Source organism: Paracoccus suum (assembly GCF_003324675.1).
GTDB classification, from domain to species: Bacteria; Pseudomonadota; Alphaproteobacteria; order Rhodobacterales; family Rhodobacteraceae; genus Paracoccus; species Paracoccus suum.
The window spans coordinates 3,126,406-3,238,540 of the sequence record NZ_CP030918.1 but is presented as its reverse complement, the minus strand read 5'-3'; the positions used below and the strand labels follow the sequence as shown (position 1 = coordinate 3,238,540).

Sequence of the window (112,135 nt, the reverse complement as noted above, 5' to 3'; positions counted from 1 at the left end):
GCCCGACCACTTGCCGAACAGGATGCGGTCGCCAGCCTTCACCGACGGTGCGATCAGCTCGCCCGAATCCTTGCGCGCGCCCTCGCCGACGGCAACGATCTCGCCCTCGGCGGGCTTTTCTTTTGCGGTGTCGGGGATGATCAGCCCGCCCTTGGTCTTTTCCTCGGACTGGACGCGACGGACCAGGACTCGATCATGCAGGGGTTTGAACGCCATTGCGGAACACTCCGTGTGAATGGTTGCAGTGTCTGCTGCTTGGCACTCACGGGGGGCGAGTGCCAATGCCGGTCATCTAGGCGCGGACCGGGTGCCTGTCAACGTCGTGGTGCGCGATTGCGCGCGGCATTTGGCGCATCAGGGGGTTGGGGCCGGCGCGCGCCCATGGCAGGGTCCGCGGGTCATCAACGGAGGCGCTGGATGCTGCATAAGATTGTCCGAACGCTGGCGTTGTCCCTCTCCATCCTGTCGCTGGCCCCGACCGCCCATGCCGCGGCCGAGGCCTGCCGGGGCCGGGATCTGATGGCCGCGTTGCCGGCCGCCGACCTGGCGGCGATGCAGGCTCGGGTGGCCGACGTGCCCTTCGCCAAGGGTCTGTTCTGGCAGGCGCAAAAGGGTGACGCCCGCATCATCCTGATCGGGACCTATCATTTCGCCGACCAGCGCCATCAGCGCACCTTGGCCCGGTTTTCCCCCGACATCGCCAAAGCCGCCGTGCTGCTGGTCGAGGCCGGCCCGGCCGAGGAGGCCGCGCTGGCAAAAGCCCTGCGCGGCGATCCGACCCTCATGGCCGACCCGGACGGCCCGCCTCTGTCCCAGCGGCTGGGGCCCGCCGACTGGTCACGGCTGTCCGCCGCTATGACCGCGCGGGGCGTCCCGCCCAGCACGACAGACCACCTGCGGCCGTGGTATCTTGCAACCATGCTCGGCCTCTCGCCCTGCATGCTGCGTCAGACAGCCACGAACAAGGGCGAGACAGATGGCCTCGACCACCAACTGATTGCTCTGGCACGGAAAGCAGGAACGCCCGTGCGCGCCATCGAGCCGTGGGACACGCTGTTTTCTGTCTTTGCCGGCATGGCCCCGGAAGAGGAACTGGACATGCTGCGCGCCGCCCTGCCACAGGCCGAGATGGCAGACGACTACGCCACCACCCTGACCGAGGCCTATTTTTCCGGAAACGTTTGGCAGTTGTGGGAGTTTGGGCGGACCGATGCCTATGCCAACTCCGGACTGACCCGGGCCGAGGTCGACAAGATGACTGAACTTTCGCGTCGACAACTGATGGACCGGCGCAATCACGCCTGGCTGGTGCCCCTGACCGCGGCAGCGGAAAAGGCCGCTCACCAGGGCAAGGCGGTGGTTGCCGGATTTGGCGCTTTGCATCTGCCGGGGGAGGCCGGACTGCTCAACCTGCTGCAGGCGGACGGCTGGACCATCACACCCCTCAAGACAACCGCGTCGTGATGCGAGCAGGGCGAGAAGGCAGGCGACAGTGAATTTCAAGCGGCACGGGCGGTTTCTGGTCGGGCTCCTGCTCGGCGCGGTGGCGGCGCTGGCGATCCCGGGAACGCTGATCCACCGGCTGATGATCGGCGCGGATGTTCTGTTCGCCTTTTACCTTTTGACCACCTGGCTGATGGCGCGGCACTTGACCCCGGATGACCTGGCCGAGCACGCCCGCGCCGAGGACGAGGGTATCGGCATCATCATGGTGATCGCCCTCTGCGCGGTCGCCATCAGCCTGGTCGCGATCTTCGAGGCGCTCGCCTCCTCGGACGCGAGTAATTGGGCGCGTTTCGCGCCGCTGATCTCGGTCCCGCTGGGATGGGTGGCGGTCCACACCCTGTTCACCTTTCGCTACTCTCACCTCTGGTACGCGCCCGGTGACGATCCGGACGAGAATGCCGAGGGCAGCGGTGGCGGCCTCGATTTCGGAGAGAATTGCCCGCGTCCGGGCCTGATCGAGTTCTTTTACTACAGCTTTACAGTCGCCATGACCGCCCAGACATCCGACGTCGCGGTGACCAGTGCGGACATGCGCCGCCTGACGCTGATGCAGGCGGTGCTTTCGTTCCTCTATAACACCGTGCTGATCGCGCTGGCAGTGAATGCCGCGATGAGCGGCGGCGGTTAAGGGCCCGAAGGCGGGCGCGGGACCGGCCTTCGGGCGACGCTCGGCTTAGCTCAACCGGTGGTGCGGCGTGGCAGGGGCGGTGGCTTGACCGCCATCTGCTTGACCTGCGGCGCCTTGCTGGCAGGTGGATGCTTGGGCGGTGCGGTCAGGCCCGCCGGCAGTCCGGCGATGCCCGCAGGCGCCTTGGCATCCTTGGCTGGCGCATCGTTAAAGCCCGCGAAAACGGGCGGCTTGGTCGATTTCGGCATGATGTAATCCCGGCGTTCGGGTGAAGCTCTCTGGCCGCGACAGGGCGTTTGGCCCGCGGCCTGCGGTCGGCGTCAGCCCTTGTGGTCCATTTCAGGATACTCCCCTTGAGCATCTGACCCCGGGCCAAGGCGCGGGGCGATTGCCACAACGCTAAAGGTCGCGGCGCGGGCGGGGTTCAGGCGTGCTGGCGCATGGCTGGATTACTCCCATCGCTAAGGCGCGCATGCTAGGGCAGGTCGGACGCGCAGGTCAACCGGGCCGCGCCCACGGCACCGCGCGGGCGTGACATCCCGCCGCCGCGCGCCTATAGACGCGGCAACTTTTATCCCTCGCAGCAAGGCTTTCCGATGATCCAGGTTCTCGGCCACAAATCCCCTGATACCGATTCGACCGGCTCGCCCATCATCTGGGCCTGGTATCTGAACGACGTGCGCAAGCAGCCGGCCAAGGCCGTGCTGCAAGGTCAGCCGAACACCGAGGCGGTGTGGATGCTCGAGCACTGGAACGTCCAGATGCCCGAGATCATCACGGACGTTGCCGCCGGCGAGCAGCTGGTCATCGTCGACACCAACAACGCGGTCGAGCTGCCCGCCTCGCTGGCCGAGGCCGAGGTGATCGAGATCATCGACCACCACCTGCTGGCCGGCAACATCACCACCCGCCTGCCGATCAACATGACGCTGCGCCCGCTCGCCTGCACGGCGACGATCATGTTCGACCTGATCGGCGACGACCTTGATCGCGCGCCCCGTGCCATCAAGGGCCTGATGCTGACCTGCATCCTGTCCGACACGCTGGAGTTCCGCAGCCCGACCACCACCCCGCATGATCGCTGGGTCGCCGAAAAGCTGGCCCGCGACCTGGACCTGTCGATCCCGGCCTATGCGACCGAAATGTTCCGTGCCAAGTCGAACGTCTCGGCCTTCGCCGACGAGGCGCTGCTGCGCATCGACAGCAAGGAATACGATCTGGGCGACAAGCGCCTGCGCGTGTCGGTCCTCGAGACCACCGCCCCCGAGGTGCTGCTGGCCCGCAAGGACGCGTTGATGGCGGCCATGCCCGGCGTCGCGGCCGAGGACGGCGCTGATGAGGTGCTGCTGTTCGTCGTCGACATCCTGCGCGAAGAGGCGACCTTGCTGGTCCCGAACCCCTGGGTCGCCGGCGTTGCCACGCGCAGCTTTGGCGTCCCGGTGACCGGCGATACGGTCCTGCTGCCGGGTGTTGTCAGCCGCAAAAAGCAGATCATTCCGGTCCTGAAGGTCTGATTCCAGTGACCCGCATCATTCAGTCGCTGGCGGAAATCGCCGGCGAATACGACACGATCTTTTGCGACCTGTGGGGCGCGGTCCATGATGGACAGCGCGCCTTCCCGTCCGCGGTTGAGGCTCTACTAGCGTTTCGCGATGGCGGTGCGCGCCGCGTGGCGCTGCTGACCAACGCCCCGCGCCCGGCAGTGATGATCGAGGCGCAACTGGATCGCATGGGCATTCCCCGCGCGGCCTGGGACGTGATCGTGACCTCCGGCGACGCGGCGCAGGATGCGATGCTGCGCGGCGTGGTCGGACAGCGGGTCTGGCACCTGGGCCCGGATAAGGATGATAGCTTCTTCACCGACCTACCGCCCGATCTGCCCGACGACAGCCCGCGCCTCCCCATCACCCGCGTGCCGATGGACGAGGCCGAGGGCATCGTCTGCACCGGCCTTTTCGACGACATGACCGAGGGCCCGCAGGACTACCTGACCGTCCTGACCGAGGCCGCGGCGCGCGGCCTGCCGATGCTGTGCGCCAACCCCGATATCGTCGTCGATTTCGGTGACAAGCGCATCTATTGCGCGGGTGCCTTGGCCGAGCTTTACCAGCAGCTGGGCGGCGAGGCGATTTATGTCGGCAAGCCCCATCCGCCGATCTACCAGCTTGCGGCACGGAGTCTGCGTCTAGATGCCAGTGCCCGGATTGTCGCCGCCGGCGACGGCATCACCACTGATGTCCTTGGCGCGATCAACGAGGGGCTGGACGCGCTGTTCATCAGCGGCGGCCTCGCCTTCGACCAGTTCGGCCCCGACCCGGAAGCACCGCTGGCCCAGATGCTTGACGAGTGGCTCGCCGGGCGTGGGCTGGCCCCGACCTACAGCATCGGCCGCCTTCGCTGAGGCCTCGGCGAGGTGCGGCGCGGGTTGATGCCCGCCCCCGCCATCGCCACATGCGTGTGGCGCCGGGCAGCCGGCGCGGGCAAGCCGCCTTGCAACCACTTCCGGCCTCGGCGATACCGCTGGCAGGCCGGGATTGCTGCCGCAGACGGCCGGCGGTCCTAACCCAGCCTTCGGGGGCGTTCGTTTGCACATCCATACCGACTGGAACGGCCTGCCCGAAGACGCGCGCGGCGCAGCGGTGGCCTTGGGCAATTTCGACGGGATCCATCGGGGGCATCGTGCCGTCATCGACGCCGCCCGCGCCGTCGCGGACGAGCGGGGTCGCCCCCTCGGCGTCGTCACCTTCGAGCCGCATCCGCGCCAGTATTTTGCCCCCGACGCGCCACCTTTCCGGCTGATGAACGCCGAGGCCCGCGCCCATCGTCTGCAGCGCCTCGGCGTCCAGCACCTGTTCCAACTGCCGTTCGATGAGCGCATTGCCTCGCAATCGGCTGAAGCTTTCGCTGCCGACGTGCTGGCGCGCGGCCTTGGCGTCAGTCATGTCGCGGTCGGCGCCGATTTCCGCTTTGGCCGCGGCCGTCAGGGCGACGCGGCGATGCTGGTCGATCTCGGCCCGGCCAACGGCTTTTCCGTCAGCGCGCAGCCGCTGGTCGGCGAGGCAGGCACCGATTTCAGCTCGACCCGCATCCGCAAGGCGCTGAGCGAGGGCCGCCCCGACGAGGCAGAGCGCATGCTCGGCCATTGGCACCGGATCGAAGGCGAGGTGCTGCACGGCGAAAAACGCGGGCGGACGCTGGGCTATCCGACGGCGAACATGGCCATGGACGGGCTGCACCTTCCGCGTTTCGGGGTGTACGCGGTCCGCGCCGACATCCTGACCGGCCCGCGCGCCGGCGAAACCCATGGCGGCGCTGCCAGCCTTGGTGTGCGCCCAACCTTCGGCGTCAATGCCCCGAACCTTGAAACCTTCTTGCTGGATTTCAACGGCGATCTGTATGGCGAGCACCTGTCGGTCGCGCTGATCGCCTTTCTGCGCCCCGAGATGGCCTTCAATTGCGCCCAGCAACTGATCATCCAGATGGAGCAGGACGTCATCGACGCCCGGCGCGTCCTCGCGGCGACATGATGCGGGAAAGGTTCTGGGAGCTGCCCTTGGCCGATCTGACCCGCCCCGAGTGGGAGGCGCTCTGTGACGGTTGCGGCAAGTGCTGCCTGAACAAGATCGAATACGAGGATACCGGCGAGGTCGCCTTCACCCGTGTCGCCTGCCGCCTGTTGGACGGTCACACCTGCGCCTGCAGCAGCTATCCCAACCGGCATGACTACGTGCCCGATTGCGTCGTGCTGACCTCGGAAAAGCTGGCCGAGATCGACTGGTGGCTGCCCTCCACCTGCGCCTACCGGCTGCGGGCAAAGGGCAAGCCGCTCTATGACTGGCACCATCTGATTTGCGGCGACCGGCAGGCGGTCCATCGCGCCGGTGCCTCGGTCCAGGGCTGGACGGTCAGCGAGTTGACCGTCACCGAGGACGATTGGGACGAATACATCATCGAGGATCTGTGACATGAATTTCGCCTCGGACAACACGTCTGGCGTTCACCCGCGCATCATGGCTGCCCTGGCCGAGGCAAGCGCCGGCCATTCCCCCGCCTACGGCACGGACGAGTTGACCGCGCAGGCGACGGCGGCGGTGCGGGAATTGTTCGAGTCGCCGGAGGCAGAGGTCTGGCTGGTCGCCGGCGGCACCGCGGCCAATGCGCTGTCGCTGTCGGCCATCAGCCTGTCCTGGGGCAAGATTTTCTGCGCCAATACCGCCCATGTCCTGACCAGCGAATGTGGCGCGATTCCGTTCTATACGGGCGGCGCGACGCTGGTGCCGATCTCGACGACGGACGGGCGGATCACGCCCGAGGCCCTCGGCCGCCGCCTGCACGACATGAGCCGCAAGGACGTCCACGCGGGCGAGCGCACGGCCCTGACGCTAACCAATTCGACCGAACTCGGCACGATCTACACGCCCGACGCTGTGGCCGCCCTGTCAGCCAAGGCGCGGGCGGCCGGCATGGCGGTGCATATGGACGGCGCGCGTTTTGCCAACGCGGTCGCGGCCCTCGGTTGCACCCCCGCCGAGTTGACGCACCGGGCCGGAGTCGATGTCCTCAGTTTTGGCGGGACCAAAAACGGCGCGATGATGCTGGAGGCGGTGGTGGTGTTCGATCCCGCCCGCGCGCGCGGGCTGGACATGCGCCGGATGCGTGCCGGACACCTGATGAGCAAGCACCGCTATCTCGCGGCGCAGATGCTGGCCCTGCTGCAGGACGGGCTGTGGCTGGAACTCGCCGGGCACGCGAACGCGATGGCGGCGCGACTGGCGGCCGGGTTGCGGGAAGCGGAGGTTACCCTGCATCACCCAGTCGAGGCGAACCAGCTGTTTCCCACCCTGACTGCTGCTGCCCACGCACGTGCGCGGGCGGCCGGCGCGCGCTATCATCTTTGGCCCCAGGTCCAGTCGGAAGAGGGCGATGTCTCGGTGCGGCTGGTCTGCGGTTGGTCCACGTCCGAGGCCGAGGTCGATGGCCTGGTCGAGGTCCTGCGCGGCTAGACCGACGGGCCCCGCGCCGGTCAAATCCGGCGCGGTCAGGAGCGTTCCAGATTGACCCGGATCAGGTCCGCGACCTTGTACGGATGCGTGATCGGCAGCATGTGCCCGGCGCCCGGCACCTCGGCGCGGGCCACATCGGGCAGGCGGGCTGCCAGGGCATCCGCGATCTGTGCGATCACGGGTGGCGAGTTGCTTCCGCGGATGAGCATCACCGGAACGCCGATCGCCTCCAGGCCGCCATCGCGTAGGATATCGGCACGGTCAAAGATCAGCGTGTCATTCGCCTCGGCGACCAGCCGAATCTGCTGGATCATGCGGGTCTGGGTGAGCGCCGGCAGATCGTCAAAATGGCCATCCCCCCAGACAGAGAGGAAGGCGCGGGTCGCCTCCTCGTCCTGTCCTGCTTCCAGCAGGCGGGTCATGCGCTGATGCAGCGGGTCAGCCTCGGCACCCGGCGCCGCGGCGAACAGGACCGGCTCGATCAGCGTAAGACTGCGCACCGACTGGGGGGCAGAGACGGCGATCCGCAGCGCGACCGTCGCACCGAGCGAGTGGCCGATCAGGTCCATCGGCTGGCCGATCCGCGCCGCCGCCAGACGAGTGACCGCGGTGTGGTAGTCGACGCCGCCGCTGCTGGCGCGCCGCCAGTCGGGGCTGCGGCCGTGGCCCGGCGCGTCGAATGCCGACAGCGAGACAACACCTTCCAGCCGGTCGGCAATCGGCCCCCAGTAGCTGGACGAGCCCATCGAGCAGTGCAGCGCCAAGGCCGGCCGATTTGGATCACCTGGCCAGGTGCGTTCGGCGATCGTCATTGATTTGCCAAGGCGCGGTCGAGGAATTCGAGCCTGTCCTGTCCCCAGAACCGCTGGTCGGTTTCGCGCAAGATGTAGAAGGGGGACCCGAAAACGCCCGCCAGGACCGCCTCGTCAAGATTTCGGCCGCAGGTCTCGGCACCGATGAAAAGGCCGCTTTCGACAAGGTCGGGATCGAAGCCGGCGTCTTGCAGCAACTCCCGCAGGACGGTGTCGGAAGAAATGTCGCGGTCCTCGGCCCAATGCGCGCGCAGGATCGACTGGACCAGCATCGGCAGATTTCCGCCGCCCGCAGCCTGCGCCGCGATGATCGCGTAGGAGGAGGGGACGGCATTCACCATGCCCGCGGCTGGCTTGAGGTTCAGCGGCATGCCCAGGTGTTCCGCCCAGCGCGCAAGCTCTTGCGCGCGATAGGCCATACGGCTTTCGTGCCGGACCTGCGGACGAACGCCGCCGGTTCGATCGAATAACTGCATGATGTCCAATGGCTTGTAGGTGATTTCTGCGCCACGGTCGGCAGCGATCCGCTCCAGCCTGTCACCCGCAAGATAGGCGTAAGGGCTGATGGTGCCGAAGTAGTAGTCCAAATGTTGCAGCATGGGCGTCTCCGGCGGTCCAGACCAAGCTACCTGTATGACAGTGATGTGAAAAGGGGGGCGGGTTTGCCCGCCCCCCTTCCAGATTATGCCTTGGTGGCGATCAGTTTGCCGGCGGGGTCGTGGTCGTGCCAGCGGGCGCGGCGGGATCTGCCGGTGCAGCCGGGGTATCCGCAGGCGCGGTAGTCGCGGCGGGCGCGGCTGCGGTATCAGCGACCGGCGCCGGAGCAGCTTCGCGGTCGCGGAAGACATAGCCGGGCGCAGCCTTGGCTTCCTCGCGAGTGATCGCGGTAGTGATCTTGTTGGCATCGTAGTCGATGGTCAGTTTCGACCAGTCGATCGCGATCTGCTTTTCGCCGATCCCGAGGAAACCACCAACGCCCACGATCGCCGCCTTCATCGCGCCCTTGTCGTCCAGGATGATGTCCTTGATCGTGCCGACGTTCTCTCCATCGGTCGAGGTGACAGTGCTGCCGTTAATCCAGGCCGCACGCAGCTCGTCAGGGGCCTGCTCACGCACGACGTCATCCGGAACAGCGACCGGCGCCGCCACTTCGGTGCTGGTGGTGTCGGTGGTCGACACGCTGCCATCAACCGGCGCCGTGGTGGTCGTCGTGGTCGTCTCGCCCGAGGCGGGGGCAACGGTGGTGGTGGTCTCGCCAGCCACCGGGGTGGTGGTCGTCTCGCCCGCCGCCGGGGTCTCAGTCGTGGTGGGGGTGGCGGCATCCGGCTTCATCGCGTCGGCGGCCTTGTCGGCAGCCTCTTCGGCCGTGTCACCGGCGGCCTTCGCGGCGTCGCCCGCGGCATCGACCGCATCGCTGGCAGCTTCGCCCGCGGCGTCCGCGGCCTTGCCGGCAGCGTCGACCGCGGCATCGGCAGCCTTGCCCGCCTCGGTGGCCGCATTATCAGCGGCAGCAGCTGCCGCATCCCCAGCGGTCGGCGCAGTCACAGCCGGCTCGGTGGTGGTTGTCGTGCTGGTGGTGCTGGTCTGGGCAAAGCCGAAGCCAGCGGTCAGGGGCAGCACGAGGGCCGTCGTCAGCAGGAACTTTTGCATGAAGCGTCTCCGATATTGATCAAGGATCGTCGCGTCCGGTTGCCCGGCCGCTGCGAGAGGGAAACGTGGCAGCATGGTGAGTTCGTTCCCCAACCTTTCCGTGGGTCGAGCAATCGGCGGAATTTCGCCGATGATCCATGCGGTTGGCACCGGGTGCGACGGGCAACCGCTGCATCGGCAAGGTTTGCCGGCATCCCCCCGTGGTGCTAAGCGGGCCGCGCCGGCAACCGAATCCGCCGCTGCCTGCCGGCCGCGCCCCCGCATCCCGCAACAGGTACCCTATGCCCGCCATGACCGAACCCAAGCTGATCGCCGGCAACGCCAACCAGCCGCTGGCCAAGGCCATCGCCAGGCGCATGTCGCTGCACCGCGGGATGAACGTTTCGTTGGTCGATGCGCGGGTCGAACGGTTCAACGACCAGGAAATCTTCGTCGAGGTGTTCGAAAACGTTCGCGGCGAGGACATGTACATCATCCAGTCGACGTCGAACCCGGCGAACGACAACCTGATGGAATTGCTCATCATGACCGACGCGCTGCGCCGGTCCTCGGCCGCGCGCATCACCGCGGTGATCCCCTATTTCGGCTATGCCCGGCAGGACCGTCGCGCCAAGGCGCGCACCCCGATCAGCGCCAAGCTGGTGGCCAACCTGTTGGTCGAGGCGGGCGTCCAGCGCGTGCTGACGCTGGACCTGCACGCGACCCAGATCCAGGGGTTTTTCGACATTCCGGTCGACAACCTCTATGCCGCGCCGATCTTCGCGCTCGACATCCTGCACCAGTTCGAAGGTCGCCTGTCAGAACTGATGGTCGTCTCGCCCGACGTCGGCGGTGTCGGCCGCGCACGCGAGCTGGCGCAGCGCATCGGCGCACCCCTCGCCATCGTCGACAAGCGCCGCGAAAAGGCGGGCGAAGTCGCGGAAATGACCGTCATCGGTGACGTCGATGGCAAGACCTGCATCATCGTCGACGATATCTGCGACACCGCCGGCACGCTGGTGAAGGCCGCGCAAAAGCTGGTGGACCACGGCGCGTCCGAGGTTCACGCCTACATCACTCATGGCGTTCTGTCCGGACCGGCGGTCGAGCGGGTCGAAGGCTCGATCATGAAATCGCTGGTCATCACGGACTCGATAGAGCCCTCGCCCGAGGTCCGCGCCGCCAAGAACATCCGCATCGTGCCGACGGCGCCGATGTTTGCGCAGGCGATCATGAACATCTGGAACGGCACCTCGGTCAGCAGCCTGTTCGAGGTCGAGACATTGCAGCCGATCTATGAGGGCATGTACTCGCGCGCCTGAAAGGCGCGGCGCAGCGCGTCGGCCACCGCCTCGGGCGCCTCCTCGGCCATGTGATGGGTGCTGTCGATGCCGTGGCCGCTGACTTCGTCGGCCCAGGCGCGCCAGATTGCCAGCGGATCGCCATATATGGCGGCCAGATCGTCGCGTAGCGACCAGAGGACTGTCACCAGGCAGCCGAGCCGCCGGCGCGCGTCGCGGTCGGCCCGGTCGTGGATGTGGTCCACCGTGAGCCCGGCGCGGTAATCCTCGATCATGCCATGTACCACGGCCGGATCGCGGATCGCCGCCAGCCATTCTGCCTGCGCCTCTGGGGCCACGTGGGGTCTGGGGCCAGGGGCATACCAAGCCTCTGGGTCGGCGGCGATCGCCCCCTCGGGCTTGGCCGGCTGGGCGTAAAAGAACCAGTGCCACCAGTCGCGGGCAAAGCGCCAGTCGGCGCGCTCCAGATGCTCGATGATTGGGATTCCGTCCAGTTGCGCCAAGGCTGAGACGCGATGCGGATGATCCATCGCCAGCCGGAACGCGGTCGGCGCGCCCCGGTCGTGACCGGCGAGGAAGAACCGCTCGTGCCCCAACCGGGTCATCAGGCGTGCCAGAGCGGCCGCCTTGGCGCGCTTGGACGAGCCGGCATGGTCTGGCATGTCGATCGGCTGGAACGAGCCGCCAAAGCCGGGCAGGTCCGGGCATATGACGGTAAAGTCTCTCGCCAGGTCGACCGCCACCCGGTCCCAGGTGGCGTGGGTACGCGGATGGCCATGCAGCAACATCACGGCCGGGCCGCTGCCGCCGACGCGCAGGCGGATTGGGCCATCGCCGGCATCGATGCTGTGCAGCGAAAAGCCTGAGAAATATCCGCTCATGCCAGGGGCAGCGCCCGCCAGCCGATGTCGCGGCGGTAGAACCCCTCGGGCCAGTCCACCGCCTCGGCCAGGGTATAGGCCCGCGCGCGCGCCTCGGCCAGGGACGCGCCGCGACCGGTTGCGGCGAGGACCCGCCCGCCGTCAGCCACCGTGCGCCCGTCGGCGGCACGGGTGCCGGCGTGGAACATCATCTGCGTAGAAGTCTCAGGCAGCGCTTCCAGCCCTTTGATCTCGCTGCCCTTCTTGACAGGGCCGGGGTAGCCGTTGGCGGCCAGAACGACGCTGAGGGCATGATCGCCGGCCCAATTGACCGCGACCCCGGCCAGCCGGCCCTCGGCCGCCGCCTGGATCAGGTCGAGCGCCTGCGCGCCCAGCCGCATCATCAGCACCTGGCATTCGGGATCGCCGAAGCGGGTGTTGTATTCGACCAGCCGCGCCGCGTCGTCCTCGATCATCAGCCCAGCATAAAGCACGCCCTGGAACGGTGCGCCGCGGCGGGTCATCTCGGCCAGGGTGGGGCGAATGATCTGCTCCATCACCTGCGCCTCGAGGGCTGGGGTCAGGATCGGGGCGGGGGAATAGGCGCCCATTCCGCCAGTGTTGGGGCCGGTATCGCCGTCGAAAGCGCGTTTGTGGTCCTGCGCGCTGCCGATCGGCAGCGCGGCCTCGCCGTCGCAGAGGACAAAGAAGCTGGCCTCCTCGCCGGCCATGAAGGACTCGATCACCAGTTCGGCCCCGGCCTCGCCAAAGGCCCCGGAAAAGGCGGCGTCGATCGCCCCCAGCGCCTCGGCCTCGGTCATGGCGACGGTGACGCCCTTGCCGGCGGCGAGGCCGTCCGCCTTGACGACGATCGGCGCGCCCTGCGCCGCGACATGGGCGCGGGCGGATTCGGCATCCGTGAATCGCGCCCAGGCGGCTGTGGGGGCGCCGCAGGCATCGCAGACAGCCTTGGTGAAGGCCTTGGACGATTCCAGTTGGGCCGCGGCCTTGCTGGGACCAAAGACCGCAAACCCTGCCTCGCGCAGGGCGTCGGAGACGCCCGCCGCCAGCGGCGCCTCGGGGCCGATCACGACCAGATCGACCGCGTTCTGGCCGGCAAACTCGACCACTGCGCTGCGCGAGAGGATGTCGAGCGCGGCACATTCGGCCACCGCGGCGATGCCAGCATTGCCGGGCGCGACAATCAGCCGGTCGCATTTCGGGTTCTGCCGAAAGGCCCAGGCCAGCGCATGCTCGCGCCCGCCGCCGCCGAGGATGAGGATGTTCATGCGCGCGCTCTCCCTCGCAATCTGGGTCGTGGGATAGGCCAGTCCCCGGCGACCCGCAACATGGGCGCCCACGCGGCTGCGCTTGCGCTGCCGGTGCGGCCTTGCGAAAACCGGCCATGGACCTTTTCGAAGATGCCGCCGGCCCCGATGCCGCATCGAACGCGCCGCCGCTGTCCGTGTCCGAGGTGTCGGGCGCGGTCAAGCGCGTGATCGAGGGCGAGTTTTCCCATGTTCGCGTGCGGGGCGAGGTGGGGCGCGTTTCGCGTCCGGCCTCCGGCCATCTTTATTTTGACCTCAAGGACGACCGGGCCGTGCTGGGCGCGGTCTGCTGGAAGGCCAATGCCTGCCGCCTGCCGCACCGGCCCGAGGAGGGGATGGAGGTGATCGTCACCGGCCGGCTGACGACATTTCCCGGCGCGTCCAAATATCAGCTGCTGGTGGACAGTGTCGCCCCCGCCGGCCTTGGCGCGCTGATGGCGATGCTGGAGCAGCGGCGCAAGCTGCTGGCGGCCGAGGGGCTGTTCGATGCCGCGCGCAAGCGGCCGATCCCCTATCTGCCGGGCACCATCGGCGTGGTGACCTCGCCCTCTGGCGCGGTGATCCGCGATATTCTGCACCGCCTGCGCGAGCGTTTTCCCAGCCGCGTGCTGATCTGGCCGGTGGCCGTGCAGGGCAATGCCTGCGCGCCCGAGGTCGCGGCGGCTATCGCCGGTTTCAACGCGGCGACCGGCGGGATGCGCCCGGACCTGATCATCGTCGCACGCGGTGGTGGCTCGATCGAGGATCTGTGGGGCTTCAACGAGGAACTGGTGGTCCGCACCGTCGCGGCCGGGACGATCCCGCTGATCTCGGCCGTGGGGCACGAGACGGACACGACGCTGATCGATCATGTCGCCGACCTGCGCGCGCCCACGCCGACCGCGGCGGCAGAGTTCGCGGTGCCGGTCAGGGCCGAACTGCTGGCCCGCATGGTCGATCTGCACGGGCGCAAGCTGCGCGGTGCGCAGGCGCGGGTTTCCCAGCCGCGGCAACGGCTGCGCGATCTGGCGCGCGGCCTCGGCCGGCCGCAGGCGCTGACCGATGCGGCCCGCCAGCGCCTCGATCTGGGCGCCGGCCGGCTGGAGCCGGGGTTGCGCGGGTTCGTGCGGCAGCGCCGCGACCGGCTGGGTGCGCTGCCGCTGCCGCCGGCGCTGCTGTGGCAGGGCACGCGCGCGGCCCGCCGCCGGCTGGACGAGGCGCGCCGGCTTGAAAATGCGCTGGGCCGTGCAGCGTCACAGGCGCGGGGACGGATGGCGCTGGCCGAGCGAATGGCGCCGGCGCTGTTGCGTCGGCAGCGCGAGGCGGCGCGCCTGCTGGCCGACCGCGCCGGGCGGCTGGCCGGCGGCATCGCCCGCGCCCGTGTGCTGGGGTTGCGGCGCAACGCCGATGCCCGCGAATCGCTGGAGGCGCTGACCCGCCGCCTTGCCGTCGCCGGCCCGCGCCAGCTCAGCGCTCGGCGCGAGCGGGTGGAACGGATGGACCGGCTGCGCCAGTCTCTCGGCTATCGCGAGACGCTGCGCCGGGGCTTTGCGGTGGTTCATGGCCCCGAGGGATTGATCGCGACCGCGGCCCGCGCTGCCGCGACGCCCAAGATGCGAGTCGAGTTTAGCGACGGCAGCGTCACGGTCGCGCCGGTCGATGCCCCGATGGCGACCCCGACCGCCAAAGCCGCACCGCGCAAACCCAAGGGAGGGGCGGGGCAGGGCAGCCTGTTCTAGAGGCTTGCTGGGGCGCGGGTTGCGTCGCCCCAACTGACGCGGAGCGCCATCCGGGACAGGGGCGGAGGCTTTAACTCGGTCCGGCCGCAAGGTAAGGTCGCGGGCCGTATTCAAGGGGGCCGCGATGTCGTTCTTCACCAAGCTGAAAGACCGCCTCGCCGGCTCATCCTCCAAAATCGGGGCCGGTCTCGACGCGCTTGTGGGCGCGGACGAGCCGGCGCCCGGCGCCGCGCGGCCCGGGGCTGCCGAGCCGCAGGCCCCGGCCCCGCAACCCGCGCCGCAGCCCGGCCTGCTGAACCGCATCCTTGGCCGCGAGGCGCCAGCCCCGGCCCGGCCCGCCGCCCCGCCCGAGCCGCGGCGCGAGCTTGACGATGCCATGCTCGAGGATCTGGAGGAAACGCTGATCGCGGCCGACATGGGCGTCGACACGGCGCTGCGCGTCACCGCCAATATCGCCGCCGGGCGCATGGGCCGCCGCGTCTCGGCCAGCGAGTTGCGCGGATGGCTGGCGGCCGAGGTGGCGCGGATCATGACGCCGGTTGCCCGGCCGCTGCCGCTTTATGCGAAAAAGCCGCAGGTGGTGCTGGTCGTCGGTGTGAACGGCAGCGGCAAGACTACAACCATCGGCAAGCTCGCCAGCCAGTTCCGCGCGGCCGGCAAGACGGTGATCATCGCCGCCGGCGACACCTTTCGCGCCGCTGCCGTCGAGCAGCTCCAGGTCTGGGGCCAGCGCGCCGGGGTGCCGGTGATGACCGCGCCCGAAGGCTCGGACCCCGCCTCGCTGGCCTTTGACGCCATGGTCCGTGCCGAGGCCGAGGGTGCCGATCTGCTGATGATCGACACGGCGGGCCGGCTGCAGAACCGTGCCGACCTGATGGAGGAGCTGGCCAAGATCGTTCGCGTCATCCGCAAGCGGGACCCCTCGGCGCCGCACAACACCCTGCTGGTGCTGGATGCCACGACCGGCCAGAACGCGGTGAGCCAGGTCGAGACCTTCCGCAAGCTGGCCGACGTGTCGGGACTGGTGATGACCAAGCTGGACGGCACGGCGCGCGGCGGCGTACTGGTTGCGCTGGCCGACAAATTCGGCCTGCCGATCCACGCCATTGGTGTGGGCGAGCAGATCGATGATCTGGATGCCTTCGACGCCGATGACTTCGCGCGGGCTCTGGTCGGGGCATAATCGCAGACCGACGCGGAAATCAGGCGAGGTCAGGATGGAACATTGCGCGGTGGATTACTCGGCCGCGGCGATCCTCGGCATCGGCTTCATCTCAAAGCCGCGCTCCATCTGGTCGGAGGGCACGATGGGGTACTCGCCGGAGAAACAGGCATCACAATACTGCGGACGCTCGGGGTTGCGGCCTTGTGCCTCGCCCACGGCACGATAAAGGCCGTCCAGCGAGACGAACTTGAGGCTGTCGACGCCAATCCACTCGCGCATTTCCTCGGGCGTCATCTGGGCCGCCAACAGCTTGCTGCGTTCGGGCGTGTCGACGCCGTAAAAACAGGGCCAGGCGGTCGGCGGCGAGGCGATACGGAAGTGAACCTCGGCCGCGCCGGCCTCGAGGATCATGTCCTTGATCTTGCGACTGGTGGTGCCGCGCACGACGGAATCGTCAACCAGCACGACTCTTTTGCCGCGCACCAGGGCGCGGTTCACGTTCAGCTTCAGGCGCACGCCCATGTCGCGGATCTGGTCTGTTGGCTCGATGAAGGTACGGCCCATATACTGGTTGCGGATGATGCCCATGGCATAGGGGATGCCGCTTTCCTGGCTGTAGCCGATGGCCGCAGGGGTGCCGCTGTCCGGCACCGGGCATACCAAGTCTGCCTCGACCGGCGCCTCGCGCGCCAGTTCGACCCCGATCTGGCGCCGCGTCTCATAGACCGAGCGGCCGCCGATCATCGAATCGGGGCGCGAGAAATAGACATGCTCGAAGATGCAGAACCGGCCGGTCGAGGGGCCGAAGGGCCGCGAACTCTGGATACCCTCGGCCGAGATGACGACCATCTCGCCCGGATCGATCTCGCGCACGAAGCTGGCGCCGATGATGTCCAGCGCGCAAGTCTCCGACGCAAGCACATGGGCGCCGTCGCCCAGGGTGCCAAGCACCAGCGGGCGCACGCCCAGCGGGTCGCGCACGCCGATCAGCTTGGTGCGTGTCATGGCGATGACGCTGAAGGCGCCCTCGACGCGGCGCAGCGCGTCCTTCATCCGCTCGGGGATGTTCTTCTGAATCGAGCGCGCCATCAGGTGGATGATGCACTCGCTGTCGCTGCCGGACTGGAAGATGCTGCCCCGCTCGATCAACTCGCGGCGCAACTGGGCGGCGTTGGTCAGGTTGCCGTTATGGGCAATGGCGCAGCCGCCCATGGCGAATTCGCCAAAGAAGGGCTGGATGTCGCGAATCACTGCGCCTTTCGAGCCTGCAGTGGAATAACGCACGTGGCCGATGGCAAGCGGCCCGGGCAGCGTCTCCATCAGCGAAGCTTTGGTGAAATTGTCGCGCACATAGCCGAAGCGGTGAGCGCTGTTGAACCCGGTCTCGGGATCATGGGCGACGATGCCGCCGGCCTCCTGGCCGCGATGCTGCAGCGCGTGCAGGCCGAGGGCGACAAAGTTCGCGGCCTCGGCGACGCCGATCACGCCGAACACCCCGCACTCCTCGTGGAGCGAGTCGCTGTCGAATGGATCTGCGATGAAAGCCTGCATCGGCGGCGACTCCGTTAACGCTCGCGTGTTGAGCGTACCCTTATCTAAGGGCTTGGCGCTGCGACGTCACCCCCTTGGGATCAGTTGCTTGGCGTGGTCGGGGCCGGGGCGGTTTCCGCAGGCGCGGTGGTCGTCGTGGTGGTGGTGGTCGTCGTCTCGGCCGGGGCCGCGCCTTCCGGGGTCGCGCTGGTCGGGGTCCGTGTGGTGGCAGTCGGCGCCGCGCCCGAGGCGGCGGCAGTGCAGGTGCGCACCAGCTGCTCGTAGCGGTTGACCACCCAGCCCGGCGCGTCCTGCGGGATCTGCTCGTTCACGGTTCCGCGCATGCGGGCGAACACCTGCGACGAGCGCGACTGCTCGACCATGGCGATCTTTTCGGTGGCCATGACGCGGTCATAGACGATGAAGGCGACGGCCACCAAAAGGATGCCGCGTGCGACGCCAAAGAGGAAACCCATGCCCTGGTCGACCCCGCCCAACGCGCTGCGCTGTACGACCGATGAGAACAGCGGCGTGACGATGGAAAACACCACCAGCGCGATTGCAAAGACGACGGCAAAGCCCGCGATGGTGCCCAACTCGCAACTGTCACCGAGGAACTTGTTGAGGCCCGGCACCTGCGAGATCATCGGCCTGGCGGCCCCGGCGAACAGGAATGCAAGAACCGCTGCGCCGATCCACCCGAGGATCGCGAGCGATTCGCGGACGAAACCGCGCGAATAGGCGAGGATCGCCGACAGGATGATGACCGCCGCAACGATCCCGTCAATCAGGGTGAAGCCGTTCATTCCTTGCCTTCCCTAGGCCGGCAGCGCCGGGTTCTTGCGTGCAGGCGGCGGCTCAGCCAGCGCCCAGGGTCTCTCCGACAAAGCGCGTCAGATCGGGCTGGCGCAGCAGCGACATCCCTTCGGCCGCCTCGAGCTTTTGCGCCTCGGGGACGATGGCCTGTGTGAAACCAAGTTTGCGCGCCTCTTTCAACCTGTTTTCGGCTTGCGACACCGGCCGCAAGGCCCCTGACAGGCTGATTTCGCCGAACAGCACGGCATTGGCGGGCAGGGCGTGATCCTCGCGCGCGCTCAGCAGGGCAGCGGCGATGGCGAGGTCCGCGGCGGGTTCAGTGACCCGCATCCCCCCCGCGACGTTCAGAAAAACGTCTAGGCCGGTGAAGGGGATGGCGCAGCGCGCCTCAAGTACGGCGAGGATGGTGCTGACCCGGCCCGCGTCCAGGCCCACGACCGTCCGCCGCGGCGAGGCGAGGGTCGAGGGCGCCACGAGGGCCTGGATCTCGGTCAGCATGGGGCGGGTGCCCTCGATGCCGGCGAACACGGCCGCGCCGGCGACCTGCTGGCCGCGCTCCGACAGGAACAGGGCGGAGGGGTTGGGCACCTCGGCGAGGCCGCCCCCGGTCATCTCGAACACCCCGATCTCTCCGGCCGGGCCAAAGCGGTTCTTGACGCTTCGCAGGATGCGGAACTGGTGGCCGCGCTCACCCTCGAAATAAAGCACGGTGTCGACCATGTGCTCGACCACGCGCGGGCCGGCGATCTGACCGTCCTTGGTGACATGACCGACCAGGATCACCGCAACGCCGCGCGACTTGGCAAAGGTGACCAATTCATGGGCCGAGGCGCGGACCTGGCCGACGCTGCCGGGCGCTGCCTCGACCATATCGGACCAAAGTGTCTGGATCGAATCGATCACGGCGACCGTCGGGCGCTCGGTCTCCAGCGTGGTCAGAATGTCCCGCAGGGCGGTTTCCGCCCCCAGCCGTACCGGCGCATCGGCCAGCCCGAGGCGGGCGGCCCGCATCCGGACCTGCGCCGTCGCCTCCTCGCCCGAGATATAGATGGCGCTGGCGCCGGCGCGGGCAAAGGCCGCCATCGCCTGCAGCAGCAGCGTGGACTTGCCGATACCGGGATCCCCGCCGACCAGAATGGCGCTGCCCGGCACCAGACCGCCGCCCAGAACGCGGTCCAGCTCGTCCATGCCGGAGGGCTGGCGGGGCGGCGGGGCCTCGGTCGTGTCCAGCGAGGTCAGCGGCACCGCGCGGCCCTTGACGACCCCGAGGCCCTTGGGCGCGCCGGTGCCGATCGGGGACTCCTCGACGATAGTGTTCCACGCCCCGCAGGCGTCGCAGCGGCCGGCCCATTTGCGATGGACGGCGCCGCAGGCGGTGCAGGCAAAGGCGGGCGAGGGGGTTCGGGCCATGGCGGGGTTATGGCGGGGCAAGGGCGGGAACGCCAGCGCCGGACGGGGCCGGTGGCAAGGGGACGCGCGCGCGCCTAGATATGGTCCAGCAGCCGGCCGCGCCCGCAGTTGGCAAGCGCCGCGCTTCCATGCGACAACCCCGACCGCGGCAATCGGAAAGGCCACCCCCATGAGCTTTGGCAAGGGCCACCACCTGCACCTGATCGACGGCTCGGCCTTCATCTTCCGGGCCTATCACGCGCTGCCGCCGTTGACCCGCAAGACCGACGGCCTGCCTGTCGGCGCGGTCGCAGGGTTCTGCAACATGCTCTGGAAATATATCGAGGATTCGCGCGGCAACGATGCCCCGACCCATGCCGCTGTGGTCTTCGATCACTCGGCCAAGACCTTCCGCAACGATCTCTACGCCGACTACAAGGCGAACCGGCCAGACCCGCCGGACGATCTGCGCCCGCAGTTTCCGCTGACCCGCGACGCGACCCGTGCTTTCAACGTGGCATGCCTCGAGATCAAGGATTTCGAGGCCGATGACATCATCGGTGCGCTGGCCTGCCGGGCGCGCGAGGCCGGCGGCAAGGTCACCATCATCAGCAGCGACAAGGACCTGATGCAGCTAGTCGGCGACGGGGTCGAAATGCTGGACCCGATCAAGAACAAGCGCATCGGCCGCGACGAGGTATTCGAGAAGTTTGGCGTCTATCCAGAAAAAGTAACCGACGTTCAGGCGCTTGCGGGCGATTCCGTCGACAACGTGCCGGGTGCGCCAGGGATCGGGATCAAGACCGCCGCGCAACTGATCAACGAGTTCGGCGATCTGGAATCGCTGCTCGCCCGTGCGGACGAAATCAAGCAGCCGAAACGCCGCCAGACGCTGATCGACCATGCCGACAACATCCGCGTCTCGAAGCAACTGGTAACGCTGGATTGCGAAAGCGCCCCCGACCTGACGCTGGAAAGCCTCGAGGTTGCCGAGCCTGACCATAAGCAGTTGCTCGATTTTCTGTCCGAGATGCAGTTTCGCACGCTGGCCAACCGCGTGGCGGAACGCTTTCGCCTTGGACCACCGGCGATCATCGACGCCCCCGCCGCGCCCCCCGCCGCCGCAGAGGCGGCGCCCCCGCCGGTGCTGCCCCCCATCGACCCGGCCAGCTATGTCACCATCACCGATCTGGACGCGCTCGCCCCATGGCTCGCGGCCATCGGGCAGGAAGGGGCTGTGGCGCTGGACCTGCAACTTGACCGGCTTGACGAATTGCAGGCCGGCCTGACCGGCGTCGCCATCTCGCCCGGTGTCGGCCTCGGCGCCTATATCCCGACGGGGCATCTGGGCGGCGGCGACGGGCTGTTCGCCGACCGCGCCGCTGACCAGCTTTCGCCCGAGGCTGCCCTCGATGCGCTGCGGCCGATGCTCGAGGACCCGGCCATCGTGAAGATCGGCCACGATATCAAGCGCGATGCCAAATACCTGGCCCGCCATGGGATCGCGCTCGCCCCGGTCGCCGATGTTATGCTGATGAGCTACGCGATGAGTGCCGGCGCGCAGGGCCACGGGCTGGACGAGTTGTCTGAGGGCAACCTGGGCCATCGCCGCGCGCCTCTGAAAGAGGTGCTGGGCAGTGGTCGCAATGCCCTGACCTTCGCCCGCCTCGCCCCCGACGTCGCCACGCGCCCGGCCGCCGAGGAGGCGGAGATGATCTGGCGGCTGTGGCAGAATTTCCGCCCGCGCCTGCCCGCCGCCGGCGTGACCGCGGTCTACGAGACACTGGAGCGGCCGCTGATCCCGGTGCTGGCCGCGATGGAGCGCGAGGGCGTCAGCATTGATCCGGCGCGGCTGAACCGCATGTCCGGCGACTTTGCCCAGAAGCTGGCGGGGATCGAGGATGACGTGTTCCGCCTCGCCGGGCAGCGGTTCAACATCGGCTCGCCCAAGCAGCTGGGCGAGATCCTGTTCAGCCAGATGGGCATGACGGGGGGCCGCAAGTCGGGCAAGACCGGGGCGCTGTCGACCGGCGCGGACGTGCTTGAGGATCTGGCCGGCGAGGGGCACGAGCTGCCGCAGCGGGTGCTGGACTGGCGGCTGATCAGCAAGCTGAAGGCGACCTATACCGACGCGCTGCAGACCTATGTGAACCCCGACAGCGGCCGGGTGCACACCAGCTATCAGATCGCCGGCGCGACCACTGGCCGCCTCGCCTCGACCGAGCCAAACCTGCAGAATATCCCGATCCGCACCGAGGAGGGCCGCCGCATCCGCGAGGCCTTCGTCGCACCGCCCGGCAAACGACTGATCAGCCTCGACTACAGCCAGATCGAATTGCGGCTGCTGGCCCATGTCGCCGACATCCCGGCGCTGAAGCAGGCGTTCCGCGAGGGGATCGACATCCACACCATGACCGCCAGCCAGATGTTCGGCGTGCCGATCGACAAGATGGACCGCGAGACGCGCAACCGCGCCAAGGCGATCAACTTTGGCGTTATCTACGGCATTTCCGGCTTCGGTCTCGCGCGAAACCTCAAGATTCCGCGGGCCGAGGCGCAGGCCTTCATCGACACCTATTTCGAGCGCTTCCCCGAAATCCGCGCCTACATGGACAACACCGTGGCAGAGGCAAAGCGCAACGGCTACGTCAGCACCATGTTCGGCCGGCGCATCCACACACCCGGCATCGCGCTGAACGGGCCGGCCCAGGCGGGCGCACGGCGGCAGGCGATCAACGCGCCCATCCAGGGCGCCGCTGCCGACATCATCCGCCGCGCCATGATCCGCATGCCCGACGCATTGGAGGGGTTGCAGGCGCGCATGCTGCTGCAGGTCCATGACGAACTGGTGTTCGAGGCGCCCGAGGCGGAGGTCGACGAGTTGATCGCCCGCGCCCGCAAGGTGATGGAGGGCGCGGCCGAGCCTGTGGTCCGCCTGTCCGTCCCTCTGGTGGTCGAGGGTGGGGCCGGCGGCAGTTGGGCCGAAGCGCACTAGCGGCGGCGCGGTGAAATTGACCATGGGCCGGCCCGCTCAATCGCTCGCCTTCCGATTTGGTGGGCCATCTGCTCGCGCTCCAGGCGGGCAGGGCGCAGGTAACCCTCAGCTTTGCACCATGTGTTGGCGCGATTGCATCCGCGACGGACTGATCTGATGGCTACGAGCCCCGACCCCGCCGCGCCCACCGCCGGGCCACCGCGTCTGGTGCTGGCCTGCCTCGTCATCCTCGCCCTGCAACTGGCGGGCGAGGTGGTCAGCCGCGGCCTTGGCCTGCCGGTCCCCGGCCCGGTGCTTGGCATGGCCGCATTGCTGGTCGGCTTCTGGCTGGCGCCGGGGCTGGTCGCGCTGGTGCGGCCCGTCGGCCAGTCGTTGCTCGCCAATCTCTCCCTGATGTTCGTACCGGCCGGCGTCGGCATCGTCGCCCACCTGCCGCTGCTGCGGGACGAGGGGCCGGCGCTAGTCCTCGCACTGGCGACCTCGACCGCCGCGGCCATCGGTGTGGGCGCGCTGGTGTTCGTCGCCGTCGCCCGGCTTACCGGTTCGCCCGCTACCTCAGCTGGCGAGGCCCACGATGAATCCTGAGCCGGGTACGGCGGCGCTGATCTGGTCCTATCTCAGCCGCGGTCCACTGCTGTGGCTGACGCTGACGTTGGCCGCCTATCTGGTTGGCGACGCGCTGTCGCGGCGCAGCGGGCGAAAGCCATGGGCCAATCCGGTGCTGATCGCGGTGATTCTGATCGGCACCGTGCTGGAACTGAGCGGCACCGACTACGCCGATTACTTCGACGGCGCGCAGTTCGTCCATTTCCTGCTCGGCCCCGCGACGGTCGCGCTGGCGCTGCCGCTGTGGGACAATCTCGGACGGGTGCGGCAGGCCGCGCTGCCGATGGCGGCCGCGCTGCTCGCAGGCTCGCTGACGGCCGTGGTCGTGGCATTGGGGGTTGCGGCGCTTTGCGGTTTGCCGCCCGCCACCCTCGCTGCGCTCGCCCCCAAATCCGCGACCGCGCCCGTGGCCATCGGCATCGCCGAGCGGATCGGCGGCGCGCCGACCCTGACCGCCGTTCTGGTCCTCGCCACGGGGATTTTCGGGGCGATCATCGCAACGCCCCTGCTGAACGCCCTGCGGGTGCGCGACTGGCGCGCGCGCGGCTTTGCCACCGGGGTGGCCGCGCATGGCATCGGCACGGCCCGCGCCTTGCAGGTCAACCAGACCGCCGGCGCCTTTGCCGGCATCGGCATGGGCCTGAACGCCGTGATGACCGCGATCCTCGCCCCCTGGGTGCTCTCGCTCTTTTTGTGACCGGGGCTGTAACGCCGCGTTCCTGACCCGCGAAAGGACATCGCGAACATGACCGCCCGCGACACCGAGAATTGGGAGGCGCTGCTTCGTGCCGCCAATGCGGGCGATAGCGCGGCCTACGCCCGATTCCTCACCGTCGTGACCCCGACGATCCGGGGCATCGTGCGGTCTCGGGCGGGAACGAGTGCTGGCGGGATGGACCCGGCCGATTGCGAGGATGTGGTTCAGACCGTGTTGTTGGCGATTCACTTGCGGCGGGCAAGCTGGCGGCCCGATGCGCCGGTGCGGCCGTGGCTCTACGCCATCGCGCGGCACAAGCTGATCGATGCGCTGCGCGCACGCCGCCTGACGCTGCCGCTGGACGATCTGGCCGAGGTGCTGCCGGCGCCGGCGCCGACCGATCCCGCGGACCGCGTCGACGCCCAGCGCCTGCTGGCGCGGCTACCACCGCGCGAGGCGGCGATCCTGCGCGCCACCGCGCTGGAGGGGCACACCGCGGCCGAGGCGGGGGCCGATTTGGGAATGACCGAGGGCGCGGTGCGCGTGGCGCTGCACCGCGCCCTCAGGCGCCTCGCCGCCTGGCGGGGCGAGGGTTGAGCATGGGGCTGAGGGATTCGATGCAGACCGACATGCTGATCGCAGCGATGGCGCAGGACAGGCAGGTGCCGCAGGCAGCGGATCTGCGCCGCGCCGCGCTCGCCTGGACGCTGCTGGCGTTGGCGGCGGTGGCGGCGCTTTCTCTGGTGGCCATGGGTCTGCGCCCGCGCCTTGGCTGGGCGATGACCAATCCGCCCACCATGACCAAGGCGCTGCTGCCGCTGCTGGTGGCGATGGTGGCGCTGCCGGCCGCCGTGGCCCGCGCGCGCCCTGAGGCTGCGGTGCCGGGGCCGGCCCGCTGGCTGCTGGCGACCCTCGGGCTTACGGCGGCGATTGGCCTCGGCCTGTCGCTGGCAGTGATCCCGGCGGCTGCGTGGCTAAAGACGGCGCTGGGTCATTCGGCGCTGTTCTGCTTTGTTGCCATTCCGCTGATGTCGCTGCCAATGCTGGCGGCGCTGATTGGGGCGCTGGCCCGGGGCGGCGCCAGCACCGCGCCCGCCGTCAGCGGCGCACTGGCGGGCCTTGCCGCCGGTGGCCTCGCCGGCGCAGTCTATTCCCTCCATTGTATCGAGGATGCGCCGCTGTTCTTTCTTGTCTGGTACAGCCTCGGCGTCCTTGTCACCGCCGGGCTTGGCGCGCTCGCCGGACGGCGCTGGCTCAGTTGGTAGGCGGGGCCGCGTCGTCGGCCAGAATTGCGCGTCGCGATCCCGAGGCGAATTCGCGCCGCCAGGCCGACCAGGTGACGACGATGGTTGCCAAGGTCAGCGCCCAGGGTCCGATCAGCCAGGCGAGGGCGCTGATCGCGAAATAGATCGCGCGCATCCCGGCGTTGAAGTTGCGGGCCGCGTTGATGTTCACCTCGGCCGCCTTCATGGCGAGGCCCCGCGCCCCGGGCGCGGCCGGATCGTTGGGGACCGATGCCATCAGGATCGCGCAATATCCGAACAGCCGCAGCGCCCAGACGAACTTGAGGAAAGCGTTGATGACCAGGATCAGCGCCAGCACGATCTTGATGCGCAGCGCCTGCGGCGAGGCGGGTCCGACATCCACGTCCTGGGCCATGCTCGCCACCATGTCGGCATTGCCGATCAGCGCCAGGCCGCCCCCGATGGCGATCATGCAGGCCGATGCAAAGAACGAGGTGCTGTGCTGCAGGATCGACAGGATGTTCCCGTCGAAAATGCGCGTGTCGCGGGCCAGAAATTGCTCCATCCAGCCTCGCCGATAGACCCGCATTGCAGCGGAAACCGAGGGCTTGTCCGGCCGCGGATGCTCGATTGCATGGCTGACCAGACCCCAGGCCGCGAGGTGCAGCGCGACGGAGGCGACGTCGAGAAAAGTGAGGCCGGCGGGCAGGTTAATCATGGCGCAAGAATACGCGAGGCCACGGTCGCTGTCACCGTCCGACGGTGCGTTCCCGTCTTCGGCGGGTCGCCCGTGGCCTGGCTGAGTGGCTTTGCGACGCCCTTGCGCGCAGGCCTGCGTCACCCCGCCCGTGGACAAGCCCCGTGCCGGCTGCCTATCGTTTACTTGCCAGCTCCCGCCGCCAAAGGCCCCGCAATGCAGATGCCCACGCCCGACCCGCGCATCCTGGCCCAGCGTCCGGCAATCGTCGCGGCGCTCGAGGCGGCGGCGCCGGGCTGTGTGATCCATGATCCGGCCGAGACGCGGGTTTACGAATGCGACGCCCTCAGCGCCTATCGCTGCGCCCCGTTGGCGGTGGTGCTGCCGCGCTCGACCGCAGAGGTGGCGGCCGTGCTGCGCGCCTGTTCGGACCTTGGCGTGCCGGTGGTCCCGCGCGGCGCGGGCACCAGCCTTGCCGGGGGCTCAATGCCGACGGCCGATGCGGTCGTCCTTGGCCTTGCACGCATGACCCGCGTGCTGGAAATCAGCCCCGAAGATCGCCTGATCCGGGTCGAGACCGGGCGCACCAACCTGTCCGTCACGGATGCCGCTGCCGCTGACGGCTTTTTCTACGCGCCGGACCCGTCCTCGCAACTCGCCTGCGCCATCGGCGGCAATATCGCGATGAACTCCGGCGGGGCGCATTGCCTGAAATATGGCGTCACGACCAACAATTTGCTTGGCCTCACCGTGGTGCTGATGGACGGCACCGTGATCGAGATGGGCGGCCCTATGGGCGAAAGTGGCGGCCTCGACCTGATGGGGGTGCTCTGCGGCAGCGAGGGTCAGCTGGGTGTCGTCACCGAGGCGACCCTGCGCATCCTTCCCCGGCCGGCGGGTGCGCGTCCCGTGCTGGTCGCCTTTGACAGCGCCGAAGCCGCAGGTGCCTGCGTTGCCGCCATCATCCGCGCGGGTGTCCTGCCGGTCGCGATCGAGTTCATGGACCGTCCCTGCATCCGCGCGACCGAGGCGTTCGCCCGGCCCGGCTATCCCGATTGCGAGGCGCTGCTGATCATCGAGGTCGAGGGCACCGCGGCCGAGATCGACGAGGCACTGGCCCTGATCCGCGAGATCGCCGAGGGTTTTTCTCCGGTCGAGTTCCGCGAGAGCAGGTCCGAGGACGAAAGCCGCCGCATCTGGCTGGGCCGCAAGTCGGCATTTGGCGCCATGGGCCAGATCAACGATTACATGTGCCTCGACGGGACGATCCCGGTCAGCGCCCTGCCGCAGGTCCTGGCCCGCATCGGCCAGCTATCGGCCCAGCACGGGCTGGAGGTCGCCAACGTCTTTCATGCCGGCGATGGCAACATGCACCCGCTGATCCTTTATGACGCGAACGCGCCGGGGGATCTGGAACGGGCCGAGGCGTTCGGCGCGGACATCCTGCGTCTGTGCGTCGAGGTCGGCGGCTGCCTGACCGGCGAGCATGGCGTCGGCATCGAGAAGCGCGACCTGATGGACACCCAATATACCGGCCCCGACCTCGAGGCGCAGATGCGCGTCAAGGACGTGTTCGATCCGGGCTGGCTGCTGAACCCTGCCAAAGTGTTTCCGCTGCATATTTCGGCACTCCGACGCGAGCCTGCCCGTGCCGCATGACGGGGGCGCAGCCGGCGCGCATCCCGCTGCGCCGATGAGCGAGGCCGATCTTGCCGCCTTGGTCCGCGCTGCAGCCGTCCCGCTGCGTCCGGTTGGCGGCAGCACGCGGCTGCTCCCGGGCGAGGATCGCCCGCGCCTCTCGACCGCCGGCCTGACCGGCATCACACTTTACGAGCCCGCCGCGCTGACCCTGATCGCCCGGGCCGGCACCCCACTGGCCGACGTCGAGGCGGTGCTCGCGGCCGAGGGCCAGATGCTGGCCTTCGAGCCGCCGGCCCGGCCCGGCAGCACTATCGGCGGGGTCTGCGCGGCCAACGCCTCCGGCCCGCGCCGGGTGCAGGCGGGGGCCTGCCGCGATGCCATGCTGGGCATCCGCATGGTCGATGGCAACGGCGAGATAATTGCCAATGGCGGGCGGGTGATGAAGAACGTCACCGGCTATGATCTGGTCAAGTTGATGGCCGGCAGCCGTGGGCGGCTCGGCATCCTGACCGAGGTCGCGCTGAAGACCGCGCCGATTCCTCCGGCGCGCCGGACGCTGCGGCTGGACCTAGATGCTGCCGCCGCGGTGCCTGCTCTGACCGCCGCGCTGACAGGCCCGTTTGATATTACCGGCGCGGGCTGGTTGCCAGATGCGGGCGCGATTCTGCGGCTGGAGGGACTGACCCAATCGGTGGCCTTGCGAGCGGAGGCCTTGGCGCGGGTGCTGGCCCCATTCGGCATGGTGACCGAGCTCGCAGACGATCCATGGCCGCGCCTTGGCGACATGCCGACCTCTGATGCTGAGGGCGATCTGTGGCGCATCCTCTGCCGTCCCTCGCAGGCGGCGCGGATTCTCGCGACGCTTGAACCGCTGGCTCTGGATTGGGGCGGCGCGCTGATCGTTGCGCAACTTACCGAACCGCCCGTCTTGCCGCCCGGCGCCATCGCCACCCGCCTGACCGGCGCGCCCGGCGTGGTGCGCCTGCCTGCCCCTGATCCCGTCACAGCGCGGCTCGAGGCAGGGTTGAAGGCGCAGTTCGACCCGCGCGGGATACTCGCCTGATGCAAACGAACTTCACCGCCGAGCAACTCGCCGACCCGCTGACCGCGCGCAGCAACAAGGTGCTACGGACCTGCGTGCATTGCGGATTCTGCACGGCGACCTGCCCAACCTACAAGCTGCTGGGAGATGAACTCGATAGCCCCCGGGGGCGCATCTATCTTATCAAGGACATGCTCGAATCCGGCCGGCCGGCGGACGAAAAGACGGCGCTTCACCTTGACCGCTGCCTTGGATGCCTGGCCTGCATGACCACCTGCCCTTCCGGCGTGAACTACATGCATCTGGTCGATCATGGCCGCATGCATGTCGAGCAGACCTATCGCCGACCCTGGCGCGACCGGGCACTTCGCGGGCTGCTGGCGCGGGTGCTGCCCTATCCGGGGCGGTTCCGCGCGGCGATGGCGGCCGCCAAGCTGGTCCGGCCTTTCGCGGCCCTGATGCCGGATCACCGGCTGCGGGCGATGCTGCGGATGGCGAACGTGCCCTTGCACCCGCCGGCCGCGGTGAACGACGCCGGCACGCATCCCGCGATCGGTACCCGGCGGATGCGCGTTGCGATCCTGCCCGGCTGTGCGCAATCGGTCCTCGACCCCGCGATCAACGAGGCGGCGATCCGGCTGCTGACCCGTGCCGGCGCCGAGGTGGTCGTGCCGCGTGGCATGGGCTGCTGCGGCGCGCTGACCCATCATATGGGTCGCGAGGCCGAGGCGCGCGCCAGCGCACGCTGCACCATCCGCGCGGTCCTGTCCGCTGAGGCCGACAGCCCGCTGGACGCTTTCGTCGTGACGACCTCCGGCTGCGGCACGACCATCAAGGATTACGCCTCGATCTTTGCCGGCGATCCGATGGAGGCTGAGGCCGCGCGGGTCGCCGCCCTTGCGCGCGACGTGACCGAGGTGCTTGCCACGCTGGGACTGCCGCCCCTGACCGGGGTCCCGCCGCTGCGGGTGGCTTATCACGCCGCCTGTTCACTGCAGCACGGCCAGCGCATTGTCGCAGTCCCCAAGGACCTGCTGACGGCCGCCGGATTTACCGTGGCAACCCCGGCCGACGCCCATCTGTGCTGCGGCAGCGCCGGAACCTACAACCTGCTGCAGCCCGAACTGTCCGCCGGCTTGCGCGACCTGAAGGTCGCCGCCATCGAGGCCACGGGGCCGCAGGTGATCGCGACGGGCAACCTTGGCTGCATGGTCCAGATCGCCAGCGGGACCGGCGTGCCGGTCGTCCATACCGTGCAGTTGCTCGACTGGGCGAGCGGCGGCCCGATACCCGAGGCGCTTCAGGAGAAGCTGTAGGCGTCGTAATCGGCCCGATAGAACCGCAGCAGCTTGTCACGGGCGGCAACCGACAGATCACCCGGCGACAGCTTGGGACCGCCCGATTGCGAATGCGGCAACTCCAGCGCCAGCCCGGTGCGCTCGCGCAGTTCGGCAGTCAGCTGGTCCAGTTCGTTCATCTGGAAGACGCGGCTGAAATAGCCGACGTCAGGCCCCAGAAAGACGACCTGCGGGTCCGAATGGTGCAGGATCTGGCCGGAATGCTTGCGGTAGACCTCCAGCCGCTCGACGAAGGTTTCCAGGTCCGGGTCCGCGATGGCGCCGGCCGCAACGGCCTCGGCCGACAGGTGCCGGGCGGCCAGTTCGCGGTGGTGGCGCACGCGGTTGGAATAGCACGATAGCAACCGCTTGATCGGATCGCGCACCACGCAAAAGCGATAATGCTCCTTCATCCGCCAGCGCGGGACTGTGCGAAAGGGCGGTGTCGGATAGAAATGGTGGATGTGGAACATACCGCTGTTGCGCACCGCCGGCACGAAGTCATGGTCGTTTTCGATCCGGTAAAAGACTTCTTTCAGCGAGGTGCAGGCGATCTTGGGCACCGGCAGGTAGGCTAGTTTGTATTTGTCGACAATGATCGCCATTCCATCCCGCCGCTGCGTTTTCATGCCTGATGTGCCTGCCACAGAACGCGCGCGCCTGACAGGCCGATCCTCTTGACGGCCCTTCTTGGGCTTCCCATCTCTGCCCTGTCCGGGGGCCGAACGGCCCCGGGCTTCCCGCCCGCCGGCCCTGCCGGGGGCATCCAACATCGCTTTATGAGGATGCTGATGCGTAGCAATTTCGATCTGACCCCGCTCTACCGTGCCTCGGTTGGTTTTGACCGGATGGCCGATGTCATGGACCGCGCGCTGACCGCCGATCTGGCCGCGCCGACCTATCCGCCCTACAACATCGAGAAGACCGGGGATGACACCTACCGTATCTCGATTGCGGTCGCGGGCTTTGCCGCTGACGAATTGACGGTCGAGGTCAAGGACGGCGCGGTTGTCGTTGCCGCCGCGAAATCGGCCGAGGGCGACCAGGAAGGCCGCACCTTCCTGCATCGCGGCATCGCGACCCGCGCCTTCGAGCGCAAGTTCACCCTGGCCGAGCATATTCGCGTCAGTGGCGCCAGCCACCAGGACGGGATGCTGCATATCGACCTGGTGCGCGAGGTCCCCGAGGCGCTGAAGCCGCGCAAGATCACCATCGAGCGTGGCACGAAAGCGGTCGAGAAGCTCGACTCCTGATCGTCCTGATCGCGTGTTGATGCGCGCGGATGAAGATGGCCGGCGCCTGCACCCCGCAGCGCCGGCTTTTGCTTGGCCGCCGGTGACGGTGCCGTGAAGATCGCGCCCTGTTCGCGGGCGCGGCGGCGGAGTAGGGGTCGTCCATGCAGCTATCGGATTTTGAGTTTCACCTGCCCGAGGGCCTGATCGCGACGCGTCCCGCACGCCCGCGCAGCGCCGCGCGCCTTCTGGTGGCCGACGGCGACGGGATCGCCGACCGCCATGTCGCGGATCTGCCTGAAATTCTGCAGCCCGGCGATCTGCTGGTGTTGAACGACACCCGAGTCATTCCCGCCCGCCTGACCGGAACCCGGCGGCGCGAGACCGCGGATGGCCCGGCCGAGGCCCGGATCGAGGTTACCCTGCTGGAGCCGGCCGCGGATGGCACCTGGCGCGCCCTCGCCAAACCCCTGCGCAAGCTGCGCGCGGGCGAGGTGATCCGCTTTGGCGACACCCTGTCAGCCTTGGTTGCCGTCATTGCCGACGGCGCGCTGACCCTGCGGTTCGATGCGGCGGGCGAGGCTTTCGATGCTGCGATCGACAGGGTCGGAGCGATGCCGCTGCCGCCTTATATCGCCGCAAAGCGCGCGCCCGATGCGGCCGACCGGACCGACTACCAGACCGTTTGGGCGGCGCGCCCCGGCGCCGTCGCGGCGCCCACCGCCAGCCTCCATTTCGATACTGACCTGATGTACCGGCTGGCCGCGCGCGGGGTGCAAACCGCGCGCGTGACCCTGCATGTCGGCGCCGGCACCTTCCTGCCGGTCAAGGTCGAGGATGTGACCACCCACAAGATGCATGCCGAATGGGGCGAGGTAACGCTGCAGGCCGCCGATGCCATCAATGCCGCAAGGGCGGACGGGCGCCGTGTCATCCCCGTCGGCACCACCGCCCTTCGCCTGATCGAATCGGCGGCCACCCCAGAGGGCCGCGTCGAACCCTTTGAAGGGACGACGGAAATCTTTATCTATCCGGGTTATCGCTTTCGCGTCACGGATGCCCTGATGACCAATTTCCACCTGCCGCAATCGACGTTGTTGATGCTGGTATCGGCGCTGATGGGCACAACGCAGATCCGCCGGATCTATGATCATGCAGTTGCCGGCGGCTATCGGTTCTTCAGCTACGGCGATGCGTCGCTGCTGATTCCGCCAAGGCCAACAAAATCTTAACCTGCCGCTGTTAGTCCCGTCCCGAACCCGCCCGAGGCACCATGCTCACCGTCCTGCGAACCACCTGGCCGCTTCTTCTGGGAATCATGCTGCTGATGGTCGGCAACGGCATGCAGGGAACGCTGCTCGGTATCCGCGGCGGGATCGAGGGGATCGGCACGTTCTACATGTCGCTGGTCATGGCTAGCTACTTTGGCGGCTTCCTTGCCGGTTCGCTGACGGTGCCGCGCCTGATCGGCAAGGTCGGGCATGTGCGGGTGTTTGCCGCCCTCGGCTCGCTGATCTCGGCGATCCTCATCCTTTATCCAGCGGCGCCCTTCTGGCCGGTCTGGGCACTGGCGCGGTTCGTGATCGGGTTCTCGTTCTGCGGGGTCTATATCACCGCGGAAAGCTGGCTGAACGCAGGCGCCAGCAACGAGACGCGGGGCAGGGCGCTGTCAGCCTACATGATCGTGCAGATGCTGGGCATCGTTGGCGGCCAGTTCCTGCTGAACGTCGGCGATCCGGCCGGTTTTGTCCCGTTCATCATCCCCTCGATTCTGGTCTCGCTGGCCTTCACGCCGATCCTTCTGTCGACCGAACCCGCACCGCGCTTCGACAGCATCAAGCGCATGACCTTTCAGCGGCTCTTCGAACTCTCGCCGCTGGGCTGCGTCGGCATCTTCATGATGGGCGGGGTGTTCTCAGCCCTGTTCGGGATGGCCTCGGTCTGGGGCTCGGCCTCAGGCATGAACACGCGCGAGATTTCGGCCTTTGTCGCCGCCATCTATCTGGGCGGGCTCGTGTTCCAGTATCCGGTGGGCAAGCTGTCCGACCGTACGGACCGCCGGCTGCTGGTGCTGATCCTGGCTGCAACCGGTGCAGTCGTCGTGGGCGGCCTCATCCTGGTGCAGCCCGGCATCTGGGGCCTGCTGTTCGCCGCTGCGCTGATCGGCGGGGTGGCGAACCCGGTCTATTCGCTGCTGCTGGCCTATACGAACGACCTGCTGGACGCGCAGGACATGGCCGCGGCATCGGCCGGGCTGCTGTTCATCAACGGCATCGGCTCGTTCGCCGGCCCGCTGGTGACCGGCTGGCTGATGGCCGCGATCGGGCTGAACGGGTTCTGGATCTACATCGGCCTGCTACTGGCGGCGCTTGCCGCCTATACAGGCGTACGGCTGTCGGCGCGGCGCACGGCCCAACCCTCCAGCAGCTTTACGGTCATCTCGCCCGCCGCATCGGCCTTCGCGGTCGAGGCCGCGCTTGATGCCTCGCAGGAGGATGGACCCGCCGGACTTAACAGCGGCGGCCCGTCGGACGATCCCGAGGGGCCGCTCGACAAGGCGGCCTGACGCCGGTTGCGCCCGCAGCGTGCCCGCGCCACGTTGGGGTTCAGCAGGCACCGCGCAGCGAGAGGATTGCCCATGACCGAGCCGCAAGCGATCAACCAGTTCTGGCTCGATGAGGTCGGCGCCAAGGGATGGTACGAAAGGTCCGATGCCGTCGACGCCAAGGTCCGCGATCGTTTCATGAAGGCCTGGATCGATGCTCCGAAGCTGACCGCCGGCTGGAGGGACGCGCCCGAGGGTGCCTTGGCCGCGCTGATCCTGACCGACCAGTTTCCGCGCAACATGTTTCGCAATGATGCCCGGGCCTATTCCACCGACCCCCTGGCCCTGCGCATCGCAGGCGCCGCGATCGAGGCAGGCCACGACCTCGCCACGCCCGAGCCGCAGCGCCAGTTCTTTTACCTGCCGTTTGAGCATAGCGAGGAGCTGGCCGACCAGGACCGTGCGGTCGCTCTGTTCACCGAGCGCATGCCGGGCGAAAATCTGCACCACGCGAAAATGCACCGCGCAGCCATCGCGCATTTCGGCCGGTTCCCCTGGCGCAACGCCGATCTGGGCCGCGTGAGCACGCCCGAAGAGCAAGCGCTGCTGGACGCTGGCGGCTACGGCGCGCTCGTCTCGGGGCGGGTCACGCTTGATGCCGCCGCCGCGCCTGCGTAACCCTGAACCGATACAGAAGCGCGGGGGACAAAATGGCGCAGACATTCGACATGGTGGTGATCGGCGCTGGCCCAGGTGGCTATGTCTGCGCCATTCGCGGCGCACAACTGGGCCTGAAGGTCGCGATCATCGAGCGGGCTGAACTGGGGGGCATCTGCCTCAACTGGGGCTGCATCCCGACCAAGGCACTGCTGCGCTCGGCCGAGGTCTTCCACCTGATGGCGCGCGCCAAGGACTTTGGCCTCAAGGCGGACGGCATCGGCTATGATCTGGATGCGGTCGTCAAGCGCTCGCGCGGGGTGGCCAAGCAGCTGTCAGGCGGGGTCGCGCATCTGCTGAAAAAGAACAAGGTCACCGTCATCGCCGGCGAGGCAAAATTGACGGCACCCGGCAAGATCACCGTCAAGACAGCCAAGGGCGACGAGGCGGTCGAGGCCAAGGCCATCGTGCTGGCGACCGGCGCCCGCGCGCGGGATCTGCCCGGGCTCGAGGCCGACGGTAAGCGCGTCTGGTCCTACCGCCATGCGCTCGTTCCGCCGCACATGCCCAAGGACCTGCTGGTCATCGGCTCGGGCGCCATCGGCATCGAATTCGCCAGCTTCTTCAACACCCTTGGCGCCAAGACCACAGTGGTCGAGGTGATGGACCGCATCCTGCCAGTCGAGGATGCCGAGATCAGCGCCTTTGCTAAAAAGCAGTTCGTCAAGCAGGGCATGACCATCCTCGAAGGCGCGACGGTCAAGAAGCTCGACCGCAGTGCGGACAAGGTTACCGCGACCATCGAGGTCCGCGGCAAGACCGAGACTCGGGATTTCGACGCCGTCATCTCGGCGGTGGGGATCGTCGGCAACGTCGAGGGGCTGGGCCTTGAGGCGCTCGGGGTCAAGATCGACCGCACCCATGTCGTGGTGGACGCGCGATGCGGCACGGGCGTGCCCGGCCTTTACGCCATCGGCGATGTCGCCGGTGCACCCTGGCTGGCGCACAAGGCCAGCCACGAGGGGGTCATGGTGGCCGAGCTGATCGCCGGCCAGCACCCGCATCCGATCCGGGCCGAGAACATCCCCGGCTGCACCTATTGCCAGCCGCAGATTGCCAGCGTCGGACTGACCGAGGACAAGGCCAAGGCCGCCGGGCACGAGGTCCGCGTCGGGCGCTTCCCCTTCGTCGGCAACGGCAAGGCCATTGCCCTGGGCGAGCCAGAGGGCATGGTGAAAACCGTATTCGATGCCAAGACGGGTGAATTGCTGGGCGCACACATGATCGGCGCGGAAGTGACCGAACTGATTCAGGGCTATGTCGTGGGCAAGACCCTAGAGACGACCGAGGCCGAGCTGATGGAGACGGTGTTCGCGCACCCGACCCTCAGCGAGATGATGCACGAATCGGTTCTGGATGCGTGGAACCGCGCCATCCACTTCTGACCGGCGTCAAAGCCCGCAGGCGATCAGCCATTCGCGGATCGCCGCGACCGCCTCGGGCTCGTCCAGGAAGGGAATATGGCCCCGCCCGGGCACCTCGGCAAAGATCATGCCGGGGTGCGCGGCGACCATCCGCGCGGCATTGGCCGCCGACAGCAAGTCGGAATTGGCGCCGCGAATCAGGCAGAGCGGCATGCCCGACATCCGGCCCCACAGCGGCCACAGATCCGGCGTCTCGCCCTCGAACGCGGCGAGGAACGCCTCGCGCAGGGCCGGGTCATAGGTGATGCGCAGACCGTCCGGCGTCTCGCGGAAATGCAGGCGCGCCTCGCTGAGCCAGCGGGAGGGGGGCACGCCCTCGAACCGGGTCAGGACCTTGGCCATGCGCGCGGCGGCCTCGGCATGGTCGGGCGCGGCCGGGTTGCGACCGACATAGTCAAAGATCGCCTCCAGCCCGGCGCGCTCCAGTTCGGGGCCGACATCGTTCAACGCCAGCCCCAGCATGCGCGGACGCGCGACCGCGCCCAGCACCATGCCGATCAGCCCGCCGCGCGAGGTGCCAAGGACCGCCGCCCGCTCGACCCCCAAATGGTCAAGCAGGTCGATCGCGTCCTTGCCCTCCTGTGCGACGGTATAGGTGTCCGAGCCGGTATGGGCGCTTTCGCCGCGGCCGCGGTAATCCATGCGGATCAGCCGCACGCCCGAGGGCAGATGCGGCACCAGATAGTCGAAATCGCCCATGGTGCGCGTCAGCCCGGCGAGCGCCAGCAAGGGCAGGCCCGTGCCTTCGTCGCGATAGGCCAGCCGCGCGCCGTCCTTCGCCTCGAAAAACTGGGTCATCACGGACTTCCTTTTCAGGCCTGGATGTTCAGGCGGGCTGGGGCCGCCGCCAGCGTTCAGATATTCTCGGATTGCGGCATGCCCAAGACATGATAGCCGCCGTCGACCATGACCACCTCGCCGGTGGTGCAGGCGCCCCAGTCGCTGACCAGCCAGACCGCCGTCCCGCCGATCGCCTCCAGCGTGGCGTTCGCGCGCAGCGGCGCGTTCGCCTCGGTGTGGCGATAGGTCTTGCGCGCGCCGCCGATGGCCGCACCGGCCAGGGTTTTCATCGGACCGGGCGAGATCGCGTTGACGCGGATACCCTCCGGTCCCAAGTCGTTGGCGAGGTAGCGCACGCTGCTTTCCAGCGCGGCCTTGGCGACGCCCATGACATTGTAGAAGGGCGTTACCCGGTTGCTGCCGCCATAGGTCAGGGTCAGCAGCGTGCTGCCCTCGCGCATTATCGGCCGGGCGCGGCGGGCAATGTCGATAAAGCTGAAGCAACTGATCTCGAGCGAGGTCTTGAAGTTGCCGCGGCTGGTGTCGATGAACCGCCCCGTCAGCTCGTCCTTGGACGAGAAGGCGATGGCGTGGACCAGAAAGTCGAGCTGGCCCCAACGGTCCGCGAGTACACCGAAGGCGTTGTCGAGGCTGGCGTCGTCCGTCACGTCGACATCGACCAGCAGGTCCGCGCCGACGCTGGCGGCGAGTGGCTCGACCCGCTTGCCGAAAGCTTCGCCCTGATAGGTAAAGGCCAGCTCTGCCCCCTCGGCGGCGACGGCGCGGGCGATGCCCCAGGCGATCGAGCGCTCGTTCGCGACACCCATGATGAGGCCGCGCTTACCCTCCAGCAATCCTGCCATGCCTTAACCTTTTCTCAAATTATTCTCGGTATTTGGACAGGATCAGGCTGGCATTGGTGCCGCCGAAACCAAAGCTGTTGGACAGGACGCTGTCGAAATCGACCCCGTCGATGCGCTGCATGGCGATTTCGTCCGGCCGGATCTCGGGGTCCAGCTGGGTGATGTTGGCCGAGGCGGCGATGAAACCCGACTGCATCATCAAAAGGGAATAGATCGCCTCATGAACACCGGTAGCGCCCAGCGAATGCCCCGTCAGCGACTTGGTGGAGCCGACCGGGGGCACGTTCCCCTCGCCGAAAATACGCCGAAGCTTGCGGATCTCGCCGACATCGCCGACCGGGGTCGAGGTGCCATGCGCGTTCACATAGGTGATGGAGCGGTCCTCGGGCAGGGTGGCCATCGCGACACGCATCGAACGCTCGCCGCCGTCCTCGGACGGGGCCACCATGTCGTAGCCGTCAGAGGTCGCGCCATAGCCCGTGACCTCGGCATAGATCTTGGCGCCGCGGGCCTTCGCATGCTCCAGCTCTTCCAGCACCACCACGCCGCCGCCGCCGGCGATTACAAAGCCGTCGCGGGTCGCATCGAAGGGGCGTGAGGCGGTCTGCGGCGTATCGTTATATTTTGACGACATTGCGCCCATGGCGTCGAACAGGCACGACAGCGTCCAGTCCAGTTCTTCGCCGCCGCCGGCAAAGACGATGTCCTGCTTGCCCATCTGGATCAACTCGGTGCCGTTGCCGATGCAATGCGCAGAGGTGCTGCAGGCCGAGGTGATCGAATAGTTCACGCCCTTGATCTTGAACGGGGTAGCCAGCGTCGCCGAGTTGGTCGAGGACATGCAGCGCGTGACCATGAACGGCCCCATGCGCTTGGGGCTGCCCTTTTCGATCACCGTCTGGTGGGCCTGGAAAAAATTGGCCGTGGATGGGCCGCCCGAACCCATGATCAGGCCGGTGCGCTCGTTGCTGATCTCGGCCTCGGTCAGTCCGGAATCGGCGATGGCCTGCTTCATGGCGATGAAGTTCCAGGCCGCGCCTTCGCCCATGAAACGCAGGTCGCGCTTGTCGACATGGGCGGCGATGTCGATGGTGGGCATGCCGTGGACCTGGCTGCGAAAGCCATGCTCGGCATATTCCGGCGAGAAGACGATGCCACTACGGCTGTCGCGTAGCGATTGCGTGACCTCTTCGGCGTTATTGCCGATGGGCGAGACGACCCCGAGGCCGGTGATGACGACGCGACGCATCGGCGCCTCCCTTGTTGTTGTGGGCCGCGCTCAGCCGGCGGACAAAGCGACCTTCATGTCGCGGACCTGGTAGATGACCTCGCCGTCGGCCTCGACGATGCCGTCGGCGACACCCATCGTCAGCCGCCGGGTCTGGATGGCCTTGGTGAAATCCACCTTGTAGGTCAGCATTTTGCGGTCGGGGCGGACCATGCCGGTCAGCTTGACCTCGCCCACGCCCAAGGCATAGCCGCGCCCCTGCCAGCCGCGCCAGCCGAGGTTGAAGCCGGTCAATTGCCACAGCCCGTCAAGGCCAAGGCAGCCGGGCATGATCGGGTTGCCGGGGAAGTGGCAGGCAAAGAACCACAGGTCCGGGGTGATGTCGAATTCGGCCACCACATGGCCCTTGCCGTGCAGCCCGCCGTCGGCAGAGATGTCGGTGATCCGGTCCATCATCAGCATCGGCGGCTCGGGCAGTTGGGCGTTGCCCGGCCCGAAAAGATCGCCCCGCGCGCAGGCCAGCAGATCATCTCGGTCAAAGCTGGTGCGCGCCATTTGCGGCGCCGGGGCTGGGCTGTCGGTCGTGGTCATGGGCGATTTATATGTCCCTTTGGCAAGCGAAACTCAGCCTCCCGCATGTCGGCGGGCATAAGCTGTCACTGGGTTTACCACCGCGCCGCGCGCGGCCGCAAGCTAAGCAGTGTGCGCGTCGCAGGCCCGGCCGCGCGGCCTAGAACCACTGACCCGGCTCCATCAGGCCGGCTTCCATCAACTGCTGCGAGGACCAGTCAAAGCGCTCGGAGCCAGCCCAGACGAAGCTGTCCACCGCATCGCGCGAGCGGGGATTGCGCAATAGGGCCTTGGCCACCCGGAACGAGGCGATGGCGCAGGTCAGGTTGTTATGCCACTGGCAGGCATAGGTATTATACTCCTCGTCCGAGAAGCGGTGATCAGGCAGAAGGGTCAGCCCAGGGGCCGCGCGAAACAGCGCGACGCGATCGATCCGCAGGCGGTCGGGCGGCAGGAACTCCTCGTAGCGCCAGTGGAGGCCGCCGTGGAAATTCATCTGCCGCGAGGCTGGGGCGCCGTTCTGATCGGTGCGTTGCAGCGCGTAGTAGCCGGCTCGGTCGAACATCACCGCCTCGCGGTCGATCGCCGGGCCAAAGCCGTCGTTCTTGGCGGGGTAGAGGTCGGTCACGAAGCCCAGCATCGCATCGCGCCGCTCTTCGGCATGAAAGGCGAGCATCTCGCCGATCCGGCGGGTCTCGCTGAAGGGGTAGAACAGGTATTCGGCGTTCCAGCCGTAATAAAGCCAGGTCCCGGTCGGGACCGCAGCGATGATGGCATTGACCGCCCCGACATGCGCGCCGCTGGTCCGCGTGTCCCAGATCAGGTTGGTCACCCGCGCGGCGTCGGCGGGAGCAAGGTCGAGCGAGAGCGGCTCGGGCGACAACGCCAGGATTCGCGCAAAGCCGAGGTCGAGGTGATGGCGCAAGGTCGAGGTGACTTCGGTGTCATCCTCGATCAGAATGATAGCGATGGGCCCACGGGCGAGGGCGCCCGCAGGACGGCTGGCCAGCCAGTCGTGCAGGCCGGGAACGCTCACCTCAGGGCCGCCCGGACCTGGTCGAGGGCAGAGGCGCGTTGACCCGGGTTGGTAGCGGCCCGCTGGATCAACGCCTTCAGTTCGGCCTTGCGGGCGTCGGGCAGGGTGCTTGCATCAACCAATTGCGCCGCGCGCACCGCATCGAACCCCTCGGGGCTGAGCGAGGCATCGACCTCGGCCACCTGATCCGCCGCCTCGGCGGCACGGCTGGTCGCGGCGGCGGCCACGGCCGCAGCATCGCCTGCCGCGGTGGCGGCGCTGTTGGTGACGGCGGGCCGGCCGGCCTCGGCGCTGTCGGTAGCAGTCGCGGCGGCGCGGGCGGCTGTCGCGGCTGCGGTGATCGCCTCCTCGGCCGCGGCCTCGGCAGCGGCGGCGGCCTGGCCAGCGGCATCGGCGCCGGCAGCCTTTGCGGTCTGTACCGCCTCGGCCGCGGCATCGCTGGCGACGGCGGCGGCATCGGCAGCCGCGTCGGCGGCCGCCTCGGCGTCGATGGCGCGGTCCTCGGTCGGGGCGCCGATGGTCGGGGTGGTGGCGCGGGCGGCCTCGCTCGCTGTCTGGCTGGCGACATTGGCGGCGGTGTTGGCCGCGGCCGCGGTCGCCTCGGCAGACGGGGGCAGGGCGTCTGCAGCAGGACCGCTCGCGGTGGGCTGCGTGATCGCCGGCTCGGTGGCCGGGCCTGCCTGCCGCTGCAGCAGGGCCCCGGGCTTGCCGCCGGACCACCACAGCGCCCCGCCCAGCACGGCGATCAACAGGACGAGCGGCAACACAAGACGCGACATGACGGGTACCGGGACAGGGGCAAGTGCGCACGCAGCTATGCCACAGCCGGCGCGCGGCGGGAACCCTGCCGAAATCGCGTCCAGAGCTTGCGAAAATCGCATGAAACCTGCGCGGATGTCGTACGGGCACAGTTGAAAATCCCGCCCTGCGGCCTTAGGTTGCGGCCAATATTTCTGGCCATGCAAGGAGCAAAGCCATAGCCCGTAGACCGCATAATGCGCCGCCCACCCGTGATACTGGCCCCCGTGTCAACGACCGCATCCGCGCCCCCGAGATCCGCCTGATTGGCGCTGAGGGCGAAAATGTTGGTGTCGTGACCCCGGCGCGCGCCATGGCGATGGCCGAGGAAGCGGGGCTGGATCTGGTCGAGATCTCGCCCACCGCTGTCCCGCCGGTCTGCAAGATCATGGACCTCGGCAAGTTCAAGTACGAGCAGCAAAAGCGCGAGGCCGAAGCGCGCAAGAAGCAAAAGATCATCGAGATCAAAGAGATCAAGTTCCGTCCGGGAACCGACACTCATGACTACGATGTGAAGATGCGTTCGGTGATGAAGTTTCTGGAGGAAGGCGACAAGGTCAAGGTGACCCTGCGCTTTCGCGGCCGCGAGATGGCGCACCAGAACCTGGGCGTCGAGTTGCTGAACCGCGTCGCCGACGACGTAGCCGAGACCGGCAAGGTCGAATCGATGCCCAAGCTGGAAGGCCGGCAGATGGTCATGATGATCTCGCCGCGCTGAGTCGCACAGTTTCCCAACGATCATCCAGGACAGGGGCGGGCCGCCGGGCGCCGCCCCTTTTTCTTGCGCAGCGCGACCCCCGGTCTTGACCTCGGCAGTGGCCGGTCGCAGCTAGGGGGTTATGGATCAGGATCCCGCGCTCACCGTCTCCGTCATGCATGCCGAGGGCGCCGACACCGCGCTGGCGTTGCCCGTTTATGCCACCGATGGCGCTGCGGGAGCCGATCTGCGCGCGGATCTGCGCGGCGAGCAGTTGCGGCTCGCCCCCGGCGCGCGCGCGGCGGTGCCGACTGGCTTGATCCTGGCCCTGCCGGAGGGGTTCGAGGGGCAGGTGCGCCCGCGCTCAGGCCTCGCGCTGCGAGAGGGGGTGACGGTGGCCAATGCGCCGGGCACCGTGGACAGCGATTATCGCGGCGAGGTTCATGTCATCCTCATCAACCTCGGCTCTCAACCCTTCATCATTCGGCACGGCGAGCGTATCGCGCAACTCGTGATCGCCCCGGTCGCGCGGGCGCGGTTCATGCTGTCCGCGACACTGCCGGGCAGCACACGCGGCGCCGCGGGTTTCGGCTCGACCGGGCGGGGCTGACGCGCGGTGCTGGCGGTCGTCGCCGCGATCGCTGTGGCCGTGGGTCTCTATCGCAACTGGACCGGCCCCCGTCTGGCAGGCGTTCTGGCCGGCATCTGGGCGCTGGGTGCGGCAGCCCTGTTGGTCGCACCGGCGCAAGGCGTGCGGCTGACTGGCACTTCGTTGCGGGTCTGGCTGGTCGCCGGCGGGGCCATTGTCCTGGCCTTGGGCTATGTCGCGCTGGTGCGAATGGCTCGCCGCCGGGCCGCGCCCGTCGTCCCCGTTGAAAGCGCGTCGGCGCCGGGAAAGCTGTCCGACGTCGAACTGGACCGCTACGCCCGCCATATCGTGCTGCGCGAAGTCGGCGGCCCGGGTCAGCAGGCATTGCGCCGCGCGCGGGTCCTGATCGTCGGCGCCGGGGGCCTCGGCGCGCCGGCCTGCCTTTATCTTGCGGCGGCGGGGGTCGGGCGCATTACCATTGCCGATGATGACGACGTCAGCCTGTCGAACCTGCAGCGGCAAGTGATGTTCCGTGACAGCGACCTGGGCCGGCCCAAGACGGCAGCGGCAGCGGGGGCGATGCTGGCGCTGAACCCCCATGTGACGGTTGTCCCGCATCCCCACCGCATAACCGAGGCGGACGCCGCGCTGGTCGCCGAGCATGACCTGGTGCTGGACGGCACCGACAATTTCGCAGCGCGCGCGGCGATCAACCGCGCGTGCACCGCCGCAGGCGTGCCGCTGATCGCCGGTGCCATCGCCCAGTGGGAGGGGCAGGTCACCATCTACGACCCGGCGCGGGATGCCCCTTGCCTCGCCTGCATCTTTCCCGAACCGCCTGCCTTAGGCCTCGCCCCATCCTGCGCCGAGGCCGGCGTCGTCGGTGCCCTGCCGGGTGTGATCGGGAGCGTGATGGCGCTTGAGGCGATCAAGCTGATCGCCGGGGCCGGTCAGCCGCTGCGCGGGCGCATGCTGATCTTTGACGGGCTGTGGGGCGAGACCCGGACTATGACCATCGCCCGGCGACCGGACTGTCCGGTCTGCGGCGATGCAGCCCATCCGGCCTGACGCGCGTTGTTCCCGGCACGAGGCTCCGCCATCCCGGCCGGGCGCAGGAGTTACACGACATGGCAACCCAAACCTATACCGGCAGCTGCCAATGCGGCAGCATCGCCTATGAGGTCGAGGCCGACCTCGACAAGACGATCGTCTGCAACTGCTCGCGCTGCCGGCGGCTTGGCGCGGTGCTGACCTTCGCCACGCCCGACAAGTTTCAGCTGACCGCCGACGGCCCGACGACGGACTGGCGTTCAACACTCATGCCATCCACCACCTGTTTTGCCCGATCTGCGGGATCGAGGCCTACGCCCGTGGCACGACGCCAGATGGAAACGAGATGATTGCCGTCAACGTCAACTGCCTCGATGGCGTTGACGCCCGCGCACTGGACAGCCGCCCGGTGAATGGCGCCGGCGACTGACAACGCCAGATGGGAACGCGGCTTCAAGGCCGCGGCCCACCCTGCGGCGGCCTATCCGTCCACCCGGATTCGTGCGTTCTGCGGGTCATAGGGCGAGTCTTCGGTCACGACGGCATCCCACAGCCGGCCCTGCATCCGCACCTTCAGCGCGGTGCCGGGCGCGGCGAGGTCAGGCCGCACATAGCCCATGCCGATCGACTTGCCGAACGCCGTCGAATAACCGCCGGAGGTCAGGCGACCGATCTTGGTGCCGTCCAGCAGCAATGCCTCGCGGCCCCAGGGGTCTGCATCGGCGGGGCCGTCGATCAGGACGGTTACGCACATCGAGCGGATCCCCTTGGCCTCCATCGCCTCCTTGCCGCGGAAGTCCTTGGACAGATCGACAAAGCGGTCGAGCCCGGCCTCCAGCGGCGTCGCGTCGCGGCCGAGTTCGGTACCGAAGGCGCGGTAGGATTTTTCCTGCCTCAGCCAGTTCTGCGCCCGTCCGCCCACCAGCCGCAGTCCATGTCGTTCGCCGGCCTCGATCAGGCGGTCCCACAGGTGGCGGCCCATCTCGACCGGGTGGTGCAACTCCCAGCCCAGCTCGCCGGTATAGGCGACGCGGATGGTGCTGACCGGCACCATCCCCAGCTCGATGTTACGCATCGAGAGCCACGGAAAGCGCTTGTTCGAGAGCACGGTGGCCGGGTCGGCGTCCCGCACCAACTCGTTCAGGATGGCGCGACTGTTTGGGCCGGCCAGGGCAAAGACCCCGTATTGGGTCGTGACGTCGGCCAGATACATCGGCCCGAAACGCTCGATATTGTCGGCCACGGCCCTCGCCAGGAAATCCTGGTCATAGGCGGTCCAGGCGCCGGCCGAGACGAGGTAGTAGGCGTCCTCGGCGGTGCGCACGATGGTGTATTCGGTCCGCGTCGTGCCGGCGTCGGTCAGGGCATAGGTCAGGTTGATACGGCCGACCTTGGGCAGCTTGTTGGTCGTGAACCAGTCCAGAAAGGCGGTCGCGCCAGGCCCCTTGAGGATATGCTTGGTAAAGGCGCTGGCGTCGATCAGGCCGGCCGTCTCGCGCAGAGCTTGCGCCTCGGCGGCCGCGTATTGCCACCAGCCGCCGCGCCGGAACGAGCGCGAATCGTGGTCGTCGAAGCCGGCGGGGGCATAGTAGTTCGGGCGCTCCCATCCATTGACCTGTCCCATCTGTGCGCCGGCCGCAATCTGGCGGTCATAGGCGGGGGCGGTCCTCAGCGGGCGGCAGGCCGGCCGCTCCTCGTCGGGGTGGTGCAGCACAAAGACATTCTCATACGCCTCCTCATTCTTGCGGGCGGCGTATTCGGTGGTCATCCAGCTGCCGAACCGGCGCGGATCGAGCGAGGCCATGTCGATCTCTGCCTCGCCGTCGACCATCATCTGCGCCAGGTAGTGGCCCGTGCCACCGGCCGCGGTGATGCCGAACGAGAAACCTTCGGCCAGCCACATGTTGCGTAGCCCGGGCGCCGGGCCGACCAGCGGGTTGCCGTCCGGCGTATAGCAGATCGGGCCGTTGTAATCGTCCTTCAACCCCACGGTTTCCGAGGACGGGATGCGGTGGATCATCGACATGTATTCCTCCTCGATCCGTTCCAGATCGAGGGTGAAGAGGTCGGCGCGGAAGCTGTCGGGCACGTCATAAAGGAACCGCGCCGGGGCATTGCGCTCGTAGGGGCCGAGGATCCAGCCACCGCGTTCTTCGCGCACATACCACTTGGCATCTGCGTCGCGCAGGACCGGATGCTCGGGGTTGCCAGCCTGACGCCAGGCGACGAGGGCGGGGTCCGGCTCGGTCACGATATACTGGTGCTCGACCGGGATCGCCGGGATCTTGATACCGAGAAGGCGCGCGGTGCGCTGCGCATGGTTGCCGGTCGCGGTCACGACATGCTCGGCGGTGATGTCGAAGACCTCGCCGGAGGGGACGAGGTTTCCGCCACGCTCGACCATGCGCTCGCAGGTGACGATCCATTCCGATCCGGTCCAGCGATAACCGTTGACCTGGATCTTGCGCTCGATCGTGGCCCCGGCCATGCGCGCGCCCTTGGCCATGGCCTGGGTGACGTCCGCGGGGTTGATGTAGCCATCGGTCGGGTGGAACAGCGCGCCCTTGAGGTCCTCGGTCCGCAGCAGCGGCCAGCGGGACTTGATCTCGTCCGGGGTCAGGAACTGGTGTTCGATGCCGACCGTCTCGGCCGTGGCGGAGTAAAGCTGGTATTCGTCCATCCGCGCGTCGGTCTGCGCCATGCGCAGGTTGCCGCAACGGGTAAAGCCGGCGTTGAGGCCCGTCTCCTCCTCCAGCCGGGCGTAGAGTTTCACCGAGAAATCATGGATGTGCGTGGTCGCATAGCCCATGTTGAACAGCGGCAGCAGACCGGCCGCGTGCCATGTGCTGCCCGCCGTCAACTCGTCGCGCTCAACCAGCATGGTGTCCCAGCCGCGCCGCGCCAACGCCAGCAGGATGCCGCAGCCGACCGCGCCGCCGCCCACCACCAGGGCCTTTACATGGGTTTTCATTGGCATCCCTCCGCCTCGCTGCTGGCACACTTGTGACAGAGGCGCGGGCGGCGCATGGCGGCGACGCGACATGCGCGGGCGGGATTGCGACATGGACGGTTCGCGACGCGAACGTGGGGCTGCGTGATGCAGGGCGGCCCGATGGGCGCCGTTAACTTGGGGTTAACGATGTCTGTGCTATCGACCGCGGGAGGACAGCGCGGGATGGGATGATGGTAGCGCCGGCGATCAACGGATGGCTTGGCGCGGCGTTCCTGGCGGCACTGGCGGGCGCCCCCGCGCTCGCGGACGGCTATTATACCTCGTTCGATCTGGCCCCCAGCAAGCCGATGGCCGTGGTGAGCGTTGATCGCGGCCCGTTGACCTATGCCGCCGCCGCCGGCCGCGGCGATGATGGCGAGCGCTGGGGCAAGGGCGCAGTCCTCTATGTCTGGAATCGCGATGGGCTGCGCCTCAAGGCGGGGCCGAGCGTCTATGTCTCGTCCAAGGATGGCCGCCATATCGGCCTGCGCGTCGGCGCCGACTGCTACCGCGACCGGGGGGCCTGGGCATCCTACTGGATGGCCGAATACGACACGACGCAGCAGGCATCGCTGGCGCTGGTCAGTGCCGACTGGAAGGTGCGGGGGATTGGGGTCGAGCTGTCGGTATGGCACGAGCGCCACGAGAAAGCCGCCCCGACCCTGATGGCGCGGTGGAAGATGCCCGGCCACGACGCATCACTTCGCGCCGGGTGGCGGTTCAAGGAGCGTGAGGCCTTTGTCGGGGTAAGCCTGTCGCGGTTCTAGGCGGGCGGCGATCCGGCGGGCATTTACAAGGTCGTTAAAGGTGCCGGATCTCGGGATTGCCCCTGCGGCCTCAACGGCCTGACGAAGAAACTTCGCCGTCCTTTCCCCTCAGAACATCCCCGGCACCACCAGGTCGGGTGGCCGGTGGCCATCGACGAACGTCTTTATATTCACGATCACCCGCTCGCCCATCTCGGCCCGGCCCTCGACCGTGGCACTGCCCATATGTGGCAGCAGGACCACGTTCGGCAGAGCGCGCAGGCGGGGATTGATCTCGTGGCCATGCTCGAACACGTCGAGGCCGGCGCCCGCGATTTCGCCCGCGCGCAGCATCCGCGTCAGCGCGTTCTCGTCGATCACCTCGCCGCGCGAGGTGTTCACCACGACCGCGGTCGGCTTCAGCAACTTCAGCCGGCGGGCATTCAGCAGGTGAAAGGTAGCGGGGGTATGCGGCGCGTTCACGCTGACGATGTCGACCCGTGCCAGCATCCGATCGAGGCTTTCGGACCAGGTGGCCTGCAGTGCGGCCTCGGTCTCGGGGCGCAGCCGACGGCGGTTGTGGTAATGGACCTGCAGGCCAAAGGCGGCGGCGCGTCGGGCGACCGCCTGGCCAATCCGCCCCATGCCGAGGATCCCGAGCCGCCGCCCCGCCAGCCGACCGCCAAGGTTCGCGGTCGGCGCCCAGCCGTGCCAGTTTCCGGCCTGCATCTGCGCCATGCCTTCGGGCAGGCGGCGGGTCACGGCGAGGATCAGCGCCATGGTCATATCGGCCGTATCTTCGGTGACGACGCCCGGGGTGTTGCTGACCAGGATACCGCGCTGGCGGGCGCTGGCGATGTCGAGGTGATCGATCCCGGCGCCGAAATTGGCGATCAGCTTCAGCCGCGGGCCCGCCTGCGCCAACATGGTTGCGTCAATCCGGTCGGTGAGGGTCGGCACCAGGATCTCGCAGGACTGCATAGCCGCGACCATTTCCTCGCGCGCCAGCCGGGTGTCGCTTTCGTTGAAGCGGCAGTCGAACAGCTCGGCCATGCGCGCCTCGATGGCCTCGGGCAGGCGGCGTGTGACCTGCACCACGGGGCGCGGGCGGCCGGAATCTGACGGTGAGGACGGGGGCGACATGCTGGCTCTCCGGGACTTTATCGGCTTGCCCTTTCGCCGGACGGGCAGCTTTGGCAGACTGCGCGGCGGACGGGGCCAGCACAAGACCCCGAGGTCACGCGAGGCGGTCCAGATGATCAAGCGGCATACCCGCAGAGCTATACTTTGCGGCACGGCGCTGCCGGCTGTTGTCCTGTTGGCAACGCTGTGGCTGGTGCCGGATTTGTCTGGCGGCCCGGCCCTTGCCCAGCCTGCGACGCAGGTCGAGGCGGCCGGCAAGGACGCCGCGGCCAAGGGCGAGGCCGCCGTGCCCGCCCCGGCGGCCGGCGACGGCGCGGCCACCAAGGCCGGGGAGGCCGCTGCCGCAGCACCCGCTACCGCTCGCGCGCGCGATCCGAATCGCGGCCCGGTCACCAACTTGCCGCTGCCACGCTATGTCTCGCTGAAGGGGTCCGAGGGGAATGCCCGCCGCGGCCCCTCGCTCTCGCATCGCATCGACTGGGTATTCCGCCACGCTGGCATGCCGCTGCGCGTGACGGCCGAATACGGCCACTGGCGCCGGGTCGAGGACGCCGAAGGCGCCGGCGGTTGGGTGCACTATTCGCTGCTGTCGGGGGTGCGCACCGCGATCATCCAGCAGGACATGGCCGATCTGCATGCCCGCGCGAACCCCGACGCCCAGGTGACCGCCCGGGCCGAGAGCGGCGCGATCGTCAAGCTGGGCGCGTGCCGCAACGACTGGTGCCAGATTACCGGCGGCGGCACCTCAGGCTGGGTGCCGCAATCGGCGCTGTGGGGCGTGGATCGCGGCGAGGTGCGGGACTGACCCGCGCGCCGCGGCGGCCTGACGGCGGGCGTTCCGCCTAAGCTCGCGCAACTTCCAGCCTGTTCCCGGTCCGTTCTCACATTCCAGTTGCTTTTCGGAGCGCGCTGCCTATGTGATGCGCGGGACTCGCGAGGGCTTAATGGAACAGAAGTTCATCTCGGTTCGCGGCGCGCGCGAGCATAATCTTAAGGACGTGGACCTCGACATTCCGCGCGACCAGTTCGTCGTCATCACCGGCCTGTCGGGCAGCGGCAAATCCAGCCTCGCCTTTGATACGATCTATGCCGAGGGGCAGCGGCGCTATGTCGAATCCCTGTCGGCCTATGCCCGGCAGTTCCTCGACATGATGGGCAAACCGGATGTGGATCACATCAGTGGCCTGTCACCGGCCATCAGCATCGAGCAAAAGACCACCAGCAAGAACCCCCGCTCGACCGTCGGCACGGTCACCGAGATCTACGACTACCTGCGCCTGCTGTTCGCCCGCGCCGGTACCCCGTTCAGCCCGGCCACCGGCCTGCCGATCGAGGCGCAGCAGGTCCAGGACATGGTTGATCGCGTCATGGCGATGGAAGAGGGGACCCGCGCCTACCTGCTGGCCCCCATCGTGCGCGATCGCAAGGGCGCCTACGAGAAAGAGTTTCTTGAACTGCGCAAGCAGGGCTTCCAGCGGGTCAAGGTCAACGGCACCTTTCACGAATTGGACACCCCGCCGACACTGGACAAGAAATTCCGCCATGACATCGACGTCGTGGTCGACCGCATCGTTGTGCGCGAGGGGCTTGAGACACGGCTGGCCGACAGCTTTCGCACCGCCCTCGACCTCGCCAGCGGCATCGCTGTGCTGGAGACCGCAGCCGAGGAGGGGGCCGAGCCGCAGCGGATCACCTTCAGCGAGAACTTTGCCTGTCCGGTCAGCGGCTTTACCATCCCGGAGATCGAGCCGCGGCTGTTTTCGTTCAACGCCCCGTTCGGCGCCTGTCCCGCATGCGACGGCCTCGGGGTCGAGCTGTTCTTTGACGAGCGCCTGGTCGTGCCCGATGTCACCCTGTCCATCGCGCAGGGTGCCATCGCGCCATGGGCCAAGTCGAAGTCGGCCTATCTGACCCAGACCATCAATGCGCTGGCTAGGCACTACGGCTTTGATCGCAAGATGCCGTGGAAAGATCTGCCCGAGGAAGTGCGCCAGGTCCTGCTGCACGGGTCGGGGAAGGAAGAGATCAAGTTCCGCTTTGACGATGCCGGCCGCGTCTACGAGGTCAGCCGCGCCTTCGAGGGCGTGATCGCCAACATGGAGCGCCGCTACCGCGAGACCGACAGCGCCTGGTCCCGCGAGGAGATGGAGCGTTACCAGAACAGCCGCCCCTGCGGCACCTGCGACGGCTATCGCCTGAAACCCGAGGCGCTGGCGGTCAAGATCGCCGGCAACCATGTCGGCGAGGTTGTCGCCCTTTCCATCCGCGAGGCGCTGGCCTGGGTCGAGGCCGCGCCCGCAACCCTGTCCAAGCAGAAGAACGAGATTGCCGCCGCGATCCTCAAGGAAATCCGCGAGCGGTTGGGGTTCCTTGTCAACGTCGGGCTGGACTACCTGACCCTCAGCAGGGCTGCCGGCACGCTGTCGGGCGGCGAGAGCCAGCGGATCCGCCTCGCCAGCCAGATCGGCAGCGGGCTGACTGGCGTGCTGTACGTGCTGGACGAGCCGAGCATCGGGTTGCATCAGCGCGACAACGACCGGCTGCTCGACACGCTCAAGGGGCTGCGCGACGCCGGCAATTCGGTGATCGTGGTCGAGCATGACGAAGACGCGATCCGCCACGCGGATTACGTGTTCGACATGGGCCCGGGGGCGGGGGTCCATGGCGGCACCGTTGTCGCCAAGGGCACCCCGGACGAGATCGCGGCCGATCCCGACAGCCTGACCGGCCAATACCTCAGCGGCACGCGCGAGATCGCGGTCCCGGAGGAGCGCCGCGCCGGCAATGGCAAGGCAGTGACCGTGGTCAAGGCCACGGGCAACAACCTCAAGGATGTGACCGCACGCTTTCCGCTGGGCCAGTTCGTCTGCGTGACGGGCGTTTCAGGCGGCGGCAAGTCCACGTTGACCATCGAGACGCTGTTCAAGACCGCCTCGATGCGGCTGAACGGCGCCCGCCAGACCCCGGCGCCGTGCGAGACGGTCAAGGGGCTGGAGCATCTGGACAAGGTCATCGACATCGACCAGCGACCGATCGGCCGCACCCCGCGATCGAACCCCGCGACCTATACTGGTGCCTTCACCCCGATCCGCGACTGGTTCGCTGGCCTGCCCGAGGCCAAGGCGCGCGGCTATAAAGCCGGGCGCTTCAGCTTCAACGTCAAGGGCGGGCGCTGCGAGGCCTGCCAGGGCGACGGCGTCATCAAGATCGAGATGCACTTCCTGCCCGACGTCTATGTCGAATGCGAGACCTGCAAGGGCAAGCGCTACAACCGCGAGACGCTCGAGGTGCAGTTCAAGGGCAAGTCGATTGCCGATGTGCTGGACATGACGGTCGAGGACGCGCAGCAGTTCTTCAAGGCGGTGCCGAGCATCCGCGAAAAGATGGACGCACTGGTCGAGGTCGGCCTTGGCTACATCAAGGTCGGCCAGCAGGCGACGACGCTGTCAGGCGGCGAGGCGCAGCGCGTGAAGCTATCCAAGGAGCTGTCGCGCCGGGCTACAGGCAGAACGCTCTACATCCTCGACGAGCCGACGACGGGTCTGCATTTCGAAGATGTGCGCAAGCTGCTGGAGGTGCTTCACTCGCTGGTCGAGCAGGGCAACACCGTGATCGTCATCGAGCATAACCTGGACGTGGTGAAGACCGCCGACTGGGTGATCGACATCGGCCCGGAAGGCGGCGATGGCGGCGGCCGGATCGTCGGCGAGGGCACGCCCGAGCAGATCGCGGCGATCGAGGGCAGCCACACCGGCCGTTACCTCGCGCCACTGCTGAAGGCACGCCCAGCCAAGCCCCGAGCCAAGGCACCGCAGCGAAAGCGGGTCGCCGCGGAGTAGGCGGGAAACCGGCGTACGGTCCTACATCACCACAGGATGCCGCCCGCTCCGCCGGGCCCGCGATAGTCGGTTCGGAATAGACTTGGCAGCGCCCGGTCCTTTACGACCGGGCGCTGCGCGTTCCAGCCGGGGACGTCGCCGGACGTTTGCCAAGCGCCGACCCGGCCGCGCCTTTCACCCGTTGCGGCCCTGCGCCATGGCGCACAGGATCTCGAACATGATCGACGCGCCTAGGTAAGCGGTGCCGCCCGTGTTGTCGAACGGGGGCGAGACCTCGACCAGGTCGGCACCTACGATGTTCAGCCCGGCCAGTTCGCGAACCACCTCCAGCGCCTGCCAACTGTTCGGGCCGCCGATTTCCGGCGTGCCCGTGCCGGGCGCAAACGCCGGGTCCACGAAGTCGATATCATAGGAGAGGTAAGTCGGGCCGCTGCCGGCAATTGCGCGCGCCTCGGCCATCACGTCGGGGATGCCGCGGGCCCAAACCTCCTCCATCGGGATGATGCGGATGCCGACGCTGCGCGCGAAGTCGCGATCCTCGGTGTCATAGGCGCTGCCCCGGATCCCGATCTGGACCACTCGGGTCGGGTCCAGCAGCCCCTCCTCGACCGCGCGACGGAAGGGGGTGCCGTGGGTAAAGCGGGTGCCACCGAAATAGGTGTCGAAGAGGTCAGTGTGGCTGTCGAAATGGACCATGCCCACCGGGCCGGAGGCCGCGACCGCCCGCAGGATGGGCAGCGAGCACAGGTGATCGCCGCCGGCAGTCAGCGGCACGATCCCGGCCGCGACGACCGCCTGATAAAATCGGGTCACCCGGTCCATGCTGTCCATCAGGTCGGCCGGGTTGGGCCCGACGTCGCCAAGATCGGCGCAGGCCATTGCTTCGAACGGGCGCACCCAGCTGACCCCGTTGGCGGCGCGGATCATGGTCGAGGCATCCCGGAGCTGGCGCGGGCCGTGGCGCGGGCCGGGCCGATTGGTGGTGCCACCGTCCCACGGCAGGCCGATCAGCCCCACCTCGACCTCGGCAAAGCGCGGATGGTCCGGCGGGACATGCGGCAGGCGCATGAAGGTCGGCACGCCTGCAAAGCGTGGCAGATCAAAGCCTGAAACGGGGTGAAAGAAGGGGTCGGACATGGCGGCCTCCGCGATGGTGACGGCGAATGTGTTTCACGCGCATGGGTGGCCGTCCACTACCTGCAGTGTCGGCGGGACGAGCAAGGCTCATTCGTGGCCGCCACTTGCCCCGACGTAAGCCTGGCCGCCCGCCTTCATCGCGCCTTCCCCCGGCCTGGTCGCATTGACCCTTCCCGGCCCCGGGTCTAGAACCGCGCTGAACCCGAGCAACCGCCAGAGGTCGCCCGGTCTTGAGGAGTGCGCTGTCTTGGACTACCTCCTGCGCGAGTATCTGCCCATCCTGATCTTCCTCGGCATGGCATCGGCGCTGGCATTGGTGTTGATCGCCGCCGCGGCCCTGATCGCGGTGCGCAATCCCGATCCGGAAAAGGTCAGTGCCTATGAGTGCGGATTTAACGCATTCGATGACGCCCGCATGAAGTTCGACGTGCGCTTTTACCTGGTCTCGATCCTGTTCATCATTTTCGACCTGGAAGTTGCGTTCCTGTTTCCCTGGGCGGTCAGTTTCCCGACGCTGCCGCCGGTCGCGTTCTGGTCGATGATGGTCTTTCTGGGCGTGCTGACGATCGGCTTCGTCTACGAGTGGCGCAAAGGGGCACTGGAATGGTCGTGAAGCTGGGCCCCGAAGGCGCCATCGCCGAGATGGCCGAGACCGCCAGCGGTGCGCTGGTCACCGACTCGCCCATGGGCGGCACGCCCGCGCATCGCGGCGCGCATCCGACTGGCGTTAACTCGGGCCTGATCCGGCCACTGGGCACGGGCGCCAAGGCCGGTCCCGACCGCGATCTGCAGGTGGCCGAACTGTCGCGCGAGATGCAGGACAAGGGATTCCTGCTGACCACGACGGAAGACATCATCAACTGGGCCCGCAACGGCAGCCTGCACTGGATGACCTTTGGCCTCGCCTGCTGCGCGGTCGAAATGATGCAGGCCTCGATGCCGCGCTACGACCTCGAGAGGTTCGGCACGGCGCCCCGCGCCAGCCCGCGCCAGTCCGACCTGATGATCGTCGCCGGCACGCTGACCAACAAGATGGCCCCGGCCCTGCGCAAGGTCTACGACCAGATGCCAGAGCCGCGCTATGTCATCAGCATGGGCAGCTGCGCCAACGGCGGCGGCTATTATCACTACAGCTACAGCGTTGTGCGCGGCTGCGACCGGATCGTGCCGGTCGATATCTACGTGCCGGGCTGCCCGCCCACGGCCGAGGCGCTGCTGTATGGCATCCTGCAGTTGCAGCGCCGCATCCGCCGCACCGGCACCCTGGTAAGGTAGGCGTCATGGCTGTGTATCCCGATATCGACGGCCTTGCTGCCCTCGCGGAAGAACTGCAGGCGCGTCATGGCGACGCGATCCTCGACACCAAGCTTGCCCGGGGCGAGCTGTCGTTGCGGATCACGCTGTCGCATTTGCTGCCGCTGGTGGAGGCGCTGCGGACCGCGCCCGACTGCCGCTTCAACATGCTGGTCGATATCACGGCCATCGATCATCCCGACCGCATCGCCAGGTTCGACATCGTCTGGCAGTTCCTGTCGATGTACACCAACCAGCGCATCCGCCTGAAGTGCGAGATCCGCGAGGACGAGATGGTGCCGTCGCTGACCAGCATCCATCCCTGTGCCAACTGGTTCGAGCGCGAGGTGTTCGACATGTTCGGGGTGCTGTTCAGCGGCCATCCCGACCTGCGCCGCATCCTGACCGACTATGGTTTTCGCGGTCATCCGCTGCGCAAGGACTTTCCGACCACCGGCTATGTCGAGGTCCGCTATGATGAGACCGAAAAGCGCGTCATCTACGAGCCGGTCAAGCTGACCCAGGAATACCGTCAGTTCGATTTTCTATCCCCGTGGGAGGGCGTGATCGACGTCCTGCCCGGCGACGAAAAACAGACTGCGGCGAGGGAGGACTGACCAATGATGGACGGTGACATCCGCCGCAATACCTATGACGACGGCAGCCAGGACCGGCTGACCGGCGAGCAGCAGATCCGTAATTTCAACATCAACTTCGGCCCGCAGCACCCGGCCGCGCACGGCGTGCTGCGCATGGTGCTGGAACTCGACGGCGAGATCGTTGAGCGTGCCGATCCGCATATCGGCCTGCTGCACCGCGGCACCGAAAAGCTGATGGAATCGCGGACTTACCTGCAGAACCTGCCATACCTCGACCGCCTCGACTACGTCGCGCCCATGAACCAGGAGCATGCCTGGTGCCTTGCGATCGAGCGGCTGACCGGCCTTGATGTGCCGCGCCGCGCCTCGATCATCCGCGTGCTCTACTGCGAGATCGGCCGTGTGCTGAACCACCTGCTGAACGTCACCACTCAGGCCATGGACGTGGGCGCGCTGACGCCGCCGCTCTGGGGTTTTGAGGAACGCGAAAAACTGATGGTGTTCTACGAGCGTGCCAGCGGGGCGCGCCTGCATGCCGCCTATTTCCGGCCGGGCGGGGTGCATCAGGACCTTCCGCCGAACCTGCTAGACGACATCGACGACTGGGCCGTGGCCTTCCCGCGCGTGCTGGACGATCTGGACACGCTGCTGACCGAAAACCGGATCTTCAAGCAGCGTAACGTCGATATTGGCGTCGTGGGCGAGCAGGACATCCTCGACTGGGGCTATTCCGGCGTCATGGTGCGTGGGAGCGGCCTCGCCTGGGACCTGCGCCGCAGCCAGCCCTATGAGTGCTATGACGAGTTCGCCTTCGAGGTGCCGGTCGGCACCAACGGGGACTGCTACGACCGCTACCTGTGCCGCATGGAGGAGATGCGGCAATCGACGCGCATCATCCGTGACTCGGTGGCGATGCTGAAAAAGACGCCCGGGCCGGTGATGGCGCGTGGCAAGCTGACGCCGCCGCGCCGCACCGAGATGAAGCGCGACATGGAATCGCTGATCCAGCACTTCAAGCTCTATACCGAGGGCTTCAAGGTGCCGGCTGGCGAGGTCTATGCCGCGGTCGAGGCGCCCAAGGGCGAGTTCGGCGTCTATCTGGTCAGCGATGGCACAAACCGTCCCTACCGCGCCAAGCTGCGGGCGCCGGGATTCTTGAACATGCAGTCGATGGACTGGCTGTCCAAGGGCCACATGCTGGCGGACGTGTCGGCCATCATCGGGACCATGGACATCGTCTTCGGCGAGGTCGACCGATGACCGCCGCCGTGGCACTTGCGCTGCACAATCCGGGGCTGTTGATCGCCTTGGCCGTCATGCTCTATTTCGGGACGCCCCACTGATGCTGCGCCGCCTTTCGCCCGTCCAGCCCGACAGCTTTGCCTTCACGCCCGACAATCTCGCCTGGGCGCACGCCCAGATGACCAAGTTCCCCGAGGGCCGCCAGGCCTCGGCCATCATCCCGATCCTGTGGCGCGCGCAGGAGCAGGAGGGTTGGCTGTCCCGCCCGGCACTGGAATATGTCGCCACGATGCTGGGACTGCCTTTCATGCGGGCGCTGGAAGTTGCCACATTCTACTTCATGTTTCAGCTGCAACCAGTTGGTAGAATTGCAAATATCCAGATCTGCGGCACCACGTCCTGCATGATCTGCGGGTCCGAGGACCTGATCGCCGTGTGCCGCGAGATGATTGCGCCGCAGGCCCACCAATTGAGCGCGGACGGCAATTTCAGCTGGGAAGAGGTCGAGTGCCTCGGCGCCTGCACCAACGCGCCCATGGCTCAGATCGGCAAGGATTATTACGAGGACCTGACGCCCGAAAAGCTGCGCCAGCTGATCGCCGCCATGGCAGCGGGGCAGGTGCCGCTGCCCGGGCCGCAGAACGGGCGCTATTCGTCCGAGCCGCTGGGCGGCGCGACGACGCTGATCGACACGCATGATCCCGTGCAGCCTTATAACGGCAGCGTACAACTGGCGGTGGACATCGGCGATACGCTGAAGCGGATCGATGGCGCCGAGGTCCCGCTGCTGACCCCTTGGCTGAGCGCGAAGGACACCCCTGAGGGGGACACGACGGAGGAGCCGCAGCCGGCCGCCGGCGCGCCGGTGGACGAGACCGGGACCACCAAGCAGCAGGCGCAGGCCGGCTCGGCCGGGCGTCCGGTCAGTGCGCGCGAGCCGGCAGGTGCGGTGCGCGGCGATGCCGACCCGGGCAAGGCATAGGCTGACAGCGGGCAGAACGGATCGGCGAGGTTAGCGATGGATCAGTGCAGGCAGAAAAGCTTGATCGCCGCGGCAGTTGCGGGCGCTCTCACCTTGCTCTCGGCATGGCTGGGCGGCGGCTACCCGTTTGTCGTCGCCGTGTTGCTGGCGGTGCTGGTGGGTGGCTTGCTGGGCGCGCTACTCGTCTGGGGCCTCTGCTCGGGCCGAGGGAGTGCCGCCGAAAACGAGGCGATCCAGGCCACCATGTGGGAACCCGAGCCTTTTACCCCAAACCGCCGGGTCGTGGCCCCGGGCGGTCGGGTTATCTCCACCCGACCGCTGGACGCCGACGCGCCCGAGGGACTGGAGGCACGGGCGTTGGATAGCGTAACTTTGCAGGCCAGCCGTGATCCGGCGGTTGCCCGTCCTTCAGCGGTGGCCGAGCCTGCCGTCGCTGACATGCGCGAGCCGGATGCCGACGTGGACGTGCCCCCGGGTCCCGGGGCGGCACTGCTGGCGACGCCCAGCATCTCGGCCTGCATCCCAACCGCGCCCGTCGCGCTGATGGCCGAGACGCTGCCGGGTAGTGCGACCTATACCGACCCCTTGCCAGCCTCCCAAGCCGATCAGGCCCGCAGCGCCGAGGAAGAGCAACGGCGGCGGGAAGCGCAGCCCAAGGCGGAAAAGCCTCGGAAAGCGGGCCAGGCTGCACGGGACATCGAACTGGGCGAGGATCGCGTTGCGACCCTAACCGGCGGTGATCACCCCATGGCGGCCGACGAGGGCGATCCGCTGATGCGCATCGAGGGGGTCGACCAGATGGCCGCCACGTGGCTGCGGGACAGTGGCGTCACCTCGGTGGAACAGATCGCCGTCTGGGACGATGCCGACATCGCCCGCTTTGCCGGGATGATGGGCCGCGCCGGTCATCGCATCCGCACCGAGGACTGGGCAGGGCAGGCTGCCCGCCTGATTGGCGCGCAGGGAGCCACCACGCGCCCGGAAGGGACGCGCGACGATGGCTAGCCGCCGTCAGCGCAGCCTCGCCTCGGCCGAGGCAAAGGCGGCGGCCGATGCCGCGGCTGCGGCACAGGCTCGCCGCGATTCCGGGCAGGCGCGGCTGGGGGGCGGCGTGATGGCAGCGGCCATGGTGCTGTGGCTGGGCCTGCAGTGGCTCGGCGGCAAATACGGATGGGAAGCGCGCTACGCCTTCCTGATAGATCTCGCGGCGATCGCCGCCCTCGTCTGGTCGCTTGCGGTGACCTGGCGCATCTGGCAGCGGCGGCGCACGGCCTGAGGGCCGCGAACAGGAACGGACACGGGACCATGCTGAAAGATCAGGATCGCATCTTCCAGAACCTCTACGGGATGCGCGACCGCAGCCTGAAGGGCGCGATCTCGCGCGGTGCCTGGGACGGCACCGCCGAGATCATCCAGCGTGGCCGCGACACGATCATCGAGCAGGTCAAGGCCAGCGGGTTGCGCGGCCGGGGCGGGGCGGGCTTTCCGACCGGCCTCAAGTGGTCCTTCATGCCCAAGGAAAGTGATGGGCGACCGTCCTACCTCGTCGTGAACGCCGACGAGTCCGAGCCGGGCACCTGCAAGGACCGCGAGATCATGCGCCATGATCCGCACACCCTGGTCGAGGGCTGCCTGATCGCCAGCTTCGCCATGGGCGCCCATGCCTGCTACATCTACCTGCGCGGCGAATACATCCGCGAGCGCGAGGCGCTGCAGACCGCCATCGACGAGGCCTATGACGCCGGCCTGCTGGGCCGCAACGCGGCGAAATCCGGCTGGGACCTCGACATCTACCTCGCCCATGGCGCCGGGGCCTATATCTGCGGCGAGGAAACCGCGCTGCTTGAAAGCCTCGAGGGCAAGAAGGGCATGCCGCGCATGAAGCCGCCGTTCCCGGCCGGCGCGGGGCTTTATGGTTGCCCGACCACGGTGAACAACGTCGAAAGCATCGCCGTCGTCCCCACGATCCTGCGTCGCGGGGCGGAATGGTTCGCGGGCATCGGCCGGCCCAACAACACCGGCACCAAGATCTTTGGCATCTCGGGTCACGTGAACAAGCCCTGCGTCGTCGAGGAAGCGATGTCGATTCCGCTGCGCCAGCTGCTGGACGAGCATTGCGGCGGGGTTCGCGGCGGCTGGGACAACCTCAAGGCAGTTATCCCGGGCGGCTCGTCCGTGCCGCTGCTGACGGCCGAGCAGTGCGAAGACGCGATCATGGATTTCGACTGGCTGCGCGAGCATCGCAGCGGCCTCGGCACGGCGGCGGTCATCGTGATGGATCAGTCGACCGACGTGATCAAGGCGATCTGGCGCTTCAGCAAGTTCTACAAGCACGAGAGCTGCGGCCAGTGCACGCCATGCCGCGAGGGCACGGGCTGGATGATGCGTGTCATGGACCGGCTGGTCCGCGGCGAGGCCGAGATCGAAGAAATCGACATGCTGCTGGACGTGACCAAGCAGGTCGAGGGCCATACCATCTGCGCACTCGGCGATGCGGCGGCCTGGCCGATTCAGGGTCTGGTGCGTGGCTTCCGCGACGAGATCGAGGACCGCATCAAGGCGCGCCGCACCGGGCGCAACACCGCCGCAATGGCGGCCGAGTAAGCATGAAGGGCCGCATCCTTCATATCGACCATGCCACCGGGGTCGGTGTCATCACCGGCGCCGACGGCCATCGCTATGACGTCGCCGCGGCCGACCTGCTGGGCGACGGCCAGATCGCTCGGCCTGGCGTCAGCGTCGATTTCGAGGTCGATGGCAACCGCGCGGTCCGGGTCTATCCCAATCCGGTGCAGGCCTTTCCGGGCATCCTGCTGGATCACAAGAACCGGCTGGTTGCGGGGCTGCTGGCGCTGTTTCTGGGTGCCTTCGGATTTCACAAGTTCTATCTCGGCTACAATACCGCCGGGCTGATCATGCTGGTCTCGACCCTGTTCGGCTTTGTGCTGCTGTGGATTCCAACCGGCATTGTCGCGGTGATCGCGCTGATCGAGGCGGTGATCTATCTGACCCGCACAGACGAGCAGTTCTACGAGACCTACGAGGCTGGGCAGAAGGCGTGGTTCTGATGCAGGCGCGGGCTCACGGTGAAATGACGCGGGCGTGTCGGGTATCCCGGCGCGGTTTGCGGCATGCTGGGCCCTTGTTCCAGCGTGAGGCCAAGATGAAAACCCTGCCGATCCTGACCGCGTCCCTGGTGACGCTCGCCGCGCTCGCCGCACCCGCCGCCGCACTCGAGCCGCTTTCGAAAGAGCGGTATATCAACGACCGCCTGGTTGCGGCGCGGGTCGCCGACCGCGTGCGGCGCACCTGCCCCAGCATTGACGGACGCATGATCGAGGCCTTTTCCCAGGCCCGCGCGTTGAAGCGTTATGCCGAAAAGAAAGGCTATTCCGGCGCCCAGATCGACGCTTTCCTTGACAGCAAGCCCGATCGCCAGCGCATCTATGCCACGGCCGAGGCTTATCTGGCCCAGCAGGGCGCGCGCGAAGGCGACCCCGAAAGCTTTTGCGGCGTCGGCCGAGCCGAGATCGCGGCGGGTAGCGTCGCCGGCAATCTGCTGGTGTCGAAATGAGGGGGACGGTGATGCGTTGGATCGGAATGGCGCTGCTGGCGCTCGCGGCAATGACCATGGTTCTGGGAGATGCGCTGGCGGCCAGTCCGCGCACCTCGTTCGGCTTTCGCCTCGATCTGCTGACACCGGCCGGTATGAGTTGCGCGGCCGATGCGCCGGGCGCCAGCGTCCGTCAGGGCCGCGACCTGCTCGGCCGGCCGCTGCTGAACGTGACAGGTGATCTGACCGGCGCTGCCATCACCTGCACGACGCCTCAGGGCGCGCGTTTTACAACGCCTCTTCCGGTCGACACCCGCGACCGCCTTGCCGCCCAGGTCGACGCCGTCGGCGTCTGGCGCGCCGGCTCTGACCGGATGGGACTGCTGATCAATCCGGATGGCGACCGGTTCGCCACGCCCGAAACCCACCGCTTTACCCGCCTTCCCTGAGGCGGGCCAACCGACAGGCAGACGCGCAATGACCACGCTTCGCACACTTCGGATCGACGGCCGCGACCTCGAGGTCGATCCGAACCTGACCTTGATCCAGGCCTGCGAGCAGGCCGGGATCGAGATCCCGCGCTTTTGCTATCACGAACGCCTGTCGATCGCCGGCAACTGCCGCATGTGCCTTGTCGAAGTGGTTGGGGGGCCGCCCAAGCCGACCGCTTCCTGCGCGATGCAGGTCAAGGACCTGCGCCCGGGCAAGGACGGCGCCTCGCCCGAGGTGCTGACCAACAGCCCCATGGTGCGCAAGGCCCGCGAAGGGGTGATGGAGTTCCTGCTGATCAACCACCCGCTGGACTGCCCGATCTGCGATCAGGGCGGCGAGTGCGACCTGCAGGACCAGGCGATGGCCTATGGCGTCGATTTCAGCCGCTACCGCGAGCCCAAGCGCGCGGCAGAGGAACTGAACCTCGGGCCGCTGGTCGAGACGCACATGACCCGGTGCATCAGCTGCACCCGCTGCGTGCGCTTTACCACCGAGGTCGCGGGCATCACCCAGATGGGCCAGACCGGCCGCGGCGAGGACAGCGAGATCACCAGCTATCTCAACGAGACGCTGAACTCGAACCTGCAGGGCAACATCATCGACCTGTGCCCGGTCGGCGCGCTGGTGTCCAAGCCCTATGCCTTTACCGCCCGCCCGTGGGAGCTGACCAAGACCGAATCGATCGACGTCATGGATGCGCTGGGCAGCAACATCCGCATTGACAGCAAGGGCCGCGAAGTCATGCGTATCCTGCCGCGCAACAATGACGGCGTGAACGAGGAATGGCTGGCGGACAAGTCGCGCTTTATCTGGGACGGTTTGCGCCGCCAGCGGCTCGACAAGCCCTATATCCGCGAGAACGGGCGCCTGCGCCCGGCCAGTTGGCCTGAAGCGCTGGCTGCGGCCGCTGCCGCCATGAAGGGCCGCAAGGTCGCGGGGCTCGTCGGCGATCTGGCCCCGGTCGAGGCCGCCTTCGCGCTGAAGAACCTGATCGAGGGCCTGGGCGGGTCGGTCGAATGCCGCATCGACGGCGCCGCCCTGCAGGCCGGCGACCGGGCCGGCTATGCCGGGACTGCCACCATTGCCGACATCGACCAAGCCGAGATGATCCAGCTGATCGGTACCAACCCGCGTGTCGAGGCGCCGGTGCTGAACGCCCGCATCCGCAAGGCCTGGCTGCGCGGCGCGCAGATCGGGCTTATCGGTGAGGCGGCCGACCTGACCTATGACTACGCCCACGTCGGCACCGACCGCGCCGCGCTGGAAAGCCTGTCTGGGCGCGAGATCAGCGCCGAGACGCGCGAGCGTCCGACGCTGGTGATCCTGGGGGCCGGTGCATTGACTGGCAGCGACGGCGCCGCGGTGCTGGGCCATGCGGTGCGACTGGCGGAAAATACCCTCTCGAAGCTGCTGGTGCTGCACACAGCCGCCAGCCGCGTGGGCGCGATGGATATCGGCGCTGTGACCGAGGGCGGGGTGGAAGCCGCGCTGGAGGGCGCCGAGGTGATCTATTCGCTTGGCGCCGACGAGGCCGACATTCCGGCCGGACGTTTCGTGATCTACCAGGGCAGCCATGGCGATCGGGGCGCGCATCACGCGGATGTGGTGCTGCCGGCGGCCTGCTATACCGAGCAGTCGGGCCTTTTCGTCAACACCGAGGGCCGGCCGCAACTGGCGCTGCGGGCCAATTTTCCGCCGGGCGAGGCCAAGGAGGACTGGGCCATCCTTCGCGCCCTGTCAGCCGAAGTCGGCGCGGTTCAACCATGGGACTCGCTGGCTCAACTGCGGCGCGTGCTGATTGCGGCGCATCCGCATCTGGGCCAGCTGGATCAGGTGCCGCAGAACGAGGCGCAGCCGGTGCCGCTAGGCACGCTGGGCAGCGGACCCTTCGTCAGTCCGGTCCAGGATTACTACCTGACCAACCCCATTGCCCGCGCCTCGCCTGTGATGGCCGAGCTTGCGGCCATGGCGGCGGCGCGGCACCTCCCCCCGCTCGCGGCCGAGTAGGCTGCAGGTCAGGGGCGGGGGATGCAGAGTCGGCTGACAGGGCGAACCGCGCTGCTGACCCTGTGCCTTGGGACGATGACGCTCGCCGCTTGCGGCGAGGGGTCCAAGGGCGCCAGCGATGGCCGTCCCCGGCTCAAGCCCGATGCGTTGGAGACGGCGGTCGCCGGCCCCGACGGCCGTCCGCAAAAGGCGCGGGTGGCGACCCGCAAGGGCGAAATCCTCATCATGGGCATCGAGGGCAAGGTGGTGGCCGTCCCACTGGGCAGCCGGGAGGGCCAGCGGGCGCTCGGCGTCAGCGAGGCGCAGCTGGCCAAGGTCGCGCCGCCCGCGGCTGACACGCAAGCCGCCGACCTCCCCGACCTGAGTGCACAAGAGATTCTCGAGGCGGATTTCCAGTCCCAGCGCGCCCCGGCGTTGCCACAGGCCGAGCCCGGCGCCGCCCCGCCGCCACCGGGAACCTTCCTCGGCGCGAGCGTCGCCGAACTGCGCCCCGGCGATACCCCGCAGATCGCCGGCAAGGCCCGCAAGAAACAGCCAACGCCCGCGCGCGACCGTCTGCGGCTGGTCGAGGTGACCGCCGACCTCAAGCGAGGGGTGGACGCCGATACGGCCTTCGCCTATGCGACTTGCGCGCTTGCCGGTTGGGCCGCGCGGAACGGGACGCCCTTTGCCCGTCACGTCCGCACCCTTCAGCAAGACGCGGACGGACGCCTGCGCGTGGCCTCGGTGTTTGCAGTCTCGGCGGTAGAGCCGATGGGCTTGCGCGTGGTCGAGGCACGCACGACGCTGGCCGAATGCGAGACGCGCGGAATCCCCGCGGCATGAGAGGTTAGGGACATATGGCAGGCTTTCTGGCATCCCCGCTTGGCACCTTTGTGCTGATGCTGGCTCAGGGGCTGGGAATCATCGCCTTCGTGATGATCTCGCTGCTTTTCCTGGTTTATGGCGACCGCAAGATCTGGGCCGCCGTGCAGATGCGCCGCGGCCCGAACGTGGTCGGGCCCTGGGGCCTGCTGCAGTCGGTCGCCGACGCGCTGAAGTATGTCGTCAAGGAAATCGTCGTGCCGGCGGGCGCCGACAAGTTCGTCTATTTCCTGGCACCGTTCCTGTCGATGATGCTGGCGCTGCTGGCCTGGGTGGCGATTCCGTTTGCGCCCGGCTGGGTCATGGCCAACATCAACGTCGGCATCCTGTTCATCTTCGCCGTCTCCTCGCTCGAGGTGTATGGCGTGATCATGGGTGGCTGGGCCTCGAACTCGAAATACCCGTTTCTCGGCAGCCTGCGCTCGGCCGCGCAGATGATCTCCTACGAGGTCTCGCTCGGCCTCATCATCATCGGCATCATCATCTCGACCGGCTCGATGAACCTGACCGCGATCGTCGAGGCACAGCGCGGCGGGGCAGGGCTCTTTAACTGGTACTGGCTGCCGCACCTGCCGATGCTGGCGCTCTTCTTCATCAGCGCCCTGGCCGAGACGAACCGTCCCCCCTTCGACCTGGTCGAGGCCGAGAGCGAACTGGTCGCCGGCTTCATGGTCGAGTATTCATCGACCCTGTACCTGCTGTTCATGGCGGGCGAATACATCGCCATCTTCCTGATGTGCGCCCTGATTTCGCTGCTGTTCTTCGGCGGCTGGCTGTCGCCGATCCCCGGCCTTCCCGATGGCGCGCTGTGGATGGTGGCCAAGATGTGGGTCTGGTTCTTCATGTTCGCGATGGTGAAAGCCATCGTCCCGCGCTACCGCTATGACCAGTTGATGCGCATCGGCTGGAAGGTGTTCCTGCCGCTGTCGCTGGCCTGGGTGGTGATTGTCGCCTTCCTGGCGCGGTTCCAGGTACTGGATGGTGCCTGGGCGCGCTGGGACAACCTGGCGCAGATCGGCACCGTTGTAACCGGAGGTTAGGATCATGGCTGCACATTCCATTGCCCACGCCCTCAGCGCGGCAGGCGAGACCGAAAAGGCCGAGTTCGCGCACTACCTGTCGCGCGAGCTGCAGGAATTCGGGCTGTCCGCCGACGACGCGACCGTCCGTCAGGTGGTTGCGGCGCTCGACCGCTTTGCCCGCCCAGAGCATGGCCGCGGGGATCTTGGCTGATGACCGCCCTCTGGCATAGCGCCGGCCGGGCCGCGCTGACGCTTTCGCTGCTGGCTGCGGCCGGACCGGCGCTGGCCGAGGGCGCACCCGATCTGGAGTGCGCGCGCTATGCCGATGAGTTTGTGCGCCTGGCGCCCGGTCTCGATGCCCAGACCGGGGTCGCGGACGGGGCGGCGCTGATGGCCTCGGGCGATCGTTGGCCGCTGGTCACCACCGGCTTTGCCTACGCGGCCGAACGCATCGAAAAGCACGACCACCCCGCCAAATGGGGCCCGCTGCTGATCGCCGCGGACGGGCTGATGGGTTGTTTTCGCGACGATCCGGCCGAGGTGGGGGGCGAGATGGCAAAAGTGCAGGCGGATTTCGAGGCGGTCTATCCGCCCGCCCGCCGCAAGGCGTTGCTGGCGCAGGCAAAGGGCTGAGGAGCTTACCCGATGGCTATAGATTACGCGCGGGCGACCAAATATTTCCTCCTGTGGGATTTCATCAAGGGCTTTGGCCTCGGGCTGAAGTATTTCGTCGCGCCCAAGGCCACGCTGAACTACCCGCATGAAAAGGGTCCCCTGTCGCCCCGTTTTCGCGGCGAGCACGCACTGCGCCGCTATCCCAGCGGCGAGGAGCGCTGCATCGCTTGCAAGCTGTGCGAGGCGATCTGCCCGGCGCAGGCGATCACCATCGACGCCGAGCCGCGCGAGGACGGCAGCCGCCGCACCACGCGCTATGACATCGACATGACCAAGTGCATCTATTGCGGGTTTTGCCAGGAGGCCTGCCCGGTCGACGCCATCGTCGAGGGTCCGAACTTCGAATTCGCCACCGAAAGCCGCGAAGAGCTGTTCTACGACAAGCAGAAACTGCTGCTGAACGGCGATATCTGGGAGGCCGAGATCGCCCGCAACCTCGCCATGGACGCGCCCTACCGATGAGCAACGATGCGTTCACCAAGCTTTTCCAGCAGATGGCCGAGTCGGGTCATCAGATGGCGCGTGCCTTCAATCCGGCGCTGGAAACCTGGGATCCCAAGGCTTTTGAAAAGCTGATCCCGACCATGCCCGCCGAGATGATCGAGCTTTGGTGGGGCAAGACCCTTAACCGGGACGGGCTGGATGCCAAGACCCGGCTGATCGTCACCCTGTCGGGCCTGATCATCCAAGGCGCCCAGGCCGAGCCGCAGGTGCGGTTGGTGATCCGCCACCTGCTCGCCGCCGGTGCCTCGCGCCGCGAGGTGGCAGAGGTCATCTACCAGTGCGCCATGTTCGCCGGCGTTCCGGCGATGCAAAAGGGTCTGGAACTGGCCCAAGCGGTCTATGCCGAGGAGGACAAGGCATGATGGCATTCGCGTTCTGGCTGTTCGCGCTGTCAGCCTGCGTCGGCGGCTTCATGGTCGTGATCTCGCGCAACCCGGTCCATTCGGTGCTTTGGCTGATCCTTGCTTTCCTGTCGGCCTCCGGCCTCTTTGTCCTGCAAGGGGCCGAGTTCGTCGCCATGCTGCTGATCATCGTCTATGTCGGCGCGGTGGCGGTGCTGTTCCTGTTCGTCGTGATGATGCTGGACGTCGATTTCGCCGAACTGCGGGGCGAGTTTGCGCGCTATCTGCCGCTCGGGCTGTTGATGGGCCTCGTGATCCTCGCGCAGCTGGCGGTCGCCTTTGGCGCCTGGCAGTCGGCCGAGACCGCCGAGGCGATGCGCGGCGTCCCGATCGTCGCGAGCACGCTGAACACCCATGCGCTGGGGCTGGTCCTCTATGACCGCTACCTGCTGGTGTTCCAGACCGCAGGCCTGATCCTGCTGGTCGCGATGATCGGTGCCATCCTGCTGACCCTGCGCCACCGCAAGGACGTCAAGCGCCAGGATGTGTTGCAACAGATGTGGCGCGACCCGGCCAAGGCCATGCGGATGACCGATCCCAAGCCAGGGCAGGGACTGTGATGTCGGCTGCGATCATGGCACCAGCCGCCCGTCGGGCAACCGCCCGCGCGCAAGGCGGGGCGTTACCGGATAGCTGCTACCGCCGAACGACGTGAACTGAAATCGACGCCCGGCCAGGGCGCCGCCAAAGACGACCGGCAACGGACCGGAGGGACGACGCGCGATGACCATCAGCCTGACCCATTACCTCATCGTCGGGGCGATCCTGTTCGTCACCGGAATCTTCGGCATCTTCGTCAACCGCAAGAACGTCATCGTCATCCTCATGTCGATCGAGTTGATGCTGCTGGCGGTGAACATCAACTTCGTCGCCTTCTCGACCCATCTGGGCGATCTGGCGGGGCAGGTGTTCACCATGTTCATCCTGACCGTCGCCGCCGCCGAGGCGGCCATAGGCCTCGCCATCCTCGTGGTGTTCTTCCGCAACCGCGGCACCATCGAGGTCGAGGATGCCAACGTGATGAAGGGCTGAGGTCATGGAAAAATTCATCCTCCTCGCGCCGTTCGTCGCGGCCCTGATCTCAGGCTTTGGCTGGCGCGTGATCGGTGAGAAGGCGGCGCAGGTGCTGACCACCGCGGTGCTGTTCGCCTGCGCCGCGATGGCTTGGTACGTGTTCCTCAGCTTTGATGGCGTGACCCGGCACATCCCGATGTTCGACTGGATCGCCTCGGGCGATTTCGTCTCGGAATGGTCGATCCGCGTGGACCGCCTGACGGTCATCATGCTGATTGTCGTGACCACGGTCAGCGCGCTCGTTCACCTCTATTCGATGGGCTACATGGCCCATGACGACAACTGGACCGAGGGCGAGCACTACAAGGCCCGCTTCTTCGCCTATCTGTCCTTCTTCACCTTCGCCATGCTGATGCTGGTGACGGCCGACAACCTGCTGCAGCTGTTCTTTGGCTGGGAAGGGGTGGGCGTCGCCTCGTACCTGCTGATCGGCTTTTACTATCGCAAGCCCTCGGCCAACGCGGCCGCCATCAAGGCCTTCGTGGTCAACCGGGTCGGTGACTTCGGCTTTCTGCTGGGGATCTTTGGCATATACTGGCTGACCGGCACCGTCCGCTTTGACGAGATCTTCGCGCAGGTACCGCAGATCGCCGATACGCAGCTGCATTTCCTGTGGCGCGACTGGAACGCGGCGAATCTGCTCGGGGTGCTTCTGTTCATCGGCGCAATGGGCAAATCGGCCCAACTGGGGCTGCACACTTGGTTGCCCGACGCGATGGAAGGTCCAACGCCCGTCTCGGCCCTGATCCATGCCGCGACCATGGTGACGGCGGGCGTGTTCCTCGTCTGCCGCATGTCGCCGCTTTACGAATTCGCGCCCGAGGCCAAGCAGTTCGTGCTGATCATCGGCGCCTCGACCGCGTTCTTTGCGGCGACCGTCGGCCTCGTCCAGAACGACATCAAGCGCGTGATTGCCTATTCGACCTGCTCGCAGCTCGGCTACATGTTCGTGGCTGCCGGCGCGGGCGTCTATTCGGCGGCGATGTTCCACCTGCTGACCCACGCCTTCTTCAAGGCGCTGCTGTTTCTTGGCGCCGGCTCGGTCATCCATGCCATGCACCACGAGCAGGACATGCGGAACTATGGCGGGCTGCGGCACAAGATCCCGGTGACCTTCTGGGCGATGCTGATCGGCACGCTCGCGATCACCGGCGTCGGCATCCCGCTGACAACCATAGGCTTTGCCGGCTTCCTGTCCAAGGACGCGATCATCGAGAGCGCCTTTGCCTCGGGGTCGGCATATGCCTTCTGGCTGCTGGTCATCTCGGCGCTGTTCACCAGCTTCTATTCCTGGCGCCTGATGTTCCTGACCTTCTTTGGCGCGCGTCGCCCGCAGCGGGTCTGGGACGCCGGGATCAAAACCGAGGAAGAGGTCCAGCCCTCCAGCACCGGCCATGCGACGCATGCCGAGCATGACGATCACGGCGGCCTGCATGCCTACGATCATGCGCATGAGAGCCCGGCTGTGATGACCGTCCCGCTGATCGCGCTGTCGATCGGTGCGATCCTGGCGGGGATGGTCTGGTACGGTCCGTTCTTTGGCAGCCATGAAAAGGTGGCAGCCTATTTCAACATGCCCCATGCCGAAGCATCGGCGGAGCACACAGCGCCCGCCGCCGAGGTCACGGCCGCACCCGCCGAGCAGCCGGCCGCGGCCGATAGCGCCGTCGCGGCAACCACCGAGACCGCTGCCGCTGGCCCCGCCGCGCAGCCCGCTGCCTCCGAGCCAGCCGCCACAGAGGCGGTTGAGCCCACCCCCGAGGTCGGTGCCGTCACCGTCAACACCCACGTCCCCGCGCCGGTGGGCGGCGCGATCTACATGCACCCTGACAGCCATGTGCTGGACGAGGCGCATCACAGCCCGGCCTGGGTCAAGGTCTCGCCCTTCATCGCCATGCTGATCGGCCTGGTTCTGGCATGGGTGATGTATATCCGCGATCCCGCAGCCCCCGGGCGCGTCGCGGGCACTGTCCGCCCGCTCTACCAATTCCTGTTGAACAAGTGGTACTTCGACGAACTCTACAACGCGGTGTTCGTGCGCACGGCGGCCTGGCTGGGTGGCAGCCTGTGGCGCGGCGGCGATGGCCGTGTGATCGACGGCGCGATCAATGGTGTGGCGATGGGATTGGTCCCGCGGCTGACCCGCGGCGCGCAGCGGTTGCAGTCCGGCTATATCTTCCACTATGGCCTCGCCATGGTTCTGGGCCTCGTCGCCCTGCTTCTCTGGGTGACGATGCGAGGCGCGCAGTAAGATGACGAACCTTCTGTCCATCATCACCTTCCTGCCGATCGTGGCGGCGCTGATCCTTGCCGTCTTCCTGCGCGGCGACGAAGAGGGCGCCGGTCGCAACGCGAAATGGCTGGCGCTGATCGCGACCACTGCGACCTTCCTCGTCTCGCTGGTGGTGCTGCTGGGGTTCGATCCGGCCAACACCGCCTTTCAGTTCGTCGAGGATAGGCCATGGATCTATGGCCTGCGCTACAAGATGGGCGTAGACGGCATCTCGATCCTGTTCGTGATGCTGACCACGCTGCTGATGCCGTTGGTGATCCTGTCGGCCTGGCAGGTGCAGACCCGCGTCAAGGATTACATGATCGCCTTCCTGGTGCTGGAGGGGCTGATGATCGGCGTGTTCACCGCGCTAGATCTGGTGCTGTTCTACCTGTTCTTCGAGGCCGGGCTGATCCCGATGTTCCTGATCATCGGCATCTGGGGCGGGGCCAACCGGATCTACGCGGCGTTCAAGTTCTTTCTCTATACCTTCCTCGGCTCGGTGCTGATGCTGGTGGCAATGGTCGCGATGTTCCGCATGGCGGGCACGACTGACATCCCGACGCTGCTCGGCTTCGATTTCCCGTCCGAGCCGCTGCACGCCTTGGGCTGGACCATCCTCGGCGGCACCCAGACCCTGCTGTTCCTGGCGTTCTTTGCCAGCTTTGCGGTCAAGATGCCGATGTGGCCGGTCCATACCTGGCTGCCCGATGCGCACGTTCAGGCGCCGACCGCAGGCTCGGTCGTGCTGGCTGCGGTCCTGCTGAAGATGGGCGGCTACGGCTTTTTGCGCTTCAGCCTGCCGATGTTCCCGGACGCCTCGGCCATCTTTCAGCCGATCGTGCTGTGGATGAGCGCGATTGCCATCGTCTACACCTCGCTGGTGGCGCTGGTGCAGACCGACATGAAAAAGCTGATCGCCTATTCGTCGGTCGCGCACATGGGCTACGTCACCATGGGCATCTTCACCTTCAATCAGCAGGGCGTCGACGGGGCCGTGTTCCAGATGCTCTCGCACGGGTTCGTGTCGGCGGCGCTGTTCCTGATCGTGGGCGTGATCTACGACCGGATGCACACGCGCGAGATTTCGGCCTATGGCGGGCTTGCGAACCGGATGCCGATCTACGCGCTGGTGTTCATGTTCTTCACCATGGCCAACGTCGGCCTGCCGGGCACCTCCGGCTTTGTGGGCGAGTTCCTGACCCTGCTCGGCACCTTCCGCGTCAACACCTGGGTGGCGTTGGTCGCGACCAGCGGCGTGATCTTGTCGGCTGGCTATGCATTGTGGCTGTATCGGCGGGTCACCCTCGGCGCGCTGGTCAAGGAGGGGCTGCGCACCATCATGGACATGGACAGGCGCGAGCAGTTCCTGTTCATTCCGCTGATCGCCCTGACCCTGTTGCTGGGCTTTTATCCGCGCGTGATCACCAACATCACCGGCCCGTCGGTCGCTGCCATGCTGGCCGACGTTCATGCCGGCCAGCCGGCCGAAGCTGCCGTAGGCACCACCACCGCACCCGAGGCCGCCGCGGCCCCGGCCACGCATTGAAAGGGGCGGTGAGATGACTGCGCTCGATCTAGCCACCATCCTGCCCGAGGCCGCCCTCGCAGGCTTCGCCCTGCTGGCGCTGATGTTCGGTGCCTTTGGCGGCAAGGACGCGGTGGCCCCGGCAGTGCTGTGGATCACTACCGCCGCGCTGATTGCCGCCGCGGTCATCACCGCCAGCCGCGTGCCGCATGACCCCGCCTTCCACGGCATGTTCGTCGATGACGGCTTTGCCCGCTTTGCCAAGGTCGTGGTGCTGCTGTCTGCCGCGGCCGTCCTGGCGATGAGCGCGAATTACCTGGTCCGCTACGGCCTGATGCGGTTCGAGTTTCCGATCCTCGTGACGCTGGCAGTCATCGGCATGATGCTGATGATCTCGGCCGGGGACCTGCTGACGCTCTACATGGGGCTCGAGCTGCAATCGCTGTCGCTCTACGTCCTGGCTGCCATGCGCCGCGACAGCGAGCGCTCGTCCGAGGCGGGCCTGAAATACTTTGTCCTCGGCGCTCTCAGCTCTGGCTTGGTGCTGTATGGTGCCTCGCTGGTCTACGGCTTTGCCGGCACGACCCAGTTCGCCGGCATCATGCAGGTCGTCCAGCATGGCAGCATGCCGGTTGGTCTGTTGTTCGGCCTGGTGTTCCTGATCTCGGGCCTCGCATTCAAGGTCTCGGCCGCGCCGTTCCACATGTGGACGCCCGATGTCTACGAGGGCGCGCCGACCCCGGTGACTGCGCTTTTCGCCACCGCGCCCAAGGTTGCCGCCATGGCGCTGATCGCCCGGCTGCTGTTCGGCGCCTTTGGCGCCGTGCCGGCGGACTGGGGCCAGATCGTCGCGATGCTCGCCGTGCTGTCGATGTTCCTGGGCAGCTTTGCCGGCATCGGCCAGCGTGACCTGAAGCGGCTGATGGCCTATTCCTCGATCGCCCATATGGGCTTTGCCATGATTGGACTCGCCGCCGGCACCGCCGATGGCGTGCAGTCCATGCTGCTTTACATGGCGATCTATGCAGCGATGAACGTCGGCACGTTCGCCTTCATCCTCTCGCTCGAGCGGGACGGCCGGCCGGTTACCGACATCGCCAGCCTGAATCTCTTTGCGCGGGACGAGCCTTTCCAGGCGCTGGCGGTGCTGGTACTGATGTTCAGCATGGCTGGCGTGCCGCCGATGCTGGGTTTTTTCGCGAAGTTTGGCGTGCTCAGCGCGGCGCTGCAGGCCGGCATGGGCTGGCTGGCGGTGCTGGGCGTGATCGCCTCGGTCATCGGCGCGTATTATTACCTGCGCATCGTCTACTACATGTACTTCGGCTCGGAAAACGACCCGGCGACCACCCGCATGGGCACCTGGCAGGCCCTGCTGCTGGGCGCGAGCGCGGCGGTGATCCTGTTCGGCGCGGTCTCGCTGTTCGGCGTCGACCGGGCGGCTGCGCGGGCCGCGGATTCGCTGGTCACTTTTGCGCCTCCGCCTGCGCTGTCGATCGACCCGGTGGCCATCGGCCTCGCCCCCGTTGACTGACCCCGCGGCAGGGGTGGGCCTTGCGCCCTGGCCCGAGGGCACCGGCCGGCACGTCCTGGCCGAGGTCGACAGCACCAATGCCGAGGCGCTGCGCCTCGCCGCCCGGCTCACCGGCCCGGCTTGGGTCCTGGCCCGCCGCCAGACAGCAGGTCGCGGTCGCCGCGGCCGGGCATGGGCCGACCCCGAGGGAAACTTTGCCGCCAGCCTGCTGCTGCGCCCCGGTGGCGGGCCGGCCGAGGCGGCGCGCTATTCCTTTGTCGCCGCGCTCGCCCTGCATGATGCGCTGTCGCAGGCGGCCGGTCCCATGGCGCGATTGTCGGTCAAATGGCCCAATGACGTTCTGCTGAACGGGGGCAAGCTGGCCGGCATCCTGCTGGAAAGTGCCGGCGCTGGGCCAGTCACGCTGGTCATCGGCATCGGCGTCAACCTGCTGGAGGCCCCGCCCGCGACCACGTTGGAGGACGGCGCCCTGCCGCCCGTCAGCCTCGCCGGCGAGACCGGTCAACGCTTGAGTCCTGAGGAGTTTCTGGACCTTCTGGCGCCCGCCTTTGCCCGCCGCGCTGCCGATCTGCAGGCCCACGGCTTTGCCCCGATTCGCGCCGCATGGCTGGCCCGGGCGGCCCGGCTGGGCGAGGCGATCACCGCGCGCACAGGCGCCGTGACGCGCACTGGCCGCTTTGACGGGATAGACGACAGCGGGGCATTGATCCTGACCACTGCCGCGGGCCGCGAGGCGATTCCCGCGGCCGACATCTATTTCGGGGGCTGACGCCATGCTGCTGTGCATCGACACCGGCAACACCAATACCGTGTTCTCGATCTGGGACGGCGCAAGGTTCAGGGCGCATTGGCGCATCGCGACCGATCACCGGCGCACTGCGGATGAATATTTCGTCTGGCTGCAGTCGCTGATCTCGATCCAGAAGTTCGACCTGAACATTGACGCCTGCATCATCAGCGCCACTGCGCCACGCGTGGTCTTCAACCTGCGTGTGCTCTGCAACCGCTACTTCGACACCCGACCGCTGGTGGTAGGCAAGCCCGACTGCCTGCTGCCGCACGAGCCGCGGGTCGAGCCCGGGGTGATCGTCGGTCCGGACCGGATCGTCAACACCACCGCCGCCTTCGACCGCCATGGCGGCAACCTGATCGTCGTCGATTTCGGCACCGCAACCACCTTCGACGTGGCCGATGATGACGGCGCCTATGTCGGCGGGGTAATCGCCCCCGGCGTCAACCTGTCGCTCGAGGCGCTGCACATGGGCGCGGCCTCGCTGCCGCATGTCGACGTCACCATGCCGCCGAAGGTCATCGGCACCAACACCGTCAACTGCATCCAGTCCGGCATCTTCTGGGGTTACATCGGCCTCGTCAGCGGCGTGGTCGACAAGATTCGCGACGAACGGGGCCGCGAGATGAAGGTTATCGCGACGGGCGGCCTTGCGCCGCTGTTCGATCAGGGCTTTGACCAGTTCGACGCGATCGAGGACGACCTGACCATGCATGGTCTGCGCCTCATCCATGATTTCAATAAGGAAAATTCTGATGGCTGACCGCCTCATTTATCTGCCGCTCGGCGGCGCCGGCGAGATCGGCATGAACGCCTATGTCTACGGCTATGGCCAGCCAGGGCGCGAACGGCTGATCCTGGTCGATCTGGGGGTAACCTTCGGCGACATGGACAGCTCGCCCGGGATCGACCTCATCATGCCGGACCTGCGCTGGCTGGAGGCGAACCGCGACCGGCTGGAGGCCGTGTTCATCACCCACGGCCACGAGGATCATGTCGGCGCGCTGGGCCTGATGTGGAACCGCCTCAAGGTGCCGGTCTATTGCCGCAAGTTCACCGGGGCCCTGGCCCGCTTGAAGATGGAGGAACATGGCCAGCCGCTGGACCAGCTCAAGATCGTCACGGCGCGCCCGGCGGTGATCGAGGCAGGGCCGTTCCGGGTCCAATTCGTGCCCGTCAGCCACTCGATCCCGGAAAGCGCCGCGCTGGTCATCGACAGCCCGGCCGGCCGGATCGTCCATTCGGGCGACTTCAAGCTGGACGGGACCCCGATCGTCGGCGAGGCCTTCGATCCGATCCTGTGGCACGACATCGCGCGCGAGGGACGGGGCATCAAGGTTCTGACCTGCGATTCGACCAACGTCTTCTCGCCCAATCCGGGCCGGTCCGAGGCAGTTCTGGCGAACCCGCTGCTGGATTTCGTGATGGCGCAAAAACAGATGGTGGTCGCGACCACCTTTGCCAGCAACGTCGCCCGCCTGAAAACCTTGGCCGATGCCGGTGTCGCCGCGGGGCGGCAGGTCTGCCTGCTGGGCCGGGCGATGCGCCGCATGATCACGGCGGCGGTCGAGACCGGGATTCTGACCAACTTCCCCAACACCATCTCGCCCGAGCAGGCGGCGAACCTGCCGCGAGGCCAGGTGATGCTGATCGTCACCGGCAGTCAGGGCGAGCGGCGCGCCGCCTCCGCGCAACTGGCGCGCGGCCGTTATCTGGGGCTTGAACTGAAGGAAGGCGACAGCTTCCTCTTCAGCAGCCGCACGATTCCCGGGAACGAGCGCCCGGTCATCCGCATCATGAACGGGCTGTCGGAAAAAGGCGTGAACCTGTTTGATGCCGAGGACGGTACCTTCCATGTCTCGGGCCACGCCAACCGGCCCGACCTCGAGGCGGTGCATGACCTGCTGAAGCCGCAGATCCTGATTCCCATGCATGGCGAGCACATGCATCTGCGCGAGCACATGATGCTGGGCCGCGCCAAGGGCATACAGTCGATGGTCGTGACCAACGGCACCATGGTCGACCTGACCGGCGACGCGCCGAGAGTTGTGGATCAGGTAGATACCGGGCGCGTTTATCTGGACGGAACGGTGCTGATCGGCGCGATGGACGGCGTGGTGCGCGACCGCATCCGCATGGCACTGAACGGTCATGCGATGGTCAACGTCATCATTGACGAGGACGAGCGCCCGCTGCCCGACGCCTGGGTCGAGACCATGGGCCTGCCGGCGCAGGGCCGCACCCGCGCGCCGCTGGACCAGCAGATCGAGGCCGAACTGGCCGAGTTCCTCGAGCGCGCCGACCCGCGCACCATCGCCGACGACGCGAAACTGGAAGAGGCGATTCGCAAGATCACCCGCCAGGTGACCATGGAAGAGATCGGCAAGAAGCCCGAGGTCACGGTCGTCATCTCTCGCCTCGCCGCCGAATAGGGCGGGGCCGGGGCCTTGCGGGATTTTTGGGTCAGGCGCGGCCGCCGCGCTTGACCCCCCGGCCCGATCACGGCATCGGGCGGGGCATGAGCGATCCGTCCGACACACCGCCCGAGCCGCGCCGCAACTTCTATGGCCGCCGTCACGGCAAGACCCTGCGCCCATCGCAGCGGGGCTATCTGGCCGAGGACCTCGGCAATCTGCGCCCGCACGGCATCACCGCCGCTGAGAACCCGGAGCGCGCGCCGATCGATCCGGTCGCCCTCTTTGGCGATGACCGCCAGATCTGGTTGGAGGTCGGCTTTGGCGGTGGCGAGCACATGGTCGCCATGGCGGCCCGCTATCCCGAAATCGGCATCATCGGCTGCGAGCCGTTCATCAATGGCGTGGCCATGCTGCTGGGCAAGATTCGCGCGGCCGGGGTCCAGAATGTCTCGGTTCATCCGGGCGATGCGCGCGATCTGATGGACGTGCTGCCGGACGCCTCGATCGCGCGGGCCTTTCTGAATTACCCCGATCCCTGGCCCAAGGCGCGCCACCACCGCCGGCGCTTCGTGACCGCAGATCACCTGCGCCCGCTGTTCCGCGTGATGCAGCCGGGGGCCGAGTTCCGGGTCGCGACCGACATTCCGGATTATGTGCGCCAGACCGTGGAGGAGGGGCCGCAGGCCGGCTTTGTTCTGGTCGATGAGGGACCGCAGCCCTGGGATGACTGGCCCTCGACCCGCTACGAGCAAAAGGCGCTGCGCGAGGGGCGACCGCCCCATTACGTGACCTTCCGCCGCTAGCGCGCGATGGGCGACGAGATTGCCCGTGGCAGCCGTGCCGCCGCCGCGCTATCAACCCGCTACCGCCCGTGAGGAGCAGTCCGATGCATGACGCCGCCCCCCAGCCCCTGACCGCGCACCGCAGCGGCCCGTTGAATGGCGAGGCGCAGGTGCCGGGCGACAAGTCCGTGAGCCACCGCGCCCTGATCCTGGGCGCGCTTTCGGTCGGCCGGACCGAGGTGATGGGGCTGCTGGAAGGGCAGGACGTGCTGGATACCGCCGCGGCGATGCGTGCGTTCGGCGCCACCGTGACCCGGCTGGCCGAGGGGCATTGGGCGATAGATGGCGTCGGCGTTGGCGGCTTTGCCGAGCCCGCGGGCGTGATCGACTGTGGCAACTCCGGCACTGGCGTGCGGCTGATCATGGGGGCCATGGCCACGACGCCGATCAGCGCGACCTTCACCGGCGATGCCTCGTTGTCGGCGCGGCCGATGGGGCGGGTGACCGACCCGCTGCAACTCTTCGGGGCTGAAGTCACGGCCCGCGATGGCGTGCGCCTGCCGCTGACGCTGCGTGGCGCGGGCGACCCCGTGCCAGTCACCTACCGCACCCCCGTCGCCAGCGCGCAGATCAAGTCGGCGGTGCTGCTGGCTGGCCTCAATGCACCCGGCCAGACCGTGGTGATCGAGGCGGTCCCGACCCGCGATCACACTGAACGCATGCTCCGTGGCTTCGGGGCGGAAATCACCAGCGAGGCGGGGCCCGATGGCGTGACCATAACCCTGACGGGCCGGCCGGAACTGCGGCCGCAGCGCGTGGCGGTGCCCCGCGATCCGTCCTCGGCCGCCTTTCCGGCTGCTGCCGCGCTGCTGGTCCCGGGATCGGAGATCCGCATCCCCGGGGTCAGCCGCAACCCGACCCGGGACGGCTTTTACACCACCCTGACCGAGATGGGCGCCGACCTGACCTTCGAGAATGATCGCGAGGAGGGGGGCGAGCCGGTGGCCGACCTGACCCTGCGCGCATCGCGCCTGCGCGGGGTTACCGTCCCGGCTGCCCGCGCCGCCAGCATGATCGACGAATATCCCATCCTCGCTGCGCTCGCCGCGACAGCCGTGGGCAGCACCCACATGCCCGGCATCCACGAGTTGCGCGTCAAGGAAAGTGACCGGATCGACGCCATGGCCCGCGGGCTGGAGGCCTGCGGCGTACGAATCGAGGAAACACCGGACAGCCTGACTGTCCACGGCATGGCCGCCGTGCCGGGCGGGGCGACTGTCGCCTCCCGCCTCGACCATCGCATCGCCATGAGCTTCCTGATCCTCGGCCTCGCATCCGAGGCGCCGATCACCGTCGACGACGCCGGCCCGATCGCCACCAGCTTTCCCGATTTCCTGCCGCTGATGCGCGGCCTCGGGGCGCAGATCACGCCATGAAGATCGCCAGCTTCAACATCAACGGCGTGCGCGCCCGCACCCACGCCCTCGACGCATGGCTGGAAGACGCGCAGCCCGACGTGGCTGTCCTGCAGGAGATCAAGACGCAGGACGAGGGTTTTCCCACCGCCTTTTACGAAGACAAGGGATGGCATGTCGCGGTCCATGGCCAGAAGGGATTCAACGGCGTTGCCATGCTCTCGCGCCTGCCGATCGAGGACCTGTCGCTGGGCCTGCCAGGCGATGACACCGACGAGCAAGCCCGTCTGATCGAGGCGACCGTCGTCGGAAAGACCGCGGTCCATGTCTGTGGCATTTATCTGCCGAACGGCAATCCGGCGCCGGGTCCGAAATACGACTACAAGCTAGCCTGGATGGAGCGTCTGCGCCTGCACGCCGCGGCCATGCTCGCCTATGAGGTGCCGACTGTCCTGCTGGGCGATTTCAACGTCATCCCAGAGCCGCGCGATGCCGCCAAGCCAGAGAACTGGGTCGATGACGCGCTGTTCCTGCCGCAGACGCGCGCCGCATTCCGCCGGATCGTCAACCAGGGCTGGACCGACGCTATCCGTATTCGCGATCCCCATGCAACGCGGGGACCATTTACCTTCTGGGATTACCAGCGCCTCAGCTGGGAGCGTGACAACGGTATCCGCATCGATCACCTGCTGCTTTCCGCACATGCCGCCGATCTGATGGTCGATGCGGGCATCGACCGCGCCGTGCGCGGCGGTGAAAAGCCGTCCGACCACGTCCCGGTCTGGGTCGAACTGGACGCCTGACCGGCGCATTACTGCCTCAAGATTGTCGCAAACGGACGCTGGATGTTCGCGCCGCAGGCAGGCCCCCCGCCAAGCGGCAATCTACGCCTTGGACAGCGCATGTCTGCGCGCCGACAGCGCCGAAAGTCAGTTGCAACACGCGCCGCAACCCGCCTAGGCTAAGGTCAACAAGCAAACAGAAACGACCACGACCGGGAGAGAACCTGTTGACAGACCCGACCAGGGAACGCGGCTTTGTCGTTTTCGACCATGTCCAGAAAAGCTATGATGGTCAGACGCTCGTCGTCAAAGACCTGAACCTCGACATCGCCAAGGGTGAGTTCCTGACGATGCTGGGGCCGTCGGGTTCGGGAAAGACCACCTGCCTGATGATGTTGGCGGGGTTCGAGACAGCGACCCAGGGCGAGATCCGGCTCGATGGCCGGCCGATCAATCAGGTGCCGCCCCACAAGCGCGGCATCGGCATGGTGTTCCAGAGCTATGCCCTGTTCCCGCACATGACGGTTGGCGAGAACCTCGCCTTCCCGCTGGAAGTGCGCGGCATGAGCAAGGCGGACCGCGAGCAGCGCATCATTCGCGCCCTCGATATGGTCCAGATGGGCAAGTTCGCGAACCGTCGCCCGTCGCAACTGTCCGGCGGCCAGCAGCAGCGTATCGCTTTGGCCCGGGCGCTGGTCTTTGACCCCAAGCTGGTCCTGATGGACGAGCCGCTGGGTGCCCTCGACAAGCAGCTGCGCGAGCATATGCAGTTCGAGATCAAGCACCTGCACGAACGGCTTGGGATCACCGTGGTCTATGTGACGCATGACCAGGGCGAGGCGCTGACCATGTCCGACCGGATCGCAGTGTTCAACGACGGTCGCATCCAGCAGTTGGCGCCCCCCTCGGCCCTCTACGAGCGGCCGGAGAACAGCTTCGTCGCCGGTTTCATCGGCGAGAACAACGTCCTGCCCGGCACGCTCGAGCGGCTGGACGGCGAGGCAGCGGTGGTGCGGCTTGCCGACGGCTCGGTGATCGACGCAACCGCCGTCAACGTTCGCGAGGCGGGTCAGCGCACCAACGTCTCGGTCCGGCCCGAGCGGGTCGAGTTCAAGGGCGAGTTGATGGCGCCCGGCGGCCACACCATCGAGGCCGAGGTGCTGGAGGTGATCTACATGGGGGATATCCTGCGCACCCGGATGCGGGTCGCCGGCAGCGATAACTTCGTGATGAAATGCCGCAACACCATGGACCAGGTGCGCCTGACCCCCGGTCAGAAGCTGCGCATCGGCTGGCACAAGCAGGACGCGCGCGCGCTGGATCCCGTCTAGGCGTCGGCCTGCAGGCCGCGTCCCCGTTACGTTGTTCCCTTCCACAGGAGACTGCCAATGCTTAAAACCCTGCTTGCGACGACTATCCTGACCGCCCTCGCCGCCGGCGGGGCCTCGGCCCAGGGCAAGACCTTGAACGTCCTCGATTGGGGCGGGGCCTACGGCGAATCGCACAAGATCGCCTACAACCAGCCCTTTACCGAAAAGACCGGGATCACCGTCTCGGTGGCTGATGCCGACAACCCGGCGACCCCGATCAAGGCCATGGTCGAGGCCGGGAACGTGACCGCCGATGTCGCCTCTGTCGAATATGCCGACGCGGTGCGTCTGTGCGACGAGGGCGCGCTGGAGACGATCGACCCCGCGATCCTGACCGCCGCCGACGGCGTCGCCGCCAAGGACGACTTCATCGAGGGCGCGCTGACCGAATGCTTCGTCGCGACCGACGTCTATTCGATGATCTTGGCCTTCGACGATTCCAAGTTTCCGGATGCCAAGCCCGCGGGTCCCGCCGATTTCTTCGACCTGGCGAAATTCCCGGGCAAGCGCACCATGCGCAAGGGCCCCAAGTTCAACCTCGAACTGGCCCTGCTGGCTGATGGCGTACCTGCGGCCGAGGTTTACCAGATGCTGGACACGCCTGAAGGCGTCGAGCGCGCGTTCAAGAAGCTCGATACCATCAAGAAGGACGTCATCTGGTGGGAGGCAGGCGCCCAGCCGCCGCAGCTGCTCGCCGATGGCGAGGTGACGATGGCCTATGCCTTCAACGGACGGATCTTCGATGCCGCCATGCAGCAGAACAAGCCGTTCGAGATCATCTGGGACGGCCAGATCTACGAGATGGAAGGCTGGGTGATGCCCAAGGGCGCGCCGAACAAGCAGGCGGCCCTGGACTACATCGCGTTCAGCACCGAACCCGCGCAACTCGCCAAGGCCGCCGAGCAGATCAGCTATGGCCCGCCGCGTAAATCGGCCTCGGCGCTGGTCGGAAATGTCGCCGGCAAGGACGTCCCGATGGGGCCGCACCTGCCGACCTCGCCCGAGAACCTCGCCAAGGGCATGGCCTCGAACCTGGACTTCTGGGTCGATCATGATGGCGAGCTGACCGAGCGTTTCAACAGCTGGCTGGCCGGCTGATCGCGCTGCCTTTCTTTCGGGGGCGCGGCGCGCCTGCGCCCCCACGACGACCCGCCAGAAAAAGGCGACCCGCAAAACTGGGGAGGATACGCGGATGAATAAACGAAAGATCGGGCCCGGCGCACTTGGCCTTGCGGCGCTCATGGCTGCCGCGGCCGCGCCGGCCATGGCGGCGGGCACGCTGAACGTGACGACCTATGGCGGCGCCTTCGCCGCGGCCGTGGCCGAGGCCTATGTCAAGCCATTCCAGGCGGATAGCGGCATCACCGTCCAGATGATCGATGATGCCGATCCACCTGCCAAGCTGAAGGCCGAAGTCGAGGCAAAGAACGTCTCCGGCGACGTGTTCGAGGTTGAGCATTCCGACGTGCTGCGTCTGTGCGACGAGGGGCTGGTCGAGCCGATCGATCCAGCGATCCTCAAGCCCACGGCCGATGGCACCCCGGCGGCTGACGATTACCTGCCCGATGCGCTGACCGAATGCGGCACGGCGATCATGGTCTGGTCGTCTGTCATCGCCTACGACACCAGCGCCTTCCCGAACGGTGAGCCCAAGACCGTGGCGGATTTCTTTGACACCGCGAAGTTCCCCGGCAAGCGCGGCCTCATCAAGCGTCCCAAGTATTCGCTGGAACTGGCCCTGCTCGGCGACGGCGTGCCCGCCGACCAGGTCTACGAGACGCTGGCGACCCCGGAGGGCGTCGATCGGGCGTTCAAGAAACTCGATAGCATCAAGAAGGATGTCGTCTGGTGGGAGGCCGGCGCCCAGGCGCCGCAGCTGCTGGCGGACAAGGAGGTGACGATCACGCTGGCCTATAACGGCCGCATTTTCGACGCCATCATGGAGGAGGGAAAGCCGTTCGGCTTTATCTGGGACGGCGTGAACCTCGACATGGACTACTGGGTGGTGCCCAAGGGTGCGCCGAACAAGGACGCGGCGATGCAATTCATTGCCTATGCCTCGGACCCCGCGCGCCAGCCGGACCTGTCAAAATACATCGCCTATGGCCCGCCGCGCAAATCTGCGGCCGAGAACATCGGCATGTACAAGGACGGTAAGACCGAGATGGCCCCCTACCTGCCGACCACCCCGGCCAATTCGGCCAGTGCTCTGGTCAACGACGCCGAGTTCTGGGCCGACCACGACGGCGAGCTGACCGAGCGGTTCAACGCCTGGCTCGCCGGCTAGAGCGTGCCCGCCCCGTGCGGTCGCGCATGGCCTGACGACACCGGAAACCCCGCGCCAAGACGGGACCGGCGCATCTCTCACCCAACGGGAATGAAACGCATGAAAAAGCTGCTCTTCATCACCACCCTGATCGGCTGCACCGCCGGATCGGCCTTTGCCCAGCAGGCCAAGTCGATCAACGTCGAATCCTGGTGTGGCGCCTATTCCAAGTCCGAGGTCGAGGCCTACAACAAGCCGTTCACGGAAAAGACCGGCATCGTCGTCAACATGATCGACTCGGACGATCCGCAAACGCCGCTGACTGCCCAGGTGCGGGCAAAGAACGTCAGCAGCGACGTGTTCGACATCGAGGTCGCGCCCGCCATTCGCCTTTGCGACGAGGGCGCGCTGGTCGAAATCAATCCCGATGACCTGCCGCCTGCGCCGGACGGGACCCCGGCCCGTGATGACTTCCTGCCAGACACGCTGCACGACTGCGCGGTGCCGAACATCCTCTGGGGCACGGTCATTGCCTATGACAAGACCAAGTTCCCCGAGAACCCGCCGACCAAGGCCGCGGATTTCTTTGACACTGAAAAGTTCCCCGGCAAGCGCGGCCTGCCCAAGAACCCCAAGCGCACCCTCTATCTGGCGCTGATTGCCGACGGCGTGCCCGCCGACAAGATCTTCGAGACGCTGGACACCCCCGAGGGCGTCGACCAGGCGTTCAAGAAGCTTGATACCATCAAGAAGGATGTCGTGTGGTGGGAGGCAGGCGCCCAGCCCATGCAGCTGCTGGCGGATGGCGAAGTGTCGATGACCACCGCCTATAACGGGCGCGTTTTCGACGCCATGGTCGCCGAGAAAAAGCCGTTCGAAGTGATCTGGGACGGCCAGTACATGGACATGAACATGTTCGTGATTCCCAAGGACGCGCCGAACCCCGAACTGGCGATGGAATACGTCAAGTTCGCGACCGCGACCGAGCAGCTGGCCAATCAGGCCAAGTGGATCAGCTACGGTCCCGCACGCAAATCCTCGGCCCCGCTGATCGGCAAATACAGTGACGGTGTGACTGATATGGCGCCGCATATGCCGACTGCGCCCGAGCACCTCGAGACGGCTGTGTTCGACGACCCCGAGTTCTGGGCCGACCACGATGCCGAACTGACCGAGCGTTTCAACGCTTGGCTAGCGGGCTGAGCTGACGCACTGCCGGCCGCGGCCCCGCGGGGTCGCGGCCGGTCCCCTGACGAACGATCCTTGACCGAAAGCTGGACCGCACCCATGGCCAACACCTTGCCCGATCCCCATGCCGCCATCGTCATCGATGCGGGCGGCGTCGCGCCGGACGGGCAGCTGAACGCGGCTGACGGGCGGTCCATTTCGCGGGCGCTAGGACGCTCGCAGCGCGCGGCGCGGCGACGGGCGTTCCTGCTGGTGCTGCCCCTATTGCTGTTCATCGTCATCACATTTGTCGTGCCGATCGGCCAGATGCTCGCCCGCTCGGTCTATAACGATGGTTTCTCGGCTCGCATGCCTGCGGTCGGCGAGTGGTTCGCAGCGCATCCCGTTGGCACCCCGCCGGACGAGGCCGCCTATGCCGCCCTTGTGTCCGACCTTGCGAAAAGCGCCGCCGACAAGTCCATCGGCGTCGTTGGCACCCGGATCAACTACGACTACCCCGGCACGCGCTCGCTGTTCACCTCGACTGGACGCAAGGTCGATGACCTGAGGCCGCCGTTCATTGAAACGCTGCCCAAGGTAAACGCCAAATGGGCCGATCCCGCGCTATGGGCCGTGATGCGCGAGGCCTCGCGCCCGCTGACGCCGAATTTTTACCTCGCCGCGATGGACCGGACCAAGAACGACGCCGGCAAGGTGGTGCAGGTCGCGCCTCAGCAGCGTGTCTACCTGATGCTGTTCCTGCGCACTTTCATCCTCTCGCTGGTCATCACCGGGCTGACCTTCATCCTCGGCTTTCCCATCGCGCATCTGCTGGCGACCCTGCCGACACGCAAGGCGAACCTGCTGATGGTTCTGGTGCTGCTCCCGTTCTGGACCTCGCTGCTGGTGCGCACCACTGCCTGGATCGTGCTGCTGCAACAGCAGGGCGTCATCAACGACCTGCTGGTCTGGCTGGGTTTCCTGGACAACGGCAGCCGGCTGCAGATGATCTACAACCGCACCGGCACGCTGATCGCCATGACCCATGTTCTGCTGCCGTTCATGATCCTGCCGCTGTATTCGGTCATGCGCTCGATCAATCCCAGCTACGAGCGCGCAGCGCGCAGCCTTGGCGCAACCTCTTGGACCGCCTTTCGCCGGGTCTATTTCCCGCAAACGCTGCCCGGGCTAGGGGCAGGGGCGCTGCTCGTCTTTATTCTCGCGGTCGGCTACTACATCACCCCGGCCCTGGTCGGCGGCAGCTCGGGCCAGCTGATCTCGAACATGATCGCCGTGCACATGACCGAGACGCTCAACTGGTCGCTGGCCGCGGCGCTGGCCGCCCTGCTGCTGGGCGGGGTGTTGATCCTCTATTACGTCTACGACCGTCTGGTCGGCATCGACAATCTCAAGCTGGGGTGACCTGACATGGCGCTGCCGACCTATGCCTCGCCGCTGGAACGTGTCTGGCACTGGTTCTACATCGCGCTTTGCACCGCGATCCTGATCTTTCTGATCGCCCCGATCATCGTGGTGATCCCCCTCAGCTTTAACGCTGAGCCGTTCTTTACCTTCACGCCAAAGATGCTGGCGCTGGACCCCGACGGGTTCAGCATGCGCTGGTATGACAGCCTGCTGACCTTCGGTATGGCGCAGCCCGACTATCCGCGCGACAGCAACTGGTGGCTGGATGTCTGGCACAATTCGAAATGGGTGCGGGCGACCAAGAACAGCTTCATCATCGGCATTTCGGCGACCATCGTGGCGACTATCCTGGGCACCCTCGCGGCCCTCGGCCTCTCGCGGCCCGAGATGCCGTTCCGCCGGCCGATCATGGCGATCTTGCTGTCACCGATGATCGTGCCGATCATCATCACCGCGACCGGCGTGTTCTTTTTCTACTCCAACCCCTGCGCGATCTTCGCCACCGCTGGGAACCCCACGCCGTGCGGCCGGCTGGCAGGCACCTATCTCGGCGTGATCCTGGCGCATGCGACGCTGGGTATTCCGTTCGTGATCATCACCGTGACGGCAACACTGGTCGGCTTCGACCGATCGCTGTCGCGGGCGGCGGCCAGCCTCGGGGCGAACCCGCGCACGACGTTCTTCAAGGTCATCATGCCGCTGATCCTGCCCGGCGTGATCTCTGGCGCGCTCTTCGCCTTTGTCACCAGCTTTGACGAGGTGGTGGCCGTGCTCTTCATCGCCGGCCCTGACCAGCAGACCATCCCGCGCCAGATGTGGAACGGCATCCGCGAGCAGATCAGCCCGCAGATCCTGGCCGCCGCGACCCTGCTGGTGTTGTTCTCGATCGCGCTGCTGACCACGGTCGAGATGCTGCGCCGTCGGTCCGAGCGCCTGCGCGGGGTGACGCCCAGCTGAGGAAGACTGCGAAAAAGGGGCGAGGGGATTGCTGGTGCCGGCGGAGGGGATCGAACCCCCGACCTTCGGTTTACAAAACCGCTGCACTACCGCTGTGCTACGCCGGCCCGGCCGTGATGCGATAGCGCGGCCGGCGCAGGCCTGCAAGCGTGCCAGCCGCATTTCCAGTTTCGCCCGCGGCCCCCTGCCGCTAGTGTCCAGCCGCCATGACCAGCAAGGGTAGCCCGCCGATGCAGATCGCGTTCCACGTAGGCCTTCATGGCACTGATGACGAGCGGATTATCCGCACGCTGAATGCCAACCGCGAGGCGCTGCGCCGCGCGCATGTCGAGCTGTGCCCGAACGACGTGAACGAGCCGATCCTGAACGAGGCTCTGAACGCGCTGAAGGGCGGGGTGGCACCCCCCGACCTCGAGGAAGTCCTTCACGACGCCCTGATCGAGGACGAGGGTACCCAGCGCCTGCTTCTCAGCCGGCCGACCCTGGTGGGCATGGCCCGGCGGGTGTTTGACGGCGATACGCTGGGCAGCATCATGCCGGGCAAGATGCGCATGCTGGCGCATACTGTGCCCTCGGCGGAGGTCGAGTTCTTCCTCGGCCTCAAGAATCCGGCCGCCCATGTCTCGCAATTGTTGGCCCGGATGAACCGCGTGCCGCCCGAATTGCGCGCGCGCATCAAGCCGGAGATGCTGCGCTGGGCGCCGACTGTGCGCGCCATGTTGGCCGAGCTGGGCGGCCGCCGGCTGATCATCTGGTGTAACGAGGACATGCCGCTGATCTTCCCCGAGGTGGTGCGCCGCTTTGCCGGCCTGCCGGCGGGCGAGCCGCTGGTCGACGACAATCCGCTGCTCGAAACCCTGCTGACCAAGAAGGGCTACGAGGCCCTCGCGGCTAAACTGGCGCCGCTGGCCGCGGCCGACATTGGCCGGCGTCGCGCGCTGACCACTGCGGCGCTGATGGAGGATCACGACCCCGAGGCGGTGGCCCTGACGGTCGAGAATCTAGGCTGGGACCAGACCATCATCGACCGCATCACCGCCGCCTACGACGCCGACGTGGCGGAGATTGCGGCCCTGCCGGGGGTCGAGTTCATCAGCCCCTGACCGGCTATCGAGCTAGACCGTCAGTTTCAGCGGGATCTCGGCGACGCCGGGACACCATCTTTTTCAGATCTCGCGCTCGACCGCCTCAGGTCACAACACGCCAGCTCAGGCGAGGCAGGCGGCCGCCAGCCTCAGACCATGCCCAGCGCGGCCTTGTACATGTCCATGATCGCCTCTTCCTCGGCGATGTCGTCCTTGTCGCGCTTGCGCAGGGCGATCACCTTTTTCATGACCTTGGTGTCATAGCCGCGAGCCTTCGCCTCGGACATCAGCTCTTTTTGCTGCTCGGTGACATCCTTCTTTTCGGACTCGAGTTGCTCGTACTGCTCGATGAACTGGCGCAGCTCGTCAGCGGCGACATCATAATTGCGAGGCTCGTTCATCGTTCCGTCCTGTCCGTTCGGCTTCCACAGGCCGGGGGTCTAGGCGGTCTTGCCCGGACGCGCAATCATGGGCTAAGCGATCGGCGGGCCCTGCACAAAGGACATGCCATGAACCTCGAGCTGCTGATCTGGATTGGCGCGGCAGTGACGCTGGCGGGCTTGGGCGGTATTGTCTGGTGCATCTTTGCGGCCCGCGCTGCCAAGGCCGAAAGCCGGGGCGATGATGCCCTGCTCCGCGCGAGGATGCAGCGGGTCGTGTCGGTGAACATGGGCGCGCTGCTGGCCTCGATGCTGGGCCTGATGATGGTCGTGGCTGGCGTCTTCCTGGCCCGCTAAGGCCATTAGTCCTCGGCTTCGGCCGGGTCGGGTGCCTGCATCGCCTCGAACGCGGCTTTCTGGCGCGCGGTCCAGCGCACGGTCAGGTGTGCTGCCTCGCCGGTCAGGTCCTCGTCCGAGACGACTCCCGCCTCGTGCAGCCAGGCCCGCGCCCTGCCGTTGGCATAGTCGAGCACCAGCACCTCATCGCTGCGCGGCGCATCGAGCGCGCTGCCGAGGCGCGCCTCGACCGCAGCGATCAGCGCGGGCAGTCCTTCGCCGGTCAGGGCGCTGACGGCGATCACGTCCTCGCGTCGGGCATCGGTCGCCCGCAGCGCGTCGCCGGCCTCGCGGTCGAGCAGGTCGATCTTGTTCCAGACTTCCAGCACCGGCACGTCGTCCTCGACCCCGAGGCTGGAAAGAATGGCGGTCACGTCGGCCGACTGGGCGGCGGTCTCGGGGTGGGCGATGTCGCGTACATGCAGGATCAGGTCGGCCGACAGCACCTCCTCCAGCGTGGCGCGGAAGGCGGCGACCAGCTCGGTCGGAAGGTCGCTGATGAAACCCACGGTGTCAGACAGGATCACCTTGCGTCCGCCACCCTCGCTGACCGGACCGGGCAGTCGGATCGCTCGCATGGTCGGGTCGAGCGTGGCAAACAGCATGTCCTTGGCCAGCACCTCGGCCCCGGTCAGGCGATTGAACAGCGTCGACTTGCCGGCGTTGGTGTAGCCGACCAAGGCGACGATGGGGTAGGGGACCTTGGCCCGCGCGGCGCGGTGCAGGGTACGGGTGCGGACCACGCGCTCCAGCTGGCGGCGCAGGCGGATCATCTGGTCATCGATGGCGCGCCGGTCAGCCTCGATCTGGGTCTCGCCGGGGCCGCCGACAAAACCAAAGCCGCCGCGCTGCCGCTCGAGGTGGGTCCAGGCGCGCACCAGTCGGGTGCGCTGATAGCTGAGGGCGGCCAGTTCGACCTGCAACACGCCCTCGCGTGTGCGGGCGCGGTCGGCGAAGATTTCCAGGATCAGCCCGGTCCGGTCCAACAGCTTGACGCCCCAGTCCTTTTCCAGGTTGCGCTGTTGCACCGGCGTCACCGGGCCGTCAACCAGCACCAACTCGATCTCGTCGGCCTCCAGGCGCGCGTCCAGCTCGGCCAGCTTGCCGGTGCCGAACAGATGGCCGGGGTGCGGGTCGCGAAGGCGCACGACCTCGCCGCCGACAACCTCGATAGCGGGCAGCGCCTGGGCGAGGGCAATTGCCTCGGCCAGGGCATGTTCAGGCGCACGGCGCGTGCGTCCGCTGGCAAGATCGGGGTGCAGGACAAAGGCGCGGGTAGGCCGCTCGGCCGTCTCGAAGCTTGCGCCGGACAATCAGTCCTCGCCTTCGTAGAGGCTGATCGGCTGGCCCGGCATCACGGTCGAGATCGCATGCTTGTAGACGAGTTGCGATTGTCCGTCGCGGCGCAGCAGGACACAAAAGTTGTCAAACCAAGTGATTACGCCCTGAAGCTTGACACCGTTGACGAGAAAGATCGTGACCGGGACCTTCGCCTTGCGGACGTGGTTCAGGAACGCGTCCTGAAGATTTTGTTTGTCCGCCGCCATGTCCTGAAGACCTTTTCTTGTTTTGCCAGCCACATTTACGAATGCTTGCAAGTGCTTTCAAGCGATGCCGGGGTGGTTGGATGTTACATTCGGGGCCTGTGGCGCGCCAGCCTCATCGCCGCCAGTAGCCCGGCGAGAACAGGGCCAGCACGGCCACGATCTCCAGCCGGCCGACAACCATGGCCGCGGCGAGGATTGCCTTGGTCAGGCCCGGGAGGCCGGCCCAACCCTCCCACGGGGCGCCGGCGATCCCGGCCCCGCCGCTCAGCGCCGGGGTGACGGCCACCGATTGCATCAGCGGGCCGGTGTTGCTGAGCGCGGCAACGGCGAGTGCGACTGCGGTCTCGAACTCGACCTGCTGCATGGTCACCAACAGCATGACCACCGCGATGGCGACCGCGAAGAGCATGAACGAGACAAAGGCGAGGAACGCGCCGACAGTTCGCAGCCGGCGCCATGCCGGGCCGCCCCCGGCGATGGCGGCGGGGTGGACAATGCGCTCCATCTCGTTACTGCCGTGGCGGATGAGCGCGGCGATGCGCAGCAGCTTGACCCCGCCCGCGGTGGTGGCAGCGCCGCCGCCGATGATAGCAAGGCCGGCGAGGATCAACCCCGGCTCCTGCAGGCCGGACCAGGTCACCGCGTCCTGCCATTCGGCCGAAATCCAGCCGGTGGTCGTCAGATAAGACAGTGCGGTAAAGGCCGCGCCCCACGAGACGCGAAGGACGTCGCCCAGCGCCCACCAAGCCGAATGCGGCGCGGCCGTTGCCGGCTCCTCCGCGACGGCAACCATATGGCGCAGCAACACGGCGAGGGTGACAAAGATCACGACGGCCAGGGACAGCCGCAACTCCGGATCGTCACGAAGACGGCGGGTGGTTTGCAGCATATCGCCGCCCCGCCAGAAACGCCGCGACAGGGCCAGGGCCAACCCAGCGGCCACAAGCACTTCGCCCGCAAAGCCGCTGGCAGCCCCGACCGGCCCCGCCACCGAGGCGATGCCCGAGGTGGACACGGTGCCCATGGCGCGCATCAGGGACGAAAAGCCGCCGCCGCCAGCGATGGTCAGCCCGGTCCACAGGGCCAGCGTCACCCCGCCATAGATCGGCATCAGCGACTGTGCGGCGCGGATGATGCGCCAACTGTCGCCCTCGACCGCGGGGCGGGCTGCGCCGACGCGCGGGGCGACCGAGGCTTGGCGGCGGTCCGAGCCCGAAGACGCGGCGAGCGGCGCGGATACCAGTTCGAACCCGCCGACCTGCAGCGGCGCAAGAATCGCGACCGCGGCCGACAGGATCAGCAATCCGCCGAGCCAGCCGACCAACCCGCGCCACAAATGCAGCGGCAGCGGCAGGATGCGCGGATCGTAAAGCGAGGCGCCAGTGGTGGTCAGGCTGGACAGCATTTCCCACCAGGCGTTCAGAAAACCCGTGTCGGGCAGGGCAATGGCCAACGGAAGCGCCAGGGCGGCGGGTAGCAGCGCATAGGTCACGGCAAGGCTGGCGAGGCCGCCGTGGCTGCGCCCCAGCCGCCCGGTCCGCGGGTTCGCCGCGTTGGCGAGGGCCAGCATCGCCGTGACAAGGCCCGTGGCCGCCGAAGCGGTGACAAAGATGCGTGCCAGCCGCCAGTCGTCCATCAGCGCCGCCTGGACGGCTGGCACCAGCATGGCCGCCGCGCCCACGGCCGCCAGCAGCAGCATCAGCGGCAACTCGGTTGGGCGGATCATTGCAGGGCTTTCCTAGAAATAATCGATACCGACCTGCAGCAGGCGCTCGACCTCGGGCATGTCCGAGGTGACGGCGAGGATGCAGACCAAGTCGCCGGGCTCAAGGCGCAGGGTCGGGTGCGGCATCAGGATCTTGTCGCCGCGCCGTACCAGGCCGAACATGGCGCCGGGCGGTAGGCCGACGCTGGTCATCGTGCGTCCCGCAAGGCCGCTGCGCGGCAGGACCTGAGCCTCCATCACCTCGGCCGCGCCCTCGCCAATCAGGCGCACATCGCGCACCCGGCCGCGGCGGATGTGCCGCAGGATGGTCGAGACGGTGACCGCACGCGGGTCGATCCAGGCGTCCAGCGGCACCGCGTCCATCAGCGGCGCAAGACCGGCATCGTTGATGATCGGAATGCTCAGGTTAGCGCCAAGCTGCTTGGCGCGGATCGCAGCGAGGATGTTGACGCGGTCATCGCCGGTCATGGCGACGGCGGCATCGGCGTGGGCGATGCCGGCCTCGGCAAGAAGCTCGGCCCGCAGCCCGTCGCCATGCAGGACCAGCGTGCCGTCGAGGGCATCCGCCGCTGCCTCGGCCCGGGCCAGGTGGGATTCGATCACCGTGACCTTGGCGGGCGGCTTCGCGCCCTCCAGCATCTGCGCGAGGACAATCGCCACGGGGCCGCCGCCGATCAGGACGACCCGGCCGGGATGGCGCAGCGCGCGGCCGAACAGTTCCAGCGTGCGCGGCGCGTCCTCGGCATGGACCATGACATAGACCCGGTCGCCCGCCAGCACCTGATCGCGTGGCTCGGTCGCGAACAAGCGGCCGTCCCGCTCGATCGCCAGCACCAGGGCGCGCAGTTGCGGAAACAGCTCGGACAGCTGGCGCAGCGGCGTTCCGATGACTGCCGAGCCCTCCTCCGGCACCAGCCCGTAAAGCTGCGCGACCCCGCCCAGGAAGCTGCCGGTGGCAAAGGCGGTCGGGGCGATCAGCCGCTCGTAGGCGGCTTGCGCGACCTCGCGCTCAGGGCTGATGACGACGTCGATGGGCAGGCGGTCGGTGCGGTAAAGATCCGACCAGAGCGCGTCCAGATAGGCGGGGCTGCGCAGCCGGGCGATCTTGCGCGGCACTTCGAACACCGCATGGGCGACCTCGCAGACGACCATGTTGACCTCGTCGAGCGGGGTCACGGCGATGATCAGATCGCAGTCGGCCGCTCCAGCGCGGTCCAGCACGTCGGGATGGCTGGCAAAGCCCGCGACACCGCGCACGTCCAGCTCATCAGTCGCGCGCCGGATCACTTCGGCGTCGATGTCGACGAGGGTGACGTCATTGCCTTCGGCCGCCAGTTGCCGGGCGATCTGCCAGCCCACCCGGCCGGCACCGCATACGATGATCTTCATGCCGCGCGCCTCACCCGGCCGCCATCTCTTCCTCGACGCGCATCCCGCCGACGACCCCGAGGCTCTTGAGCTTGCGATGCAACGCGCTTCGCTCCATCCCCACGAATTGCGCAGTGCGGCTGATGTTGCCGCCAAAGCGGTTGATCTGGGCCAGCAGGTATTCGCGCTCGAACAGCTCACGCGCCTCGCGCAGCGCGAGGGCGGTCATCTGCGGCCCGAGGGCCAGAGCCTCGCCGTTGTCCGGGGTTGCGCCCTGCGGCTCCAGTTCGGCCGGTCGGATCGGGCCGGCATCCTCGGCCAGGATCAGCACCCGCTCGATCACGTTGCGCAACTGGCGGACGTTGCCGGGCCAGCGCATGGTCTGCAGCGCGGCGACCGTCTCCTCCGGTAGGGGCCGGGCGGGCAGATTCTGGCTGCGGTGGAAGGCGTCGATGAAATGCCGCGCGAGCAGGGCGATGTCCTCGCGCCGCTCGGCGAGCGAGGGGACGACGACCGGCACCACGTTCAGCCGATCGAACAACTCCTGCCGAAAGCGCCCGGCGGAAATCTCGGCCGGCAGGTCGCGGTTGGTCGAACTGATGACCCGCAGGTCGACCCGCACCCGGTCGCTGCCGCCGGCGCGCGCGAACTGCTGTTCGGTTAGCACCCGCAGGATCTTGGGCTGGGTGCCCAAGGGCATGTCGGCGACCTCGTCGAAATAGATCACACCGCCATGCGCCTGCTCCAGCAGTCCCGGTTCGATCCCGCGCTCGGGGCTTTCGCGCCCGAACAGGACCTCCTCCATGCGGTCGGGCTCGATGGTCGCGCAGGGGACGGTGACGAAGGGAGCCTCGGCGCGGGCGGATTGCTGGTGGATATAGCGTGCTGCCAGCTCCTTGCCGGCGCCTGGCTCGCCCGCCAGCAGAACCCGGGCGTTTGATTTGGCCACCTTGTCCAGCTGGTCGCGCAACCGCTTGAACGAGGCGGAATTGCCCAGCATCTCGGCCGAGGCGATGTCGCGACGGCGCAGGCTGGTATTCTCGCGCCTCAGGCGGCTGGTTTCCATGGCGCGGTTGATGACCACCATCAGCTGGTCGATATTGAACGGCTTTTCGATGAAGTCATAGGCGCCCTGCTTGATCGCCGCGACCGCGATCTCGATGTTGCCGTGGCCGCTGATGATGACCACGGGCACGTCGGGATTGTTGCGCTTGACGGATTTAAGGATCTCGATCCCGTCCATCCGACTGTCCTTCAGCCAGATGTCGAGGATCATCAGCCCCGGCGGTTCCGCATTCAGGGCCGCCACGGCCTCGTCACTATTGGCCGCGACGCGGGTCTGAAAGCCTTCGTCACGCAGGATATCCGCGATGAGTTCGCGGATATCGCGCTCGTCGTCCACGATGAGGATGTCGCTCATGATGTCCCTGCCGTTTCCTGTTCGAGTCGTCGGGGGCGCGGCGCCTGGCTTGCCGCGGGATTGCCGAGTTGGACGCGTTGGCGCGGCAGCCGGATTTCGGCCACCGCCCCGCGCGGGTGATTGTCCTCGAGGGTCAGCGTGCCGCCGTGCTCCTCGATGATCTTCTTGACAATGGGCAGCCCCAAGCCGGTTCCGCCCGATTTCAGCGTCACGTAAGGTTCAAAGAGGCGGGAGCGGTCCTCGGGCAGGCCGGTGCCGTTGTCGCTGATGCGCACCACGGCGACCTCGGGGGTCGAGGTCAGGCTGACGTTGACCTGCGGGGTCCAGCCCTCGGGCGGATTATCCGAGATCTCGGCCACCGCCTCGCCGGCATTCTTCAGCAGGTTGGTCAGCGCCTGGCCGATCATGCCGGCGTCAGCCTGGATCAGCACCGGCTCGGCTGGCACGTCGGCGACCAGAGTCCCGCCCATCGCGTCCTGCTGCAGCACCAGCGAATCGCGCACCAGCTTGGCCAGGTCCATTTCACGCCGCTCCGGCTCGGGCATGCGGGCAAAGCGGCTGAACTCGTCGACGATGCGGCGCAGGTCCCCGGTCTGGCGGATGATGACGTCGGTATACTGGGTCAGCGCCTCGCGATCGGCATCGTTGTCGGCGAACTTCATGAACTTGCGCTTGACCCGCTCGGCAGACAGTTGGATCGGGGTCAGGGGGTTCTTGATCTCGTGCGCGACGCGGCGGGCGACATCGCCCCAGGCCGCCATGCGCTGGGCGCTGACGAGTTCGGTCACGTCGTCGAACGCCACCACGTAGCCCTCGGGCGCACCTTCAGCGCCGCGACGCACGGCCACCCGCACCAGCAGGCTTTCCATCCGGCCGTGGCGGGTCAGGCGCACCTCGTCCTGCAGGCTGTCGGCGACCGAAGGGTTCAGCCGCGCGAAGAGGGCCGCAAACTCCGGCACCGCGGCGGACAACGGGACGTCATGGCTGGCTGCGTCCAGGCCCAGCAGGCGCGTGGCCGAGCGGTTGACGAAGTCGATCTCTCCGGCCGCGTCCAGCCCGATGACCCCGGCAGTGACCGAGGACAGAACGGAATCGAACAGCCGCCGCTGGGCGTCGCTCGCCTCGTAGCTGGCGACCAGCTCCTCGCGCTGGGTTTTCAGCTGCCGGGTCATCCGGTTGAAGGCCTGGCCCAGGGTCTGGATCTCGTCGCCAGTGTCAGGCTCGGGTATCTGCAGGCCCAACTCGCCCTTGCCGACCGCCTCGGCGGCCGAGGCGATGCGCCCGATTGGCTGGCTGAGGCGCTCGGCGAACCACAGCCCCAGCCAGATGGCCGCGGCTACCAGCAGCAACGCAAATCCGAGGTAGACGAGACTGAACTCGAACAGCACCCGCCCCCGCGTGCGTTCGAGTTGCTGGTAGAATGTCCCCGTCTCGCGGGTGCGATCCAGCAGGCCCAGCAACTCGCCGTTCACATCGCGGGTGACGTACAGCAGCCGGTCGCCAAGCGTGGTCAGAGGGACGAGGGCGCGAAACTCGTTCTCGGGCCAGTCCTCGATCAAAGCGATGCCATCGCGCCGGGCGATGGCGATCTGCTCGGACGTGGGCTGTTCGTACCAGAAGCGATAGCTGCGCTCGCCCCGGGCGCGGATGCGGCCGGCGCCGTCGATGATATAGCCTTCGCGCAATCCGCGCTGGATCTGGGTCTGGCCTTGGCCCAACAACTGGCGCAGCGCGCCGTCGTCGATCAGCCGGTTCTCCGCGGCGGCCCGATCCAGGAAGCGGGCCAGCGCCTCGGCATCCTCCGTCAGGTCGGCGCGATGCTCGGCCTGATAGGCCTCGGCCGCGGACAGGGCGCTGGCGACCACGCTTTGCACCCGGGACGAAAACCAGCCCTCGAGCCCGATGTTCACCGTCAGGCCGGCAAACAGCGCGACCAGCACGGTGGGCACCAGCGCGATGCCTGTAAAGATGCTGACGAGCCGCAGGTGCAGCCGCGAGCCGGCGCGGGACTGCCGCCGCTCGGTGATCATGCGCACCAAACGAAAGCCGACGAGGCCGAGGAGTGTGATGAGGTAGAGCAGGTCGGCAAGCAGGATCAGCCGCAGCCAGGCCCCCCCGGAGTTGTTGCGATCGAGCGGTCCCAGCACGGCCAGTGTCAGCCCCGCCAACACCGGCGCAAGCACCGCGAGGCCGAGCGTCGCGATGTTCTGAAAGCGGCGCTGGCGTCGCAGACGCGCCAACCGCTCCCATGTCGCCGAGGAGACCTGTCGTGCCACCAGTATCTACCGCCGCCTCATGCCCCGGTTCGAGCCGGATGCCTTGTTGCAGCACGGAGACGCAAGTCACCATGCCTGTGGCGGTTTTACATCAGGCGACGGGGCCGTGTCACGCCGATATTCAGCGTGGTGACCTTCTTGCGCAGCGTATTTCGGTTAATTCCGAGCAAATCGGCCGCACGTAGCTGATTTCCGCCGGTTGCCGCGAGCGTCAACTCGATCAGTGGACGCTCAATCTCGGCCAGCACGCGGTCGTAGAGGCCGGCGGGCGGCAGATCCTCACCGTGCAGATCGAAATATCGACGAAGTTGCGCCTCGACCGCTTCAGACAGATGGGTGACGCCACCCTGGTCCGTCTTGGCGGTTGGCGGGGCAACCGCAGCGCGCGGCGCGGGATGCGGCGCGGGCGTTGTCCGGCGCTGCGGCCCAGCCTCCGCCAGCGCCGCGTTGACCTCGGCGGGCGTGATCTCTGGCCCTTGCGCGGTCAGCGCGAGGCGGGACATCATATTCTCCAACTCGCGGACGTTGCCGGGAAAGGCGTGGGCACGCAGGGCCGCGGCTGCATCGTCGCCGAGACCCCGCTTGGGCAATCCTTGCACCGCGGCGCGGGCCAGCAGGTGGCGGGCCAGCGCCGGGATGTCGTCTATCCGCTCGCGCAGCGCCGGCACGTCGAGGACGGCGCCTGCGAGGCGCCAATAGAGGTCAGAGCGCAACCGGCCCTCGGCGAGGGCCGCCCGCGGGTCCGGCCCCATGGTGCTCAGCACGCGTGGCGGCTGTGGTGCGTCGGCCAGCGCCTCCAGCAGGGCTGACAGCCGGGCTTGGCCGCCAGCGTCGAAACCTGCCGGGTCCTCGACCAGCAAGGTGCCTCCGCTGTCGCCGGCCGCGCGCGCCCGCGCAAAGGCAGCCTCGCTGCTGTCGGCGGGGCTGAGGCGGATCAGCGGGGCATCGCGCCGGGCCGACAACTCGTGCAGGCTGCGCGCCAATGTGCTGCGACCGCTGCCCGCCTCTCCGGCGATCAGGACTGGCAGGTCGGCGTCGAGCAGGCGCGCCACCAGCCGGAACAGAGCCTGCATGCTCGGCGCGCGGCCGACCAGCGGCATCGCCGGGTCGGCGCCCGCGACCTCGTCTGACCCCGCTGGCGCATCGGCGGCCGGGCGGGCGCGGCCCCGCCGCTCCAGCGCGGCGCGGGCGCGGGCCATCAGTTCGGGCAGATCGAAGGGCTTGGGCAGATAGTCAAAGGCGTTGGCGCCCTGCGCGCGGACCGCCGTGACGATTGTGTTCTGGGCCGAAATCACGATCACCGGCAGGTCCGGCCGGGCGCGGTGCAGCGCCGGGATCAGGTCGATGCCGTTGCCGTCCGGCATGACCACGTCGGTAATGACAAGGTCGGGCCGGCTTTCCTCGACCCAACGGACCAGCTGGGCCAGGCTGCCGGTGGCATGCACCCGGCAGCCGGCGCGGGTCAGCGCCTTGGTCAGCACGGTGCGAATGGTGCGGTCGTCGTCGGCGATCAGCACGGTGCCGTCCATGGGATATCCTTCAGGCCTTGGGCAGGGACAGGCGGAAGACGGTGCGTCCCGGGTGGCTGTCGACCGAGATCCAGGCGCCAAGATCTGCGGTGATCTTGGCCACCAGCGCCAGCCCGAGTCCGGTGCCGTTCTCGCGCCCGGAGACGAACGGCTCGAACACCCGCTCGGCGATCGGCTCGGGCAGGCCGGGGCCGTTGTCCTCGATCTCCAACTGGATCGGCAGGGGACGGCCGCCCGCCTCGGGCGCCTGGCGCAGGCCGCCATCGTAAAAGCTGCGGATTCGGATCAGGGGGTCTGGCCGGCCGGCAAGCGCCTCGGCGGCGTTGCGCAGCAGGTTCAGCACCAACTGGACCAACTGGTCCGCATCCGCCACGACCGGCGGCAGCGAGGGGTCGTAGGCCGGCAAGATCCGCACCGCCCGCGCAAAGCTGAGTTCGGCTGACAGGCGCGCGCGTTCCAGCACGTCATGCAGGTTGACCGGTGCGAGGGCCGGGGGCGAGGTGTCGCCGAACCGCTCGACCTGTTCCAGCAGCGCCACGATGCGACGGCTTTCGTCGACGATCAGCGCGGTCAGGTCGGACAGTTCCGGCTGGCCCTCGGGCAGTTCCATGGCCAGAAGTTGCGCGGCCCCGCGGATACCGGCGAGCGGGTTCTTGATCTCATGCGCCAGCATATCTGCCATGCCGATGGCCGCCAGCGCCGCCCCGCGGGCCGCACGGGCGGGGGCATGCCGGGCGGCATCGTCGGGGATCAGGACCAGCGAGTAGCCGGCCTCGGCCGGGGCCAGATGCAGCGTGGCCTGCCGCACCACGGGCGCGGGACCCCGCCGGCCGAAGGTCACGCGAAGGCCGGGATGGACCAATGCGTCATGCCCGCGTGCAACCAGCGCAGCCATTTCCGAAAGCGGCGGGGTCAGCGCGACGCGCCCGGCCAAGGCCTCGTCCTCGAACGAGAGGCCACTGGCCGCCCTGCGCGACAGGTTCAGCCAGGCCTCGGCGGCGTCGTTCAGCGCGGTGATGCGCAACTCGCCATCGAGCAGCATAGCGGGCAGCGGCAGGCTGTCCCAGTCGCCGCATCCGGGTGGATCGCCTGCGAGTGCGTGACCGGCAGGGCGGGCGGCGCTCATGCTGCCTCCGCCTCCGACGCCCCAGACGCATCCGCGCCGTCATCGCCCGGTGCATCGGCAAAGCGGCTGGCAATCACCTCCAGAGTTTCGGCTGGCGAGGTCGCCGCCACCAGCGCTGCGCGGGCGTGCGGGATATTCGCTGCGTTGGCCCACCAGCCGAGGTGCTTGCGCGCAACACGCACGCCCAGATCGCGGCCGTAGAAGCTCAGGATATCCTCATAATGCGTCGCCACCGCGTCCGCCAGCGCCGCGCCCCGTGGCACCTCGGGCGCGGGCGTTCCGCAAAGAGCACTCGCGATCTGTGCCAAACGCCACGGCGCACCCTGCGCGCCGCGCCCGACCATCACCGCTCGCGCGCCGGAGGCATCCAGCGCCGCCCAAGCCGACGCGGCGCAGGTGACATCGCCATTCGCAACCAACGGCGGACGGCCCTCGCCGCGCAGCATCTCGGCCACCGGCCCGATCCGCGACCAGTCGGCTCTGCCGGCATAGAACTGCGCCCGCGTTCGGCCGTGGACTGTCACCATCTGCACGCCAGCCTCGGCCGCCCGGGCCGCGAGCATCGGTGCGTTCAGGCAATCCTCATCCCAGCCCAGACGCATCTTCAGCGTCACTGGCAGGCCCGGCACCGCGCCGATGACGGCATCGATCAGCCGCAGCGCGTGATCCAGATCGCGCATCAGGGCCGCGCCCGAAAGGCCGCCGGTCACCTTGCGTGCCGGGCAGCCCATGTTGATGTCGATGATCCGCGCGCCCATGCCGGCAACGATCCGCGCCGTCTCGGCCATGGGAGCCGCTTCGCGCCCAGCGATCTGGACCGAGACGGCACCGCCGCCCGTCGCCTCGACCTCGGCACGTGCCGCGGCACGAGAGGAGGGACGCGGCGTCGCCATCTCGGTCGAGGCGACCATCTCGGACACCATCAGCCCGGCGCCGCCATGTCGGGCGACGGCCCGGCGGAATGGCAAGTCAGTGATCCCCGCCATCGGCGCCAGGAATACCGGCGGCCACAGCGCGGCCCCGCCGAGGGTGATCGGCATCGCGGCGGCGGCAGAAAGGGCGGGCATGGCGGCTTCGGTCATGGGATCGACTTGTGGTGACGTTGGACGTGGGGGCAAGGACGGGACAGGGCACGCGGCGCACTACGCCGGGCCAAGCCGTCTTCTGCCCGTTTTTTGGGCATTGCGCCAGATTTTTCCACTTAGTCAGCCGCTACCGGCGACGCAGCTTTCGCCGCCTCGACTCGTCGCGCCACGAAGCTGGCGCGTCGTAAACCGGGCTGGCCCGCCTCGGCCGATATCGCTAGCTTGCCCGCGTGAGCCTTGGGGGTGCGCGTGTTTCTATCGGTGTTCGATCTGTTCAAGGTGGGCGTCGGCCCGTCGTCCTCGCACACCATGGGGCCGATGGTCGCCGGGGCGCGTTTCCTGCAGTCGCTGCGGGCGCAGCCGTTCCGCGCCAGCGGGCTGCGTGCCCATCTGCACGGCAGTCTGGCCTTTACCGGCAAGGGCCACGCGACTGACCGCGCCACGATCCTGGGGCTGGCGGGTTTCACCCCGGACGGAATGGGCGCCGAAAAAGCCGAGGCGGCGCTGGCGGAAAATGCCCGCACCCTGACCCTGAACCCCGAGGGGCTGGGCCCGCTGCGTTTTGATCCGGCACGGGACCTGGTCTTCGACTACGGCCCGCCCTTGCCCGGACACGCCAACGGCATGGTGCTGTCTGCGACCGACGCGCAGGGCGACGTGATCTACCAGCAAACATATTATTCCATTGGCGGGGGCTTCGTGCTGACCGCCGACGAGCTGGCGCGCAAGGGGGACGAGGACCGCACCGATGCCGCCTCGCAGGTGCCGTGGCCCTTTGCGAGCGCGGCCGAGATGCTGGCCATGGCAAGCGCGTCAGGCCGGTCGATCGCGCAGATGAAGCACGAGAACGAGCGCGTCTATCGTAGTGAGGCCGAGATCCGCGCCGGCATCGACCGCATCTGGCAGGTGATGCGCGACTGCATGGATCGGGGCCTTGCGACCGGCGGCACGTTGCCGGGCGGGCTGAACATTCGTCGCCGCGCGCCCGGCCTGCGCGCTGCGCTGGAGGCGGAGCGCGGCATGAACCTGACCGCGCCGCATGTGATCAACGACTGGATGTCGATGTATGCCATGGCGGTGAACGAGGAAAACGCCGCCGGCGGGCAGGTGGTGACCGCCCCGACCAACGGTGCTGCGGGCGTCATTCCGGCCGTGATACGCTACTGGCTGGACCATGTTCCCGGCGCATCCGAGGCGCGTCTGGCCGAGTTCATGCTGACCGCCGCCGCGGTCGGCGGGCTGATCAAGCACAACGCCAGCATCTCCGGGGCGGAGTGCGGCTGCCAGGCTGAGGTCGGCTCAGCCTCGGCCATGGCGGCAGCAGGTCTTGCCGCGGTCCTTGGCGGCACGCCCCAGCAGGTCGAGAACGCGGCCGAGATCGCACTGGAGCATCATTTGGGCATGACCTGCGATCCGGTCGCTGGGCTGGTGCAGGTTCCGTGCATCGAGCGCAACGGCCTCGGCGCGATCAAGGCTGTCAGCGCCGCCAGCCTCGCCCTGCGCGGCGATGGCAACCATTTCGTGCCGCTGGATGCCGCGATCGAGACGATGCGCCAGACCGGCCGCGACATGAGCGACAAGTACAAGGAAACCTCGCTGGGCGGGCTGGCGGTGAACGTGCCGAACTGCTGAGTCGCCTTTGCGGAGAAAAATTCGCCGAAGTCGCGCAGAGATTTTTCATGATTTTTCTGCGGCTTGCGATGCGCATATCGAATGTTAAGGAAGGGCGAACGGTAGACAACTGGCATCGCCAATGCTAGCCGCGCCCCTGCGAGGCACGGTCGGCAAGACAGGGGAAGAGCGATGCTTTATCTGCATATCGGAACGCAGAAAACCGGGTCGTCCACGATCCAGCACTTCCTGCGCAGCAACGACTCTGTGCTGCGCGAAAAGGGTTTTCGATTCGTTCGAGCCGTTCGTGGGTGGATAGACCACAACAAGGTTGCGCGCGAGTTGCGGTCCAACTCGGTCGATACGCCACGGTTCGATGCCGTGGTGGCGGAGTTGCGTGAAGCTTCCGAGCCTAACGCAATCCTGTCCGCCGAAGAGTTCTTTCACAAGCGCGCCGCCCGCCGTATGGGCGAGCACCTGCCGCGTGAGATCATCGAGAACAGCCGCGTGATCGTTTATTTGCGCCGGCCGGACGATCTGATCGAGGCGCTCTACAAACAGCGTCTCAAGACCGCTGCAATCGAACCTCGGCCAATGCGCTATCTGCGCGACAGCGCGTTCGAAATCGATTACCTAACCGTGCTGACCGCCTTTGAGGAGGTTTTCGGCCGCGAACGGATCACTGTCCGTCCCTATCGCCGCGACCTCCTGATCAACCGCGACATCATCGATGACTTCCTGCATGTTCTTGGCCTCGATGATCTTGCCGCCCTCCCGCGGGAGATGCCCGAAGACAACCCGACATTCTCTGCCGCGGTGTCCGACCTGATGGGTGATTATGTTCGGCACGGCGGCGTCAACAGCGCGCGCCTGAATCAGGTGCTCGCGGCGCAGGATATGCCGATGATCCGCCGCAGCGGCGATGTTTACAACGCCCCGCAGCGGCGCGAACTGCTGGAGCAAGGCGCCGAAGCGTTCGACACGATCTGCAAGCGTTATGGCGAGCATCTGCGCCCGGTATTCGCGATGCCCGACTTCGATGCGATGGGCGATAAGGGCTATCCGACCTGGCGCCAGTGGAGCGATCTGCACCAGGCGGCCGGGCGGGCGATGATGAAAGCCATCGGCGAGATTCAGAAAAAAAGCTGAGCGCAGCCCTCAGCCGAGGGCGGCGCTTTTGATCATCGCGTGAACCTGCCGGCCCGGCGCCAGGCCGAGATGATCCACCGACCGCTGGGTGATCCGCGCCAGCAGGCGGCCGCCACCCGGCAGGTCCAGCGTGACCAGAACCATCGGCGGGGCAGGCTCGATCGCCGCCACCACGGCGGGTAGCACATTCAGGGCCGAGGTCCGGCCGAGGCTGCCTTCGGCGATGATAACGTCCTGTGCCCGCACGCGCAGACGCACCGCCTGTCCCGGCGGCCCTGGGATTCCGCCGACCAGCAGATCCCCTGCAGGCGTCGCGATCCGGGTCAGCCCGTCATCGCCGTCGGAATCCGGCGCCGCGATGTGACCGCTCAGCACCGCGCCGATGTCGCCGGGATCGAGGCCCGTCGCCGCGCCTGCATCGGCCAGAACCTCGGCCAGCGGACCTGCCCGGCGCACGCGCCCGTTTTCCAGCAACACCAGCGTGGTCGCGAGACGTGCGACATCGGCGATGTCATGGCTGATGTGCAGCATCGGCACCCCGAGTTGGTCGCGCAGCCGCTCCAGCCAAGGAAGGATCTCGGCCCGGCGGGCGGCGTCGAGCGCGGCCATCGGCTCGTCGAGGATCAGCAGGCGAGGGCGCGACATAAGCGCCCGGCCGATCGCGACGCGGGCACGCTCGCCGCCCGACAAAAGGCCGGGACGGCGGTCCAGCAGCGCGCCGATCCCCAGCAGATCGACAACGGCTGCAACGTCCGGCCCGGGGGCACCGCGGGGCGCAAAGCGCGCGCCGTAGCCGAGGTTGCCGCGCACGGTGAGGTGCGGGAACAGCCGCCCGTCCTGAAAGACATATCCGATGCGCCGACGGTGGGCAGGGACCATGATCCCGGCTTTGGTATCGGTCAGCACCGTGCCGTCCAGCACGATGCGCCCCACGTCCGGGCGCAGCAGGCCCGCGACCGCGTTGACGATGCTGGTCTTGCCGGCGCCCGAATGCCCGAAGATCGATGTAACGCCCGGGGGCGAGTCGAAGGCGGCATCGAGCGTAAAGCCCGGCAACTTGTGGTGCAGCGTGACCTGAAGCATCAGTTGCCGGCGATGCGGCGAGCGACGGCGCGCGACAGCCGGTCCGAGACGGCAACCGCCAGCAGCGCCACCGCGACCGAGACCAGCGCCATGCGGGCGACGGCGACCTCCTGTCCCGGGATCTGGAGGGCGGTGTAGATCGCAGAGGGCAAGGTCCGGGTCTCGCCGGGGATGTTCGAGACGAACGTTATGGTTGCCCCGAACTCGCCCATCGCCTTGGCAAAGGCCAGGACCGCCCCGGCCAGAATGCCCGGCAGGATCAGGGGCAGCGTGACCGTCGCCAGCACCCACGGACGCGGCGCGCCGAGGGTCGCGGCCGCAGCCTCGAGCCGCGGGTCGACCGCCTCGATGGCCAGCCGCATGGCCCGGACCATCAGCGGAAAGCCCATGATTGCGGCGGCGAGCGCGGCCCCGGTCCAGCGGAATGCCAAGGTGATACCCAAGGTCTGCTCGAGCCAGGCGCCGATCGGACCGCGCCGGCCGAAGGCGAGCAGCAGCAGATAGCCCGTGACAACGGGCGGCAGGATCAGCGGCAGATGCACCAGCCCGTCCAGCGCCCCGCGCCCGATAAAGCGGCCGCGCGCCAGCGCCAGCGCACAGGCCAGCGCCAAAGGCAGCGACATCACCGTCGCCACGGTCGATACCCGCAGCGACAGCGCGAGCGCGGTCCATGCCTCGGGGGGCAGCCAGCCGGTCACGGCTTGGCGGCAGGCGCCGGGCTGGGCAGGACGACAAAACCTTCCGCCCCAAGGTCGGCACGGGCCGGCCCGGTGGTGAGTTGGTCCAGGAAAGATGCCGCCTCTGGCTTGGCCGCGGCCCCGTCGTGGGTGACAAGGGCGGCCGGATAGATGATAGGCGCGTGGCTGTCCTCGGGGAAGGTGGCGACAGTTGTCACCTTGGGCTCGGCATGGGCGTCTGTGGCATAGACGATCCCCAGCGGCGCCTCGCCCTGAGCCACCAGCGCCAGAGCGGCGCGGACGTTTTCGGCCTGGGCAACGCGTGCCTCGACGCCGTCCCACAGGCCAAGATGGGTCAGCGCCTCCTTGCCATAAACTCCGGCTGGCACGGAATCGACCAGCGCCATGGCCAGCTTGCCATCCGCGCCGAGGCGTCCGGTCAGCGCATCCTTGGAGGTCAGTTCGACCGGCGCCCCGTCCGCCGCCGGCGCGACCAGAACCAACGTGTTGCCGAGCAGATCGCGGCGGCTGGCAGGGTCGATCAGCTTGTCGCCGGCCAACGTGTCCATCCATTCGGGCGCGGCCGAGATGAAGATGTCGGCCGGCGCGCCCTGCTGGATCTGGCGGGCCAGTTGCGGGCTGCCGGCGTAGGACACGACGATCTTGTCGTCATGCGCGGCCTGCCAAGCCGCAGTCGCCTTATCGAGCGCGGTCTTGAGGCTGGCGGCGGCGAAAATGGTGATGTCGGCCGCCTTGGCCGGGGCGGTTGCGGCGAGGCCGAGTGCCAGTGCGGCAGCGAGGATGTGGGGCGTTCGCATGAGCGGGTTTCCTGCGTTATGTCTGGGCGAACATAACCAATTCAGCGGACTGCTTGGCAAGCGTTATTTCCCTGCAAACAGATCGGCCAGCGTCTCGCTGTCCGCCGCCCCGGCCACCTCGGCCGCCGCGACCAGATTACGGTATCGGGCCAATACCTCGGCCCCCGTGGGGGTCAGGCCTGCCCCGCCGCCTTGCGGGCCGCCCCGGGCACTTTCGACCAACGGGGCGCGGAACATGGCGTTCAGCCCCTCGACCAGCGACCAGGCGCGCTTGTAGCTCATGCCCATGCTGCGCCCCGCCGCCGCGATCGAGCCGGTCTGGGCAATCGCGGACAGCAACTCCGCCTTGCCGGGCCCGAGCCATTGGCCGGGACCGAGGTAGAGGCGAAGTTTCAGGGCCGGAAAGCTGTCGGGCGGGGGCGGTGCATCCATGGCCCGAGGATGCGCCGGCTGCGGGTCACGGGGCAAGCCCGCAACCGGCGCGGCGGACCTCAGCCGGCCAGGCGGGCCCGGTGGTCATGTTGCTGCCAGTCGGCGCGGCTCGCCCAGACGGAAGCGCCGCCCTGCCGGTCGAAGAGGGCTGGCGCCAGCGCCACCTCGTCAAAGCCGGCCCGGCGGGCCATGGCGTATTGATCGGGCAGCAACGGGCCGGCGGCCCGCAACCGGCCAGTAAAGCCTGCCGCCCGCAGCTGCTTGCCGAGAGTAAACCCGCGCCCGTCACTGAACGCCGGGAAGGCCACTTCGATCACCGTGCTGCCGCTTGCGGCTTCGGTCGGGTTCGGGGCGTTCTCGGGGGCGAGGATCACGCCAGCCGCGTCCTCGGCGGTCTCGCGCCGGGTGCCAGTGTCGGTGACGATCACCCGTCTGTCTGCATCACGCACCATGCGTCCTCCGATCAGATGTATGCCGCATTCCGTCATTTCGCTGCCGCGCCAACGTCCGGCGCGCGGGTCCTCGCCAGCGGCGACCGGCGTCGTGCAGGTGGCGCAACCGATCGAGGGATAGCCGCGCGCGACCAGCGGGTGCGCGGGCAGCCCGTGCCGCGCCGCGTAATCGCGCAGCATCACCGTGTCCCAGTCCCTCAGGGGGTTCAGTTTCAGCCGCGAGGGCGCCTCGGCCTCGACCGCGCGCAGGGCGCTGCGGCTGGCGGCCTGGTTGCGCTTACGGCCGGTAATCCAGCCGTCAAAGCCGGCCAATGCGGCGGCCAGCGGCTGGGTCTTGCGCAAATCGCAGCAGGCGGCGGCGTTGTGCCGGTGCAAGGTCGCGGCCGGGTCCGCGCCCGCCAGCCGGCCCGCATCCGGCGTGACACGCTGGACATTGGTCAGCCCCAGGTGGGCGGTCAGCTTGTCCAGATAGTCGAGCGTCTCGGGAAAGTGCATGCCGGTGTCCAGGAACAGGACTGGCGCCGCGGGATCGATTTCGGCCACCATGTGCAGCAGCACCGCCGATTCCGCCCCGAAGGAGGATACGACGGCGATCCGCCCCAGCCCATCCTCGCCCCGCAGGGCACGGGCGATCAGCGCCTGCGCGGTCAGATCCCCCAGTTGCGCATCCAGCGTGGCCGCGCGCGACGTCAGGTCGGGCGCGCGGGCGGCGCGGGACGAGGCGCCGGGAACAACCAACGGGATGCCCGGCGTCGGCAGGTTGGGCCGGGGCGATAGTGGCGCGCCGGTGATTGGCGCCGGGTCATCGACATGCGCCTCTGACACGAGGGGGGGCAGTTCTGCGAGGGCGTGGCGTGCCATCACGCCGCCTCCGGGTAGAGGGCGGTGCGGAACGCCGGCAGGCCGAGGCGGCGGAAGGCGGCGTTGAACCGCTCGCCCGGCTCGCGCAGCTCGACATAGCGGCGCAGCAGCCGCACGATCGCCGGCGCTACCGCCTCGGCAGCAAAGCCAGGACCGGCACGTTCTCCCAACGCCGCGCCATCGGGCGAGCCGTCGCCACCGAGCGTGATCTGGTAGTTCTCGACCCCCGCACGATCTAGCCCAAGAATGCCGATATCGCCGATGTGGTGATGTCCGCAGGCGTTGATGCAGCCCGATATCTTGATCGCCAGCGCGCCGGCCTCGGCCTCCAACCCCGACTCTCGCAGGGCGGCGGCAATATCCTGGGCGATGGGGATCGAGCGGGCGGTCGCCAGCGTGCAGTAGTCCATGCCAGGGCAGGCGACGATATCGGTGCCGAGGCCCGCGTTCGCGGTCGCGAGGCCCAGCGATTGCAGCGCCCGATGCAGGGCGCGCAGGTCGGCGCGGGCGACATGGACGATGACGAGGTTCTGTTCCTGCGTCACGCGGACTTCGCCCTGACCAAAGCGGTCGGCGAGTTCCGCCAGCCGCCGCATCTGCTGGGCGCTGGCATCGCCCGGCGTCGCGCCCGGCGCCTTCAGCGTGACGATGACATTGGCGTAGTCAGCCCGCGGATGCGAGACGACCGAGCGTTCTGCCCAGGCAGCATAGGCGCCGGTGGCCGGCGCGGTCGGGATCGGGCGCTGGACCAGCAGCGGCGCGGCAAAGCGCAGGCGCTGGGCGGCCAGCACGTCACGCCAGCCGCCGCCGGAAAAATCGGCGCGGCGCTGGGCAAATTCCGCCTCGACCTGATCGCGGAATGCCTCCAGCCCCATCTCGGCCACGGTGATCTTGATCCGCGCCTTGTACTTGTTGTCGCGCCGGCCGGCCATGTTGTACGCCGCGAGGATCGCTTCGATATAGGGCAGGACCTCGGCTGCGGGCAGGAAGTCGCGGATGACCTGCGCCAGCAGTGGCGTGCGGCCAAGGCCTCCCCCGACCAGCACGGTAAAGCCGACGACGCCGTCCCGCCGCACCAGCCGCAGGCCGATGTCGTGGACGGCCGTCATCGCCCGGTCGGCCGGCGCGCCGGTTACGCCGATCTTGAACTTGCGCGGCAGGAACTGGAACTCCGGGTGGTCGGTCGACCAAAGGCGGATCACCTCGGCCCAGGGGCGCGGGTCCTCGATCTCGTCAGCCGCGGCGCCGGCAAAGGGATCGGCGGTCACGTTGCGGATGGTGTTGCCCGAGGTCTGGACGGCGTGCATCCCGACCGACGCCAGATGGTCGAGGATGTCGGGAATATCGCTCAGTTTCGGCCAGTTGAACTGGATGTTCTGGCGGGTGGTGAAATGTCCGATGCCTTTGTCCCAGCGCTCGGCAATCGTGGCCAGAGCCCGCAGTTGCTGGGTCGACAGGGTGCCGTAGGGGATGGCGATGCGCAGCATGTAGGCGTGCAGCTGCAGGTAGACGCCGTTCATCAGGCGCAGCGGCCGGAATTCGTCCTCGGTCAGGCGGCCGTCGAGGCGGCGGGCAACCTGGTCGCGGAACTGGGCCGCGCGACGCTCCAGCCATTCGGTGTCGGGATTGTGGGCGGCGTCAAGCATGGCCGGCCTCCTGCTTGCCGTGGAAGTAGTTCGACGGGCCGCGGGTGCGGAACGCCTCGCGAAAATGAACGGGCTGCGGGCCCTCGGGCGAGGGGATGGCGTCGGCCAAATAGGGGCCGACCAGCGCGATGTCGGCGACTGCCTCGGCCAGGCGTTCCTCGGCAATGGCCTCGTCCTCGATCAGCTCGGCGCGACTGTGCTCGCCACACCAATCCCCGTCCGCGGTGCGATAGATCACCTCGCCCGAGGCGAGGGCGTTGGCGGTCAGAACCTTGGGATGGAAGCGTGCCATGGGGCGAGTCCTTCAGCGAATTTCTTCCATAATCTAGGACAATGTCCCCCTTATTCACCATACTGGCTTGACGATAAGAACATGCGTCCGCTAATGGCGAGGCGCGGACCACCCCGTCCCCGGCTGCCAGCAGGTGTGCAGATGAGCGTGCGGCTCGACGATCTCGACCGGAAAATCCTTCGCGAGTTGCAGGAGGATGCGGGACGATCACTTGACGAAATCGCCAAGCTGGTGGGCTCGTCCAAGACCCCGGTGTGGAATCGCATCCGCAAGCTGCGGGCAGCCGGCGTGATCGCGCAGCCAACCATTCTGGTCTCCCCCGAGGCGCTGGGGCTGGAGGCGTGCTTCTTCGTGCTGATCCGCACCGCCGCGCATGAGGCCGACTGGCAGGCGCAGTTTCTGGATGCACTGCGCAGCCGCCCCGAGGTGCTGGAAGCGCATCGGCTGGCGGGCGAGGTCGATTACATCCTGAAGGTCCGGGTCGAGAACGCCCGTGCCTATGACCGATTCTACCAGTCGCTGATCGCGCAGGTGAAGATCAACTCGGTCAGCGCGCTGCTGTCGATGGAGGAGGTCAAGGCGACCACCGTCCTGCCTGTCGGGCCGATCAAGTCCGAGGTGCGGGCCAGGGAGGCACGGGCGAGGAGCGGCGGCGACCAGGCCCCTACAGCAGCCACTCGATCGGCAGCCAGCCCAGAACCGTAAGCGCCGCGCGCGAGGGCCAGCTGGTGTCTGGCTCGACCCGCAGGACGGTGCCGGGCCGGTCGGGATCCTCCCACTCCAGCGTGCCGTCATGGGCACGGCGTGGGCGATAGCTGGTCTCGGGGATGCGTACGGCAAAGGCGCGGTCAATGCCGGCGGCGATCCGGGGGCTGTCGATCAACACCCCCATCTCGGTGTTCAGGTCGAGGGAACGGTGATCGAAGTTGAACGAGCCGATGAACACCCGCTGCCCGTCGACCGACAGCGATTTGGAATGGAGGCTCGAGCGGGAAGAGCCGACCACGACGCGGCGCTTGACGCCGCGTTCTGCCTGCTGCGTCGGCTCCGGGCGCGTGGCCTTCAGTTCAAACAACTCGACCCCAGCATCCAACAGGCGCGGACGGTAGCGCACGTAAGCGGAATGAACGACCAGCACGTCTGTCGCCTGCTGCGAATTCGTCAGCACCCGCACCCGTCGTCCCCGGCCCGCGAGGGTCCGCAGTGCCCGGGAAAAGCCGCGCCCGGGGACGAAATAGGCCGAGATCAGGTCGAGCGAATGCAGGGGCTGGCCGATCCGCCGGATGAGGCGGTGAAACAGCAGCTGGTTGCGCCGCGCCCGGCCGAGGCCTTTGGCCGGGTGATCGCTGACGAGCGCTACGTTCGAGCGTTCCAGATCGGCGGCGCGCGCGAGGAATGCGCCCACGGGCGACATCAGGTCGAGGTCGCGGACGTAGTTTTGGTAATGGGGCGTCGCACAGGCGGCCTTGGTCGCTGTCCCCAATGCCTTCCACGAGTCTCGCCCCGGCCGCGCAAGAATGCGCGCGGCGGGGTGGGCCGAGCAGCTGTCCCAGTAGCGGTCGAAATCATCGGCCACCTCGGCCGCGATTTGCCCGACGGCAAAAACGTCGGTGTCGATATAATGCGTGCCGTCGCCAAAGGCGAAATAGATATCGCCGATGTTGCGTCCTCCGACGATGGTCGCCGCCCCGTCTGCGGTCAGGGACTTGTTGTGCATCCGCCGGTTCAGCCGGGAGAAATCGAACAGGAAGCTGGCCATCCGCAGGCGGCGCATGATGAACGGGTTGAACAGGCGCACCTCGATCATCGGGTGGGCGTCGAGCGCGGCAAGATCCGCGTCCAGCGCGGGCGAGCCGTGGTCGTCCAGCAGCAACCGGATTCGCACGCCGCGGTCGGCGGCGTCCTGCAGTTCCGCGATCAGCATCAGGCCGGTCACGTCGCGCTGCCAGATGTAATACTGGATATCGAGGCTCTGCTCTGCGGCGCGGATCAGGGCCACCCGGGCGGCAAAGGCGGCGCGGCCGTCCAGCAGCGGGGCGACGCCGCTCAGCCCCGGATCGGGTTCGATGAAATCCAGCGTGGCGCGCCCGAGGGCGGTGTCGCGCGAGACCGGGAGGGATCCGCTGGCGGGCCTGCCGGCGAGGGAGGGCGGCTGGTACACTTTGCGCGCCACCCCGAGCGCGGCAAGCCCCAGCGCCACCGCGCCCAGCACCGTCAAGATCATTGCCGCATTGCCTCCGCTACCGTGGAGGTAACGGGGCGCCGGCGGTTTGGTTCGCTGACGTCCCCGCGACCGGGCGGGCGCCCGGGCCTCTGGCTATTACAGAAGGGGTCAGCCGCGCAGACCGGTTTCCTTTAGCAGGCCTTTGCGCTTGGCCTCGTAGTAATAGCCCTTGGCATACCACATTACGGCGCGGCTCTCGCTGCCGCCCGACA

Annotated in this window: 108 protein-coding genes, 1 tRNA gene and 2 pseudogenes (2 of these 111 running past the window's edge); 70 read left to right on the top strand and 41 right to left on the bottom strand. The window is 67.5% G+C overall.

The genetic code is table 11. The features are described from left to right. Positions 1–216: the 5' portion of a co-chaperone GroES gene (gene groES / locus DRW48_RS15750; protein ID WP_114077224.1), read on the bottom strand. The gene continues 72 nt to the left of window position 1, outside the view; only the first 216 of its 288 coding nucleotides appear in the window; the start codon lies at positions 214–216; the stop codon falls past the left edge of the window. A gap of 201 nt (positions 217–417) precedes the next feature. Between groES and DRW48_RS15745 the strand changes: the two genes are divergently transcribed. Continuing rightward, on the top strand, positions 418–1,464 hold the full coding sequence (locus DRW48_RS15745; RefSeq protein ID WP_114077223.1) for a TraB/GumN family protein: 1,047 nt from the start codon (positions 418–420) through the stop codon (positions 1,462–1,464). 28 nt (positions 1,465–1,492) lie between these two features. Then, positions 1,493–2,134, top strand: a complete 642-nt coding sequence (locus DRW48_RS15740; protein ID WP_114077222.1) for a DUF1345 domain-containing protein — start codon at positions 1,493–1,495, stop codon at positions 2,132–2,134. Positions 2,135–2,184: 50 nt separating this feature from the next. On the opposite strand, the gene DRW48_RS15735 is transcribed toward DRW48_RS15740, so the two are convergent. Further along, the gene (locus tag DRW48_RS15735) at positions 2,185–2,382 is read right to left on the bottom strand and encodes a hypothetical protein (protein ID WP_114077221.1); all 198 of its coding nucleotides are present in this window, start codon (positions 2,380–2,382) and stop codon (positions 2,185–2,187) included. A 348-nt stretch (positions 2,383–2,730) separates the two neighbouring features. On the opposite strand from DRW48_RS15735, the gene DRW48_RS15730 reads away from it, so the two are divergent. The 5 genes from DRW48_RS15730 to DRW48_RS15710 all read left to right on the top strand — a co-directional run bounded on the left by DRW48_RS15730 (position 2,731) and on the right by DRW48_RS15710 (position 7,137). Next, positions 2,731–3,648 carry a manganese-dependent inorganic pyrophosphatase gene (locus tag DRW48_RS15730; protein WP_114077220.1) on the top strand — a complete coding sequence of 306 codons (918 nt, stop codon included), beginning with the start codon at positions 2,731–2,733 and terminating at the stop codon, positions 3,646–3,648. A 5-nt stretch (positions 3,649–3,653) separates the two neighbouring features. Further along, positions 3,654–4,535, top strand: a complete 882-nt coding sequence (locus tag DRW48_RS15725) for an HAD family hydrolase (protein ID WP_114077219.1) — start codon at positions 3,654–3,656, stop codon at positions 4,533–4,535. 184 nt (positions 4,536–4,719) lie between these two features. Continuing rightward, positions 4,720–5,661, top strand: a complete 942-nt coding sequence (locus DRW48_RS15720) for a bifunctional riboflavin kinase/FAD synthetase (RefSeq protein WP_114077631.1) — start codon at positions 4,720–4,722, stop codon at positions 5,659–5,661. Then, positions 5,661–6,098: a YcgN family cysteine cluster protein gene (locus DRW48_RS15715; RefSeq protein WP_114077630.1), complete on the top strand. Its 438-nt coding sequence runs from the start codon at positions 5,661–5,663 to the stop codon at positions 6,096–6,098. Before DRW48_RS15720 ends, DRW48_RS15715 begins: the two co-directional genes overlap by 1 nt. Position 6,099: 1 nt before the next feature. Beyond that, positions 6,100–7,137, top strand: coding sequence for a threonine aldolase family protein (locus tag DRW48_RS15710; protein WP_114077218.1), 1,038 nt, complete (start codon positions 6,100–6,102; stop codon positions 7,135–7,137). Between the two features lie 35 nt (positions 7,138–7,172). Here the strand turns inward: DRW48_RS15710 and DRW48_RS15705 are convergent, their stop codons facing one another. From DRW48_RS15705 to DRW48_RS15695, 3 genes are all read right to left on the bottom strand, one after another. Further along, positions 7,173–7,949, bottom strand: a complete 777-nt coding sequence (locus DRW48_RS15705) for an alpha/beta fold hydrolase (RefSeq protein WP_114077217.1) — start codon at positions 7,947–7,949, stop codon at positions 7,173–7,175. Then, a complete protein-coding gene (locus tag DRW48_RS15700) occupies positions 7,946–8,545 on the bottom strand; it encodes a 2-hydroxychromene-2-carboxylate isomerase (RefSeq protein ID WP_114077629.1) in 600 nt (199 codons plus the stop codon). The genes DRW48_RS15705 and DRW48_RS15700 overlap by 4 nt, the downstream gene beginning before the upstream one ends. A gap of 103 nt (positions 8,546–8,648) precedes the next feature. Then, positions 8,649–9,599: a PRC-barrel domain-containing protein gene (locus tag DRW48_RS15695; protein WP_114077216.1), complete on the bottom strand. Its 951-nt coding sequence runs from the start codon at positions 9,597–9,599 to the stop codon at positions 8,649–8,651. A gap of 281 nt (positions 9,600–9,880) precedes the next feature. On the opposite strand from DRW48_RS15695, the gene DRW48_RS15690 reads away from it, so the two are divergent. Further along, positions 9,881–10,900, top strand: coding sequence for a ribose-phosphate pyrophosphokinase (locus tag DRW48_RS15690; protein WP_114077215.1), 1,020 nt, complete (start codon positions 9,881–9,883; stop codon positions 10,898–10,900). On the opposite strand, the gene DRW48_RS15685 is transcribed toward DRW48_RS15690, so the two are convergent. Both DRW48_RS15685 and purD read right to left on the bottom strand, forming a co-directional pair. Continuing rightward, the gene (locus DRW48_RS15685) at positions 10,873–11,760 is read right to left on the bottom strand and encodes an alpha/beta fold hydrolase (protein WP_114077214.1); all 888 of its coding nucleotides are present in this window, start codon (positions 11,758–11,760) and stop codon (positions 10,873–10,875) included. The two genes, DRW48_RS15690 and DRW48_RS15685, sit on opposite strands and share 28 nt — an antisense overlap. Further along, a complete protein-coding gene (purD, locus tag DRW48_RS15680) occupies positions 11,757–13,028 on the bottom strand; it encodes a phosphoribosylamine--glycine ligase (RefSeq protein ID WP_114077213.1) in 1,272 nt (423 codons plus the stop codon). The genes DRW48_RS15685 and purD overlap by 4 nt, the downstream gene beginning before the upstream one ends. A 116-nt stretch (positions 13,029–13,144) precedes the next feature. On the opposite strand from purD, the gene xseA reads away from it, so the two are divergent. Together xseA and ftsY are read left to right on the top strand one after the other, a co-directional pair. After that, complete coding sequence (xseA, locus tag DRW48_RS15675; protein WP_114077212.1) at positions 13,145–14,785, top strand: exodeoxyribonuclease VII large subunit; 1,641 nt, start codon at positions 13,145–13,147, stop codon at positions 14,783–14,785. A gap of 124 nt (positions 14,786–14,909) precedes the next feature. Next, positions 14,910–15,968, top strand: a complete 1,059-nt coding sequence (gene ftsY, locus DRW48_RS15670; protein WP_114077211.1) for a signal recognition particle-docking protein FtsY — start codon at positions 14,910–14,912, stop codon at positions 15,966–15,968. A 54-nt stretch (positions 15,969–16,022) separates the two neighbouring features. Here the strand turns inward: ftsY and purF are convergent, their stop codons facing one another. The 3 genes and pseudogenes from purF to radA form a co-directional block, all read right to left on the bottom strand. Beyond that, positions 16,023–17,501, bottom strand: a complete 1,479-nt coding sequence (gene purF, locus DRW48_RS15665; RefSeq protein WP_114077210.1) for an amidophosphoribosyltransferase — start codon at positions 17,499–17,501, stop codon at positions 16,023–16,025. A 182-nt stretch (positions 17,502–17,683) separates the two neighbouring features. Continuing rightward, positions 17,684–18,286 (bottom strand): annotated as a pseudogene (locus tag DRW48_RS15660) (CvpA family protein); the annotation flags it as partial. A 52-nt stretch (positions 18,287–18,338) separates the two neighbouring features. After that, positions 18,339–19,706 carry a DNA repair protein RadA gene (gene radA, locus DRW48_RS15655; protein ID WP_114077208.1) on the bottom strand — a complete coding sequence of 456 codons (1,368 nt, stop codon included), beginning with the start codon at positions 19,704–19,706 and terminating at the stop codon, positions 18,339–18,341. 169 nt (positions 19,707–19,875) lie between these two features. Here radA and polA point away from each other — a divergent pair, with 169 nt between their 5' ends. The 5 genes from polA to DRW48_RS15630 all read left to right on the top strand — a co-directional run bounded on the left by polA (position 19,876) and on the right by DRW48_RS15630 (position 25,248). Next, the gene (gene polA, locus DRW48_RS15650; protein ID WP_114077207.1) at positions 19,876–22,680 is read left to right on the top strand and encodes a DNA polymerase I; all 2,805 of its coding nucleotides are present in this window, start codon (positions 19,876–19,878) and stop codon (positions 22,678–22,680) included. 156 nt (positions 22,681–22,836) lie between these two features. Next, a complete protein-coding gene (locus tag DRW48_RS15645) occupies positions 22,837–23,265 on the top strand; it encodes a CidA/LrgA family protein (RefSeq protein WP_338418425.1) in 429 nt (142 codons plus the stop codon). After that, positions 23,255–23,983, top strand: coding sequence for an LrgB family protein (locus tag DRW48_RS15640; protein ID WP_114077206.1), 729 nt, complete (start codon positions 23,255–23,257; stop codon positions 23,981–23,983). The genes DRW48_RS15645 and DRW48_RS15640 overlap by 11 nt, the downstream gene beginning before the upstream one ends. A 48-nt stretch (positions 23,984–24,031) precedes the next feature. Then, a complete protein-coding gene (locus DRW48_RS15635) occupies positions 24,032–24,580 on the top strand; it encodes a sigma-70 family RNA polymerase sigma factor (RefSeq protein WP_114077205.1) in 549 nt (182 codons plus the stop codon). Positions 24,581–24,582: 2 nt separating this feature from the next. Next, positions 24,583–25,248, top strand: a complete 666-nt coding sequence (locus DRW48_RS15630) for an NrsF family protein (protein ID WP_114077204.1) — start codon at positions 24,583–24,585, stop codon at positions 25,246–25,248. Here the strand turns inward: DRW48_RS15630 and DRW48_RS15625 are convergent. Next, on the bottom strand, positions 25,238–25,945 hold the full coding sequence (locus DRW48_RS15625; protein ID WP_114077203.1) for a DUF599 domain-containing protein: 708 nt from the start codon (positions 25,943–25,945) through the stop codon (positions 25,238–25,240). The genes DRW48_RS15630 and DRW48_RS15625 overlap by 11 nt on opposite strands. 195 nt (positions 25,946–26,140) lie before the next feature. Here DRW48_RS15625 and DRW48_RS15620 point away from each other — a divergent pair, with 195 nt between their 5' ends. Genes DRW48_RS15620 through glcF form a run of 3 tightly spaced genes read left to right on the top strand, consistent with a single transcriptional unit; the run spans position 26,141 to position 29,923 of the window. After that, on the top strand, positions 26,141–27,583 hold the full coding sequence (locus DRW48_RS15620) for an FAD-linked oxidase C-terminal domain-containing protein (RefSeq protein WP_114077202.1): 1,443 nt from the start codon (positions 26,141–26,143) through the stop codon (positions 27,581–27,583). Positions 27,584–27,617: 34 nt separating this feature from the next. Then, positions 27,618–28,628 carry an FAD-binding protein gene (locus DRW48_RS15615; protein WP_114077627.1) on the top strand — a complete coding sequence of 337 codons (1,011 nt, stop codon included), beginning with the start codon at positions 27,618–27,620 and terminating at the stop codon, positions 28,626–28,628. Next, the gene (gene glcF / locus DRW48_RS15610; protein WP_114077201.1) at positions 28,628–29,923 is read left to right on the top strand and encodes a glycolate oxidase subunit GlcF; all 1,296 of its coding nucleotides are present in this window, start codon (positions 28,628–28,630) and stop codon (positions 29,921–29,923) included. The genes DRW48_RS15615 and glcF overlap by 1 nt, the downstream gene beginning before the upstream one ends. On the opposite strand, the gene DRW48_RS15605 is transcribed toward glcF, so the two are convergent. Then, positions 29,908–30,549 carry a sulfotransferase family 2 domain-containing protein gene (locus DRW48_RS15605; RefSeq protein ID WP_162784801.1) on the bottom strand — a complete coding sequence of 214 codons (642 nt, stop codon included), beginning with the start codon at positions 30,547–30,549 and terminating at the stop codon, positions 29,908–29,910. The two genes, glcF and DRW48_RS15605, sit on opposite strands and share 16 nt — an antisense overlap. 186 nt (positions 30,550–30,735) lie before the next feature. Between DRW48_RS15605 and DRW48_RS15600 the strand changes: the two genes are divergently transcribed. From DRW48_RS15600 to lpdA, 5 genes are all read left to right on the top strand, one after another. Next, positions 30,736–31,197 (top strand): Hsp20 family protein, encoded by a 462-nt coding sequence (locus tag DRW48_RS15600; protein ID WP_114077626.1) that lies wholly within the window; start codon positions 30,736–30,738, stop codon positions 31,195–31,197. A 143-nt stretch (positions 31,198–31,340) separates the two neighbouring features. Continuing rightward, complete coding sequence (gene queA / locus DRW48_RS15595; protein ID WP_114077199.1) at positions 31,341–32,408, top strand: tRNA preQ1(34) S-adenosylmethionine ribosyltransferase-isomerase QueA; 1,068 nt, start codon at positions 31,341–31,343, stop codon at positions 32,406–32,408. A gap of 41 nt (positions 32,409–32,449) precedes the next feature. Further along, entirely contained in the window at positions 32,450–33,742 is a 1,293-nt protein-coding gene (locus DRW48_RS15590; protein WP_114077198.1) for an MFS transporter, read from the top strand. 72 nt (positions 33,743–33,814) lie between these two features. Further along, entirely contained in the window at positions 33,815–34,399 is a 585-nt protein-coding gene (locus tag DRW48_RS15585) for a DUF924 family protein (RefSeq protein ID WP_114077197.1), read from the top strand. A 32-nt stretch (positions 34,400–34,431) separates the two neighbouring features. Then, positions 34,432–35,823, top strand: a complete 1,392-nt coding sequence (gene lpdA, locus DRW48_RS15580) for a dihydrolipoyl dehydrogenase (protein ID WP_114077196.1) — start codon at positions 34,432–34,434, stop codon at positions 35,821–35,823. 6 nt (positions 35,824–35,829) lie between these two features. Here the strand turns inward: lpdA and DRW48_RS15575 are convergent, their stop codons facing one another. The 6 genes from DRW48_RS15575 to DRW48_RS15550 all read right to left on the bottom strand — a co-directional run bounded on the left by DRW48_RS15575 (position 35,830) and on the right by DRW48_RS15550 (position 41,118). Further along, the gene (locus DRW48_RS15575) at positions 35,830–36,660 is read right to left on the bottom strand and encodes an alpha/beta fold hydrolase (RefSeq protein ID WP_114077195.1); all 831 of its coding nucleotides are present in this window, start codon (positions 36,658–36,660) and stop codon (positions 35,830–35,832) included. A gap of 56 nt (positions 36,661–36,716) precedes the next feature. Further along, positions 36,717–37,505 carry an enoyl-ACP reductase FabI gene (locus DRW48_RS15570; RefSeq protein ID WP_114077194.1) on the bottom strand — a complete coding sequence of 263 codons (789 nt, stop codon included), beginning with the start codon at positions 37,503–37,505 and terminating at the stop codon, positions 36,717–36,719. Between the two features lie 19 nt (positions 37,506–37,524). After that, on the bottom strand, positions 37,525–38,754 hold the full coding sequence (fabB, locus tag DRW48_RS15565; protein WP_114077193.1) for a beta-ketoacyl-ACP synthase I: 1,230 nt from the start codon (positions 38,752–38,754) through the stop codon (positions 37,525–37,527). A gap of 30 nt (positions 38,755–38,784) precedes the next feature. Continuing rightward, a complete protein-coding gene (gene fabA, locus DRW48_RS15560) occupies positions 38,785–39,288 on the bottom strand; it encodes a bifunctional 3-hydroxydecanoyl-ACP dehydratase/trans-2-decenoyl-ACP isomerase (RefSeq protein ID WP_114077625.1) in 504 nt (167 codons plus the stop codon). Positions 39,289–39,463: 175 nt separating this feature from the next. Beyond that, positions 39,464–40,339, bottom strand: coding sequence for a glycosyltransferase family 2 protein (locus DRW48_RS15555; RefSeq protein ID WP_199286127.1), 876 nt, complete (start codon positions 40,337–40,339; stop codon positions 39,464–39,466). Next, entirely contained in the window at positions 40,336–41,118 is a 783-nt protein-coding gene (locus DRW48_RS15550; RefSeq protein ID WP_114077192.1) for a hypothetical protein, read from the bottom strand. The genes DRW48_RS15555 and DRW48_RS15550 overlap by 4 nt, the downstream gene beginning before the upstream one ends. A gap of 170 nt (positions 41,119–41,288) precedes the next feature. On the opposite strand from DRW48_RS15550, the gene infC reads away from it, so the two are divergent. The 4 genes from infC (at position 41,289) to DRW48_RS15530 (ending at position 43,823) form a co-directional block, all read left to right on the top strand. Beyond that, positions 41,289–41,855, top strand: a complete 567-nt coding sequence (gene infC / locus DRW48_RS15545; protein WP_479684912.1) for a translation initiation factor IF-3 — start codon at positions 41,289–41,291, stop codon at positions 41,853–41,855. Between the two features lie 121 nt (positions 41,856–41,976). Continuing rightward, on the top strand, positions 41,977–42,444 hold the full coding sequence (gene dut / locus DRW48_RS15540; protein ID WP_241963304.1) for a dUTP diphosphatase: 468 nt from the start codon (positions 41,977–41,979) through the stop codon (positions 42,442–42,444). A 6-nt stretch (positions 42,445–42,450) separates the two neighbouring features. Next, a complete protein-coding gene (locus DRW48_RS15535; protein ID WP_241963303.1) occupies positions 42,451–43,491 on the top strand; it encodes a HesA/MoeB/ThiF family protein in 1,041 nt (346 codons plus the stop codon). A gap of 59 nt (positions 43,492–43,550) precedes the next feature. Then, complete coding sequence (locus DRW48_RS15530) at positions 43,551–43,823, top strand: GFA family protein (protein WP_241963302.1); 273 nt, start codon at positions 43,551–43,553, stop codon at positions 43,821–43,823. Between the two features lie 131 nt (positions 43,824–43,954). Here the strand turns inward: DRW48_RS15530 and DRW48_RS15525 are convergent, their stop codons facing one another. After that, a complete protein-coding gene (locus DRW48_RS15525; RefSeq protein ID WP_114077190.1) occupies positions 43,955–46,444 on the bottom strand; it encodes a GcvT family protein in 2,490 nt (829 codons plus the stop codon). A 209-nt stretch (positions 46,445–46,653) separates the two neighbouring features. On the opposite strand from DRW48_RS15525, the gene DRW48_RS15520 reads away from it, so the two are divergent. Further along, positions 46,654–47,232 (top strand): hypothetical protein, encoded by a 579-nt coding sequence (locus DRW48_RS15520; RefSeq protein WP_114077189.1) that lies wholly within the window; start codon positions 46,654–46,656, stop codon positions 47,230–47,232. Between the two features lie 108 nt (positions 47,233–47,340). Here DRW48_RS15520 and DRW48_RS15515 read toward each other — a convergent pair whose 3' ends face one another. Next, positions 47,341–48,354, bottom strand: coding sequence for a 2-hydroxyacid dehydrogenase (locus tag DRW48_RS15515; protein WP_114077188.1), 1,014 nt, complete (start codon positions 48,352–48,354; stop codon positions 47,341–47,343). Positions 48,355–48,640: 286 nt separating this feature from the next. On the opposite strand from DRW48_RS15515, the gene DRW48_RS15510 reads away from it, so the two are divergent. Both DRW48_RS15510 and uvrA read left to right on the top strand, forming a co-directional pair. Further along, on the top strand, positions 48,641–49,159 hold the full coding sequence (locus DRW48_RS15510; protein WP_241963481.1) for an SH3 domain-containing protein: 519 nt from the start codon (positions 48,641–48,643) through the stop codon (positions 49,157–49,159). 139 nt (positions 49,160–49,298) lie between these two features. Then, positions 49,299–52,193 carry an excinuclease ABC subunit UvrA gene (gene uvrA, locus DRW48_RS15505; protein WP_114077187.1) on the top strand — a complete coding sequence of 965 codons (2,895 nt, stop codon included), beginning with the start codon at positions 49,299–49,301 and terminating at the stop codon, positions 52,191–52,193. A gap of 174 nt (positions 52,194–52,367) precedes the next feature. On the opposite strand, the gene speB is transcribed toward uvrA, so the two are convergent. After that, positions 52,368–53,330 (bottom strand): agmatinase, encoded by a 963-nt coding sequence (speB, locus tag DRW48_RS15500; protein WP_114077186.1) that lies wholly within the window; start codon positions 53,328–53,330, stop codon positions 52,368–52,370. Between the two features lie 247 nt (positions 53,331–53,577). Between speB and DRW48_RS15495 the strand changes: the two genes are divergently transcribed. The 35 genes from DRW48_RS15495 (at position 53,578) to DRW48_RS15325 (ending at position 86,740) form a co-directional block, all read left to right on the top strand. After that, on the top strand, positions 53,578–53,943 hold the full coding sequence (locus tag DRW48_RS15495) for an NADH-quinone oxidoreductase subunit A (protein WP_114077185.1): 366 nt from the start codon (positions 53,578–53,580) through the stop codon (positions 53,941–53,943). Between the two features lie 29 nt (positions 53,944–53,972). After that, a complete protein-coding gene (locus DRW48_RS15490; protein WP_422385766.1) occupies positions 53,973–54,605 on the top strand; it encodes a NuoB/complex I 20 kDa subunit family protein in 633 nt (210 codons plus the stop codon). A gap of 5 nt (positions 54,606–54,610) precedes the next feature. Next, positions 54,611–55,240 (top strand): NADH-quinone oxidoreductase subunit C, encoded by a 630-nt coding sequence (locus DRW48_RS15485; protein WP_114077184.1) that lies wholly within the window; start codon positions 54,611–54,613, stop codon positions 55,238–55,240. A 3-nt stretch (positions 55,241–55,243) separates the two neighbouring features. After that, positions 55,244–56,482, top strand: coding sequence for an NADH-quinone oxidoreductase subunit D (locus DRW48_RS15480; protein WP_114077183.1), 1,239 nt, complete (start codon positions 55,244–55,246; stop codon positions 56,480–56,482). A gap of 82 nt (positions 56,483–56,564) precedes the next feature. Then, entirely contained in the window at positions 56,565–57,446 is an 882-nt protein-coding gene (gene nuoE, locus DRW48_RS15475; protein ID WP_114077182.1) for an NADH-quinone oxidoreductase subunit NuoE, read from the top strand. A 36-nt stretch (positions 57,447–57,482) separates the two neighbouring features. Next, positions 57,483–58,451: a hypothetical protein gene (locus tag DRW48_RS15470; protein WP_114077181.1), complete on the top strand. Its 969-nt coding sequence runs from the start codon at positions 57,483–57,485 to the stop codon at positions 58,449–58,451. Then, positions 58,444–58,722, top strand: coding sequence for a DUF5337 domain-containing protein (locus DRW48_RS15465; RefSeq protein WP_114077180.1), 279 nt, complete (start codon positions 58,444–58,446; stop codon positions 58,720–58,722). Before DRW48_RS15470 ends, DRW48_RS15465 begins: the two co-directional genes overlap by 8 nt. Before the next feature lie 29 nt (positions 58,723–58,751). Next, on the top strand, positions 58,752–60,050 hold the full coding sequence (gene nuoF / locus DRW48_RS15460) for an NADH-quinone oxidoreductase subunit NuoF (protein ID WP_114077179.1): 1,299 nt from the start codon (positions 58,752–58,754) through the stop codon (positions 60,048–60,050). Between the two features lie 2 nt (positions 60,051–60,052). Next, positions 60,053–60,514 carry a TM2 domain-containing protein gene (locus DRW48_RS15455; protein WP_114077178.1) on the top strand — a complete coding sequence of 154 codons (462 nt, stop codon included), beginning with the start codon at positions 60,053–60,055 and terminating at the stop codon, positions 60,512–60,514. Positions 60,515–60,609: 95 nt separating this feature from the next. Next, entirely contained in the window at positions 60,610–61,020 is a 411-nt protein-coding gene (locus tag DRW48_RS15450) for a DUF5333 domain-containing protein (protein ID WP_114077177.1), read from the top strand. An 11-nt stretch (positions 61,021–61,031) separates the two neighbouring features. Then, positions 61,032–61,448, top strand: coding sequence for a hypothetical protein (locus DRW48_RS15445; protein WP_162784800.1), 417 nt, complete (start codon positions 61,032–61,034; stop codon positions 61,446–61,448). A gap of 28 nt (positions 61,449–61,476) precedes the next feature. Next, positions 61,477–63,498 carry an NADH-quinone oxidoreductase subunit NuoG gene (gene nuoG, locus DRW48_RS15440; RefSeq protein WP_114077175.1) on the top strand — a complete coding sequence of 674 codons (2,022 nt, stop codon included), beginning with the start codon at positions 61,477–61,479 and terminating at the stop codon, positions 63,496–63,498. Between the two features lie 21 nt (positions 63,499–63,519). Further along, on the top strand, positions 63,520–64,323 hold the full coding sequence (locus tag DRW48_RS15435; protein ID WP_162784799.1) for a hypothetical protein: 804 nt from the start codon (positions 63,520–63,522) through the stop codon (positions 64,321–64,323). A gap of 14 nt (positions 64,324–64,337) precedes the next feature. Continuing rightward, the gene (nuoH, locus tag DRW48_RS15430; protein WP_114077173.1) at positions 64,338–65,402 is read left to right on the top strand and encodes an NADH-quinone oxidoreductase subunit NuoH; all 1,065 of its coding nucleotides are present in this window, start codon (positions 64,338–64,340) and stop codon (positions 65,400–65,402) included. Positions 65,403–65,406: 4 nt separating this feature from the next. Further along, positions 65,407–65,595, top strand: coding sequence for a hypothetical protein (locus DRW48_RS15425; RefSeq protein ID WP_114077172.1), 189 nt, complete (start codon positions 65,407–65,409; stop codon positions 65,593–65,595). Continuing rightward, positions 65,595–66,017, top strand: a complete 423-nt coding sequence (locus DRW48_RS15420) for a hypothetical protein (RefSeq protein ID WP_114077171.1) — start codon at positions 65,595–65,597, stop codon at positions 66,015–66,017. The genes DRW48_RS15425 and DRW48_RS15420 overlap by 1 nt, the downstream gene beginning before the upstream one ends. Before the next feature lie 12 nt (positions 66,018–66,029). Further along, positions 66,030–66,521 carry an NADH-quinone oxidoreductase subunit NuoI gene (nuoI, locus tag DRW48_RS15415; RefSeq protein WP_114077170.1) on the top strand — a complete coding sequence of 164 codons (492 nt, stop codon included), beginning with the start codon at positions 66,030–66,032 and terminating at the stop codon, positions 66,519–66,521. Continuing rightward, the gene (locus DRW48_RS15410) at positions 66,518–66,925 is read left to right on the top strand and encodes a carboxymuconolactone decarboxylase family protein (protein WP_114077169.1); all 408 of its coding nucleotides are present in this window, start codon (positions 66,518–66,520) and stop codon (positions 66,923–66,925) included. The genes nuoI and DRW48_RS15410 overlap by 4 nt, the downstream gene beginning before the upstream one ends. Continuing rightward, positions 66,922–67,524, top strand: coding sequence for an NADH-quinone oxidoreductase subunit J (locus DRW48_RS15405; protein ID WP_114077168.1), 603 nt, complete (start codon positions 66,922–66,924; stop codon positions 67,522–67,524). The genes DRW48_RS15410 and DRW48_RS15405 overlap by 4 nt, the downstream gene beginning before the upstream one ends. 163 nt (positions 67,525–67,687) lie before the next feature. Beyond that, positions 67,688–67,996, top strand: coding sequence for an NADH-quinone oxidoreductase subunit NuoK (gene nuoK / locus DRW48_RS15400; protein ID WP_114077167.1), 309 nt, complete (start codon positions 67,688–67,690; stop codon positions 67,994–67,996). Positions 67,997–68,000: 4 nt separating this feature from the next. Further along, positions 68,001–70,289: an NADH-quinone oxidoreductase subunit L gene (gene nuoL, locus DRW48_RS15395; RefSeq protein WP_114077166.1), complete on the top strand. Its 2,289-nt coding sequence runs from the start codon at positions 68,001–68,003 to the stop codon at positions 70,287–70,289. Between the two features lies 1 nt (position 70,290). After that, positions 70,291–71,859 carry an NADH-quinone oxidoreductase subunit M gene (locus tag DRW48_RS15390; RefSeq protein ID WP_114077165.1) on the top strand — a complete coding sequence of 523 codons (1,569 nt, stop codon included), beginning with the start codon at positions 70,291–70,293 and terminating at the stop codon, positions 71,857–71,859. Positions 71,860–71,872: 13 nt separating this feature from the next. After that, positions 71,873–73,369: an NADH-quinone oxidoreductase subunit NuoN gene (nuoN, locus tag DRW48_RS15385; protein ID WP_114077164.1), complete on the top strand. Its 1,497-nt coding sequence runs from the start codon at positions 71,873–71,875 to the stop codon at positions 73,367–73,369. Beyond that, positions 73,362–74,138: a biotin--[acetyl-CoA-carboxylase] ligase gene (locus DRW48_RS15380; RefSeq protein WP_241963301.1), complete on the top strand. Its 777-nt coding sequence runs from the start codon at positions 73,362–73,364 to the stop codon at positions 74,136–74,138. Before nuoN ends, DRW48_RS15380 begins: the two co-directional genes overlap by 8 nt. A gap of 4 nt (positions 74,139–74,142) precedes the next feature. Further along, complete coding sequence (locus DRW48_RS15375) at positions 74,143–74,922, top strand: type III pantothenate kinase (protein ID WP_114077162.1); 780 nt, start codon at positions 74,143–74,145, stop codon at positions 74,920–74,922. Beyond that, positions 74,915–76,591 (top strand): ribonuclease J, encoded by a 1,677-nt coding sequence (locus DRW48_RS15370; protein ID WP_114077161.1) that lies wholly within the window; start codon positions 74,915–74,917, stop codon positions 76,589–76,591. Before DRW48_RS15375 ends, DRW48_RS15370 begins: the two co-directional genes overlap by 8 nt. An 86-nt stretch (positions 76,592–76,677) precedes the next feature. After that, on the top strand, positions 76,678–77,379 hold the full coding sequence (gene trmB / locus DRW48_RS15365) for a tRNA (guanine(46)-N(7))-methyltransferase TrmB (RefSeq protein ID WP_114077160.1): 702 nt from the start codon (positions 76,678–76,680) through the stop codon (positions 77,377–77,379). 83 nt (positions 77,380–77,462) lie between these two features. Continuing rightward, on the top strand, positions 77,463–78,794 hold the full coding sequence (gene aroA, locus DRW48_RS15360) for a 3-phosphoshikimate 1-carboxyvinyltransferase (RefSeq protein WP_114077159.1): 1,332 nt from the start codon (positions 77,463–77,465) through the stop codon (positions 78,792–78,794). Beyond that, positions 78,791–79,576, top strand: a complete 786-nt coding sequence (xth, locus tag DRW48_RS15355) for an exodeoxyribonuclease III (RefSeq protein ID WP_114077158.1) — start codon at positions 78,791–78,793, stop codon at positions 79,574–79,576. The genes aroA and xth overlap by 4 nt, the downstream gene beginning before the upstream one ends. 206 nt (positions 79,577–79,782) lie before the next feature. Then, entirely contained in the window at positions 79,783–80,886 is a 1,104-nt protein-coding gene (locus DRW48_RS15350; protein ID WP_114077157.1) for an ABC transporter ATP-binding protein, read from the top strand. A 57-nt stretch (positions 80,887–80,943) separates the two neighbouring features. Then, positions 80,944–82,023: an ABC transporter substrate-binding protein gene (locus DRW48_RS15345; protein WP_114077156.1), complete on the top strand. Its 1,080-nt coding sequence runs from the start codon at positions 80,944–80,946 to the stop codon at positions 82,021–82,023. A 94-nt stretch (positions 82,024–82,117) separates the two neighbouring features. Continuing rightward, positions 82,118–83,212 carry an ABC transporter substrate-binding protein gene (locus DRW48_RS15340; protein WP_114077155.1) on the top strand — a complete coding sequence of 365 codons (1,095 nt, stop codon included), beginning with the start codon at positions 82,118–82,120 and terminating at the stop codon, positions 83,210–83,212. Between the two features lie 99 nt (positions 83,213–83,311). Beyond that, a complete protein-coding gene (locus DRW48_RS15335; RefSeq protein ID WP_114077154.1) occupies positions 83,312–84,394 on the top strand; it encodes an ABC transporter substrate-binding protein in 1,083 nt (360 codons plus the stop codon). Positions 84,395–84,478: 84 nt separating this feature from the next. Next, positions 84,479–85,780, top strand: a complete 1,302-nt coding sequence (locus DRW48_RS15330) for an ABC transporter permease (RefSeq protein ID WP_114077153.1) — start codon at positions 84,479–84,481, stop codon at positions 85,778–85,780. 6 nt (positions 85,781–85,786) lie between these two features. Further along, positions 85,787–86,740: an ABC transporter permease gene (locus tag DRW48_RS15325; RefSeq protein ID WP_114077152.1), complete on the top strand. Its 954-nt coding sequence runs from the start codon at positions 85,787–85,789 to the stop codon at positions 86,738–86,740. 32 nt (positions 86,741–86,772) lie between these two features. Here the strand turns inward: DRW48_RS15325 and DRW48_RS15320 are convergent. Then, positions 86,773–86,847, bottom strand: a tRNA-Thr gene (locus DRW48_RS15320). A 99-nt stretch (positions 86,848–86,946) separates the two neighbouring features. On the opposite strand from DRW48_RS15320, the gene DRW48_RS15315 reads away from it, so the two are divergent. After that, the gene (locus tag DRW48_RS15315; protein ID WP_114077151.1) at positions 86,947–87,843 is read left to right on the top strand and encodes a hypothetical protein; all 897 of its coding nucleotides are present in this window, start codon (positions 86,947–86,949) and stop codon (positions 87,841–87,843) included. 131 nt (positions 87,844–87,974) lie between these two features. Here the strand turns inward: DRW48_RS15315 and DRW48_RS15310 are convergent, their stop codons facing one another. Then, positions 87,975–88,226 carry a DUF2312 domain-containing protein gene (locus DRW48_RS15310; protein ID WP_114077150.1) on the bottom strand — a complete coding sequence of 84 codons (252 nt, stop codon included), beginning with the start codon at positions 88,224–88,226 and terminating at the stop codon, positions 87,975–87,977. Between the two features lie 108 nt (positions 88,227–88,334). Between DRW48_RS15310 and DRW48_RS15305 the strand changes: the two genes are divergently transcribed. Beyond that, positions 88,335–88,562 (top strand): hypothetical protein, encoded by a 228-nt coding sequence (locus DRW48_RS15305; RefSeq protein WP_114077149.1) that lies wholly within the window; start codon positions 88,335–88,337, stop codon positions 88,560–88,562. A gap of 5 nt (positions 88,563–88,567) precedes the next feature. On the opposite strand, the gene hflX is transcribed toward DRW48_RS15305, so the two are convergent. The 9 genes from hflX to DRW48_RS15260 form a co-directional block, all read right to left on the bottom strand. Further along, positions 88,568–89,914, bottom strand: coding sequence for a GTPase HflX (hflX, locus tag DRW48_RS15300; protein WP_114077148.1), 1,347 nt, complete (start codon positions 89,912–89,914; stop codon positions 88,568–88,570). Then, positions 89,915–90,148, bottom strand: coding sequence for an RNA chaperone Hfq (hfq, locus tag DRW48_RS15295; protein ID WP_114077147.1), 234 nt, complete (start codon positions 90,146–90,148; stop codon positions 89,915–89,917). A gap of 112 nt (positions 90,149–90,260) precedes the next feature. Further along, on the bottom strand, positions 90,261–91,874 hold the full coding sequence (locus tag DRW48_RS15290; RefSeq protein ID WP_114077146.1) for a TrkH family potassium uptake protein: 1,614 nt from the start codon (positions 91,872–91,874) through the stop codon (positions 90,261–90,263). Between the two features lie 12 nt (positions 91,875–91,886). After that, the gene (trkA, locus tag DRW48_RS15285) at positions 91,887–93,263 is read right to left on the bottom strand and encodes a Trk system potassium transporter TrkA (protein WP_114077145.1); all 1,377 of its coding nucleotides are present in this window, start codon (positions 93,261–93,263) and stop codon (positions 91,887–91,889) included. A gap of 10 nt (positions 93,264–93,273) precedes the next feature. After that, positions 93,274–94,662 carry a nitrogen assimilation response regulator NtrX gene (gene ntrX / locus DRW48_RS15280; protein WP_114077144.1) on the bottom strand — a complete coding sequence of 463 codons (1,389 nt, stop codon included), beginning with the start codon at positions 94,660–94,662 and terminating at the stop codon, positions 93,274–93,276. Further along, positions 94,659–96,938: a sensor histidine kinase NtrY-like gene (locus tag DRW48_RS15275; RefSeq protein WP_114077143.1), complete on the bottom strand. Its 2,280-nt coding sequence runs from the start codon at positions 96,936–96,938 to the stop codon at positions 94,659–94,661. The genes ntrX and DRW48_RS15275 overlap by 4 nt, the downstream gene beginning before the upstream one ends. An 86-nt stretch (positions 96,939–97,024) precedes the next feature. Then, positions 97,025–98,467 carry a response regulator gene (locus tag DRW48_RS15270; protein WP_114077142.1) on the bottom strand — a complete coding sequence of 481 codons (1,443 nt, stop codon included), beginning with the start codon at positions 98,465–98,467 and terminating at the stop codon, positions 97,025–97,027. A 10-nt stretch (positions 98,468–98,477) separates the two neighbouring features. After that, positions 98,478–99,593 carry a two-component system sensor histidine kinase NtrB gene (locus DRW48_RS15265; RefSeq protein ID WP_114077141.1) on the bottom strand — a complete coding sequence of 372 codons (1,116 nt, stop codon included), beginning with the start codon at positions 99,591–99,593 and terminating at the stop codon, positions 98,478–98,480. Then, on the bottom strand, positions 99,590–100,633 hold the full coding sequence (locus tag DRW48_RS15260) for a tRNA dihydrouridine synthase (RefSeq protein WP_114077619.1): 1,044 nt from the start codon (positions 100,631–100,633) through the stop codon (positions 99,590–99,592). The genes DRW48_RS15265 and DRW48_RS15260 overlap by 4 nt, the downstream gene beginning before the upstream one ends. Before the next feature lie 294 nt (positions 100,634–100,927). On the opposite strand from DRW48_RS15260, the gene DRW48_RS15255 reads away from it, so the two are divergent. Then, positions 100,928–102,310 carry an L-serine ammonia-lyase gene (locus tag DRW48_RS15255; protein ID WP_114077618.1) on the top strand — a complete coding sequence of 461 codons (1,383 nt, stop codon included), beginning with the start codon at positions 100,928–100,930 and terminating at the stop codon, positions 102,308–102,310. 171 nt (positions 102,311–102,481) lie between these two features. Then, the gene (locus DRW48_RS15250) at positions 102,482–103,438 is read left to right on the top strand and encodes a hypothetical protein (protein ID WP_114077140.1); all 957 of its coding nucleotides are present in this window, start codon (positions 102,482–102,484) and stop codon (positions 103,436–103,438) included. Positions 103,439–103,447: 9 nt separating this feature from the next. Here the strand turns inward: DRW48_RS15250 and modC are convergent, their stop codons facing one another. The 7 genes from modC to DRW48_RS15215 form a co-directional block, all read right to left on the bottom strand. Then, positions 103,448–104,521, bottom strand: coding sequence for a molybdenum ABC transporter ATP-binding protein (gene modC, locus DRW48_RS15245; protein WP_114077139.1), 1,074 nt, complete (start codon positions 104,519–104,521; stop codon positions 103,448–103,450). Next, positions 104,521–105,219 (bottom strand): molybdate ABC transporter permease subunit, encoded by a 699-nt coding sequence (gene modB, locus DRW48_RS15240; protein ID WP_114077138.1) that lies wholly within the window; start codon positions 105,217–105,219, stop codon positions 104,521–104,523. Before modB ends, modC begins: the two co-directional genes overlap by 1 nt. Continuing rightward, on the bottom strand, positions 105,216–106,016 hold the full coding sequence (gene modA, locus DRW48_RS15235; RefSeq protein WP_114077137.1) for a molybdate ABC transporter substrate-binding protein: 801 nt from the start codon (positions 106,014–106,016) through the stop codon (positions 105,216–105,218). The genes modB and modA overlap by 4 nt, the downstream gene beginning before the upstream one ends. Before the next feature lie 63 nt (positions 106,017–106,079). Continuing rightward, a complete protein-coding gene (locus DRW48_RS15230) occupies positions 106,080–106,448 on the bottom strand; it encodes a winged helix-turn-helix domain-containing protein (protein WP_114077136.1) in 369 nt (122 codons plus the stop codon). 59 nt (positions 106,449–106,507) lie between these two features. Next, positions 106,508–107,761, bottom strand: a complete 1,254-nt coding sequence (locus DRW48_RS15225) for a phosphoadenylyl-sulfate reductase (protein WP_162784798.1) — start codon at positions 107,759–107,761, stop codon at positions 106,508–106,510. Beyond that, positions 107,761–109,407, bottom strand: a complete 1,647-nt coding sequence (locus DRW48_RS15220; RefSeq protein WP_114077135.1) for a nitrite/sulfite reductase — start codon at positions 109,405–109,407, stop codon at positions 107,761–107,763. Before DRW48_RS15220 ends, DRW48_RS15225 begins: the two co-directional genes overlap by 1 nt. Beyond that, positions 109,400–109,699, bottom strand: a complete 300-nt coding sequence (locus tag DRW48_RS15215) for a DUF2849 domain-containing protein (RefSeq protein WP_114077134.1) — start codon at positions 109,697–109,699, stop codon at positions 109,400–109,402. The genes DRW48_RS15220 and DRW48_RS15215 overlap by 8 nt, the downstream gene beginning before the upstream one ends. A 141-nt stretch (positions 109,700–109,840) precedes the next feature. Between DRW48_RS15215 and DRW48_RS15210 the strand changes: the two are divergent. Continuing rightward, a pseudogene (locus tag DRW48_RS15210) lies at positions 109,841–110,299 on the top strand (Lrp/AsnC family transcriptional regulator); the annotation flags it as partial. Between the two features lie 64 nt (positions 110,300–110,363). On the opposite strand, the gene DRW48_RS15205 reads toward DRW48_RS15210, so the two are convergent. Then, positions 110,364–111,923: a phospholipase D family protein gene (locus DRW48_RS15205; RefSeq protein ID WP_114077132.1), complete on the bottom strand. Its 1,560-nt coding sequence runs from the start codon at positions 111,921–111,923 to the stop codon at positions 110,364–110,366. Positions 111,924–112,031: 108 nt separating this feature from the next. Beyond that, on the bottom strand, positions 112,032–112,135 hold the end of the coding sequence (locus DRW48_RS15200) for a lytic transglycosylase domain-containing protein (protein WP_114077617.1). The gene runs 370 nt beyond the window's last position; the window shows 104 of its 474 coding nt (coding positions 371–474); its start codon lies beyond the right edge, outside the window — the gene reads right to left on this strand; its stop codon occupies positions 112,032–112,034.

Bases quoted from the DNA above. Each gene is read 5' to 3' on its own strand.
- DRW48_RS15450 (WP_114077177.1), top strand. From the start codon at position 60,610: ATGAAAACCCTGCCGATCCTGACCGCGTCCCTGGTGACGCTCGCCGCG.
- uvrA (WP_114077187.1), top strand. From the start codon at position 49,299: ATGGAACAGAAGTTCATCTCGGTTCGCGGCGCGCGCGAGCATAATCTT.
- trkA (WP_114077145.1), bottom strand. From the start codon at position 93,263: ATGAAGATCATCGTATGCGGTGCCGGCCGGGTGGGCTGGCAGATCGCC.
- modA (WP_114077137.1), bottom strand. From the start codon at position 106,016: ATGCGAACGCCCCACATCCTCGCTGCCGCACTGGCACTCGGCCTCGCC.
- DRW48_RS15620 (WP_114077202.1), top strand. From the start codon at position 26,141: ATGCAGATGCCCACGCCCGACCCGCGCATCCTGGCCCAGCGTCCGGCA.
- DRW48_RS15410 (WP_114077169.1), top strand. From the start codon at position 66,518: ATGAGCAACGATGCGTTCACCAAGCTTTTCCAGCAGATGGCCGAGTCG.
- purD (WP_114077213.1), bottom strand. From the start codon at position 13,028: ATGAACATCCTCATCCTCGGCGGCGGCGGGCGCGAGCATGCGCTGGCC.
- DRW48_RS15290 (WP_114077146.1), bottom strand. From the start codon at position 91,874: ATGATCCGCCCAACCGAGTTGCCGCTGATGCTGCTGCTGGCGGCCGTG.
- glcF (WP_114077201.1), top strand. From the start codon at position 28,628: ATGCAAACGAACTTCACCGCCGAGCAACTCGCCGACCCGCTGACCGCG.
- DRW48_RS15270 (WP_114077142.1), bottom strand. From the start codon at position 98,467: ATGGACGGCACCGTGCTGATCGCCGACGACGACCGCACCATTCGCACC.
- nuoG (WP_114077175.1), top strand. From the start codon at position 61,477: ATGACCACGCTTCGCACACTTCGGATCGACGGCCGCGACCTCGAGGTC.
- DRW48_RS15470 (WP_114077181.1), top strand. From the start codon at position 57,483: ATGGATCAGTGCAGGCAGAAAAGCTTGATCGCCGCGGCAGTTGCGGGC.
- DRW48_RS15225 (WP_162784798.1), bottom strand. From the start codon at position 107,761: ATGGCACGCCACGCCCTCGCAGAACTGCCCCCCCTCGTGTCAGAGGCG.
- DRW48_RS15585 (WP_114077197.1), top strand. From the start codon at position 33,815: ATGACCGAGCCGCAAGCGATCAACCAGTTCTGGCTCGATGAGGTCGGC.
- nuoE (WP_114077182.1), top strand. From the start codon at position 56,565: ATGCTGCGCCGCCTTTCGCCCGTCCAGCCCGACAGCTTTGCCTTCACG.
- DRW48_RS15690 (WP_114077215.1), top strand. From the start codon at position 9,881: ATGCCCGCCATGACCGAACCCAAGCTGATCGCCGGCAACGCCAACCAG.
- nuoL (WP_114077166.1), top strand. From the start codon at position 68,001: ATGGAAAAATTCATCCTCCTCGCGCCGTTCGTCGCGGCCCTGATCTCA.
- fabB (WP_114077193.1), bottom strand. From the start codon at position 38,754: ATGCGTCGCGTCGTCATCACCGGCCTCGGGGTCGTCTCGCCCATCGGC.
- DRW48_RS15345 (WP_114077156.1), top strand. From the start codon at position 80,944: ATGCTTAAAACCCTGCTTGCGACGACTATCCTGACCGCCCTCGCCGCC.
- DRW48_RS15630 (WP_114077204.1), top strand. From the start codon at position 24,583: ATGGGGCTGAGGGATTCGATGCAGACCGACATGCTGATCGCAGCGATG.
- DRW48_RS15220 (WP_114077135.1), bottom strand. From the start codon at position 109,407: ATGCTTGACGCCGCCCACAATCCCGACACCGAATGGCTGGAGCGTCGC.
- DRW48_RS15230 (WP_114077136.1), bottom strand. From the start codon at position 106,448: ATGGATGCACCGCCCCCGCCCGACAGCTTTCCGGCCCTGAAACTTCGC.
- DRW48_RS15625 (WP_114077203.1), bottom strand. From the start codon at position 25,945: ATGATTAACCTGCCCGCCGGCCTCACTTTTCTCGACGTCGCCTCCGTC.
- DRW48_RS15330 (WP_114077153.1), top strand. From the start codon at position 84,479: ATGGCCAACACCTTGCCCGATCCCCATGCCGCCATCGTCATCGATGCG.
- DRW48_RS15570 (WP_114077194.1), bottom strand. From the start codon at position 37,505: ATGGCAGGATTGCTGGAGGGTAAGCGCGGCCTCATCATGGGTGTCGCG.
- DRW48_RS15305 (WP_114077149.1), top strand. From the start codon at position 88,335: ATGAACCTCGAGCTGCTGATCTGGATTGGCGCGGCAGTGACGCTGGCG.
- lpdA (WP_114077196.1), top strand. From the start codon at position 34,432: ATGGCGCAGACATTCGACATGGTGGTGATCGGCGCTGGCCCAGGTGGC.
- aroA (WP_114077159.1), top strand. From the start codon at position 77,463: ATGCATGACGCCGCCCCCCAGCCCCTGACCGCGCACCGCAGCGGCCCG.
- DRW48_RS15390 (WP_114077165.1), top strand. From the start codon at position 70,291: ATGACGAACCTTCTGTCCATCATCACCTTCCTGCCGATCGTGGCGGCG.
- ntrX (WP_114077144.1), bottom strand. From the start codon at position 94,662: ATGAGCGACATCCTCATCGTGGACGACGAGCGCGATATCCGCGAACTC.
- DRW48_RS15485 (WP_114077184.1), top strand. From the start codon at position 54,611: ATGGCTGTGTATCCCGATATCGACGGCCTTGCTGCCCTCGCGGAAGAA.
- DRW48_RS15520 (WP_114077189.1), top strand. From the start codon at position 46,654: ATGATGGTAGCGCCGGCGATCAACGGATGGCTTGGCGCGGCGTTCCTG.
- nuoF (WP_114077179.1), top strand. From the start codon at position 58,752: ATGCTGAAAGATCAGGATCGCATCTTCCAGAACCTCTACGGGATGCGC.
- nuoN (WP_114077164.1), top strand. From the start codon at position 71,873: ATGACTGCGCTCGATCTAGCCACCATCCTGCCCGAGGCCGCCCTCGCA.
- xseA (WP_114077212.1), top strand. From the start codon at position 13,145: ATGGACCTTTTCGAAGATGCCGCCGGCCCCGATGCCGCATCGAACGCG.
- DRW48_RS15645 (WP_338418425.1), top strand. From the start codon at position 22,837: ATGGCTACGAGCCCCGACCCCGCCGCGCCCACCGCCGGGCCACCGCGT.
- speB (WP_114077186.1), bottom strand. From the start codon at position 53,330: ATGTCCGACCCCTTCTTTCACCCCGTTTCAGGCTTTGATCTGCCACGC.
- DRW48_RS15600 (WP_114077626.1), top strand. From the start codon at position 30,736: ATGCGTAGCAATTTCGATCTGACCCCGCTCTACCGTGCCTCGGTTGGT.
- DRW48_RS15370 (WP_114077161.1), top strand. From the start codon at position 74,915: ATGGCTGACCGCCTCATTTATCTGCCGCTCGGCGGCGCCGGCGAGATC.
- DRW48_RS15685 (WP_114077214.1), bottom strand. From the start codon at position 11,760: ATGAGCGGATATTTCTCAGGCTTTTCGCTGCACAGCATCGATGCCGGC.
- DRW48_RS15730 (WP_114077220.1), top strand. From the start codon at position 2,731: ATGATCCAGGTTCTCGGCCACAAATCCCCTGATACCGATTCGACCGGC.
- DRW48_RS15715 (WP_114077630.1), top strand. From the start codon at position 5,661: ATGCGGGAAAGGTTCTGGGAGCTGCCCTTGGCCGATCTGACCCGCCCC.
- DRW48_RS15315 (WP_114077151.1), top strand. From the start codon at position 86,947: ATGACCAGCAAGGGTAGCCCGCCGATGCAGATCGCGTTCCACGTAGGC.
- DRW48_RS15515 (WP_114077188.1), bottom strand. From the start codon at position 48,354: ATGTCGCCCCCGTCCTCACCGTCAGATTCCGGCCGCCCGCGCCCCGTG.
- DRW48_RS15325 (WP_114077152.1), top strand. From the start codon at position 85,787: ATGGCGCTGCCGACCTATGCCTCGCCGCTGGAACGTGTCTGGCACTGG.
- DRW48_RS15265 (WP_114077141.1), bottom strand. From the start codon at position 99,593: ATGAGCGCCGCCCGCCCTGCCGGTCACGCACTCGCAGGCGATCCACCC.
- DRW48_RS15550 (WP_114077192.1), bottom strand. From the start codon at position 41,118: ATGTCGCGTCTTGTGTTGCCGCTCGTCCTGTTGATCGCCGTGCTGGGC.
- DRW48_RS15465 (WP_114077180.1), top strand. From the start codon at position 58,444: ATGGCTAGCCGCCGTCAGCGCAGCCTCGCCTCGGCCGAGGCAAAGGCG.
- DRW48_RS15405 (WP_114077168.1), top strand. From the start codon at position 66,922: ATGATGGCATTCGCGTTCTGGCTGTTCGCGCTGTCAGCCTGCGTCGGC.
- DRW48_RS15590 (WP_114077198.1), top strand. From the start codon at position 32,450: ATGCTCACCGTCCTGCGAACCACCTGGCCGCTTCTTCTGGGAATCATG.
- radA (WP_114077208.1), bottom strand. From the start codon at position 19,706: ATGGCCCGAACCCCCTCGCCCGCCTTTGCCTGCACCGCCTGCGGCGCC.
- xth (WP_114077158.1), top strand. From the start codon at position 78,791: ATGAAGATCGCCAGCTTCAACATCAACGGCGTGCGCGCCCGCACCCAC.
- DRW48_RS15445 (WP_162784800.1), top strand. From the start codon at position 61,032: ATGCGTTGGATCGGAATGGCGCTGCTGGCGCTCGCGGCAATGACCATG.
- DRW48_RS15735 (WP_114077221.1), bottom strand. From the start codon at position 2,382: ATGCCGAAATCGACCAAGCCGCCCGTTTTCGCGGGCTTTAACGATGCG.
- DRW48_RS15310 (WP_114077150.1), bottom strand. From the start codon at position 88,226: ATGAACGAGCCTCGCAATTATGATGTCGCCGCTGACGAGCTGCGCCAG.
- DRW48_RS15260 (WP_114077619.1), bottom strand. From the start codon at position 100,633: ATGCCGATCACCCTCGGCGGGGCCGCGCTGTGGCCGCCGGTATTCCTG.
- fabA (WP_114077625.1), bottom strand. From the start codon at position 39,288: ATGGCGCGCACCAGCTTTGACCGAGATGATCTGCTGGCCTGCGCGCGG.
- DRW48_RS15250 (WP_114077140.1), top strand. From the start codon at position 102,482: ATGCTTTATCTGCATATCGGAACGCAGAAAACCGGGTCGTCCACGATC.
- DRW48_RS15640 (WP_114077206.1), top strand. From the start codon at position 23,255: ATGAATCCTGAGCCGGGTACGGCGGCGCTGATCTGGTCCTATCTCAGC.
- DRW48_RS15605 (WP_162784801.1), bottom strand. From the start codon at position 30,549: ATGGCGATCATTGTCGACAAATACAAACTAGCCTACCTGCCGGTGCCC.
- DRW48_RS15745 (WP_114077223.1), top strand. From the start codon at position 418: ATGCTGCATAAGATTGTCCGAACGCTGGCGTTGTCCCTCTCCATCCTG.
- DRW48_RS15215 (WP_114077134.1), bottom strand. From the start codon at position 109,699: ATGGCACGCTTCCATCCCAAGGTTCTGACCGCCAACGCCCTCGCCTCG.
- nuoK (WP_114077167.1), top strand. From the start codon at position 67,688: ATGACCATCAGCCTGACCCATTACCTCATCGTCGGGGCGATCCTGTTC.
- DRW48_RS15335 (WP_114077154.1), top strand. From the start codon at position 83,312: ATGAAAAAGCTGCTCTTCATCACCACCCTGATCGGCTGCACCGCCGGA.
- DRW48_RS15420 (WP_114077171.1), top strand. From the start codon at position 65,595: ATGACCGCCCTCTGGCATAGCGCCGGCCGGGCCGCGCTGACGCTTTCG.
- DRW48_RS15575 (WP_114077195.1), bottom strand. From the start codon at position 36,660: ATGACCCAGTTTTTCGAGGCGAAGGACGGCGCGCGGCTGGCCTATCGC.
- polA (WP_114077207.1), top strand. From the start codon at position 19,876: ATGAGCTTTGGCAAGGGCCACCACCTGCACCTGATCGACGGCTCGGCC.
- DRW48_RS15340 (WP_114077155.1), top strand. From the start codon at position 82,118: ATGAATAAACGAAAGATCGGGCCCGGCGCACTTGGCCTTGCGGCGCTC.
- nuoH (WP_114077173.1), top strand. From the start codon at position 64,338: ATGGCAGGCTTTCTGGCATCCCCGCTTGGCACCTTTGTGCTGATGCTG.
- DRW48_RS15635 (WP_114077205.1), top strand. From the start codon at position 24,032: ATGACCGCCCGCGACACCGAGAATTGGGAGGCGCTGCTTCGTGCCGCC.
- DRW48_RS15615 (WP_114077627.1), top strand. From the start codon at position 27,618: ATGAGCGAGGCCGATCTTGCCGCCTTGGTCCGCGCTGCAGCCGTCCCG.
- modC (WP_114077139.1), bottom strand. From the start codon at position 104,521: ATGCTTCAGGTCACGCTGCACCACAAGTTGCCGGGCTTTACGCTCGAT.
- DRW48_RS15525 (WP_114077190.1), bottom strand. From the start codon at position 46,444: ATGAAAACCCATGTAAAGGCCCTGGTGGTGGGCGGCGGCGCGGTCGGC.
- DRW48_RS15705 (WP_114077217.1), bottom strand. From the start codon at position 7,949: ATGACGATCGCCGAACGCACCTGGCCAGGTGATCCAAATCGGCCGGCC.
- purF (WP_114077210.1), bottom strand. From the start codon at position 17,501: ATGCAGGCTTTCATCGCAGATCCATTCGACAGCGACTCGCTCCACGAG.
- DRW48_RS15490 (WP_422385766.1), top strand. From the start codon at position 53,973: ATGGCCGAGACCGCCAGCGGTGCGCTGGTCACCGACTCGCCCATGGGC.
- DRW48_RS15375 (WP_114077162.1), top strand. From the start codon at position 74,143: ATGCTGCTGTGCATCGACACCGGCAACACCAATACCGTGTTCTCGATC.
- DRW48_RS15695 (WP_114077216.1), bottom strand. From the start codon at position 9,599: ATGCAAAAGTTCCTGCTGACGACGGCCCTCGTGCTGCCCCTGACCGCT.
- trmB (WP_114077160.1), top strand. From the start codon at position 76,678: ATGAGCGATCCGTCCGACACACCGCCCGAGCCGCGCCGCAACTTCTAT.
- DRW48_RS15205 (WP_114077132.1), bottom strand. From the start codon at position 111,923: ATGATCTTGACGGTGCTGGGCGCGGTGGCGCTGGGGCTTGCCGCGCTC.
- nuoI (WP_114077170.1), top strand. From the start codon at position 66,030: ATGGCTATAGATTACGCGCGGGCGACCAAATATTTCCTCCTGTGGGAT.
- DRW48_RS15425 (WP_114077172.1), top strand. From the start codon at position 65,407: ATGGCTGCACATTCCATTGCCCACGCCCTCAGCGCGGCAGGCGAGACC.
- queA (WP_114077199.1), top strand. From the start codon at position 31,341: ATGCAGCTATCGGATTTTGAGTTTCACCTGCCCGAGGGCCTGATCGCG.
- DRW48_RS15710 (WP_114077218.1), top strand. From the start codon at position 6,100: ATGAATTTCGCCTCGGACAACACGTCTGGCGTTCACCCGCGCATCATG.
- dut (WP_241963304.1), top strand. From the start codon at position 41,977: ATGGATCAGGATCCCGCGCTCACCGTCTCCGTCATGCATGCCGAGGGC.
- DRW48_RS15480 (WP_114077183.1), top strand. From the start codon at position 55,244: ATGATGGACGGTGACATCCGCCGCAATACCTATGACGACGGCAGCCAG.
- DRW48_RS15530 (WP_241963302.1), top strand. From the start codon at position 43,551: ATGGCAACCCAAACCTATACCGGCAGCTGCCAATGCGGCAGCATCGCC.
- hfq (WP_114077147.1), bottom strand. From the start codon at position 90,148: ATGGCGGCGGACAAACAAAATCTTCAGGACGCGTTCCTGAACCACGTC.
- DRW48_RS15435 (WP_162784799.1), top strand. From the start codon at position 63,520: ATGCAGAGTCGGCTGACAGGGCGAACCGCGCTGCTGACCCTGTGCCTT.
- DRW48_RS15455 (WP_114077178.1), top strand. From the start codon at position 60,053: ATGAAGGGCCGCATCCTTCATATCGACCATGCCACCGGGGTCGGTGTC.
- ftsY (WP_114077211.1), top strand. From the start codon at position 14,910: ATGTCGTTCTTCACCAAGCTGAAAGACCGCCTCGCCGGCTCATCCTCC.